The organism is Stenotrophomonas sp. FR024 (assembly GCF_047500745.2).
Taxonomy (GTDB): Bacteria; Pseudomonadota; Gammaproteobacteria; order Xanthomonadales; family Xanthomonadaceae; genus Stenotrophomonas; species Stenotrophomonas maltophilia_A.
In genome coordinates this window covers 38481-152135 of sequence record NZ_JAXAXM020000004.1, presented here as the reverse complement: position 1 = coordinate 152135, position 113655 = coordinate 38481, and the positions used below count along the sequence as shown (strand labels likewise).

At 65.2% G+C, this 113655-nt stretch carries 103 protein-coding genes and 1 tRNA gene; 63 read left to right on the top strand and 41 right to left on the bottom strand.

Going from position 1 to position 113655, the window contains the following annotated elements; genetic code table 11:
• Positions 1–93: 93 nt before the first annotated feature.
• Positions 94–3210: a discoidin domain-containing protein gene (locus ACMZ91_RS06365; protein WP_414577427.1), complete on the bottom strand. Its 3117-nt coding sequence runs from the start codon at positions 3208–3210 to the stop codon at positions 94–96.
• Positions 3211–3408: 198 nt separating this feature from the next.
• On the opposite strand from ACMZ91_RS06365, the gene ACMZ91_RS06360 reads away from it, so the two are divergent.
• Positions 3409–3705, top strand: coding sequence for a hypothetical protein (locus ACMZ91_RS06360; RefSeq protein ID WP_049398559.1), 297 nt, complete (start codon positions 3409–3411; stop codon positions 3703–3705).
• Between the two features lie 80 nt (positions 3706–3785).
• Here the strand turns inward: ACMZ91_RS06360 and ACMZ91_RS06355 are convergent, their stop codons facing one another.
• A complete protein-coding gene (locus ACMZ91_RS06355) occupies positions 3786–4862 on the bottom strand; it encodes an MBL fold metallo-hydrolase (RefSeq protein WP_414577425.1) in 1077 nt (358 codons plus the stop codon).
• 104 nt (positions 4863–4966) lie between these two features.
• Between ACMZ91_RS06355 and ACMZ91_RS06350 the strand changes: the two genes are divergently transcribed.
• Positions 4967–5578 carry a TetR/AcrR family transcriptional regulator gene (locus tag ACMZ91_RS06350; protein ID WP_414577423.1) on the top strand — a complete coding sequence of 204 codons (612 nt, stop codon included), beginning with the start codon at positions 4967–4969 and terminating at the stop codon, positions 5576–5578.
• On the opposite strand, the gene ACMZ91_RS06345 is transcribed toward ACMZ91_RS06350, so the two are convergent.
• Entirely contained in the window at positions 5575–7521 is a 1947-nt protein-coding gene (locus ACMZ91_RS06345; protein WP_049398556.1) for an EAL domain-containing protein, read from the bottom strand. The genes ACMZ91_RS06350 and ACMZ91_RS06345 overlap by 4 nt on opposite strands.
• 63 nt (positions 7522–7584) lie before the next feature.
• On the bottom strand, positions 7585–8511 hold the full coding sequence (locus ACMZ91_RS06340) for a LysR substrate-binding domain-containing protein (RefSeq protein WP_414577421.1): 927 nt from the start codon (positions 8509–8511) through the stop codon (positions 7585–7587).
• Positions 8512–8607: 96 nt separating this feature from the next.
• Between ACMZ91_RS06340 and ACMZ91_RS06335 the strand changes: the two genes are divergently transcribed.
• Positions 8608–10119, top strand: a complete 1512-nt coding sequence (locus tag ACMZ91_RS06335) for an MFS transporter (protein ID WP_414577419.1) — start codon at positions 8608–8610, stop codon at positions 10117–10119.
• On the opposite strand, the gene ACMZ91_RS06330 is transcribed toward ACMZ91_RS06335, so the two are convergent.
• From ACMZ91_RS06330 to ACMZ91_RS06320, 3 genes are read right to left on the bottom strand one after another with little or no spacing between them, the layout of a single operon-like run.
• On the bottom strand, positions 10113–10829 hold the full coding sequence (locus ACMZ91_RS06330) for an SDR family NAD(P)-dependent oxidoreductase (RefSeq protein ID WP_414577417.1): 717 nt from the start codon (positions 10827–10829) through the stop codon (positions 10113–10115). The two genes, ACMZ91_RS06335 and ACMZ91_RS06330, sit on opposite strands and share 7 nt — an antisense overlap.
• A 28-nt stretch (positions 10830–10857) precedes the next feature.
• Positions 10858–11586: a GNAT family N-acetyltransferase gene (locus ACMZ91_RS06325; protein ID WP_414577415.1), complete on the bottom strand. Its 729-nt coding sequence runs from the start codon at positions 11584–11586 to the stop codon at positions 10858–10860.
• Positions 11587–11600: 14 nt separating this feature from the next.
• A complete protein-coding gene (locus ACMZ91_RS06320) occupies positions 11601–12266 on the bottom strand; it encodes an ArsR/SmtB family transcription factor (RefSeq protein WP_197655580.1) in 666 nt (221 codons plus the stop codon).
• Between the two features lie 55 nt (positions 12267–12321).
• On the opposite strand from ACMZ91_RS06320, the gene ACMZ91_RS06315 reads away from it, so the two are divergent.
• Positions 12322–12825 carry a DUF2938 domain-containing protein gene (locus tag ACMZ91_RS06315; protein WP_414577413.1) on the top strand — a complete coding sequence of 168 codons (504 nt, stop codon included), beginning with the start codon at positions 12322–12324 and terminating at the stop codon, positions 12823–12825.
• Between the two features lie 41 nt (positions 12826–12866).
• Positions 12867–13670 carry an APH(3')-II family aminoglycoside O-phosphotransferase gene (locus ACMZ91_RS06310; RefSeq protein ID WP_197655582.1) on the top strand — a complete coding sequence of 268 codons (804 nt, stop codon included), beginning with the start codon at positions 12867–12869 and terminating at the stop codon, positions 13668–13670.
• On the opposite strand, the gene ACMZ91_RS06305 is transcribed toward ACMZ91_RS06310, so the two are convergent.
• A complete protein-coding gene (locus tag ACMZ91_RS06305; RefSeq protein WP_134951090.1) occupies positions 13643–14068 on the bottom strand; it encodes a DoxX family protein in 426 nt (141 codons plus the stop codon). The two genes, ACMZ91_RS06310 and ACMZ91_RS06305, sit on opposite strands and share 28 nt — an antisense overlap.
• A 143-nt stretch (positions 14069–14211) precedes the next feature.
• Here ACMZ91_RS06305 and ACMZ91_RS06300 point away from each other — a divergent pair, with 143 nt between their 5' ends.
• From ACMZ91_RS06300 to ACMZ91_RS06290, 3 genes are all read left to right on the top strand, one after another.
• A complete protein-coding gene (locus ACMZ91_RS06300) occupies positions 14212–14802 on the top strand; it encodes a TetR/AcrR family transcriptional regulator (RefSeq protein WP_049462081.1) in 591 nt (196 codons plus the stop codon).
• A complete protein-coding gene (locus ACMZ91_RS06295; protein WP_414577410.1) occupies positions 14799–15833 on the top strand; it encodes a DUF418 domain-containing protein in 1035 nt (344 codons plus the stop codon). The genes ACMZ91_RS06300 and ACMZ91_RS06295 overlap by 4 nt, the downstream gene beginning before the upstream one ends.
• A 99-nt stretch (positions 15834–15932) precedes the next feature.
• A complete protein-coding gene (locus tag ACMZ91_RS06290) occupies positions 15933–16937 on the top strand; it encodes an aminoglycoside phosphotransferase family protein (protein WP_049462048.1) in 1005 nt (334 codons plus the stop codon).
• 141 nt (positions 16938–17078) lie between these two features.
• Here ACMZ91_RS06290 and ACMZ91_RS06285 read toward each other — a convergent pair whose 3' ends face one another.
• From ACMZ91_RS06285 to galE, 8 genes are all read right to left on the bottom strand, one after another.
• Positions 17079–17966, bottom strand: coding sequence for a DMT family transporter (locus tag ACMZ91_RS06285; protein WP_414577429.1), 888 nt, complete (start codon positions 17964–17966; stop codon positions 17079–17081).
• Between the two features lie 32 nt (positions 17967–17998).
• A complete protein-coding gene (gene murB / locus ACMZ91_RS06280) occupies positions 17999–19060 on the bottom strand; it encodes a UDP-N-acetylmuramate dehydrogenase (protein WP_049421351.1) in 1062 nt (353 codons plus the stop codon).
• Positions 19061–19068: 8 nt separating this feature from the next.
• Positions 19069–20124 (bottom strand): quinone-dependent dihydroorotate dehydrogenase, encoded by a 1056-nt coding sequence (locus ACMZ91_RS06275; RefSeq protein ID WP_032127499.1) that lies wholly within the window; start codon positions 20122–20124, stop codon positions 19069–19071.
• Positions 20125–20132: 8 nt separating this feature from the next.
• Positions 20133–20903 (bottom strand): class I SAM-dependent methyltransferase, encoded by a 771-nt coding sequence (locus ACMZ91_RS06270; RefSeq protein ID WP_414577407.1) that lies wholly within the window; start codon positions 20901–20903, stop codon positions 20133–20135.
• A gap of 5 nt (positions 20904–20908) precedes the next feature.
• Positions 20909–21193 (bottom strand): DUF4190 domain-containing protein, encoded by a 285-nt coding sequence (locus ACMZ91_RS06265; protein ID WP_010484694.1) that lies wholly within the window; start codon positions 21191–21193, stop codon positions 20909–20911.
• A gap of 260 nt (positions 21194–21453) precedes the next feature.
• Entirely contained in the window at positions 21454–22263 is an 810-nt protein-coding gene (locus tag ACMZ91_RS06260; RefSeq protein WP_414577405.1) for an SDR family NAD(P)-dependent oxidoreductase, read from the bottom strand.
• Positions 22264–22303: 40 nt separating this feature from the next.
• Positions 22304–23836 carry an L-piperidine-6-carboxylate dehydrogenase gene (gene amaB, locus ACMZ91_RS06255; RefSeq protein ID WP_049462043.1) on the bottom strand — a complete coding sequence of 511 codons (1533 nt, stop codon included), beginning with the start codon at positions 23834–23836 and terminating at the stop codon, positions 22304–22306.
• A 158-nt stretch (positions 23837–23994) separates the two neighbouring features.
• Positions 23995–25032 (bottom strand): UDP-glucose 4-epimerase GalE, encoded by a 1038-nt coding sequence (gene galE / locus ACMZ91_RS06250; RefSeq protein WP_414577402.1) that lies wholly within the window; start codon positions 25030–25032, stop codon positions 23995–23997.
• A gap of 314 nt (positions 25033–25346) precedes the next feature.
• Here galE and ACMZ91_RS06245 point away from each other — a divergent pair, with 314 nt between their 5' ends.
• From ACMZ91_RS06245 to ACMZ91_RS06210, 8 genes are all read left to right on the top strand, one after another.
• Positions 25347–26831: an undecaprenyl-phosphate glucose phosphotransferase gene (locus ACMZ91_RS06245; RefSeq protein WP_414577400.1), complete on the top strand. Its 1485-nt coding sequence runs from the start codon at positions 25347–25349 to the stop codon at positions 26829–26831.
• Positions 26832–26981: 150 nt separating this feature from the next.
• The gene (locus tag ACMZ91_RS06240; RefSeq protein WP_277779055.1) at positions 26982–27416 is read left to right on the top strand and encodes a low molecular weight protein-tyrosine-phosphatase; all 435 of its coding nucleotides are present in this window, start codon (positions 26982–26984) and stop codon (positions 27414–27416) included.
• A 58-nt stretch (positions 27417–27474) separates the two neighbouring features.
• Positions 27475–29685, top strand: coding sequence for a polysaccharide biosynthesis tyrosine autokinase (locus ACMZ91_RS06235; protein ID WP_277779054.1), 2211 nt, complete (start codon positions 27475–27477; stop codon positions 29683–29685).
• Between the two features lie 110 nt (positions 29686–29795).
• A complete protein-coding gene (locus ACMZ91_RS06230; RefSeq protein WP_277779053.1) occupies positions 29796–31046 on the top strand; it encodes a hypothetical protein in 1251 nt (416 codons plus the stop codon).
• A 39-nt stretch (positions 31047–31085) separates the two neighbouring features.
• Positions 31086–32219 carry a glycosyltransferase gene (locus tag ACMZ91_RS06225; protein ID WP_277779052.1) on the top strand — a complete coding sequence of 378 codons (1134 nt, stop codon included), beginning with the start codon at positions 31086–31088 and terminating at the stop codon, positions 32217–32219.
• Between the two features lie 47 nt (positions 32220–32266).
• Positions 32267–33394 carry a glycosyltransferase family 4 protein gene (locus tag ACMZ91_RS06220; RefSeq protein WP_414577397.1) on the top strand — a complete coding sequence of 376 codons (1128 nt, stop codon included), beginning with the start codon at positions 32267–32269 and terminating at the stop codon, positions 33392–33394.
• Between the two features lie 11 nt (positions 33395–33405).
• Complete coding sequence (locus ACMZ91_RS06215) at positions 33406–34872, top strand: lipid II flippase MurJ (protein WP_277779050.1); 1467 nt, start codon at positions 33406–33408, stop codon at positions 34870–34872.
• A gap of 280 nt (positions 34873–35152) precedes the next feature.
• Positions 35153–36064, top strand: a complete 912-nt coding sequence (locus ACMZ91_RS06210) for a glycosyltransferase (protein ID WP_414577395.1) — start codon at positions 35153–35155, stop codon at positions 36062–36064.
• A gap of 191 nt (positions 36065–36255) precedes the next feature.
• On the opposite strand, the gene ACMZ91_RS06205 is transcribed toward ACMZ91_RS06210, so the two are convergent.
• From ACMZ91_RS06205 to ACMZ91_RS06175, 7 genes are all read right to left on the bottom strand, one after another.
• A complete protein-coding gene (locus tag ACMZ91_RS06205; protein WP_277779048.1) occupies positions 36256–37389 on the bottom strand; it encodes a glycosyltransferase family 4 protein in 1134 nt (377 codons plus the stop codon).
• 73 nt (positions 37390–37462) lie between these two features.
• The gene (locus ACMZ91_RS06200; RefSeq protein ID WP_414577393.1) at positions 37463–39583 is read right to left on the bottom strand and encodes a YjbH domain-containing protein; all 2121 of its coding nucleotides are present in this window, start codon (positions 39581–39583) and stop codon (positions 37463–37465) included.
• The gene (locus ACMZ91_RS06195) at positions 39583–40356 is read right to left on the bottom strand and encodes a capsule biosynthesis GfcC family protein (protein ID WP_414577391.1); all 774 of its coding nucleotides are present in this window, start codon (positions 40354–40356) and stop codon (positions 39583–39585) included. The genes ACMZ91_RS06200 and ACMZ91_RS06195 overlap by 1 nt, the downstream gene beginning before the upstream one ends.
• The gene (locus ACMZ91_RS06190; RefSeq protein ID WP_277779045.1) at positions 40353–41045 is read right to left on the bottom strand and encodes a YjbF family lipoprotein; all 693 of its coding nucleotides are present in this window, start codon (positions 41043–41045) and stop codon (positions 40353–40355) included. Before ACMZ91_RS06190 ends, ACMZ91_RS06195 begins: the two co-directional genes overlap by 4 nt.
• A 13-nt stretch (positions 41046–41058) precedes the next feature.
• Complete coding sequence (locus tag ACMZ91_RS06185) at positions 41059–42165, bottom strand: polysaccharide biosynthesis/export family protein (RefSeq protein WP_010484747.1); 1107 nt, start codon at positions 42163–42165, stop codon at positions 41059–41061.
• An 88-nt stretch (positions 42166–42253) separates the two neighbouring features.
• Positions 42254–42562, bottom strand: coding sequence for a hypothetical protein (locus ACMZ91_RS06180; protein WP_277779044.1), 309 nt, complete (start codon positions 42560–42562; stop codon positions 42254–42256).
• 109 nt (positions 42563–42671) lie between these two features.
• Positions 42672–43262 carry a phosphatase PAP2 family protein gene (locus ACMZ91_RS06175; protein WP_414577388.1) on the bottom strand — a complete coding sequence of 197 codons (591 nt, stop codon included), beginning with the start codon at positions 43260–43262 and terminating at the stop codon, positions 42672–42674.
• A 109-nt stretch (positions 43263–43371) separates the two neighbouring features.
• Here ACMZ91_RS06175 and ACMZ91_RS06170 point away from each other — a divergent pair.
• Positions 43372–43448, top strand: a tRNA-Arg gene (locus ACMZ91_RS06170).
• Positions 43449–43484: 36 nt separating this feature from the next.
• Here the strand turns inward: ACMZ91_RS06170 and ACMZ91_RS06165 are convergent.
• The gene (locus ACMZ91_RS06165; protein ID WP_414577386.1) at positions 43485–44375 is read right to left on the bottom strand and encodes a dihydrodipicolinate synthase family protein; all 891 of its coding nucleotides are present in this window, start codon (positions 44373–44375) and stop codon (positions 43485–43487) included.
• Between the two features lie 108 nt (positions 44376–44483).
• On the opposite strand from ACMZ91_RS06165, the gene ACMZ91_RS06160 reads away from it, so the two are divergent.
• Complete coding sequence (locus ACMZ91_RS06160) at positions 44484–44957, top strand: GNAT family N-acetyltransferase (RefSeq protein ID WP_414577384.1); 474 nt, start codon at positions 44484–44486, stop codon at positions 44955–44957.
• 7 nt (positions 44958–44964) lie between these two features.
• Here the strand turns inward: ACMZ91_RS06160 and ACMZ91_RS06155 are convergent, their stop codons facing one another.
• Positions 44965–45522 (bottom strand): GNAT family N-acetyltransferase, encoded by a 558-nt coding sequence (locus ACMZ91_RS06155; protein ID WP_032127433.1) that lies wholly within the window; start codon positions 45520–45522, stop codon positions 44965–44967.
• Positions 45523–45668: 146 nt separating this feature from the next.
• On the opposite strand from ACMZ91_RS06155, the gene ACMZ91_RS06150 reads away from it, so the two are divergent.
• On the top strand, positions 45669–46562 hold the full coding sequence (locus tag ACMZ91_RS06150) for a helix-turn-helix domain-containing protein (RefSeq protein WP_049421337.1): 894 nt from the start codon (positions 45669–45671) through the stop codon (positions 46560–46562).
• Here ACMZ91_RS06150 and ACMZ91_RS06145 read toward each other — a convergent pair.
• Entirely contained in the window at positions 46510–47340 is an 831-nt protein-coding gene (locus tag ACMZ91_RS06145; protein ID WP_414577381.1) for a universal stress protein, read from the bottom strand. The two genes, ACMZ91_RS06150 and ACMZ91_RS06145, sit on opposite strands and share 53 nt — an antisense overlap.
• Positions 47341–47511: 171 nt before the next feature.
• Between ACMZ91_RS06145 and ACMZ91_RS06140 the strand changes: the two genes are divergently transcribed.
• Positions 47512–48078, top strand: coding sequence for a TetR/AcrR family transcriptional regulator (locus ACMZ91_RS06140; RefSeq protein WP_049421338.1), 567 nt, complete (start codon positions 47512–47514; stop codon positions 48076–48078).
• Between the two features lie 31 nt (positions 48079–48109).
• Here the strand turns inward: ACMZ91_RS06140 and ACMZ91_RS06135 are convergent, their stop codons facing one another.
• Entirely contained in the window at positions 48110–48469 is a 360-nt protein-coding gene (locus ACMZ91_RS06135) for a response regulator (RefSeq protein WP_010482617.1), read from the bottom strand.
• Positions 48459–49622, bottom strand: coding sequence for a two-component system sensor histidine kinase NtrB (locus ACMZ91_RS06130; protein ID WP_049421339.1), 1164 nt, complete (start codon positions 49620–49622; stop codon positions 48459–48461). Before ACMZ91_RS06130 ends, ACMZ91_RS06135 begins: the two co-directional genes overlap by 11 nt.
• Positions 49623–49773: 151 nt before the next feature.
• Here ACMZ91_RS06130 and ACMZ91_RS06125 point away from each other — a divergent pair, with 151 nt between their 5' ends.
• The 5 genes from ACMZ91_RS06125 (at position 49774) to ACMZ91_RS06105 (ending at position 55922) form a co-directional block, all read left to right on the top strand.
• Positions 49774–52884 (top strand): response regulator, encoded by a 3111-nt coding sequence (locus ACMZ91_RS06125; RefSeq protein WP_414577380.1) that lies wholly within the window; start codon positions 49774–49776, stop codon positions 52882–52884.
• A complete protein-coding gene (locus tag ACMZ91_RS06120; protein ID WP_032127427.1) occupies positions 52881–53705 on the top strand; it encodes a CheR family methyltransferase in 825 nt (274 codons plus the stop codon). The genes ACMZ91_RS06125 and ACMZ91_RS06120 overlap by 4 nt, the downstream gene beginning before the upstream one ends.
• A complete protein-coding gene (locus ACMZ91_RS06115; protein WP_277779039.1) occupies positions 53705–54280 on the top strand; it encodes a chemotaxis protein CheB in 576 nt (191 codons plus the stop codon). The genes ACMZ91_RS06120 and ACMZ91_RS06115 overlap by 1 nt, the downstream gene beginning before the upstream one ends.
• On the top strand, positions 54277–55410 hold the full coding sequence (locus ACMZ91_RS06110) for a hybrid sensor histidine kinase/response regulator (protein WP_277779038.1): 1134 nt from the start codon (positions 54277–54279) through the stop codon (positions 55408–55410). Before ACMZ91_RS06115 ends, ACMZ91_RS06110 begins: the two co-directional genes overlap by 4 nt.
• An 83-nt stretch (positions 55411–55493) precedes the next feature.
• Positions 55494–55922: a BLUF domain-containing protein gene (locus ACMZ91_RS06105; protein ID WP_032127425.1), complete on the top strand. Its 429-nt coding sequence runs from the start codon at positions 55494–55496 to the stop codon at positions 55920–55922.
• Between the two features lie 3 nt (positions 55923–55925).
• Here ACMZ91_RS06105 and ACMZ91_RS06100 read toward each other — a convergent pair whose 3' ends face one another.
• A complete protein-coding gene (locus ACMZ91_RS06100) occupies positions 55926–56246 on the bottom strand; it encodes an ArsR/SmtB family transcription factor (protein ID WP_049398524.1) in 321 nt (106 codons plus the stop codon).
• Positions 56247–56332: 86 nt separating this feature from the next.
• On the opposite strand from ACMZ91_RS06100, the gene ACMZ91_RS06095 reads away from it, so the two are divergent.
• The 3 genes from ACMZ91_RS06095 to ACMZ91_RS06085 all read left to right on the top strand — a co-directional run bounded on the left by ACMZ91_RS06095 (position 56333) and on the right by ACMZ91_RS06085 (position 58300).
• Positions 56333–56770, top strand: a complete 438-nt coding sequence (locus ACMZ91_RS06095) for a YeeE/YedE family protein (protein ID WP_032127423.1) — start codon at positions 56333–56335, stop codon at positions 56768–56770.
• On the top strand, positions 56767–57180 hold the full coding sequence (locus ACMZ91_RS06090) for a DUF6691 family protein (protein ID WP_414577376.1): 414 nt from the start codon (positions 56767–56769) through the stop codon (positions 57178–57180). The genes ACMZ91_RS06095 and ACMZ91_RS06090 overlap by 4 nt, the downstream gene beginning before the upstream one ends.
• 67 nt (positions 57181–57247) lie before the next feature.
• Positions 57248–58300, top strand: a complete 1053-nt coding sequence (locus ACMZ91_RS06085; protein WP_049462027.1) for a linear amide C-N hydrolase — start codon at positions 57248–57250, stop codon at positions 58298–58300.
• On the opposite strand, the gene ACMZ91_RS06080 is transcribed toward ACMZ91_RS06085, so the two are convergent.
• Complete coding sequence (locus ACMZ91_RS06080) at positions 58297–59076, bottom strand: DUF6491 family protein (protein WP_414577375.1); 780 nt, start codon at positions 59074–59076, stop codon at positions 58297–58299. The two genes, ACMZ91_RS06085 and ACMZ91_RS06080, sit on opposite strands and share 4 nt — an antisense overlap.
• 81 nt (positions 59077–59157) lie before the next feature.
• Between ACMZ91_RS06080 and ACMZ91_RS06075 the strand changes: the two genes are divergently transcribed.
• Positions 59158–59856, top strand: a complete 699-nt coding sequence (locus ACMZ91_RS06075) for a helix-turn-helix domain-containing protein (RefSeq protein ID WP_049398521.1) — start codon at positions 59158–59160, stop codon at positions 59854–59856.
• 160 nt (positions 59857–60016) lie between these two features.
• Complete coding sequence (locus ACMZ91_RS06070; RefSeq protein WP_414577372.1) at positions 60017–60967, top strand: DMT family transporter; 951 nt, start codon at positions 60017–60019, stop codon at positions 60965–60967.
• 9 nt (positions 60968–60976) lie between these two features.
• Here the strand turns inward: ACMZ91_RS06070 and ACMZ91_RS06065 are convergent, their stop codons facing one another.
• Positions 60977–61297, bottom strand: coding sequence for a hypothetical protein (locus tag ACMZ91_RS06065; protein ID WP_162292257.1), 321 nt, complete (start codon positions 61295–61297; stop codon positions 60977–60979).
• Positions 61298–61324: 27 nt separating this feature from the next.
• Between ACMZ91_RS06065 and thrA the strand changes: the two genes are divergently transcribed.
• Genes thrA through thrC form a run of 3 tightly spaced genes read left to right on the top strand, consistent with a single transcriptional unit; the run spans position 61325 to position 66056 of the window.
• Entirely contained in the window at positions 61325–63829 is a 2505-nt protein-coding gene (gene thrA / locus ACMZ91_RS06060) for a bifunctional aspartate kinase/homoserine dehydrogenase I (RefSeq protein ID WP_100437616.1), read from the top strand.
• Positions 63826–64740 carry a homoserine kinase gene (locus ACMZ91_RS06055; protein ID WP_049462022.1) on the top strand — a complete coding sequence of 305 codons (915 nt, stop codon included), beginning with the start codon at positions 63826–63828 and terminating at the stop codon, positions 64738–64740. The genes thrA and ACMZ91_RS06055 overlap by 4 nt, the downstream gene beginning before the upstream one ends.
• A gap of 29 nt (positions 64741–64769) precedes the next feature.
• Positions 64770–66056, top strand: a complete 1287-nt coding sequence (gene thrC / locus ACMZ91_RS06050) for a threonine synthase (RefSeq protein WP_049462021.1) — start codon at positions 64770–64772, stop codon at positions 66054–66056.
• Positions 66057–66157: 101 nt separating this feature from the next.
• Here thrC and ACMZ91_RS06045 read toward each other — a convergent pair whose 3' ends face one another.
• Complete coding sequence (locus tag ACMZ91_RS06045; RefSeq protein ID WP_043397202.1) at positions 66158–66910, bottom strand: Crp/Fnr family transcriptional regulator; 753 nt, start codon at positions 66908–66910, stop codon at positions 66158–66160.
• A 127-nt stretch (positions 66911–67037) separates the two neighbouring features.
• Here ACMZ91_RS06045 and hisS point away from each other — a divergent pair, with 127 nt between their 5' ends.
• The 20 genes from hisS (at position 67038) to cueR (ending at position 88612) form a co-directional block, all read left to right on the top strand.
• Positions 67038–68435 (top strand): histidine--tRNA ligase, encoded by a 1398-nt coding sequence (gene hisS / locus ACMZ91_RS06040; RefSeq protein WP_049462020.1) that lies wholly within the window; start codon positions 67038–67040, stop codon positions 68433–68435.
• Positions 68436–68461: 26 nt separating this feature from the next.
• Positions 68462–68728, top strand: a complete 267-nt coding sequence (locus ACMZ91_RS06035; protein WP_065428524.1) for a hypothetical protein — start codon at positions 68462–68464, stop codon at positions 68726–68728.
• A gap of 410 nt (positions 68729–69138) precedes the next feature.
• Positions 69139–69447: a YerC/YecD family TrpR-related protein gene (locus ACMZ91_RS06030; RefSeq protein WP_088025802.1), complete on the top strand. Its 309-nt coding sequence runs from the start codon at positions 69139–69141 to the stop codon at positions 69445–69447.
• A 34-nt stretch (positions 69448–69481) separates the two neighbouring features.
• Complete coding sequence (hisG, locus tag ACMZ91_RS06025; protein WP_010482592.1) at positions 69482–70393, top strand: ATP phosphoribosyltransferase; 912 nt, start codon at positions 69482–69484, stop codon at positions 70391–70393.
• Positions 70390–71685, top strand: coding sequence for a histidinol dehydrogenase (gene hisD, locus ACMZ91_RS06020; RefSeq protein WP_049462019.1), 1296 nt, complete (start codon positions 70390–70392; stop codon positions 71683–71685). Before hisG ends, hisD begins: the two co-directional genes overlap by 4 nt.
• Entirely contained in the window at positions 71682–72776 is a 1095-nt protein-coding gene (gene hisC, locus ACMZ91_RS06015; RefSeq protein ID WP_049462018.1) for a histidinol-phosphate transaminase, read from the top strand. The genes hisD and hisC overlap by 4 nt, the downstream gene beginning before the upstream one ends.
• Complete coding sequence (hisB, locus tag ACMZ91_RS06010) at positions 72773–73846, top strand: bifunctional histidinol-phosphatase/imidazoleglycerol-phosphate dehydratase HisB (RefSeq protein WP_049462017.1); 1074 nt, start codon at positions 72773–72775, stop codon at positions 73844–73846. The genes hisC and hisB overlap by 4 nt, the downstream gene beginning before the upstream one ends.
• The gene (hisH, locus tag ACMZ91_RS06005) at positions 73843–74445 is read left to right on the top strand and encodes an imidazole glycerol phosphate synthase subunit HisH (RefSeq protein ID WP_008268504.1); all 603 of its coding nucleotides are present in this window, start codon (positions 73843–73845) and stop codon (positions 74443–74445) included. The genes hisB and hisH overlap by 4 nt, the downstream gene beginning before the upstream one ends.
• Positions 74442–75176, top strand: coding sequence for a 1-(5-phosphoribosyl)-5-[(5-phosphoribosylamino)methylideneamino]imidazole-4-carboxamide isomerase (gene hisA, locus ACMZ91_RS06000; protein ID WP_049462016.1), 735 nt, complete (start codon positions 74442–74444; stop codon positions 75174–75176). Before hisH ends, hisA begins: the two co-directional genes overlap by 4 nt.
• Positions 75170–75946, top strand: a complete 777-nt coding sequence (gene hisF / locus ACMZ91_RS05995) for an imidazole glycerol phosphate synthase subunit HisF (protein WP_012480036.1) — start codon at positions 75170–75172, stop codon at positions 75944–75946. The genes hisA and hisF overlap by 7 nt, the downstream gene beginning before the upstream one ends.
• A complete protein-coding gene (gene hisIE, locus ACMZ91_RS05990; RefSeq protein ID WP_049462015.1) occupies positions 75936–76556 on the top strand; it encodes a bifunctional phosphoribosyl-AMP cyclohydrolase/phosphoribosyl-ATP diphosphatase HisIE in 621 nt (206 codons plus the stop codon). Before hisF ends, hisIE begins: the two co-directional genes overlap by 11 nt.
• A gap of 153 nt (positions 76557–76709) precedes the next feature.
• On the top strand, positions 76710–78299 hold the full coding sequence (locus ACMZ91_RS05985) for a calcineurin-like phosphoesterase C-terminal domain-containing protein (RefSeq protein WP_414578230.1): 1590 nt from the start codon (positions 76710–76712) through the stop codon (positions 78297–78299).
• A 35-nt stretch (positions 78300–78334) separates the two neighbouring features.
• The gene (locus ACMZ91_RS05980) at positions 78335–78619 is read left to right on the top strand and encodes a hypothetical protein (protein WP_005409434.1); all 285 of its coding nucleotides are present in this window, start codon (positions 78335–78337) and stop codon (positions 78617–78619) included.
• 84 nt (positions 78620–78703) lie between these two features.
• On the top strand, positions 78704–79726 hold the full coding sequence (locus ACMZ91_RS05975; protein WP_197655936.1) for a glucokinase: 1023 nt from the start codon (positions 78704–78706) through the stop codon (positions 79724–79726).
• A gap of 51 nt (positions 79727–79777) precedes the next feature.
• Positions 79778–80776 (top strand): glycosylasparaginase, encoded by a 999-nt coding sequence (locus ACMZ91_RS05970; RefSeq protein ID WP_197655935.1) that lies wholly within the window; start codon positions 79778–79780, stop codon positions 80774–80776.
• Positions 80773–81504, top strand: coding sequence for a copper homeostasis protein CutC (locus ACMZ91_RS05965; protein WP_197655934.1), 732 nt, complete (start codon positions 80773–80775; stop codon positions 81502–81504). Before ACMZ91_RS05970 ends, ACMZ91_RS05965 begins: the two co-directional genes overlap by 4 nt.
• A 213-nt stretch (positions 81505–81717) precedes the next feature.
• Complete coding sequence (locus ACMZ91_RS05960) at positions 81718–82275, top strand: hypothetical protein (RefSeq protein WP_049398561.1); 558 nt, start codon at positions 81718–81720, stop codon at positions 82273–82275.
• A gap of 282 nt (positions 82276–82557) precedes the next feature.
• Positions 82558–85515 (top strand): TonB-dependent receptor plug domain-containing protein, encoded by a 2958-nt coding sequence (locus ACMZ91_RS05955; protein ID WP_414578226.1) that lies wholly within the window; start codon positions 82558–82560, stop codon positions 85513–85515.
• 128 nt (positions 85516–85643) lie between these two features.
• Positions 85644–88145 (top strand): heavy metal translocating P-type ATPase, encoded by a 2502-nt coding sequence (locus tag ACMZ91_RS05950; protein ID WP_414578223.1) that lies wholly within the window; start codon positions 85644–85646, stop codon positions 88143–88145.
• A gap of 11 nt (positions 88146–88156) precedes the next feature.
• Complete coding sequence (gene cueR, locus ACMZ91_RS05945; protein ID WP_032129957.1) at positions 88157–88612, top strand: Cu(I)-responsive transcriptional regulator; 456 nt, start codon at positions 88157–88159, stop codon at positions 88610–88612.
• 80 nt (positions 88613–88692) lie between these two features.
• Here the strand turns inward: cueR and ACMZ91_RS05940 are convergent, their stop codons facing one another.
• On the bottom strand, positions 88693–88887 hold the full coding sequence (locus ACMZ91_RS05940; protein ID WP_021204511.1) for a heavy-metal-associated domain-containing protein: 195 nt from the start codon (positions 88885–88887) through the stop codon (positions 88693–88695).
• Between the two features lie 200 nt (positions 88888–89087).
• Complete coding sequence (locus ACMZ91_RS05935; protein ID WP_277779031.1) at positions 89088–92165, bottom strand: TonB-dependent receptor; 3078 nt, start codon at positions 92163–92165, stop codon at positions 89088–89090.
• A 1178-nt stretch (positions 92166–93343) separates the two neighbouring features.
• Here ACMZ91_RS05935 and ACMZ91_RS05930 point away from each other — a divergent pair.
• From ACMZ91_RS05930 to ACMZ91_RS05905, 6 genes are all read left to right on the top strand, one after another.
• Complete coding sequence (locus ACMZ91_RS05930; RefSeq protein WP_197655967.1) at positions 93344–95809, top strand: GH92 family glycosyl hydrolase; 2466 nt, start codon at positions 93344–93346, stop codon at positions 95807–95809.
• A gap of 96 nt (positions 95810–95905) precedes the next feature.
• Positions 95906–96955 (top strand): LacI family DNA-binding transcriptional regulator, encoded by a 1050-nt coding sequence (locus ACMZ91_RS05925; protein ID WP_049424705.1) that lies wholly within the window; start codon positions 95906–95908, stop codon positions 96953–96955.
• Between the two features lie 117 nt (positions 96956–97072).
• The gene (gene fucP, locus ACMZ91_RS05920; protein WP_414578556.1) at positions 97073–98329 is read left to right on the top strand and encodes an L-fucose:H+ symporter permease; all 1257 of its coding nucleotides are present in this window, start codon (positions 97073–97075) and stop codon (positions 98327–98329) included.
• A gap of 7 nt (positions 98330–98336) precedes the next feature.
• Positions 98337–99332, top strand: a complete 996-nt coding sequence (locus tag ACMZ91_RS05915; protein ID WP_032130344.1) for a carbohydrate kinase family protein — start codon at positions 98337–98339, stop codon at positions 99330–99332.
• Entirely contained in the window at positions 99329–100555 is a 1227-nt protein-coding gene (locus tag ACMZ91_RS05910; protein ID WP_100468325.1) for an AGE family epimerase/isomerase, read from the top strand. Before ACMZ91_RS05915 ends, ACMZ91_RS05910 begins: the two co-directional genes overlap by 4 nt.
• 91 nt (positions 100556–100646) lie before the next feature.
• Entirely contained in the window at positions 100647–103265 is a 2619-nt protein-coding gene (locus ACMZ91_RS05905) for a beta-mannosidase (protein ID WP_414578559.1), read from the top strand.
• A gap of 128 nt (positions 103266–103393) precedes the next feature.
• On the opposite strand, the gene ACMZ91_RS05900 is transcribed toward ACMZ91_RS05905, so the two are convergent.
• The 6 genes from ACMZ91_RS05900 to ACMZ91_RS05875 all read right to left on the bottom strand — a co-directional run bounded on the left by ACMZ91_RS05900 (position 103394) and on the right by ACMZ91_RS05875 (position 109158).
• Positions 103394–103567, bottom strand: coding sequence for a hypothetical protein (locus ACMZ91_RS05900; protein WP_428999680.1), 174 nt, complete (start codon positions 103565–103567; stop codon positions 103394–103396).
• Between the two features lie 84 nt (positions 103568–103651).
• Positions 103652–104347 carry an acireductone synthase gene (gene mtnC / locus ACMZ91_RS05895; protein ID WP_043397315.1) on the bottom strand — a complete coding sequence of 232 codons (696 nt, stop codon included), beginning with the start codon at positions 104345–104347 and terminating at the stop codon, positions 103652–103654.
• A gap of 3 nt (positions 104348–104350) precedes the next feature.
• Entirely contained in the window at positions 104351–104908 is a 558-nt protein-coding gene (locus tag ACMZ91_RS05890) for a 1,2-dihydroxy-3-keto-5-methylthiopentene dioxygenase (protein WP_125895900.1), read from the bottom strand.
• A 92-nt stretch (positions 104909–105000) separates the two neighbouring features.
• Positions 105001–105642, bottom strand: a complete 642-nt coding sequence (locus tag ACMZ91_RS05885) for a methylthioribulose 1-phosphate dehydratase (protein ID WP_032130340.1) — start codon at positions 105640–105642, stop codon at positions 105001–105003.
• A gap of 530 nt (positions 105643–106172) precedes the next feature.
• Positions 106173–107600, bottom strand: a complete 1428-nt coding sequence (locus ACMZ91_RS05880) for an amino acid permease (protein ID WP_414577731.1) — start codon at positions 107598–107600, stop codon at positions 106173–106175.
• Between the two features lie 82 nt (positions 107601–107682).
• Positions 107683–109158 (bottom strand): amino acid permease, encoded by a 1476-nt coding sequence (locus ACMZ91_RS05875; RefSeq protein ID WP_049462087.1) that lies wholly within the window; start codon positions 109156–109158, stop codon positions 107683–107685.
• Positions 109159–109291: 133 nt separating this feature from the next.
• Here ACMZ91_RS05875 and ACMZ91_RS05870 point away from each other — a divergent pair, with 133 nt between their 5' ends.
• Both ACMZ91_RS05870 and ACMZ91_RS05865 read left to right on the top strand, forming a co-directional pair.
• Complete coding sequence (locus ACMZ91_RS05870; protein WP_080356525.1) at positions 109292–109906, top strand: NUDIX hydrolase; 615 nt, start codon at positions 109292–109294, stop codon at positions 109904–109906.
• On the top strand, positions 109906–110298 hold the full coding sequence (locus tag ACMZ91_RS05865; protein ID WP_152911142.1) for a hypothetical protein: 393 nt from the start codon (positions 109906–109908) through the stop codon (positions 110296–110298). The genes ACMZ91_RS05870 and ACMZ91_RS05865 overlap by 1 nt, the downstream gene beginning before the upstream one ends.
• Positions 110299–110444: 146 nt before the next feature.
• On the opposite strand, the gene serA is transcribed toward ACMZ91_RS05865, so the two are convergent.
• Positions 110445–111686: a phosphoglycerate dehydrogenase gene (gene serA / locus ACMZ91_RS05860; RefSeq protein WP_014037034.1), complete on the bottom strand. Its 1242-nt coding sequence runs from the start codon at positions 111684–111686 to the stop codon at positions 110445–110447.
• 169 nt (positions 111687–111855) lie between these two features.
• Between serA and ACMZ91_RS05855 the strand changes: the two genes are divergently transcribed.
• Complete coding sequence (locus tag ACMZ91_RS05855) at positions 111856–113244, top strand: D-2-hydroxyglutarate dehydrogenase (protein WP_049462090.1); 1389 nt, start codon at positions 111856–111858, stop codon at positions 113242–113244.
• 62 nt (positions 113245–113306) lie between these two features.
• Positions 113307–113606: a DUF2388 domain-containing protein gene (locus ACMZ91_RS05850; RefSeq protein WP_014037036.1), complete on the top strand. Its 300-nt coding sequence runs from the start codon at positions 113307–113309 to the stop codon at positions 113604–113606.
• Positions 113607–113655 lie beyond the last annotated feature (49 nt).

Genomic DNA, 113655 nt, shown 5'->3' with positions numbered 1-113655 from the left:
CCCCCCCCCCCCCCCCCCCCCCCGCCCCTGTAGAGTCGAGCTTGCTCGACTGGCGCATGGTGATCGGCGAAATGCAGTCGAGCAAGCTCGACTCTACCAACGCGCCTCCAGCGTCTTGAACGGCTTCGCCACGCGCACGCCTTCCGCATCGAACGCGGTAACCTCGCGTCCATCCACACGCACCGTGTTCGGCATCGTCCGCGCCGGCCACCAGACCTTCACCGCCGTCCCGCTGCGCAGCCCTTTACCAAGCGTGACCGTCAGCGTGCCGTCGCGCTGCCGCGCCTGCATCTGCAACGTGCCATACGCGGTCGGCAGACGCTCCACCGCCAATCCATCGCCCGCCACCCACGAGGGCGGCGTGCCCGGCAGCAATGACAACGCGTCATCGTCCTCGCGCATCAGCATGCCGAACAACGTGCGACCATACTCGGCGCCGATCCAGGTGTGCGGCATGTCGCCCAGATAGCGCGGGAAGCGCAGCCGCGAATGCACGACCTCGGCCAGCACCTGCCACTCAAGCGGGCGCCGATCATGCAGCAGCCCCTGTAGCAGCTCGTCGGCCGCCTGCGGCTGGCCCAGGTGCACATAGCTCAGCACGTTGCGGATCTCGTACGGGGTGTAGGCATACAGCGCCCCGGGCTGGTTGCGCTTGCGCACATCGTCCAGATAGCGGGCGAAGGTGGTGCGCAGCGCCTCGGCCGGGAGCACGCTCTGCGCGCCGGTGGGATCCAGCGCGATGGATACGCCGGTGGGATCACCATCACCCAGATCCGCCGAGGACGGGATGAAGTCGATGCCCTTCCACGCCATCGTGGCGCGGATCGAGGCATGCAATGCGTCGTACAGCAGCTTGTACTGTTCGCGCGCCCAACGGGCGGTTTCATGGTCGCCAAGTGCCTCTGCCAGCCACGCACCGTCGTGCCAGCCCTTCAGGCCCCAGTAGTCATCCCAATAGCTGTGGGTGGGCGAAGGGTAGCCCTCGTGGCTGATCGACGGCGCAAGAATGCCCGCGAAGCGCTCCGGCGCTGGCTGGTCAGCCATGTAACCCGCTACCAGCGTGCGCTCGCGCAGCTGCTGCAGGAAGCGCAGCGCCGCCTTCACTTTCGGCAGGTAGTCACGCACCGACTCGGGCCCACCATCCAGGCGTGCGACATCGGCCACCAGCGTCACGTACTGGCCTTGGCTGTCGTACTCGATATCCGATCCGAAGCCGGTGTTGACACTGCCATCGTCGTTGAGGATCGGCGAGACCAGTCCGCTGCCGTGCACGCCGTGCTGGCTGTACCACGCCAGGTAGTCGCGCGCGACCTTGGCTTCGCCCATGCGCAGCAGCACCGCCGAGGTGGCCATGCCATCGCGGATGAAGGAGCGGTTGTAGTTGCGCGGGCCGGGCTGCATGGCCGGGCCGGTCTGGTTGATCAGCATGTAGGCAGCCTGCGCGCGCAGCATGTCGACCAGCGAGGGATCGGGCAGGCGCAGGCCGACCTGGCCCAGCCGCGCCTGCCAATCTGCGGACGCCTGCGTGGCCAGCGTCTCGAACGCCGCATTGGCATCACGGGGCAGCGTGGACAGGTCAAGCGCAGGCGCCTCGGGCAGCACGCCATTGGCATCGGCAGCGGCGGTACCGAGTGGGAACGCCACGACCACCGCATCGCTGGCACCGGGCGCGAGGCGGATCCGGTAGCTCAATGCGGCTGCGGCCAGTCCTTGCTCGTCACGTGCCTGCTGCGAGGAAGGCAGTTCGCCGGCAGCGATGTCCGCGGTGATCTCCGTTGCGCCGTCCTTCCCGAACGGCGCAACGCCGGACGCAGCCACCGGCGTGAGCGAGCGCAGCAGCGTGCGGCCGTTCACGCGCACCGTGTTGGCTTCGACGGCGACCTCGCGGATCGGAGACAGCCCACCGTTCTGCCATGGCGGGTTCATCTGCATCGGTCGTACCGCCAGGGTCAGCGTGCCGTCGATCGCGGTGGTGCCGGTGTTGTGCAGTCGATGGCGGAGAAAGGTCACCGGCTGGCCATCGCGCTCGATGGCGAACACCTCACTGCGCAGCTCCAGCCCGGGTTGCGGTGACCAGGTGGCGGAGGGGATTGGCTTCCAGCCGTCGCGCAGTGCGTGCTGCACCTTCTGCCCGGCGGCACCGGCTGCGCTGCCATCGGCATTGCGCCAGATCGGCTGCACCAGCGGTGCGCCCTTGAAGGCCTCGACGTTGCCGTACTCGTCGAAGATCGACTTCTGCCGGCCCGCGTGCACGCCGACCGCAGTCCAGTAGGTCTGCTGCATCTGCAGCGAGGCGGGGAACAACGCGCGCTGTGCGCCGCTGGCGGCGATCTGGTAACGCTTCATCGGCGTCATCACCGCCTTCGGGCCGAGCAGGCGGATGCGTGCCACCTGGGGGGCATCGCCGTCGACGTTCAGCCGCAGTGCCTGCAGGTCCAGCGGCGCGCTGGCCGCGAGCCAGCTCTGCTGCCGGGTTGCCGCCTGTGCATCCGTGGCCAGTTCGTGCCAGCGGCCCTGGGCATCGCGTGCCTGCAGGCGCGCAGCGCCGTGCTCATTGGCCCAGTCCACCGCCAGCCCGGTGCTGGACTGCGCGCGCGGCAGAACGATGTCGAGTGTGTGGGTACCGCCCTTGCCGGCGGGAATCGCCACCGCACTGCCGCCCTGCCAGAGTGCCGCGGACTGCGTGGCATCGAGTCCGGCCACGCGCGCACTGAGCGTGCTGTCCAGCGGCTCCATCTCGAAAATCGACACGCCCCAGTCGGACGTGCGCTGCGGGCTGGCCAACCGCAGGTAGCGCGCCTGGCGTGGCGCGAAGTACAGCGTTTCCACGTCGCCCAGCGAATCGGCCATGGTGTACGCGGTCTGCCACTGTGTGCCGTCCAGCGAGGTCTGCAGCGAATAGCCTTCCGGGTTGGAGACATCCCAGGTGAGGCGTGCGCCGGCCAGCATTGTTGGCGCGCCGAGGTCGATCTGGAACCAGTGGCCCGGACTGAAGGCACCGCCGGTGACGGTCTTGGGGTCGCCGTCGATCAGATGGCTGATCGCCATCGCCGGAACCTGCTGCGAGGAGGCGCTGGCCTGCCATTGGCTGCGTGGTGGCAATGTCTGTGCCTGCGCGGAGGATGCCAGGACGGCGAGCATCAGAGTGGCGGCAGGTCGCCATCGGGCAGGTGGGCGGGAGACCTTGGAGCGTTCGGCGCGCAACGTCATTACGGACAGCCTCGCAGGTTCGACCGGAATCGGGCGAGCGCTACGCTAGCAAGGGATGTAATCGGTTACATGACGCACTGCAGCGCCGCCGGGCGCTGGCGCTGCCATCGCGGGAGCGCTGACGGATGTGGCTCTGGACGGCTGCCGGCTTGCCCCTATCCTGACTGGCAGCGACCACCGATCTGAAATGGATTGATGATGGAATTCAGTTTCACGCTGATGTACCGAGTGCCTGATACCGGAAAAGATCTCAGTGCATTTGAGCGAGGTCTTGCAGAGGTGGGGTGCGACGATGCGCTGCTGGGCAGTGGTTCGCCGGGCGTGTTGGCGTTGCGATTCCAGCGAGAAGGCACAGCCGCAGACGATGTCGCGCGTGCCGCATGCGTGCAGGTTCAGAGTGCGCTACCGGAAGCCGAATTGATAACCGTGCATGTCGATGTCAGCAATGCTGCCGGCGTCTCCAATTTCGGTGCCTCCAAAGCTGAGCTTGTTTGACGTCCACGGCGCATTTCTCGGAAGCAGCCGAGCATGGCTCGGCTCTACATGGCTTCCGGCAGGTCAAGCGGCATCCCCCATTACAGCTCCACCGTCTCCCACCAGCGCGTACCCGCCTGCGGCGCCTGCATGTCCAGTGCTTCGCCCATCATCGGCGTGGCCACCGGCACGTTCTTTGCGCCAGCCAATGCAGTGATGCGCTCGAACGGCTGTTGCCATGCGTGCAGCGCCAGATCGAAGGTGCCGTTGTGGATCGGCAGCAGCCACTTGCCGCGCAGGTCCAGGTGCGCCTGCAGGGTCTGCTCGGGCTGCATGTGCACGAAGGCCCAGCGCGGGTCGTAGGCACCGGTTTCGATCATGGTCAGGTCGAACGGGCCGTACTTCTCACCGATGGCCTTGAAGCCGTCGAAGTAGCCGGTGTCGCCGCTGAAGAAGATGCGGAAGTCATCGTCCTGGATCACCCATGACGCCCACAGGCTGCGATCGCTGTCGCCCAGACCGCGGCCGGAGAAATGCTGGCCCGGGGTGGCGGTCAGGCGCAGGCCGCTGGCTTCGGTCGATTGCCACCAGTCCAGCTGTTCGACCTTGCTGGCGTCCACGCCCCACGCAATCAGCTGGTCGCCCACACCCAGCGGTGCGATGAAGCGCGCGGTCTTGCCGGCCAGCTGCATCACTGCGGCATGGTCCAGGTGGTCGTAATGGTTGTGCGAGAGGATCACGCCGGCGAGCGGCGGCAGTTCGTCGATGCTGATCGGCGGTGCATGGAAGCGCGCCGGGCCCATCCACTGCACCGGCGAGGCGCGCTCGGAGAACACCGGGTCGGTCAGCCAGTACTGGCCGCGCAGCTTCAGCAGGATCGTGGAATGCCCGAGCCGGAACAGGCTGCGATCCGGCGCGGCGTCCAGGGTGGTGCGGTCCAGCGGCAGCACCGGAATGGGGTGGGCGGGCACGGTGCCCTTGGGCTTGTTGAACAGGAACGTCCACCAGATCTCCGCGCCATCGCGCAGGCCCATCGCCGGACGCGGCAGGGCATTGCGGAACTTGCCGTCGCGGTACTGCGGCGAATCGGGGAAGTCGGGGAGGGACCAGGACTTGCAGAAGGTATAGGCGGTCACGGCGAGGATTCCAAGCAAAAGGACAAGGAGCAGGCGCTTCATGGGTGACGTCCGCTGGGTACACTGCACAGTGTAGTTTCGTGTTTTTCAAAAGTACACTGCCGGGTGTAAAATGGTGGCGTCCGTTCAGTTATCTGGTTCCTGCCATGTCCCGTGCCCCGCAACGCCTGACCGACCGCAAACGCGAAGCCATCGTGCGTGCGGCGGTGGAGGAGTTCCGTGCATCGGGCTACGAGGCGACCAGCATGGACCGCATCGCCGAGGTGGCCGGGGTCTCCAAGCGCACCGTCTACAACCACTTCCCGAGCAAGGAAGCGTTGTTCTCGATGATCCTGGAGGAGCTGTGGGAGCGCAGCGTGGCCAGCGACGCACTGCCGTACCGCGCCGACCAGCCGCTGCAGTCGCAGCTGATGCAGCTGCTGGGGCAGAAGCTGGAGCTGCTCAGTGATGCCAACTTCATCGACCTGGCACGGGTGGCAATGGCCGAGATCATCCATTCGCCGGAACGTGCGCAGGCCATCGTCTGCCGTATGGGCGAGAAGGAAAGCGGTGAGAGTGCGTGGATCCGCGCGGCAATCGCCGATGGCCGGCTGCGCCAGGTCGATCCGGAGTTCGCCGGCCACCAGCTGCACGGGCTGGTGAAGAGCTTTGCATTCTGGCCGCAGGTGACGATGGGGCAGGCGCCGTTGAACGAACAGGAGCGCGCACGCGTGGCCGAATCGGCGGTGGCGATGTTCCTGGGTTACTACGCGGTCTAGCTGGCGGCGAAGCGGCGGAACTCGTCGGCCGGCAACGCGGCCGAGTACAGATAACCCTGGCCGACATCCACGCCCAGTGCGCGCAGTTGCTGTTCCTGCGCGAGGGTTTCGGTACCCTCGGCCACCACGATCGCACCGCAGCGATGCGCGACTTCGACGATGAAGCGAACGATCGACTGCGACTTGGCGTCGGACAGGGTGGCAATCAACGCCTGCTCGATCTTGACCTCGGCAATGGCCAGCTGCGAGAGCAGGATCAGGGTTGAATAGCCGGCACCGAAATCATCCAGTGACAGCGTGACCTCCGCCGCCAGCAGCTGTGCGATGTTGGCATCGACCACGTCGCGCTCGACGATCTCGGTCCATTCGACGATCTCCAGGCGCAGCATCACGCCGGGCACATCGTGCAGTGCCAGCAATTCCTGCAGGCGCAGGCCGAAGTCGGGCAGGCGCAGTGACTCGGCCGAAACGTTCACGGCGATCTTCAGCTGCGAGCCATCGCGTCGGCACTGCTGCAGGAAGTGGATGGCCGACTGCAGCGTGGCCCATTCCAGTTCAGCCAACCGCCCCTGCCGGCGCAGCAGCGAGATCACCCGCATCGGCGCGATCAGCCGGCCCTCGCCGTCGCGCATACGCAGCAGTGCTTCGGCGCCGACCAGCTGGCGATCCTGAAGGCGATGCTTGGGCTGGTAGCACAGGGGGGCATCTCCCTGCTGCAGCCAGCGTTCGAGGGCGACTTCGATCAGGGCGTCGATCTCGCTGTCGCGCTGGATCGGATCGTCGAAGAACACAACGCCGGATTCGATCGCACTCAGCGCCACGGTGATCGCGCGGAACGGAAGATGTCCTTCGTCGGCATCGGCTGGGGGCTTCAATTCGACCACCGCACAGCGGAACAGCGGCCGGAAGCCGGGCCAATCGCGGCCGACCCGATCGGCCAGGTTGCTGGCCAGCTCGGTGATCTGCGGCTGCGTGCGCAGTTCGAACAAGGTCAGGTCGCGCACCAGGATCGCCAGCGCGGCATCGCCGAACTGGTAGATCTCCAGTTGCCCGGCTGGCAGCGAGGGCAGCAGCCGATGCACCTCGTCGGTGCTGTCGCGCTGCCACAGGCCGTTGTCCTGCAGCGGCCCGTAGCGCAGGCGCAGATCGCGCAGGTTGCCCATCTCGGCCACGATCAGGCAGGCCTTGCCGATGCCGTCGTTGTCGCGCCAGTAATGTTGCAGGCGTTCGCCAAGTGCACGCATGTTGGGCAGGCCACTGATCGGATCAATGCGCAGCCAGGCCTGTTCGCGCTGACGCTGTGCATCGATCTGCGCATCGTTGTAGACCAGCGCGAACACCGCGCCGAGCATCAGCAGCGATAGTGGCAGTGCCAGCAGCCGCTGGATTGCCAACTCCTCCACGGGTAGCTGATTGGCGCCGATGATTGCGACGCCCAGTGCCAGGCCCAACGCAGTGACGGCGATACGCACGCCCCAGGCCTGCAGGATCACGCGCAGCGAGAGCTCATTGAGCATGCGCGGGTGCAGGCGCCTGCGCAGCCAGACGCCGGCCAGCATCTGCAGCGTGGCCTCGAGGCCGGCCGGCAGGAAATACTGGGTGCCGGCAAACTGGTAGCGCGCCAGCAGGCTGGCGGCCAGGCAGGTCAGGCCGCCGCGCCAACCGCCCAGCAGGCCACTGACCAGCAGGATGTCGAAGCCGAGGTGCAGCTTGACCACACCCTGGGTGTAACGGGCCACGAACCAGGAATTGAACAGGTAGATCAGGCCCAGCGCCACGCCGACATACAGGCGACGGCCTTCAATGGCGTGCCCGGCGCGGCGGGTGGCGATCAGCAGCACGCCGATCATGCCGATCACCGCCGTGGCCTGCAGCAGGTACAGCGGCAGGCTGGGCAGGGCGCTGTCCAGGACCTGGGCCGAGACCCGTGAAAGCGCATCCATAGCAGGTTCCCGCCTGTGACCGACGGCCAGTGACGAGCAGCGTAGTCGCAGCAGGGCGCAGGTTCAATTGCACTGGCTGGGTTCGGGCAGGAGGTGTTCGGCCATGAAATCGACAAATGCGCGTACACGCGGCTGCTGATGGCGATGGCTTGGCCAGAGGGCCCAGAAGGTGCTGCGCTCGGTGCTCCATGTGTCCAGGACGCTGACGAGTTCACCGCGGTCCAGCGCATCACGCGTGGCGAAGTCGGGCAGGCACGCAATGCCATGGCCGTCAATGGCCATGTGCAGGATCGTCTCAAGATGATTGGCGGTCATTGCGGCAGTCAGCCGCGGCTCGGTGCCTCCCTCATGCGTGGGCAGCGGCCAACGTTCGATCAGGCCGGTGCCGGGAAAGCGATGGAGAAGGCACGCGTGGCCGCTCAGATCCTCCGGGTGCTGTGGCGTGCCGCGCTTGGCGAAGTACGCAGGGGCGCCCACACAGAGCAGGCGGGCACTGCCGAGGTTGCGGCCGCGCAGCCTGGAGTCGGCGGGGTTGCCCGTGCGGACAACGGCGTCGAAGCCCTCCTCGATGACATCGACAAGACGGTCGCTGAAGTGCAGGTCGAGTTCGATGGCCGGGAAGCGGTGCGCAAAGGCCGATAGCACCGGCAGCATCAGTCCGCTGGCGAGTGGAAGACTGACCTTCAGGCGACCGCTGGGCGCGGCCTGGGCGTCGGTCAGCTCGCGCTCCGCTGCGGCGACCTCGGTCATGATGCGACGGCAGCGTTCAAGGAACTGCTCGCCTTCGGCAGTCAGGCTGACGCTGCGGGTATTGCGATTCAGCAGGCGGGCGCCCAGGCGCTCTTCCAGCCGGGCGATGGTCTTGCTTGCCGCCGAAGGGGTGATGCCACGCTGTCGTGCTGCGGCCGCGAAGCTGCGTGCCTCGGCGACCAGAACGAAGAGGCTGAGACCGGCAAAGCTGTCCATGACATGGCCATTGATGACGTTCATGTCATTAAAGCACGGACACAACGATGGATTTTTACGCGATAGCGTCGTCGCTAGCATCAATGCGGTGGCGCCTGGCCACGCTGGAGCTTCATCGACATGTCTGTTGCCTCTGCTGAGACGGCCGGATCATCACGCTTTGGAGTGGTGCTGGCGGGCTGCCTGACGGCGCTCACCATTCCCTTGAGCATTGCCAGCCCCGCCGTGGGCATTCCCGCCATCCGGGACGCGCTGGGCGGTTCGCCTGCGGCGTTGTCCTGGATCATCAACGCCTACCTGCTGACCTACGGCTGCACCACGCTGGTGGCCGGTGGGCTGGCCGATCTGCATGGCAGGCGCCGGATCTGGATTCTGGGCGGCGCGTCGTTTGCGCTCGTCACCGGCCTGATCCCCTTGATGCCCGATGTGGCGTGGATCAATGCACTGCGACTGCTTCAGGGGATGGCGGCGTCGGCTGCGTTTGCGGGTGCAATGGCGTCGCTGGCGCAGGTGTTCGACGGCCAGGCGCGGGCCAGGGTGTTCAGCCTGATCGGCACCACCTTTGGTGCAGGAGCCGCAGGCGGTCCGCTGCTGGCAGGCGGGTTGATCGATGCGCTGGGCTGGGAATGGGTGTTCTTCCTGCCTGCGTTGCTGGCCGCCCTGACCGTACCGTTGGTCGCCCTGTCATCCGTCGAATCGAAGAGCACCGGTTCGCCACGCCTGGATTGGCTGGGCGCCGTCACCTTCATGCTGGCGCTGGGGTCTCTCACCTACGCCATGATCGTGCTGCCGGAACGCGGCCTGTTGCATCCGCAGACGCTGGTATTGCTGGCGCTCTCGATGGTGTTGCTGGCCGCGTTCATTGCCGTCGAGCGCTCCCATCGAACACCGCTGCTGGATCTCGGGCTGTTCCGCAACCGGCGCTTTGTCGGCGTGCAGATTCTCGCCGCTGCGCCTGCGTTCTCGTACGTCGTCCTTCTGGTGGTGCTGCCGGCGGGGTTCATCGGTGTTGAAGGACTGCGGCCCACCGAGGCTGGACTGGCGATGGCAGCACTGTCTGCACCCTTGCTGGTTGTGCCCCTGGTTGCCGGTTACCTGCTGCGCTGGATTCCGGCGCGGACGCTGTGCTGTGCGGGCCTGTTGATCGGCGCGCTTGGGCTGGCATGGCTGGCCCAGGTGTTCCAGCTACCTTCGGTGCGCTGGATGCCGATGCTGGTCATCGGGATCGGCATCGGTCTGCCTTGGGGGATCATGGATGGCCTGGCGGTCAGCGTGGTCGGCAAAGAGCAGGCAGGCATGGCCGCGGGCATCTTCAACGCAATGCGACTGGCAGGCGATTCCATTGCCCTCGCGCTTGTCGGCATCATGCTTTCTGCCCGGATTGGCGGGAGTATGGCGCTTGAGGCCAGCGTCGTGGCCCGTGCCGCCGTGCACAGGCTGTCCATGGGCAACCTTGGCGGAGCGGTGGAGGCATTGCCCGGCGTTTCGAGAACGGCGCTGGCCCAGGCATACATGGAGTCCGTCCGTGGCCAGCTGTTTGTCCTCGCGATGGCGACCGTGCTGACCGCCATCGTGCTCGGGTACCTGTTGCGCGAAGAGTTCGAGCCTGGCCTGCGCAGGCGTGGTCAGTAGCGTGGGTCGGCGATGGCCGGCAGCACCAGTTCGCGCACGAAGCCGGACGGTGACAGCCGCAGCAACGCGCGCACCATCGCAACGACGTCGTGCACCGGCACCAGCTCGCCGTCGCCGCGCGCTGCGGCCTCTGCCACCGGCACTGAAAGTGCATCGTCGGTGTTGAGGTAGCCCAGCTGCAGGCTGGTCACCGCCAGGCGGCGATCGCGGAAGCCCTCGCGCAGTGCATCGGCGATACCGTTGAGCGCGAACTTGGATGCGCCGAACGCCACTTCCAGGCGGCCGCTGCGTGGCAGTGCCGAGGTCGAGCCGGTCAGCACCAGCTGCGGGCGTGGCGCGCCCAGCACCCGCGGCAGCAGGCGCTGCAGCAGCACCAGGGTGGCGGTGATGTTGACGTCGACGAGTTGGGTGAGTGCGGCATCGGTTTCGTCGAGGAAGGCGTACTCGTCGCTGAAGGCGGTCTGTTCCCAGATGCCCAGGTTGTGGATCAGCACATCCAGATCGGCAGGTGCCTGTGCTGCGATGTGGTCGGCAGCCACGGTCGGCTGGGACAGATCGGCTTCGATCCACTGCAGGGTGACGCCCTCGGGGCATTCAATATCGCGCGGTCGGTTGCGTGAAACGCCGAAGACGGTGTCGCCTGCACTGCACAGGCCTTCCACGAACGCCCGACCGAGGCCCCTGCTGGCGCCGATGACCATCAATTTCATGTTGCTTCCTTGTTGTACTGCGGCGGCCTCAGTCGACCGCCAGAACGGTGTCCCAATCGGCGAACGCACGCAGGCCGCTGCGTTCGGCGGTAATGATCGAGGCGGTGTTGTCGAGCTGGCAACGGTACTGCGGCTGCAGCCCGGCCGCCTGCGCGGACATGGCCATGGCGTGTACCAGCTGGCGCGCGTGCCCGCGACCGCGGGCCTCGGGCAGGGTCAGCACGCCCATGTCGGCCAGGGCTGGATCCAGGCTCCACGGGTACATGCTTCCCGCGGTAACCAGCCGCTCGCCATCGAAGGCGCCGAACACCTGCCAGTGGTCCAGCTCGACCCAAGCGGCATCCAGATCCTCCTCGCTCGCGCTGGCCTGGAACCCGTCGAACGCGGCTGCGTCGGCCGGGCCAAGACGGCGGATATGTGGCGGTGCAGGGCGCTCGGCCAGGGCCGCAAGTTCTGCGGCGGGGAAGTAGAAGACGCGATCCGCGCCATGCGTGCGCTGGCCGAGCTGCTGCAGGCGCAGTTGCAGCTGCGGGAGCGTCCAGTGCGGTTGCGCGTGCAGTTGCAGGCGAGCGGCCAGGGCCGGGCGCAGCAGTGCGCGCGCGGGGCCCGCGACCGGCTGCAGCAGCATGCCGTCCTCGCCCTCATCGAAATCATCGCTGCACGCCAACTGCAGCAGCGGATCATCCTGCAGCATGCGCTGCCCGGAGAACACGCTGCGCCAGGTCGCATCGATCAACGGGGCAAACACATCATCCATGACCGGTGTCTCGCTCAGTGCCGGGGCAGGTCCACCTGCAGGCCGGCGGCCTTCCATTCGGGGTAACCGGCGGCGAGCCGCTGCGCGGTCAGTCCGGCCTCGCGCAGCATCGCCACCGCATCGTTGGACAGCACGCAGTAGGGACCGCGGCAGTACGCGACAATGTGGACGGCACGCGGCAGTTCGTCCATCCGTGCACGCAGTTCCGTAACGGGAATGTTCAGCGCGCCGGGCAAGTGGCCCAGATCGAATTCCTCACGCGGCCGCACATCCAGCAGCACCACGCTGCTGCGTTGTTCCAGCAACTGCTCGACAGTCAGGCCTTCCAGAGCATCGCGGCGCTGCAGGCTGTCGTGGATCACGCCGTGCATCTCGCTGCGCTGGTGGTCGGCGTAGTCGCGCAGCGCGGCCAGCAGGTTGCCCAGCGGACCCTCACCACTGCGGTAGAGGATGCGCTTGCCATCGCGTCGGGTCTGAACCAGGCCGGCACGGCGCAGCTGCTGCAGATGCTGGGAGGTATTGGCCACCGACAACCCGGTCAGTTCGGCCAGGCGCTCCACGGCGCGCTCGCCCTGGGCGATGTGCTCCAGCAGGGCCAGGCGATGGGCATGGCCGAGCGTGCGGGCGATCTCGGCCAAGGCTTCCAGCGGTGAGAGCGGTGGCTCTGTTGCAGCGGTCATGCGGCGCACGCTAGCATCGCTCTATCATTAAAGCAAATAATTGAAGGTGCGCGATATGGCTGGCTTGGCGACATTCGTGATGGATGCGGTGGTAGTCGGCGTGGGAGCGACCGCAGTGATGGAACTGTGGGCGCTGGTGCAGCGGCGGCTGCTTGGCATTCCCTCGCTGGATTTCGCGATGGTGGGCCGCTGGCTGGGGCATCTGCCGCGCGGTCGCTTCCGCCACGATGGCATCGGCCGCTCGGCAGCGGTCAGTGGCGAGCGCGCGCTGGGCTGGACCGCGCATTACGTGATCGGTATGGTCTTCGCCGCGTTGCTGCTGGCCGTGGTGGGGAACGGTTGGGTGCAGGCGCCGACACTGGGGCCGGCGCTGGCCTTCGGCATCCTCAGCGTCGCTGCACCGTTCCTCATCCTGCAGCCGGGCATGGGCGCGGGCATTGCCGCTTCAAAGACCCCGGCGCCGGGCAAGGCGCGCCTGCGCAGCCTGGTGGCGCACAGTGTGTTCGGCCTGGGCATGTACCTTTCCGCGTTGTTGTTGGCTGCGGTCCATGCAGGATGAGCGAGAATCCGTGGGGTCACCGGCAACAGGAACACCTCGGCATGGAAGCACCCGAATCCATCACTGATGACATGCCGCTGCCGTGGGCGTGGCAGGACGCATTGGCCGATGCGCGCATCGAGCGGCAATCGATTGGTGTGTCGCGTGCGGATGTTGCCCGCGTGCATCGGCCGGGCCAGGCCGATGCCTTCCTGAAGTCGGAAGTGATCGACGCCTTCAGTGAGCTGGGCGATGAGATCGCACGCCTGCGTTGGCTGCAGGCACAGGGACAACCGGTGCCAACGGTGATTGCCACTGCCGAAGAGGCGGGCCGGCGCTGGTTGCTGATGAGCGCGCTGCCTGGCCGCGACCTGGCCTCGTCGCCGGAGCTCGCGCCGCAGCAGCTGGTGGAGCTGCTGGCCGACGCGCTACGCGGGCTGCATGCGTTGCCGGTGGCAGCCTGTCCGTTCGACCAGCGACTGGCGTCGCGCGTGCAGGTCGCGCAGGCCCGCATTGAAGCGGGCCTGGTGGATGCCGATGATTTCGATGACGAACGCCTGGGGCAGAGTCCGCAGCAGGTCTTCGCCGAACTGTGCAGCACTCGGCCCGACCATGAAGACCTGGTGGTCAGCCATGGAGACGCCTGCCTACCGAACCTGATGGCGGTCCAGGGTCGCTTCAGTGGTTTCATCGACTGTGGCCGGCTGGGTGTGGCCGACCGCTACCAGGATCTGGCGCTGGCCGCGCGCAGCCTGGTCCACAACTTCGGCGACACGCGTTGGGTCGCGCCGTTGTTCCAACGCTACGGCGCGGTGGCCGACGAGCGCCGGCTGGCGTTCTACCGGTTGCTCGACGAGTTCTTCTGAGCCCGCGCATGGCTGGCGATGGCCGCGCAGATCAGGCCACCGACCACGCTCAGGTGTTCCAGCGCGAAGAACAGGGCCAGCTGCTGTTCGGCGCCGTGCTTGTTCCAGAAGGTATGCACGATGACGATGGTCAGCAGCATGAACACCGCCAGCGCGCCGCTGCCCAGCCAGAGCAGGCGATCGAGCAGCAGGCACAGTGCGCCACCCAGCAGCACCACGGCGCTGGCGATGTTGAACAGCACAGGCGGTTGCAGCCCGGCCGCCTGCATTTCGGCCACGCTGTTGTCCCACGCCAGCAGCTTGGCCAGGCCCGAGGACAGGAACACCACGGCCAGCAACAGCCGCGCGAGGAGCCACAGCACGCGGCTGTCGAGCAGGGTGGTGATCATCCGTGGCATGCAGGAACTCCGGGTTGAGCGTGGGACAGGCCGCGCAGCATCGGGCCTCAACCGCAGTTGAGGTCAAGGCTGGCTGAACGGAGCCCGGCGTTGGCCGGATCGCCAGCTTCTAATTGGACGAACGTTCGTTCACTATTCGCACCATGAACCGAGCCGACCGCAACGAGCAACGCATCGCGCAGATCCTGCAGGCCGCCCTGCAGTGCTTCCTCGCGAAGGGATTCCACCAGACCAGCATGCGTGACATCGCACAGGCGGCCAGTGTCAGCCTGGGCAATCTCTACAACCACTTCCCGGGCAAGGAAGCGATCATCCTGGCGGTGGCGGTGGCCGAGAGCGAAGAGCTGGCACCGTTGCTGCAGCGACTGGCCGCGTCCGATGGCGAACGCACACAGGTGATGGCCTTCCTGCAGGACTTCCATGCGCTGTGCCGGCAGCCGGAGTGGGCAACACTTGCAGTGGAGGTGCTGGCCGAGAGTGCACGCAATCCGGCCGTCGCCGAGGCCTTCGCGGCCAATCGCAGGCAATTGCAGGCGACGCTGGCCGAAGCCCTGCAGCAGATGGCACAGCGCGAACGTCGGCGTCCCGTACTGGCGCCGGCACTGCAGGCGCAGGTGCTGCTGGATGCCATCGAAAGCGACGCACTGCGTCGGGGGCTGGGCGAAGCCGATGGCACCAATGAGGCATCGCTGGATCTTGGCCTGCTCGCGCTGCTGCTCGGGGCACGCGCATGAGCGTCGTGGACCGGCGGTTGCACGGCCTGGACCTGGCCCGCTACCTGGCACTGGCCGGCATGGTGCTGGTGAATTTCCGTCTGGCGATGGCCGTGCCGGCAGAGGGTGAGGGTTGGCTGGCAGGGTTCTTCCATCTGCTGGAAGGCAAGGCTTCGGCGACGTTCGTTACGCTGGCTGGCTTGGGCCTGGTGTTGGCCACGCAGCGGCAAGGGTGGTGGCCGGCCAGCGTGCAGACCTGGAGGCGCGCGCTGTTCCTGATGGTGCTGGGCCTGCTCAACCTGACCCTGTTCCCGGCCGATATCCTGCACTACTACGCGGTGTATTTCGCGTTGGCAGTGCTGTGGCTGCGTGCCTCGCCGCGGGTGTTGGTGGCCAGCATCGTGGGCCTGGCGGCCTGTTCGTTCTGGGCGTTGCTGCATTGGGATTACAGCCAGGGATGGAACTGGCAGACGCTGGAATACGCCGGTCTGTGGCAATGGCCGGGCGCGGCCCGCAACCTGCTGTTCAATGGCTTCCACCCGTTGATGCCGTGGCTGTGCTTCTTCCTGCTGGGCATGCTGCTGGCGCGCCTTCAATTGTCGCAGCCTCGGGTGCAGCATGCATTGCTGGTGCTGGGCCTGTTGCTGATCGCGGCTGGACATGGCGTGCAGCAGCTCGCACAGGGAACGCTCTGGCAGGCGTGGCTGGGAACGCAGCCGATGCCGCCGGGACCCGCCTACGTGCTTACTGGTGCGGGCGCGGCCTGCAGTGTCATCGCCGCCTGCCTGTGGCTGACGCGTGTACGCCCGGGCCACTGGCTGGAGCCGTTCACCGCGGCCGGGCGCATGACCCTGACCCTGTACGTGGGTCACATCCTGCTGGGCATGGGCACGCTGGAAAGCCTGGGCCTGCTTGATGGCAGTGCCTCGCTCGCGTCGGTGCTGTTGTGGGCGCTGCTGTTCCTGATGCTGGCGACCGCTGCGGCGTGGCTGTGGTCATGGCAGTTCGCGCGCGGTCCACTGGAGGCGGTGATGCGCCGTATTGCAGGCTAGTTCTCTGGTCGTGCCGACGCGATGTTGTGACGGACATGTCTGTGTCGTGGCGAGCGCATCTGCGATAGTGGCGGCAGGTAACACTTTCCGCTTGCATCCATGTCATTCGCTTCGGCGCAGCATCTCGGCGAAGTCCTGCAACAATCCTATGGCATCACCCCGACCGCCGTGGTGCCACGCCCGGTGGGCGCCGACGCCAATGCCAGCGTGTATCGCGTCGATGCGCGGCACGGGCAGTGGTGGTTGAAATGCCGCACCTACCAGGTCGACCCATCGGTGTGGGACAGCCTGCACTGGATGCGCGGCACGTTGGGTATCGATGAGATCGTCGCGCCGTGGCCGGCACTGACCGGTGGTGCGTCGGTGCAGCGTTGGGGATTGCAGTTCACCCTGTTCCCTTATGTGGAAGGCCAGTCCGGGTTCGAGGCAGCGTTGAGCCGCACCCAGTGGAAACGGCTGGGTGAGGTACTGCGGCGCCTGCACGGTGCGCAGCTGCCGGCGGAACTGCAGCAGGCGCTGCCGATCGTCCGGCTGGAAACCGCGGCGCTGGAGACCGTCGGGCAGTGGTTGGCCGGCGAGGGCCTGGCGGCCGCGAAGGACGGGCTGGGCCGCGCATTCGTTTCGGTATGGGACCAGCAGCATGCACGCATCGCGGCGCTGCATTCACAGGCACGGGAACTGCTCGCGGCCTTGCAGGACGTGCCGGTAGACCTGCATCTGTGCCACACCGATCTGCATGCCGGCAACCTGCTGATGGGCAATGACGGAGGGCTGCACCTGATCGATTGGGATGGCCTGTCGCTGGCACCGCGCGAGCGCGACCTGATGTTCATCGGTGCGGCGGTTGGCGGGCGCTGGGGGCGCGAGAATCCGCTGGGCTTCGAGGACGGCTACGGCAGCGACCGCGGCGATCCGCGCTGGATCGCCTGGTACCGGCACTGGCGCATCCTGCAGGATCTGATCGAGTTCCAGCAGGTGCTGCTGGGCAGCGATGGTGAGGAGCGTTCGCCGCAACTGCGCCGGCAGTCGCTGCATTACCTGGGTGAGCAGTTCGCACCGGGCAATGTGTTCGATGCGGCGGAGCGGGTGTATCGGGCGCTGTAAACGCACGTCACCTGCCATCGATGAGGCGTCGCGCTGCGCGCGATGAGTCGAGCATGGCTCGACTCTACAGTTGCGCTCGGCTGCTCTTCGCGCCGCCATCGTTGATCAGGCGGGCAGGGATCATCCGCGCATGGCGCGGATCTACTCGGCCGGCTTGGCTGCCGACGAGGCCGCAGCGCTCGCTGCGCGGCGCGACAGCACGGCCTCGCGATGGGCGATGTAGGCGTTGGCGGCAAGGATGATGCCGGCGCCGATGATCGTCCAGCGGTCCACGCTTTCGTTGAACAGCAGCCAGCCAAACAGCGTCACTAGCGGCAGCTGCAGGAAGCTGATCGGGGTCAGTGCCGAGACTTCACCCAGGCGCAGCGCACGCGTCCACAGCAGCTGGCCGATGGTGCCGAGCACGCCGGTGGCCAGCAGCCACAGCCACGCCATGCCGGTGGGCCAGACCCACACGAACACGGCCGGCACCAACGACAATGGCACCCAGAACACGTAGGTGTAGAGCACTACGGTATCGGCACTGTCGATGCGGGTGAGCTGCTTGATCTGGATCGCCACCAGCGAACTCAGCACGGCGGCGGCCACCGCGACCAGACTGCCAGCGGTGAATCCGGCGGTGCCGGGGCGCACGATCACCAGCACGCCGATGAAGCCGACAACCACCGCCGCCCAGCGACGCACGCGCACGGTCTCGCCCAGCCACAGCACGGCGGCAATGGTGACGAACAGAGGGGTGGAGTACGAAAGCGAGACCGCCTGCGCCAACGGCAGATGGCCCAATGCCCAGAAGGCGCACAGCATCGAACCCAGGCCGATCGCACTGCGCACGAAGTAGCGCGGCAGCTGCTGGGTTTTCAGCGGCGCGTGGCCTGGCCGCAGCAGCATCGGCAGCAACGCCAGCAGGCCGAAGGCGTTGCGGAAGAACGCCACTTCCTGGGTGGGCACGTAGCGCGTGGCATAGCGGATCGCCACCGCCATCAGGCCGAATGCCATCGTGCTGCCGAGCATCAGCAGCGCCGCCCGCATCGGGGTGGCGCTGGGGGAGAGGGCGGGGGTGTTCACCACTGTGCGCCGAGCAGGCGGGGCTCCGGTTCGATTGGCACGCCGAACTTCTCCAGCACGGAAGCAGAGATGCGTCGCGCCAGCGCCAGCAGTTCAGCGCCGGTGGCGTTGCCGTGGTTGACCAGCACCAGTGCGTGGCTCGGCGCCACGCCAGCATCGCCTTCGCGGAAGCCCTTCCAGCCGCAGGACTCGATCATCCATGCCGCCGAGACCTTGCGCTTGCCGTCCTGGTCGGACGGGAACACCGGCAGCTCGGGGAAGTGCTGCAGCAGCACGTCGACCTGTTCCAGCGGCAGCACCGGGTTCTTGAAGAAGCTGCCGGCGTTGCCCAGTACATCCGGGTCGGGCAGCTTGCGGCGGCGGATCGCGATCACCGCATTGGCCACGTCCACCGCACTGGGCAGCTCCACACCCTGTGCCTGTAGTTCCTCGCGGATGCCGGCGTAGTCCATGCGCAGGTCATGCAGCAGTGGCAGCTTCAGTTCGATGGCGGTGATCAGGTAGCGGTCCATCTGCTGCTTGAACACGCTGTCGCGGTAGGCGAAGCCACACTGTTCGTTGTCCAGCCGCACCCAGGCCTGCTCCTGGCAGTCCCAGGCTTCGACGGCCTGGATGAACTCGCCGACCTGCGCGCCGTAGGCGCCGATGTTCTGGATCGGCGCGGCACCGGCGGTGCCGGGAATCAGGGCGAGGTTTTCCAGGCCGGACAGGCCTTCCTGCAGCGACCACATCACCAGGCCGTGCCACGGCACACCGGCACCGGCGCGGATCACGGCATGGTCGGCGCGATGCTCGAGGAAGCTGATGTCACGGTTGCCGAACACCAGCACGGTGCCCGGCAGATCCTCGGCGATCAGCACGTTGCTGCCGGCACCCAGTACCAGCAGCGGGCCGTTGGCCACCTCGGGCAGTGCCAATACCTCCGGCAGCAGCGCGGCATCGTGCAGTTCAAGCAGCTGAGCGGCGCTGGCCTGCACATGGAAGGTGTTCAGGGCCTGCAGCGGCGCATTGCGGGTGAGCGTCCAGCGCAGCGGGGCGTTGCCGTCGACGGTATCCATGGGTGTGCTCACAGTGGGGCCACCGCGCCGCGGCTCGGCGCTTCGCGGCGGCGACGGATCGCCTCCACGCATTCGGAGACGAGGGCCGGGCCACGGAAGATCAGGCCGCTGTAGCACTGCACCAGCGCCGCACCAGCAGCCATCTTGGCCACCGCGTCGGCACCGGACAGGATGCCGCCAACACCGATCAACGGCACCGACTCGGGCAGGCGCGAACGCAGGCGGCGCAGTACCAGGGTGGACTGCTCCAGCACCGGCGCACCGGACAGGCCACCGGCCTCGTTGGCCAGCGGGTCGCCGGCTACCTTGCTGTGGTCGATGGTGGTGTTGGTGGCGATCACGCCGTCCACCTGCAGTTCGCCCAGCACGCGGGCAGCGGCATCGATGTCGCGCTCGCTGAGGTCGGGCGCCACCTTGACCAGCATCGGCACGCGGCGACCGTGGCGGGCCGCGAGATCTTCCTGGCGGTCGCGCAACTGGCTGACCAGCTGGCGCAGCGCGGTTTCTTCCTGCAGTTCACGCAGGCCGGCGGTGTTGGGCGAGGAGATGTTGACAGTGATGTAGTCGGCCAGCGGGTACACCTTGTCCAGGCAGGCGATGTAATCGTCCACGGCCTGTTCGTTCGGGGTGTCCTTGTTCTTGCCTATGTTGATGCCGAGCAGGCCGCGGCGGTTGCGCGCGCGCTCGACGTTGCGCACCAGCGCGTCCACGCCCGCATTGTTGAAGCCCATGCGGTTGATGATCGCGTTGTGTTCCGGCAGGCGGAACAGCCGCGGCTGCGGATTGCCGGCCTGCGGGCGCGGGGTGATGGTGCCGATTTCGACGAAGCCGAAACCCAGCGCGAACAGCGCATCGATGTGCTCGCCATTCTTGTCCAGGCCGGCGGCCAGGCCGACCGGATTGGGGAAGGTCAGCCCGAACACCGTGCTGGGCATCGGCGCGATGCGTGCGGCCAGCAGCGGCGTGGTGCCGGTGCGATAGGCCAGGTCCAATGCGGACAGGCCAAGGCCGTGGGCGCGCTCGGCGTCGAGCGAGAACAGGAAGGGGCGGGCAAGCGAATACATGCGTCGGTTCAGTCCAGCGTGCCGAGGAAGGCTCGGGTTCGATATTCAAAAGCGACCTGGCCGTCGACCGCGTGGGCGGCGAACAGGTCCTGCAGAGCGTTGATCATCGGCGCGTGACGCGGATGACCGGCTTGCGGGGCATAGGAGGAGGACAGCAGGCGCCCGTGCAGGGCGTCGAAGTCCAGGTGCTGCACGTTCGGCAGCTCGACCATGCCGCGCAGGCCGGGGCCGAACCAGGCCTGCATGGTGGCATCGTCCTGGTAGCGCTCGGCCACGGCGGAGTAGTCGGTGCCGTAATCCAGCAGCAGCTGTTCGTAGCCGACCAGGAACGGACTGGCATCGAGCAGGCGCGAATTCCAGTAGATCAGTGCCTGGCCATCCGGACGCAGGATGCGCTGCCACTCGGCGCGCACCGCCACGGTGTCGAACCAGTGGAAGGCCTGCGCGACGCTGACCAGATCGATGCTGGCGTCGTCCAGGCCGGTGGCCTCGGCGCGGCCGTCCACCGCACGGAACTGCGGGTACTGCGGTGCCAGCCATTCCTCGGCCGCGCCCCGCATGGCGGCGTTGGGTTCAACCGCGACTACCGGATGGCCGCTGGCCAGGAACAGGCGACTGGAAATACCGGTCCCGGCGCCGATGTCGGCGACCAGCGCCTCGCGGCTGACGCCCATCGGGCCGTGCAGCCATTCCAGCAGCGCGGGTGGGTAATCGGGCCGGTAGCGGACGTAATCGGCGACGCGGCTGCTGAAGCGTTCAGTGCTGTCGGAGGTGGTCATGGCAGTCAGTTCGACATCGCAGCGAGCCAGGCCAGGCCGCCGAAGAACAGGATGAAGACCAGGATGGCGGCGATCACCGCGCCGACCATCACCCAGCCCAGTACCAGACCGGTGACGGCCAGGCCATCGCCTTCCAGTTCATGCGGGCGGCGGCGGATCTCGGCGCGGGCCATGTGGCCGGTGATGATGGCCACGATGCTGGCCACGAAGGGCAGGACGGTCCAGCTGGCGATGCCCATGACCAGGCTGACCACGGCCAGGGCGCTTGTCTGTCGGGGTGCCACGCTCATCGGGGTCCTCCTTGGCAGTGTGCACATGATAGTGCCTCTGCCCGGGCAATCCCATGCCCGACGGATGCGATGGCAGGCGTCGACCTTGGCAGACGAAGGGCATTCCAGCCAGGCAGGCCTCGACCTTGGTCGACGAACCGCATTCCAGCCGTGGTAGGCGTCGACCTTGGTCGACGAAAGGCATTCCAGCTGTGGTAGACGTCGACCTTGGTCGACGAAAGGCATGCCAACCAAGGTTGGCAACTACCGGAGTGCCGGTGTCAGCCCATCAACACCTGGCCACCATCCACGTTGAGCACATGGCCGGTGATCCAGCGCGCCAGCGGCGAGCACAGGAACAGGGCTGCATCGGCGATCTCGCGCGGGTGGCCGAAGCGGCCGAACGGAATCTTCGCCAGCGTACCGTGGTACAGCGCCGGGTCTTCGGTGCGGCGGCGGTCCCAGAGGCCGTCATCGAACTCGATCGAGCCCGGTGCGATGGCATTGACCCGGATCCGTTCCTTGGCCAGCGCGAGCGCCTGCGAGGTGGTGTAGTGCGACAGCGCGGCCTTGGCGGCGGCGTAGGGCGCACCACCGGGACGCGGCTGCTGCGCGGCAATCGAAGACAGATTGAGGATGCAGGCGTCGCTGGATTTGCGCAGCCAGGGCAGGGCCAGGCGAGAGGCCCGAACCGCCGCCATCAGATCGATCTGCAGGCTGGCCGCCCAGCCATCCTCGTCGTCGGCCATGCCATAGCCGGTGGCGTTGTTGACCAGCACGTCGATGCCGCCGAGCGCATCGGCGGCGGCCTGCAGCCAGGCCTGGATCTGGCTTGGATCGGCCAGATCGGTGGAAAACGTGTGCAGTTCGAAACCCTGTGCCTGTGCTTCGGCGCGCAGTGCATCCAGACCGGCCTGGCCGCGAGCGCAGACCGAGATCCGCGCACCGGCGCCGGCAAACGCCAGCGCCATTTCACGGCCAATGCCCTTGCTGCCGCCGGCGACCAGCACGCAGCGGCCGGTGAAATCAATCACCGGCTTGCCAGCCTGAAGAGCCGAGCCATGCTCGGCTGCATTTCCTGCGGTGTTCATGGCGCATCCTGCCGAGCATGGCTCGGCATTACAGAAAGCGTTACAGGTCGAACTTGATGCCCTGGGCCAGCGGCAGCGAATCCGAGTAGTTGATGGTGTTGGTCTGGCGGCGCATGTAGACCTTCCATGCATCCGAGCCGGACTCGCGACCACCGCCGGTGTCCTTCTCGCCACCGAAGGCGCCGCCGATCTCCGCACCGGACGTGCCGATGTTGATGTTGGCGATGCCGCAGTCGCTGCCGGCCGCCGACAGGAACTTCTCGGCGGTCTTCAGGTTCTGGGTGAAGATCGAGGACGACAGGCCCTGCGGCACGCCGTTCTGCATGTCGATGGCTTCGTCGATGCTGTCGTACGGCATCACGTACAGGATAGGCGCGAAGGTTTCGTGCTGGACCACGGCGTCGCTGTTCTTCAGGCCCGAGACGATCGCCGGCAGCACGAAGTTGCCTGCGCGGTCGATGCGGGTGCCGCCGGTTTCGATGGTGCCGCCGGCCGCCTTGGCCTGAGCGATGGCATCGAGGAACTGCTGCACGGCGCCATCGCTGTTCAGCGGGCCCATCAGGTTGGCGGCATCGGTCGGGTCGCCGATCTTGCCTTCCACCTGCTTATAGGCCTTGACCAGCGTGGCCAGCACGTCGGCATAGATCGAGCGGTGCACGATCAGGCGGCGGGTGGTGGTGCAGCGCTGGCCGGCGGTACCGACGGCGCCGAACACGATGCCCGGCACGGCCAGCTTCAGGTCGGCGGTTTCGTCCAGGATGATGGCGTTGTTGCCACCCAGCTCCAGCAGGCAGCGGCCGAGGCGGCGCGCGACCTTCTCGTTGACGGTGCGGCCAACCTGGGTCGAGCCGGTGAAGCTGATCAGCGGCACGCGGCGGTCATCGACCATCTTCTCCGACAGCGCGGTGCCGGCATCGTTGATCAGGAAGAAGATGTCCGGGAAGCCGGCTTCACGCAGGGCGTCGTTGCAGATCTTCAGCGAGGCGATGGCGGTCAGCGGCGTCTTGTTGGACGGCTTCCAGATGCACACGTCGCCGCAGATGGCGGCCAGGAACGAGTTCCAGCTCCACACCGCGACCGGGAAGTTGAAGGCCGAGATGATGCCGACCAGGCCCAGCGGGTGGTACTGCTCGTACATGCGGTGGCCGGGGCGCTCGGAATGCATGGTGTAGCCGTACAGCATGCGGCTCTGACCCACGGCGAAATCGGCGATGTCGATCATCTCCTGCACTTCGCCGTCGCCTTCGGGCTTGCTCTTGCCCATTTCCAGCGCAACCAGCGAGCCCAGGGCGTCCTTGTGCTTGCGCAGTGCTTCGCCGCAAAGGCGCACGGCTTCACCGCGGCGCGGCGCCGGCGTGGTACGCCAGACCTTGAAGGCTTCCTGGGCGCGGGCGACGACGGTGTCGTACTCGGCCTCGGTGGTCGCGCGGACCTGCGCGATCGGCTCGCCGGTGGTCGGGTTGACCGGGGTGATCAGCTCACCGCTGGTCGCGCTCGACCACTCCCCGTTGCCCAGGTACGTGCCAGCGTTGATCGCGTCCAGGCCAAGGGACTTGAGCAGCTCGGAAGACATGCAGACTCCTGTGTTTCGTTACGTTGTTTGGCGCCATCGCGGGCAGGTGGGGGACGCGATGAACAGAACCGCCGATGGTAGCAGAGGGAGGTTGCTGGGCTTTGGTGCGGTGCGGGGTGAAACCGCACCGATAGGCCATCCCTATTCGGGGTGCCTGTTCAGGCAGGCAGGGCTTCGTCCAAGCTGCGCGCGGTGTCAGGAATGGCCGGCTGCGGCGACCACGCGGGAGGATAGCGATGCCACTGCCAGGCACTGGCGATGATTGGCGCCAACTCGGTCCAGCGCGGCTGCCAACCCAGGATCTCGCGAGCGCGGGCAGAAGACGCCACCAAGCTGGCCGGATCGCCCGGGCGGCGTTCCGCCATCTCAAACGGAATTTCGCGTCCGCTGACCGCTGCCGCGGCTGCAATCACCTCATGGACGGAGAAACCCTGCCCATTGCCCAGATTGAAGGCGTGCGCACCCGGCGTGTGCTCCATGTACTCAAGTGCCAGCGCGTGGGCTTGGGCCAGATCCTGCACGTGTACATAGTCGCGCACGCAGGTGCCATCGGGTGTTGCGTAGTCATTGCCGAACACTTTCATGGCGTTGCCGATGCCCAATGCGGCACGCAGGACATTGGGAATCAGGTGGGTTTCGCAGGCATGGGCCTCGCCAATGCCCTGGTCGGGCAGGGCGCCTGCGGCATTGAAGTAGCGCAGGCAGGTTGAACGCAGGCCGTAGGCTGTGGCTGCGTCAGCGAGAATCCGCTCTGCCATCAGCTTGCTGGCGCCGTAAGGGTTGATGGGCGCCTTGGGGTGGTCCTCATCGATCACGTCCGACAGTGGATTGCCGAATACCGCAGCGGTGGAGGAGAACACGATGCGATCGATGTCGTGGCGCCGCATGGCGGCCAGCAGGTTCAGTGTGCCAGTGACGTTGTTGTCGTAGTAGGCATAAGGATCCGCAACGGACTCACCGACCAGCGAGCGGGCAGCGAAGTGCATCACGGCATCGAACTGGCGACCATGGAGAGCGCGTTCGAGCGCTTCGGGATCCAGCAGGTCGGCTTCCAGCAGTTCGCCCCAGCAGACCGCGTCGCGGTGGCCGGTGGACAGGTTGTCGAGCACGGTTACGGCGTGGCCGGCTTCGGCCAGGTACTGGGCCATGTGGCTGCCGATGTAGCCGGCGCCGCCGCAGATGAGGAGTTGCGACACGCATCTTCCTTGTTGCGAAAAAATTCGTGGGATTCTAGCAGTGCTGATGAGTTCGACGCCCTCAATAGGAGTCGATCAGTGGCAGCTATGACCTAAAATGACGTATTCTGATGCATTTTGATACATTTGTAATTCGTAATAATTATAAGCACTTAGGTGATTTTCCGACGGTGCCGTGGGGGTTCTTCCGACTTGAGGTTCCTATCTTTTGCCCTTCGCTTCATTCACAATTCCTCCACATTTAATTGACGTTGTCCGGACAACAGCGTGCTGGCTGGGGAGCCCATGCACGTGACGCCGAATCTTTCGGAGTCGTGTCGAGCGGATACTGGAGAAGTGCTTTGCTACATGGATCAGTAGAAGACCTTCCTGCGGAGCGGGCCCGCGCTGGCCGTCGTCGTGTCGAGGCCCGAGCAGCCCTCGAGCTTGGGCTGCGCCTGGGTGATCTATTGCTGCTGCCAGGAATGGCGGTGCTTTCTCACATCCTGCTCTATGGCGCAGGCGCGCCGGATTCGTCCCAGCGAATCGTGTTCGGTGCGGTGATCCTCAGTGCCATCGTCTGCTTTTCGGTAGCGCCGGTCTATCGCAACTGGCGTATTAGGGGCCTCCTGGCGGATCTCTGGCTGCTGCTGCTGGCCTGGTCGTCCACCTTTGCTCTGTTCTCGATCTATGTGGTCATCGTTGGGGTGGCCGACGCTGTTCCATCCAGTTGGCTGGTAGGGTGGTATGCGTTCGGGCTTGCTGCAATGGCCTTGTTGCGTGTGCTACTGAGGGTGCAGTTGCACCGCTTGCGCTCGCGTGGGATGGATCGAGAGCGCATCCTGCTGGTCGGGCTGCGCGCACCTGCATTGAAATTGCATCGCCTTCTGCGCGGCAAGCCGGAACTGGGCAAGGAAGTTGTTGGCTACTTTGCTAGCACCGGTGACATTGCGACCCGGCGTGGTGGAGACGCGCCACGTAGGCTTGGTGCGTTAGCCGAGGTTCCGCTGTACATGGATCAGCATAGGGGTGAATTCGATCAGGTATGGGTGTCAATGCCCATGGGGCACGCGGCAGCAATCAAGGATATGCTCAAGCAGATCGAGCGTTTTCCCGTGCCGGTGCGCCTGATTCCTGACACGACCGGCCTGGGGGCGCTCAATCCTGGGGTGCATCAGGTGGGCGATGTGCCGATGATTGGCGTGCGCCAGGGCCTGTCGGACCATCGATTCCGCCTGTTCAAGCGGATCGAGGACATCGTTGTGGCGGGACTGGCGGTGATCTTGTTGGCGCCGTTGTTTGCTTTATTGGCCCTCGGCGTGAAGCTGAGTTCGCCGGGGCCGGTGTTGTTCCGCCAGAAGCGCCACGGGTTGGGCGGTAAGGAATTCTGGATGCTCAAGTTTCGCTCCATGCGCGTGCATGCGGAGGGCGCAGGGCAGATCACTCAAGCGACGCGGGGGGATCCTCGCGTGACCCGATTCGGTGCCTTCCTGCGCCGCAGCAGCCTAGATGAGCTCCCGCAGTTCTTCAATGTTCTGGGTGGGAACATGTCGGTGGTGGGGCCGCGGCCGCACGCGATCCAGCACAATGACCACTATGAACGGGTGATCGAGCGCTACATGCATCGTCACTACGTCAAGCCCGGGATTACCGGCTGGGCGCAGGTCCATGGGTTGCGGGGCGAGACACCGGAGCTTCGTTCGATGAAGAAGCGTGTCCAGTACGACATCGATTACATCCGGCGCTGGAGCCCGACGCTAGACGTGCGGATCATCGTGCTGACGGCGCTGAAAGTTCTTGGGCAGAAGTCGGCGTACTAGAGGGCGACTTCTGGAACTGCGACGTAATCCCATGAATATGTTGGCGATTTCATCGCCTGTAATGCACTTGTAAGGTATGCTGTGCGGCTGCCGCCGGCCTTGGGTGTTCTGGTCGCGTGCGCCGCAAGGAATGCCACAGGATCCAGGCCAGTGTTCAATAACGTTCTTTTTGTATGTGTCGGCAACATCTGCCGCAGTCCCTCCGCAGAGGTGATGCTGCGCCAGGCGGTCCAGGGCAAGGGCATCCAGGTGTCCTCCGCGGGTCTCGGTGCGCTGGTTGGGCATAGCATTGATGCCACGGCGCAGGAGTTGCTGGTGGAGCAGGGCATGGATGGCCTGGCCCATCGCGCGCGCCAGATCGATGACGCGATCCTAGGAGCTGCTGATCTGGTGCTGACCATGGAGCGCAAACACGTGCGCCGGATCTCCGAGATCGCTCCGCAGGCATCCGGGAAAACCTTTCTGCTGGGCAAGTGGCAGCAGGATCGGGAGATTCCCGATCCGTACCGCCAACAGCGTCCGGCGTTCGAGCATGTTTACAAGTTGATGGCCGAGGGTGTGGAGAGCTGGGCGCGGCACCTCTGAAGTCCCGCTGCGTATTCCAGTCCTGTAGCCCTTTCCCCGCATTGAAGACCCCCAATTCATGACCACTGAAGCCCGTACCTCCGCACCGGAAGACAGCGACGAGATCGATCTGCGCCAGCTGCTTGGAACCTTGATCGACTACAAGTGGTGGATCGTCGGCATTACCGGGCTCTTTTTCGTGGTTGCGGTGGCCTATGCGTTGCTGGCCACGCCGATCTATCGTGCGGACGCAATCGTCCAGGTTGAATCGAAGGTGCCTTCGTTGCCAGGCCTGTCGGATATCAGCCAGTCGTTGGGTATGGGCACTGGATCTGCAGAGGCAACCACCGAGATCGCACTGATTACTTCGCGTTCGGTGGTCGGTAGTGCGGTCGATGCGTTGAAGCTGGATATCACCATCGAGCCCAACCGCTTCCCGCTGCTGGGCGGCTACGTTGCGCGCAAGGCCGAGCGCGCAGATTCGGAAGCTCTGGCTGATGTGCGCTTTGGCATGAGCCGTTTCGGCTGGGGTGGCGAGAAGCTGGAGATCTTCCAGCTGGACGTGCCGCGCGCGCTGCAGGCGCGACCGATGACGTTGGTCGTCGGCGAGAACAACAGCTATGAACTGTTTGACGAGGATGACAATCTTCTATTGAAAGGGCAGGTCGGCAAGGTCGCGAGCGGGAAGGGGGTGACCGCGCAGGTTGCCGAGATGCGCGCGCATCCGGGTATGCACTTTGAAGTGTCGCGCCAGCGCCATCTGACGGTCATCAACGATCTGCAGAAGGACATTGCCGTGAGCGAGTCCGGCAAGGATTCTGGGATCCTAACCTTGGCCTATGAGAGTGCCGACCCGGTCCTGGCGCAGAACTTCCTGCAGCAGGTGGCGCAGGCTTACGTCCGCCAAAATGTCGAGCGCAATTCGGCCGAAGCCTCTGCGCAGCTGACCTTCGTCAAGGAGCAGCTGCCGAATGTCCGCAACCAGGTGGATGCGGCGCAGAAGGCGCTGAGTGCCTACCAGACGCGTGCGAACTCCGTGGATCTGACCCTGCAGACCAAGGGGCTGCTGGATCAGGAAGTGGCCGTGGAAACCAGCATCCAGCAGCTTCGCCTGCAGCAGGCGGAGATGGATCGCAAGTTCACCCGTGACCATCCAGCCTATCAGGCGCTGATGCGCCAGATTGGCGAGCTGGAAGGTCGTAAGAGCAGCTTCCAGGGCCAGGTCAAGCAGCTTCCGGAAGCCCAGCAGGAGCTGCTGCGCCTGACCCGCGACCTGCAGGTCAGCAATGAGATGTACACCGGTATGTTGAACCAGGCTCAGCAGTTGGACGTGGCCCGTGCCGGCACCGTTGGCAATGTGCGTATCGTCGACGCTGCCGAGGTCGATGCCACTACGCCGGTCAAGCCGCGCAAGGCGGTGGTGGTGCTGATCGGTACCGTTCTGGGCGCGTTCCTGTCGGTGGCGCTGGTACTGCTGAAGCAACTGCTCAATCGCGGCGTGGAAGACCCCTCGCAGATCGAAGAGCTGGGTCTCCCGGTATATGCCTCGATTCCGGTTAGTACGCAGCAGCAGACCGATTCGGTGCGCGGTAAGTTCCGCGCTGACGGCAAGTTGCATCTGCTTGCGGTGAAAGACCCGGCCGACCTGGCCATCGAAGCGGTGCGTAGCCTGCGTACCAGCCTTCACTTCGCGCGTCTGGAAGCCAAGAACAACATCGTGTTGATCTCTGGTGCGAGCCCCAACGCCGGCAAGACATTCGTGTCTTCCAACCTCGCGGCGGTGATCGCGCAGGCCGGGCAACGTGTGCTGATCATCGACGCCGACATGCGCAAAGGGACCCTGCACAGGGCATTGGGAGCTGCGCAGACGCCTGGTCTGTCGGATCTTTTGGTCGGCAAGGTTGACCGTTCGCAGGTGGTGCGAAGTCTGCCAGGCCTGGACAATCTGAGCTTCATCGCGCGTGGTGACGTTCCGCCGAACCCGTCGGAACTGCTGATGCATGCCAACTTCACCACGTTGCTGGAGGAGCTGGCACCGCAGTACGACTTGGTCATTGTCGATACGCCGCCGATCCTGGCAGTTACCGATGCTGCGATCATTGCCCATCATGCCGGTACCTGCCTGATGGTGGCGCGCTTTGGCCTCAACCAAGCGAAGGAGCTGGCGCTCGCCAAGCGCCGCTTTGAGCAGAACAACGTACGCATCAAGGGTGCGATCTTTAACGCCGTTCAGCGGCGTTCCGCTGGTTACTACAGTTATGGATACTACGAGTACAAATCTGTGACGTGAGGCGGGACTTGCTTTAGTCCGCTGCTGGATGAGGCTGCGGCGTGCTTTCTAATCGCGGCGCCCAATCTGCGCGGGGAACGCCCTTTTGGGGCAACTAACGAGATCTGCTAGTGGAAATTTCTAATGGCGAGGAATTGAGATTTTTGCCGTCTCAGGTCGTTGCAGAAAAAGGGGATTTTCTTCAGTGGGCTGTACTGTTCCATTTGTGGACGACTGCCTGTGCGGGATTGCTGAAGTATCTCGGTTTCCTTGTTGGTTTGCCATACTTTCATCTTGCTTCAAAAATCCTTCTTCTTTCTGTTGCGCTGGTCCCGCTTGCCCTGTTTAGGTTGCGGACGGGGCAGCTTGCTGTAGTCTCGGTTATTTTCTTGTGCCTTGCTAGTTCACTTCTGCTGAATGGAATTGCGCAGGTGATGATGGGGTTCTGGGTTCTTCTTCCATTCTTTTTTGGGATGATTTTTTATCAGTCTGTTCTCAGTCACTGGATGTTGCGGAAGATCAGGATTCTGTTGGGTGCGGCAATTACATTTCAGCTGATAAATTATTTTATTGTCTTTCCGTGGGAAGGGCTTACGATCGAAATTGGCGGAATTTCATCGCTGGTCGGACGGGAGTGGTCTGATGGCGGTGTTCGGCGTTTGGCTGGCTTATCCAGCTCGTCTATCGAGTCTTCTTTGCTCATCGCAGTCTTGGGTTTGCTCGTGGCCAGCACGGAGCGTCGATCTTTGATGCGCGTCCTTATCGTGCTGTTCGTCTTTATTTCCATTTATCTCAGCACAATGAAGACAGCTGCACTCGCATTTGCAATTTCCTCGATTCCGATCCTTTTGAATCGCAGGGTGGTTAGGCGCGCTCTTGGGTCATTCATTGTTGCTGGGTTGATCGTCGGCCTATTACTGCCGTTCTATATGTATTCAAAGGGCGCGGCAATCCCTGGGGGCGGGGGATATGCAAGCTTGCACGATAGGTTCACCGTGGTCTGGCCGGCAGTTATTCAGTATGGCATTGCCAATTCTGGCATGTTATTTGGCCTCGGGGTTGGGGGGTTGGGGGCATCAATGCAGCTCGGTGGCGGCGGATTTGCGTATGCCTTCGTCGATAACCTCTACCTTTATATGATCTTTGTGGGTGGAATCTATGGGGTTGCTTTGATTGCAATGATCTTTACAGCAGTTTTGAAGTTGACGCTTGCGAGTCGAGAGTTGTTCCTCGCTTGTGGGGGCACTGTTCTCTTTTTTATGGTCATCTACGGTATTACGCAAGTCCCGGCAGAGAGCTCGGTAGCTGCAGTTTTCTTGGGTGCAGCAATCATGCGGCCGTTGGCGGGCAATAGAGCGCATGCCATCCGCGTGCGGATTTGATTATTGCCTGCATATTAGAAAGTTATTGGGAGACGTTTGATGAAAAAGCCTAAATCGTATGCCGTCTTTAGGCATGAGCTCTTCAAACAATCCGAACCATTCATTAGGGAGCAAGCCGACTCCGTCCCTGGCTGGACGCCGTTTTATACTGGCCGCACGCGTTCTGCACATCCGGATGTCAATTCGTTTGCACTCTGGGATGATACGAGAATGGGGGCCTTTTCTAAAGGATGCCAGTCGATTCTCAGGTCCAGTAAGGGATACATTGAGCCACTGCGTGATGCCAGTGTAGAGTTGATTCATGCACACTTCGGCGTGGAGGGGGTCTATGCCGAAGGCTTGGCTAAAGAAATGGACGTTCCCTTAGTGACGACTTTTCATGGCTATGATGTAACGCTCAAATCTTCCGAGCTATTGCGTTCGATGAAGCCGGCATGGATTAACTACGTTCTATTTAAATCTGGTCTAAAACGCAGGGGGAACCTGTTTGTCTGTGTTTCTCGCCATATTGAAAGAATGGTTCTTGAAAGTGGCTTTCCTGAGGGGCGCGTTGTAACGCACTACATGGGGGTGGACGTCGATGCCTTCGCATATAAGCCCGTAGCGGAACGATCGGGAAATTACATTCTCCATGTAGGAAGGCTGGTGGAGAAGAAAGGGTGCATAGACCTCATCAATGCATTTCGCCTGATCCATCGTGGGCACCCTGATATTCGCCTTGTAATTGTTGGTGCGGGACCGATGGAGAGACGTATAAGGGATCTCGTGGATTCGTCGGGCCTTTCGTCTCATGTGGATTTGCTGGGGGGGGTCCCTAGAGAGCAAGCCCGAAAGCTGATGGAGAATGCATTAATGCTGTGTCAGCCAAGTAGAACGGCGGCAAATGGTGATACTGAAGGTCTTCCGATCGTTCTCATGGAGGCGGCAGCTACAGGCACCCCTATAGTTTCAACTTTTCATGCGGGAATTCCAGAGCTTATAAAGCAGGAAGTGAATGGTCTCTTGGTTGAGGAGGGGAATGTTGGAGCTATAGCTGAGGCTATGCGTCACTACATTATCAGCCCGGCTTTCGCTTCAAGGGTATCTGCTCAAGCTCGCGAGATAGTCGAGGATTCGTTCAATGTGAAAGTGCAGTCGGCTGTATTGGGTCGACTCTATGAGGGGCTTCTGTGAGGCTTCTCATCGTTACTCGTGTTCTGCCTCATCATTCCATTGGTGGAATGCAGGCAGTTGCCTGGGATTTGGCAAGAGAGTTTGCTCGCCTAGGTCACGAGGTGGCCATTATCACTGCGGAGATTAGCGATCGGCCAGATACATTCTGGGACAGTGGCGTAGAAATTCGCGGCATGAAAGGTGTTGCATGGCGGCGATACGGTGCGCGATGGAGGCGAGGACTTCTGGATGCCTGCCCCAGGGAATATCTGCTGTCCTTTGATGCGATTCTCGGCGTCAGTTCAGCCGCCAGTCCCTTCCTCGATTTGGGGCATGATGTTCGGAAACGCATCCATATGCAGGCGCATGGGACATCATTTGGCGAGCTGGTTTCAAAATGGAGATCTCGCCGCGCGATTGAATTGATTAAGTCTCTGAAAAATCTAGTCAATCTAATCAAAGATTTGCGTGATTATCCACGATATGCTTCTGTTGTTGCAATCGGTCAAGCCGTTGTAACTGAATTTGGGCGTTTCCCCATTGCACTCGTATTGAGTGGAGAAAGAGGGGCTTGTCTGATTAGCAATGGGGTTTCAGAAGAAACATTTCGGTATGATTCTGAGCGAGCTCTCCGTCTTCGAGAGTCAATGGGCTGGTGGAACTCGAAGGTAGTAGTTACAGCGGCGCGCTTAGACGGGCAGAAGGGGATCTACCAAGCGCTGGATGGCATTGCCGTTGCTTTGAGGGATGATTGTTCTGTTCGGTACCTCATTGTTGGTGATGGACCAGAACGGGTTCGTCTTCAGAGCAAGGTGCGTGAGCTGGGTTTGGAGGACTTTGTGCATTTTGCGGGGGCGGTTTCGCGAGATGAAATGGTGGATTACCTTTCGGCCGCTGACGTAATGCTGTTTACGACAGTTCGGGTCGAGGGTTTGCCAATGAATATTCTCGAGGCATTGGCGTGTGGTCTTCCTTGTATTGTTTCGCGTCATGTCGTCCAGCAAGAGCGGCCGTCGGAAGCTATAGAGGAGGTGGATCCCCACGATCCTGCGAGCGTTGCACGAGCTGTTAAAGTGATTCAACCAAGAATGGATCGTACTAGCTTGCTGCCGGAGCGCTATTCATTGCAGTATGCTGCACTGAGTTATTTGAATTTGTTTTCTGGTGCCAGTAGATCGAAGGGCGAAGTGCAATGATACGCGCGGCCTTGAAGCTCGCAACAGGCTCTGTCATTGGGAAACTGTCGGGAGTACTTAGGGAGATTTTACTTGCTACAGCTTTTGGAACCGGTGCGGTAGCATCGGCGGCGCGTGCATCCCAAACGGCTACGCTAGTTCCTGTAGAGTTCTTCGCCGCTAACGCGCTGTCAGCGGGATTTCTGCCTTTATACTCTTCCATTGAAAAAGAGGGCAGAGAGAGAGTTATAGGTTTATTCTGGGCAGTTCTTTCTATCATGGTTCCGATCTCCTTTGGCATTCTGTTGATGCTGCTGGTTTTGGCGGAATCCTGGGTTTCTGTAGTGGCTCCGGGGTTCGGTCCGGAGGCCAGGGGCCTAACGATAGAACTTCTTAAGGTGTCTGCGTTGGGCGTTCCATTTTATGTGGCTGGGAATTTGCTTTCATATCTGGCGATGGCCAATGGTGAGTTCTCGTTGGCTTCGATGCGCGCCACAATACAGAATGTCGGCATGATTCTTGGAATTGCGCTTGCATGGTGCTTCTCGGATTTTTCCTTGATTGCGTGGGCGTTCCTGTGTTCCTATGCACTGTATTCTGCATTGGGTGTTCGGGCTGCTTGTGTTGGGAGCTGGGCCCCTGTCTCAATGCTAAGGCGCGAATACTACTTTGATTCGATGTTTAGATTTCTTCGCGCAATACGACCCTTGCTCCTTCTGCCGGTCGTGCTTCAAGCAGGGGTAGTGGCGGAGCGCGCGATTGCTTCATTGATCTCTGACTCAACCGTGGCTGCGCTTGGGTATGCAAAGTTGATTACTGAGACTGGAGTGCTTCTTCTTGCGATGCCCTTGGGCCTCGCCGGTTTGGCCACAATGGGGTCAATGACGGCAGTTGAGTTCAGGTCAGTGCTTGTGAAGGTTGTTTCAGCACTTCTGATTGTCACGGTTCCGATCTCGTTCATTCTGCTGCTGCACGGAGAGACGCTTGTGCGACTCCTATTTCAGCACGGGGAATTTGGTGAGAATTCAACCGCTTCGACCGTTTCTATTCTTTCATCTATGTCTGTAGGGCTCTGGGCGCAGGTTGTAAGCTACTTTCTGGTTAAGGCCATGAGTGCTCGGATGCGCAACGGTATGGTCGTGGCTTTTACGATGATATCGGTTGCTGTACAAATTCTAATTAGCTTTCTTCTCTACAAGAAGATTGGTGGAGTGGCATTGGGTTGCGCGGCCGCGGCAGCCTCGGTGCTCTTGACTTTTATGTGTTGCTGGAATTTGGGTGTTCTTGGTGATTTCTCGAAATGGCTATTCCCCATGCTCATTATTGGGGGGGGGCACGTGGCAGCAGTTATGACGCTCCCTCATCCAGGTGTTGGGGAGCTTGGTGTTGCTGGAGTATTCTGTGGGTATTGGGTCCTGGCGCTTCTTCTTTGGAGACGGTCGCGCACAGTTGCTTTTGGTTTGATTCGCCGATCGCTGGGGAAGATTTATGACAAATAGGGATGTTATTTTGCTTTCCACGGCGGATTGGGATAATCCATTCTGGACCAATAAGCAGCATGTTGCATGTGAACTGAGTAGGCTTGGATATCGAGTCTTGTATGTTGATTCGGTGGGTCTCCGAAGGCCTTCTGCTTCTGCAAGTGATATGAAACGAATAATTGGAAGGATCCGAAAGGCCTTCGCCTTGCCTAGAAAGGTTAGGGATGGAGTATGGGTTGTTTCGCCCATGCTGCTACCGTTTCATGGAAATAGCGTGGTTGGGAGGGTAAACAGATCCTTGCTCGGATTCTCTTTCGCGGTCTGGAGTCGTATTGTTGGCCTTAAGCCATCCGTCCTCTGGACTTATAATCCAATTACAACGCAGTTGGTGGATTTGGATCGTTTCGCGACGGTGGTATATCACTGCGTGGATGATGTAAAGGCGCAGCCGGGCATGCCGTTTGAGGCAATTGATTCACGTGAAAAAGAGCTGGTACGAGAGTCGGATGTGATATTCGTTACTGCGGAGCCTCTTCTTGAGGGGCGTCGCGATATTAATCCAAATACTATTTACTACCCAAATGTGGCTGACTACGTGCACTTTTCGTCAGCGGGTTCGTCGGATGTCCAGGTTCCTTCGGACATTGCGACGCTCAAAGGGCCGGTGATTGGATTTGTTGGAGCGATTAGTTCTTATAAAATAGATTTTGAACTAATTGTTGGAATCGCCCGGCGCCGCCCTGACTGGAATATTGTACTTGTCGGGAAGGTGGGGGAGGGTGATCCTTGGACCTGTGCTGAATTGCTCAGTACCGCTCCCAATGTGCACCTCTTAGGGCCGCGGCCTTATGCTGATTTGCCTGCTTATCTCAAGGGTATGAATGTTGCCATTATGCCCAATATTCTCAATGACTACACTCTTGGCATGTTTCCAATGAAGTTCTTTGAGTATCTTGCTGCTGGCTTGCCCGTTGTAAGTGTGCGCCTTGATTCTCTGAGGGAGTTTGCACATGTGTGTAGATTTGCTTCGGGTGCGGATGAGTTTGTCAGCGAGATTGAGGCAAGCCTTATGGATGATTCAGTGGCCAAGGAGCGAGGTCAGATTGAGGCAAGGCGTCACACTTATGAGTCACGAACAGTCGCAATGTTGAATGACATTGGGCGCCTATCCAAACAACGAAAATCAGGGATGTTCGATTTGCAAGCCTGAGGCCGTTTCTCAGATGGTCCCTCTCCTTGGCTGGTGTAGGGACCTCTAAATAATTATTCTCGGTCTTGAATTTTTGGGCTTACGAGAGGGGCTGAGGCGTCAGATTCGTTTTGTACCCTTTGCAGTGCGAGGTCCGCCCGCGATCTCAACTGAAAGGCCCTTTGCTCGAGTGCAGTATTATGCAGCTGCGTTTAATCAATGGCATGATTTTTCTGTCGTTGATGGTTCTGGTGTGCAAGCTGAACTTCTTTCGCCAGCCTATTGCGGAACTCATCAGGACTGAATTTGTTGGCGTGCTTGGAAATCTGGGTGTGATTCCAAGGTGCGCAGCGCAGCTCGAATGATCTGATGGCGTTTTGGATTGACAACGAAGATTGCTCGGAAAAGAAAGATCCTGTTTCTCCTTCTTTGACGCTGTCGAGGATGCCTCCTTTCCCGTAGGCGATCACCGGCGTTCCAAACGCTTGCGCTTCCACCGGCGCAATACCAAAGTCCTCTTCAGCCGCAAATACGAAGGCGCGTGCCTCGGCAAGATGCTTCTCGAGCACTTCCTGGGGCTGGTACCCGAGAACGCTCACGTTGTGCTTGGCGAGCCGCTGCATCTGTTCCAGCATCGGTCCGCTGCCAATAACAACAAGCTTGCGATCAGGCATTTGATTGAACGCTTCGATGATCAGGTCGATGCGCTTGTAGGGCACCAGCCGGGAAGCGGTGACGTAGTAGTCTTGGCGGATAGAGCTGGGGAGAGTCTCCGGGATATCAACTGGTGGCGGGATCACAACAGATTCGCGCCCGTAGACCTTGCGAATACGCCGAGCAATGAACGTCGAGTTGGCGATGAAATGGTCCACGCCGTTGGCGGTCCGAACGTCCCACATGCGAATATAGGAGAGAATGATCCGTGCGATGGCACTCTTCAGGCCCCGGTCCAGCCCGGATTCGCGCAGATACTGCGGCTGAAGGTCCCAAGCATAGCGAATCGGGGAGTGGCAGTAGCACACATGGATTTGATCTGGGCCAGTGAGCACGCCTTTGGCTACGGCGTAGCTGCTTGATAGAACAAGGTCGAAGCCGCTGAGATCAAACTGCTCGATGGCAAGCGGCATGAGCGGAAGATAACTCCGATAGCTTTTGCGTGCACGTGGCATTTTCTGGATGAAACTGGTGTGAACCTTGTGGCTGCCAAGGAAAGAGCGATCTTCCTCAGGGAGGAAGTCCACCAGAGTGAATATCTCTGCCTGGGGGTACAGCAGTAGCATCTGCTTTAGTACCTTCTCGGCACCTGCATTGACTGTAAGCCAGTCGTGGATGATTGCTACACGCATGTTGTTCTTCCTTGCAGACTTCGATGTTGCCTGTTCAATTGGGTGGAATCGAGATGGCTCGATTTCCATGGGCTTACTTTGCGATGTTTTCGAGATTGTCGAAGAAGAAGTCCGGGTCCCGCTCCGACGTCAATTGGTAAAGCGAGTAGCTTCGACTCAATCGCGCGCCACCGTCTCGATATAGTGGATTCCAGGCGAACGTCGCACGGGCGCGAGTCGAACGAGGCAGCAGGAAGTCGAAGGGAATCGAAATGAAGATGCCCTTGTCGAAACTGCCTTCGCCAAAGTCCTTGGACGAAACGTCGGTCTTGGTGGCGTATGCGCCCATGTTGACGCCATTGTCGAAGGCGCGCGCAACCGAAATCGTGGCGCCCCAGTCCTTCGCCAGGTAGCGGCCGGCGCTGATCATGCTGGTGATCTTGTGCTCATCGCCCCACTGATAGTAGAAGCTGGCGTGGCCGGTGGTGGTGCTGTAGTCGCGGAAGCTGAAGCGCTGATCGAAATCGCGCTGCTTCACCCAGTTCAGCTCGGCACCCACCGCCCAGCGCTCGTTGAGGGGGCGGTAGAGGATCTCGCCACCCACGCCGCCGTACATGGCCTCGAACAGGCCGGCGTAGGCCGAGCCATACAGGTCCTTGCCCAGCTGATGATTGCTGGTGAGCTGCAGGTTGGTCAGGGTCAGGTCTTCCGTAGTCAGGTACCTGCGGATGTTCGTGCGGACCCGGGGCAGGTTGCTTGGCGCGTCGTAGCGGAAGCGGTCGTAGTTGTTGTACGCGTTGTAGCTGGCCGTTCCACTCAGCCAGGTATTCCGCGTGAAGTGGAAGTTGGCCGAGTAGGTGCCTGCGACCTGGAACAGGAAGAAGCCATCCGGTCCACCCAGCTGCTGCTGGTATCCAATATTGAACGCGCCGTCATAGCGTCGAAGTGGGGCCACATAGAGACTCTCGCGGCGCTGCTGCGCAGGCGCCGCCTGCTCGATGTGGCCTGCCAACTCGCTCAGCGGGGTGCGATTGTCGAGGTAGCTGTTGAAGGTGCTGCGCTCAATGCTGCTTTCCACGATGGGTACGCCCAGGCGGGTGTTCTCGATCGTGAACCAGCTGGTATCGGATGGCAGTTCTGAATCCAGGATGCGTGCCGCACGGCCAACACCCTGCGCGGGGTAGTAGAACCGACGCTGTTCACCGCTGACGATGACTTCCGATCCGCGCCGGCTGATGGCCGCGACGCGGAGGCCAGCGTTCTCTTCCAAAGTCCGGCTCAGGGCGGGCCAGTCGATGTCATCCATTGACTGTGCGGAGGGCGCCGCAGATGCTCGCGCAACCGGAGGCGGATCCAGCAGCTTGGGCGTGGACTTCGCCCGTGCCACATTGCCGCGCAGGGTAATGCCGAACATGGCTGTGTCGCCGCGTTCCCAGCCAAGATGCAGTTGCACGTTGGGATTCACGGCATAGCTTGCGCCCAGATTGATTGGGCTCTTCTGCGTTTGATTGTTGTTCTGTGGTTCGCGCTTGTAGTCGTTGCCGTCGTACTCAAGCTTCAGCTGCAGGGGTTCCCAGGGTGTCTGGTAGGCGATGCCACCGAAGATGCCGACGGGACCGCGGAACATGCCCTTGCTGTTGAAGTTGCCGGTGCCCTGCGCGCGTGGGCGCTCTTCAAAGCGGTCGCTGATTACCCGAAGCGGGTTCGAGAAGTCTCCTCGATTGCCGATGTAGCCGGTGGCAAGACCAAGGCTTGCATCGATCGGTCCGAACCGCTTGCTTGCAACCAGGTACTCGCTGGAGAACAGGCCGGTACCACCGATATCGCGGAAGCCTGCGGACACCTCGGGGGCCCATCGGCTTTCCTGCCACAGCCGGACCTTCAGGTCGATGGATTTGTCCTTGTAGTTCTGCTTGCCGCTCAGCCACTCCGGGCCATAGCGTCGATTCGCTACCGATACATAGCGGAATGCGCCTTCAACCCATGGCAGGGGCTGCATCACCACGTTGTAGCGACTGTAGGGCGAGGTATGGCTTGCGGTGAAGCTCACCTCGCCGTCGTCGGCCATGCGTGCGGTGGGGGTCTGCAGCAGACCAACGCCGCCCCAATCGCTGGCGGTGGGGGCGGGGGCTGTTTGTGCGTGCAATACAGCGCTGACGCTCAGGCTGAGAAGGGCAACACTGGCGCGTGCCAGTGGGATGGAGCGATGGCGCATCAGTATGAAACTCCGGGTGCATCCAGCACCTGGGTGGCAAGGAAGCGCACGGCATCCTCGTTGACGTCGGGGGCAATGTTGCGGATCTTGGCGGCGCTCAATGGTACGTAGATCACGGCGCCTGGCGCTAAGCGCACTGGAGCGCTCCGGTTCCACAGCGCCACGCCGAGCTGATGCACCTTGCCGTCGGGTTGGATGACGTAGAGGTCATCAGGGCTCGCCACCGGCAGCAAGGCACACGCGTTGCGGTAGCTTCGTGCGTCGAGTGTGGCTTGATGCTGCAGCTTGCACGGCTGTACGACCGCGCCAACAACCTGCACGGTTTCGGGTCGGCCGGGATAGACGACGCGGTCGCCCGCCAGCGCGGGTCGATTTTCCGCGGCACTCGCTTCCAGGCGGCGCGGATCAAGGAGCTGCGGTTCGCGCCCGGTCACTGGCAGGTCACCGAGCTCGCGCGCCAGCTGCGCGGCCGCGTCGGCAAGCTCCGGAGCATCCTGCTGGGAGGCGAGTGTTTCAAGATCGAAGAGCAGGCCCGCTTTGAGGCGGGTCTGTGGCGTCAGTGCACGTTGCCGAAGAAGGGCGGCGCCCAGCATATAGGCTTCTTCTTCCGGCGCTGCAGCAAGTGCGGCTGCGCTGAGGCGGGCCTCGGCGGGAAGCGTGTGCATGCCGGGATTGCGAACATGACCGGCCGCTTCGACGTTGATCGGCGATGAGGCATGCGCATGTGAGGCCAGCGCCAGTGCCAGCCCAAGGATGATCGGTCGCAGTGTCATCGGTTCTGCAGGTCCTGCGAGTAGGGCTTGAGCTGGACAACTTCAAGGCTGGTGTCGGGTGCGATGGCCTGGATGCTCTTCCAGATGAACCCGTTGGCAGGATCGACCCAGTAGTGGTTGTCGCGCTTCCAGCCGTCGCCCTGAAGCCGCTCCCGCACGTGCAACAGCTCGCGCTCGCTCTCCAGGATATGGACCTTCTCCTTGCCCAAGGTGGTCAGGGTGCCGGTGACGCTCATTCCATACCGGTAATCAGGCATGACGTCGTAACGGCGCTGCACGGTCGTGCCATCCCCGATCCGGTGCAGCGCGTGGAAGGGGGAATTCCCTTCGAGCGTCATGTCCTCAAGTTCCGGGCTGCTGCCATGGGTTCCGACGACGATGCCATCCCTGAGGAAGACGATGCTTCGCTCGGAGCTGTACCACGCCTGGCGACCGGAGTCGATGTTGCCAAGCACCAGAACGGCGCCCCCCGCTGGACCGGTGACCTTGATCTGCGGGAATCGATTGGCGGCCACCTCGGTGGCCGTGGGTTCCACGTTGGGCTTGCCCTGCAGCGCCATCTGCACCGACTTGACGCTGGTCTTGCCCACAACGCCGCAACTGGTTGCGGTGATGAGTACAAGCAAGGCCAGAGCCGCGGGGCGCTGGCGATTCGCTTGTCGGGTGGCAGCCTGAGCGATCCTGCTCATGGTGCGGGCCACCTTACTTGTCCAGGTCGCTGCGCGCGCTGGCGGCGTTGCTGATGATGGAGGTGAACGGCAGCAGCTGGTTCACGAACCGGCTCCAGCGGGTTACGCCAGCGGCACCGACAAACACGACATCGCCGGGCTGCAGGTCGAACTGGCTGGCCACGGCAAATGCGGTCGGCGACTTGGCTTCCAGGTGGAACACCTGCGACGGAGTGCTCTGCAGGTCATTCGAACCGCGGATCACGTAGACAGCGTTGCCGTTGGAGGTGGTCTGCAACAGGCCGCGCGCACGGCCAAGTGCCTGGCTCAGGGAAATCTCGCCGGTCTTGAAGTTCATAGCGCCCGGCTGATTGACTTCGCCGACCACGAATACTTCCTTGTGGTCGAGATAGGGCACGTAGATGTGATCGCCGGACTTGAGGAACACATTGGTGTCGCCGCCGCCGCTGCGACCCAGTCGGTCGAGGTCGATGGTGTAGGTGGTGCCGTCACGTGTCAGGCGAATGCCGGACAGGTCGGCCTGTGCCGGATCAAGGCCCGCCTGGCTGATGGCGTCGCCCATCGTCAGTGGCGTTACCGTCAGCGGAACAGTGGCGGCCTGACGCGAGGCGCCGGTAACCCAGACGCGCTGGCTGGCATAGGTCAGCATGGAAACGTCCACCTGCGGCGCTTCGATGTAGCGGGCCAGCTTGGTGGAGATCTCTTCGCGCAGTTCGCCGGGCGTCTTGCCCGTGGCGGTGATCTTGCCGATATAGGGATAGAAGAGCGTTCCGTCGGACTGCACGAGGCGGCCTGCGGCGTTCAGCTGCTGCTGCGGGCCGGCCGGCACGGTCAGTTCGGGGTGATCCCAGACGGTGATGTAGAGAATGTCGCCGGCACCGATGCGGTAGGGGCCCGGCTGATACTGGGTCAGAGCGGCGGGCAGCGCCGCGACATCGCGGGTGGCGCGCTCCATGGCGATCAACTTGGGCGTGATCGGAATCAGTTCGATCTGGTCGTTGCCAATGGGCTGATCATCGCGAGCGAAGGTGCTCGAGCGAAGATGCTGGCCTGGCGCCCACATGCAGCCGGTCAGGGTGAGTGCCACCGTCATTGTGGCTACGAAACGCTTGCAGTCCATCGAAATCTGTTCCTGGCCCGATCGGGCATGAAAAAGCCCTCGCCGAACGTCGCCCGGCGAGGGCGGGGTTACTGCTTCGGCGGACCGATCAGTTGGTGCCGGTAGTGCCGGTGGTGCCGGTCGTACCGGTGGTGCCGGTCGGCGGGTTGGTGGTGCCGCCACCATTGTTGTTGCCCGCGTCATCCTTGCTGCTGTCCGCAGCAACGCTGTACAGCACGCCAGCAGCGGCAACGCCCAGGCCCACGGTGGCGACGGTGGTCAGGGTGCCGGTGGCGGCAGCGCCAGCAGCTTCAGCGCCAGCAACTTCAGCGCTGGTTTCGGCGGCGACAGGAGCTTCCTGAGCGAACACCGGCGAGGACAGGCCCAGCAGGGCCAGGGCGGCAATCATCTTCTTCATCTACGGGGTCTCCTACTCCGTGAGGGAAATTTTTCCACCGCTATGTTGGCTGCTATTCATTTGCCCTGTCAAGGAACGTGAAGGAAATGTGGGGTCGCCCTGGCGATTCTCAGAAGTGTTGGAAGATCTCAGCCCTGCCGGAGATGAGCTTTGCTAGTGCAATGACGAGTCGGTGCGTATGGACGTCCGGCAAGGCGAGGGGTAGGACCATTCCCGCGAGTACGGCAGCGACAACAGCCATCGCACGGGCACGACCGACGGGTGATGCGGCGTGCAGTGCCCATGTGCTGCAGCTCAGTCCAAGTGCCAGCCCGGCAATGACTTCCGAAAGGCTATGGGCATGCAGCGGGATTCGTGACCAGGCAATAGCGGTGGCCAACAGCACGCCGATTACCAGGCCGATCGCCCGTGCGCGCTTGCCGGGGCCGGCAAGCAGTACACCAACGACTGGATAGACGACACTGGACATCGCGGCATGCCCGGAGAAACCGGTGAAGTGCACGCTCTTGATGCCAATCCCCCAGCCCATGAAGGCCAGCTTTGAGGCAAGCGTGACGCCGGCGGTGACAGCGATGGCCAGCAGCCATTGCCATTTCAGGCGTGCGTCTGCGCGGGGCAGGGTGATCAGTAGCACCAGGGCCATCGGCAGCAGCCAGCGGCTGTCGCCGAGGGCGGAGAGCGTTCGCCAGACGTCGGACATCCAGTTCACAACGGGTCGCGGCGGGCCAGCATATCTACTCCGAGGGCTCTGCAGAACGCCCCGCGCTTGGTCCATTCAGCCAGACGAGGTATCCTTTCCCGCTGCCAATGGCCCCGTAGCTCAGCTGGATAGAGCGTCCCCCTCCTAAGGGGAAGGTCGCCCGTTCGAATCGGGCCGGGGTCACCATCTTCCGCAGGCGCATGGCAGCTGCACTCCGGGGCTTTACAACAACCCCAGCCCACCCAGCACCGCCTCCACCTCCTCGCGCTCACCGTCCCGCAGCCCCTGCAACGGCAACGGCAGGCAGTTCTCGCCGCACAGTCCCAGCAGTGCCGCCGCGCAGGCCATGACGCGAATCCCGCCGAACCGGTCATACAGGGACCACAGCGGCGCCAGCCGCGCAGACAGGGCAATAGCACCCTCTTCATCGCCACTCCCCACGGCCCGCATGATCTGCAGCGCTACCTCGGGGAAAAGCCCGGCGGTCACCGAATACCAGCCGTCACACCCCGCCAGCAGCCCTCGCACCGCCGAGGCGTCACCACTGACGCCCAACGTCACATGTGCGGGAACGCACGCACGCAGTGCAGCAACGCGCGCGTCAGCCTCGACGGGATCATCAGCAAGGCGCGGAATCTTGATCGAAGCGATGTTGGGCAGCGCGGCGATCCGGCCATGCAGTGCATCGGTGAAGCGAAAGTGGGTGGTGCCCGGATTGTCGTAGACGCAGATAGGCGTGCGGACCGCTGCGCATATTGTTTCGAACAGTGCTTGCACCTCATGGTCCTTCAGGGGCTGGTAAGACACGGGGGCGAGCAGCAGGCCTGCAGCACCTGCATCCTCGGCGTCCAGGGCCAGCTCCAGCACATCGCGGGTACGCAGTGCACCGATGCCGGCGATGACCGGTACGCCTCCTGCGTGCGCCAGGGCTTCGCGCAGCACGCGCTTGCGCTCGTGCTTCTCCAGATAGGCGTAGCTGCCAGTGGAGCCAAGCACGCCCATCGAATCAACATCGGAATCGGCCAGGCGCTCGACCAGTCCGGCAAACGCACGAAAGTCGATGCCGGTTTCAGAGAGCGGGGTCAGTGGAAACGCGCTGAGGCCTTTGAACATGGGATCTCCCGAAGGGGGAATGGGCTGGACGCCTGGAATTGTTTATTGTCCTATGACAAAACTCAAGTGTCGCCACGCAGCGTGTCTAATCGCCACGAATGACGCACCATGCGGGTCATGAAACCAAGCCTTTGCGCCATCCAGCCTTCCCACTACGCCACCATTGCCGATTGGCTTGATTCCGCCGAGGCCACCCAGCGCTGGGCGGGCCCCGGCGTGCCGTTTCCTTTGCCGCAGGAACGGTTCGCGCAGGTGCTCGAGCTCGAGGCGCGGCCGGGCTGGGCGCTGCTGGACGAGCAGGACCAGTGCCTGGGCTTTGGCCAGTACTGGATGACCGACGCCGGCACCGCGCACCTGGGCCGCATCATTGTTTCCCCGCTGGCACGCGGGCGCGGCCTTGGCCGGCTGCTCATGCAGGCCTTGAGTGCACAGGCGCTGCGCGAAGACGGTATCCAGCGGCTCACCCTGCGCGTCTATCGTGACAACACAGCCGCCGCGGCCCTGTACCGTGACCTTGGTTTCCAGCAGGTGGAGGCGTCTTCGACGCAAGAACTCCTGTTCATGCAGCGCACGTTGGCCTGAACTCCGCTCAGGCCGGCGAGGTGGCCTGCAGGGCACACCATTGTTCTCGGGTGATGCGGCTGATGTGCTCGGTGCGGTAGTCGCCGAGGAAGCTGTTGAACTTGTTCACCTCGGTATGGTGATGCTGGAAACCGCATTTGCTCTGTGCGCTGAGCGATTGCAGGTTGTCAGCGAAGTAGCCGCACCACAGTGCGTCCAGTTCCAGCTGCATGAAGGCGTGCCGCATCACTTCGCGCACCGCTTCGGGCACCAGTCCGCGGCCCCAGTACGGAACGCCGATCCAGTAGGCGATCTCACCCTCTCGATCGCTGATCTCGAAGTTGCTGTCGGTGCCGATCAGGATGCCGACACAGCCGATCGCGTGGCCGTCCTCGCGGCTCTGCAGCGCGTAGACCTCTGGCCGGTTGAAGACGGTGCGGATGATTTCGGTACTTTCCTCAACGCTGGTGTGCACCGGCCAGCCGGCGATGGGGCCCACGCGCGGGTCGCGGGCGTACTCGTACAGATCGGCAGCGTCGGTGTCGCGCCAGGGGCGAAGGATCAAGCGTTCGGTGTGCAGCTGCATATCGGTTCCACGGGAACAAAGAGAGTGCACAGGCTAGGTCGCCAGGCGCGATCGGCCCAGAGCGGGACCATGATGGTTTCGGTACTTTTCACAACGGGTGGTTGAGCCCGGGTATGCTGGGGCCCGGAATACAGCCGGATCGGCCCATGGATCGCGTACCCCAGCTCCTGGACCAGGACGAATCCATGCGCCTGGAGGTCAGTACGCTGGCCGAAGGGCAGGGCGTCCCGTTGTCGTTCGGCCACGCTTATCTGGCGGTACTGGTATGCGTATCGGGGCGTGCGCGCTTTGCACTGAACTTCCGCGAGGTAGCGGTGCAGCGGCACGATGTGCTGGTGCTGGCAGAGGACACGCTGGCGCTGCTGCGGCAGCGCTCACGCGGCTTTCTGGCGGTGGTCTGCCTGATGCCCAAGGCGCTGGCATCGGAGGTGGCCTATGTGCTTCCCAATGCACTGTTCAAGTTCCTGCACGATCAGCCCCACTGCGTTCCGTCGCCGCTGGACGTGCCGCTGCTGCAGGGCTGGCTGCAGCAGTTGATGGATGCGCAGCACAATGGCGGCCGCTATCGTCACGTGATGCTGCGCAACCTGCTGCAGACGTTCTTCCTCAAATTCGCAACGCTGTTGCCGGCGCGCAGTGTGGCCGTGGCGCAGGTCAGCCGACGCGAGCGCTTGGCCTGGAATTTCTGGGAACTGGTCGGTGAGCGCAGTACGCGCCAGCGCGACGTGCAGTCCTATGCCGACGCGCTGTGCATCACCCCGTTCTATCTTTCGCAGCTGACCCGCGAGTGCTTCGACGAAACGCCAAAGGCGTTGATTGATCGCCAGGTGGTGCTGGAAATCAAGGCGCTGCTGACCTACAGCGAATTGCCGATCGGTCGCATCGCCGAGCGACTGTGCTTCGAGGATGCATCCTACCTGTGCCGCTACTTCCGGCGGCACACCGGGCAGTCGCTGACCGGCTATCGCCGGGCAGGGCAGGGCGGTACTAGTGCGACACGAACAAGGGCGCCGGTACTTCGGCCAGCAGATCCTCGGTGACCCCGCCGAGCACACGCTCGACCACCCGGCTGCGGCTGTAGGGGCCCAGCACCAGCAGGTCGGCGTCGGCATCGAGCACGTGCTGGCGGATGGTCGCGGCAACGCCGCCCTGGCTTGAACTGATCGCCTGGATCTCTACTTCGACGCCGTGCCGCGCCAGGTGCTGGGCCATCTCGGCGCCAGGTGTGGCCTCGGCCTTGGGCGTGTCGACCATCAGCAGGTGCACCGCTTTTGCACGTGCGAGCAACGGCAGCGCATCGGCTACCGCACGGCGTGCCTGCTTGCTGGCATTCCAGGCCACCACGATGCGATGGCCGACCTGGTCGCCATGCCAATGCGGTGGCACCAGCAGCATCGGCACGCCGGTCTGGCGCAGCGTTCCTAGCGGGTGCCAGCCAGAAGGGGCGCCGGGAGTACGCGGATAGCCGGCGATGATCAGGTCGCAGTACAGCGACTGCAGGGCCAGGTCGGCGCCGCCGAGATAGTCCGAGACGATGCGCAGTTCGGTGCTGATCTGCAGCGGCTCGGACACGGCACGCAGGTTCTGCATCAGCAGCGCGGTGCAGGCGGCATCCGCGCGCGCCTCGTGGTCGAGTGCGGCGGCGATGCCGGCACCGCGCGCGAAGCCGTTGGCGATGTCGGTGGGATGCTGGGCGGTGGAGACCGCGACCAGATGGGCCTGCTGTGCCTGCGCCAGATGGGCGGCGATGTTGAGAACGCGGTCCCCGGTGTCGCTGGCGTCGAACAACACAGCGATATCGCGTAGTGGATGCAGCATGGCGTTGTCTCCTTCGATGCCTGTGACGCGTTCCCTGCCGTGCACCGACCCGGGTGCACCGGACGCATCTCTATTTTAGCGCATCGGTGATCCGAATGAATCATCTTTGATTCAGTTTATTAATTGGTGATTCATGCTAGCGTGAGGGCGAACCCACACCTCAGCGCTTTCATGCGACCTGCCGCAGCACGCACCCGCCGCGACCTGCCCCATGCGCTGGCGGCCACCCTGGTCAGCCATCCACGCTGCACCCTCAGCGAACTCGCGCGCGGGGCGGGTATCAGCCGCGCGACCCTGTACCGGTTTGCGCCCACCCGGGAGGCGATCGACGAGGCACTGTTCGCGGCCGGCTTCGAGCGCGTGGAAGCGGCGGCGGTCTGGTTCGATGAGGGCGGTGATGCACACCACGTGCTGGAGCAGGTCACCGCCACGCTGCTGGCGGACTGGGAACTGGTAACGCTGCTGTTCGCGCGGATGATGGAAGAGCAGCAGCGCCAGGGTGACCTGCATCTGCTGCCGGAGCGCTGGGCGCCGATCGGCGAGCGCTTCGAAGCCTTCTTCCTGCGTGGTCAGGCGGCCGGAGAGTTCAACGTTGGTTTCACCGCAGTGTGGCTCGCGGACTTCTACTGGACCTGCTTCTACGGCATCACCTGGTCACTGGCGCGCGGTCGGCTGGCGCCGGCAGCGGCAGCCTCTACGTTGCTGGCTTCGTTCCAGCGGGGGGCGATGACGGGTTGACCGCAGGGCCCTGCTGCCGGGGCACCGTGGATTACGCCTGCTTCAACAACTGCACCAGCTGGCGCAGGCGGTACGGCTTGGGCAGGAATTCCACCTGTTCCGGCAGGGGCGGCAGCTGCGAGCGCGCATAACCGGACGACAGGATCATCCGCGCCTGCGGCTGTTCGCGCGCCACATGCTCGCTCAGTTCGATGCCGGACATGCCGTTGGGCATGCTGACGTCACTGAACACCACGTCGAAACGCGCTTCGCCCTTCAGCAGGGCGGCGGCCTCATGCGCATCGGCGGTCGTGGCCACGTCGATGCCGAGGTCGCGCAGGGCCAGGCCGATCATTTCACGCAGATCGGTCTGGTCTTCCACCATCAATACGCGGATCGGGTCATCGGTCATCGGCAGGGTCCTCCATTGCGGGGAGCAGCAGGCTGACCGTGGTGCCGACACCGGGCGTGGTGGACACGTCGACGAAGCCGCCGCTCTGGGTAGTGAATCCGAACACCTGGCTCAGGCCCAGGCCGCTGCCTTTGCCGATGTCCTTGGTGGTGAAGAACGGCTCGGTCGCCCGTTCGGCGATGTCGGCCGCCATCCCGTGGCCCTCGTCGCAGACGCTGAGGGTGACATAGCCACGTTGCAGCGTGGAGTCCGCATCCGGATCGAGGCGATGTTCCAGCGCAGTGCCGATCAGGATGCGGCCGCCTTCAAGGGTAGCATCCGCGGCATTGGCGACCAGATTGGCCAGCGCCGTCTGCAGCTGCAGCGCATCGGTGTTGATCGCAGGCAGGCCGGGCGCCAGCTGGGCATCCAGCACCACCGTGGGCGGGCAGGCGCGTTGCAGGTCCGGCAGCCACTGCCGTATCAGCGCATTGATATCCAGTGGTTCGCGGATCAGGGTCTGGCCGGTGCTGAAGGCCAGCAGCTGGCGGGTCAGCAGCGCACCACGATCGGTCGCGGTCTGCGCCGCATCAAGCAGCTCGGCGGCGCGTGCATCGTCACCGTTCACGCGCAGGGACAGCAGGTCCAGGGCGTTGCCGATGGTGGTCAACAGATTGTTGAACTCGTGCGACAGCCCGCGGCTGAGGCGGCCGACGGTCTCGAACTGTTGGGTATTGCGCAGCGCACGCTGGGCATCACGCAGCAGCCGCTGTGCCTGCCACTGCTCGGTGATGTCGCGGGTGATCTTGACGAAGCCGAGCAGCTCGCCTGCTTCGACGACCGGCTCGATGACCACGCTGGCACGGAAAGATGAGCCATCGCGGCGCACCCGCCAGCCTTCACTGGCGACGTGACCGTGCTGCGCTGCGAGGCGGAGCAGGCGTTGCGGTTCCCCTGCCTCGCGGTCGGCGGCCAGGTAGAAGCGACCAAAGTGGGTACCCACCACTTCATCGGCTGAGTAGCCCTTGATGCGCTCCGCACCCGGGTTCCAGCTGCAGACGATGCCATCAGGATCAAGCAGGTACAGCGCATGGTCGCGCACGCTGTCGATCAGCAGTCGCAGTTGGCGGGAAGGGTCCGTCAGTACGGACGTCGTAGAGGCGGCAGCGTCCACGTAAAAATAAGTGTTACCCCTGTGAGGGACGTGAAGCTAGGCATTCAAGTGTGAAGGAGGCGTGGAGGCGGGACACGTGCCAATGGTCCTGTGCGGCTGAATACGACACGGAGTACCATCACCCACCCTTTGTGCTCTGGAACCGACCTGCATGCGTCCTGGTGCGACTACGCGTGACCGCTGGATCTGGATGACCTCCGCCGTACTGCTGGCAGCGACCATTGCGTTGGAACTGGTGGTTCCGCTGGGCTACGCCGTCTGGCTGGCGTACTTCCTCGCTGTCGGCGTCACGCTGTTCCAGCGCAGTGCACGCGCGCCGTTCATCGTGGCCGTCGTCGCCTGCATCCTGTTGATCATCGGCTACAACGTTGCCCCGGCCAGCTCCAACTCGGCGTTCTCGTTCGTCAACCGCAGCATTGGCGGGTGTGCGTTCCTGATGATCGCGCTGATCGTCTCCCGCGCCATCCAGGCGCGGCGCGACGCGATGCGCGCGCTGTGGCTGCAGGAGGCCGAGAACGCGGTGGCGATGAGCCTGCGCGGTGACCTGGGTCCGGAGCAGATCGCCGAGGCGGCGGCAACCAGCCTGGGGGCCAAGCTGCAGGCCGACGTCGCCGCCGTCTACCGCCTGGAAGGCGGGCGACTGCAGCTGACCGGCGGCCTGGCGTTGCCGTCCGGTATGCCGGCGTCGCTGGCATTGCAGGAGGGCGTGGCCGGGCAGGTGGCACGCGACGAACGCATCCGCCACCTGCATGGGGGGGATGATGCGGTGCTTGAGCTGCAGACCAGCCTGGGGCGGTTGCCGGTGCGCGAGCGCATCCTGGCGCCGATCAGCAGCGATGGTGTGGTGGTGGGCATCATTGAACTGGGACGCACCCGCGCCGGCGAACAGGATCGACTCGATGTCGAGCTGCTGGAGCGCTGTGCCGAGACCATCGGCATGGCGCTGCGTGCATCGCTGCTGCGCGCACAACTGGTGGTACTGCTGGAGGAATCCCAGCGCCAGGGTGAGGAGCTGCAGGCCCAGCAGGAAGAGCTGCGCGTGGCCAATGAGGAGCTGGAAGAGCAGAGCCGCAGCCTGCAGCACTCGCAGAGCCATCTGGAAGAGCAGCAGGCCGAGCTGGAACAGAGCAACGTTCAGCTGGAGGAGCGCACCCACGAGCTGGAGGCGCAGAAGCAGGCGCTGCTGGTCGCGCAGAGCCAGCTGGTGCGCAACAGCAACGAACTGGCCGCCACCTCGCGCTACAAGTCCGAGTTCCTGGCCAACATGTCGCATGAACTGCGCACGCCGCTGAACAGCTCGCTGATCCTGGCCAAGCTGCTGGCCGACAACAAGGACGGCACGCTCACCGAAGAACAGGTGAAGTATGCGCGCGCGATCCTGTCGTCCAACAACGATCTGCTGGCACTGATCAATGACATCCTGGACCTGTCGCGCATCGAGGCCGGCCACGTCGAGCTGGCCGATGAAGTGGTGGTGACGGGCAGCGTACTGCAGCGCCTGCGCGAGACCTTCGAGCCGATGGCGCGGCAGAAGGGCCTGGCCCTGCAGATCGAGGCCGATGCGCTGGCCCCCAGCCAGCTGGTGGTCGACAGCCAGCGCCTGCAGCAGATCCTGAAGAACCTGCTGGCCAATGCGGTGAAGTTCACCGAGCATGGGAAGGTCAGCCTGCACGTGCGTGCGGGCGGTCAAGGACGCATCCGTTTCGAGGTCTGCGACAGCGGTATCGGCATTGCCCGCGAGCAGCTGCAGGTCATCTTCGAAGCCTTCCGCCAGGCCGATGGCAGCACCCGCCGCCGCTACGGTGGCACCGGCCTGGGCCTGTCGATCTCGCGCGATCTGGCCGAGCGCATGGGTGGCAGCATCCAGGTCGACAGTGAACCGGGTCGCGGCAGCTGCTTCATCCTGGAACTGCCGTTGCAGGGCGCGCCGGTTTCGGAACCGGGCGAAGTGCCTGCCGCCGCCTCAATAGCGCCTGCGCCGCAGCCTGCGCCGCCGATCGCTGCGCGTACCCCTGTCGCACCGACCGTTGCATCCGTGGCGCCCGTCACCGCCAGCGTGGCCGATGACCGCGGCCGTCGCCAACGCGCCGGCCGCTTGATCCTGGCCGTCGAGGACGACGCCACCTTCGCCGAAGCGCTTGTGGCCCTGGCCCATGAACTGGACTTCGACTGCGTGGTGGCCGGGACTGCCGAAGAGGCACTGACCCTGGCCAGCGAACTGCGCCCCAACGGCATCCTGCTCGATATCGGCCTGCCGGACGTGTCCGGCCTGAGCGTGCTGGAGCGCCTGAAGCGCAACCCCGATACCCGGCATATCCCGGTGCACGTGGTTTCGGCGATGGACCGCAGCCAGGTGGCGCGCGAGCTGGGTGCGATTGGTTTCGCGATCAAGCCGACCACGCGCGAGCGGCTGGTGACGGCCATCGAACAGCTGGAACAAACCAGCCAGCGCGACGTGCGGCGCCTGCTGATCGTCGAGGACGACAGCGAGCTGCGCCACAACCTGGAACTGTTGCTGGGCCGTGATCAGCTGCAGATCGTTGCAGTGGGAACGCTGGCCGGCGCGCTGGAGCAGCTCAGCACGGTCACCTTCGACTGCATGGTGATGGACCTGTCGCTGCCCGACGGCAGCGGCTACGACCTGCTCGAGCACATGGCTGGCAACGATGATGTCGGCTTCCCGCCGGTGATCGTCTATACCGGTCGCGCGCTCGGCCGCGAGGAAGAGCAGCGCCTGCGCCGCTATTCGAAGAGCATCATCATCAAGGGCGCGCGTTCGCCCGAACGCCTGCTGGATGAGGTCACCCTGTTCCTGCACAGCGTGGAAGCCAGCCTGCCCACCGACCAGCAGCGCCTGCTGCGCGAGGCCCGCCGTCGCGACACCGTGCTCGATGGCCGTACTGTTTTGCTGGCCGAGGATGACGTGCGCAACATCTTCGCGCTGTCCAGCGTGCTTGAGCCGCTGGGCGTGACGCTGGAGATCGCGCGCAACGGCCAGGAAGCGGTGGATCGCCTGGCCGAGCGCGAGGTCGACCTGGTGCTGATGGACATCATGATGCCGGAGAAGGACGGCCTGGCCGCGATGCGCGAGATCCGCGCGCAACGTCACCTGCAGGACCTGCCGATCATCGCGCTGACGGCCAAGGCCATGCCCGATGACCGCGAGCGGTGCCTGCAGGCCGGTGCCAACGACTACATCGCCAAACCCATCGACGTCGACAAGCTGGTCTCGCTGTGCCGGGTCTGGTGCTCGCGGCAATGAACGAACAGGCGTTGTTCGACCTGGAGTTGAAGGTTCTTCTGGAGGCGCTGTACCAGCGCTACCACTACGATTTCCGCAGCTATGCGGTGTCGTCGCTGCGCCGGCGCATGCGCCAGGCGATGCAGCGCTATGAGTGCGAACGGCTGGTCGACCTGCAGTACCGGCTGCTGCACGAGCCGGAGCTGTTCGCCCAGGCCATGCAGTTCTTCACCGTGCAGGTCTCGGAGATGTTCCGTGATCCAGCGTATTTCCGTGAACTGCGCGAGCAGGTGGTGCCGGTACTGCGCACCTATCCCTCGGTGAAGCTGTGGGTGGCCGGTTGCAGCACCGGTGAGGAAGTGTGGTCGCTGGCGATCCTCCTGCATGAGGAAGGCCTGCTTGATCGCAGCATCGTCTATGCCACCGACATCAATCCGGCCGCGTTGGCCACCGCCGAGGCGGGCGCCTATGGCATCGACCGGATGGCCCAGTTCAGCCGCAACTACCTGGCGGCCGGTGGCACGGCGTCGCTGTCCGACTACTACGCCACGGCCTACGACGGCGCGGTGTTCGACCGCCAGTTGCGTCGCAACGTGGTGTTCGCCGACCACAGCCTGGCCACCGATACCGTGTTCTCCGAAGTGCACCTGGTGTCGTGCCGCAACGTGCTGATCTATTTCAACCGCGACCTGCAGGACCGCGCGGTCGGCCTGTTCCGTGAGGCGCTGGTGCATCGAGGCTTCCTCGGTCTTGGCAGCAAGGAATCGCTGCAGTTCGGATGCCACCATGACGCCTTCGAGGTCTGTTCGCGCGAGCATCGCCTGTACCGGAAGGTGGCCTGATGGCGCTGCCGGCGCGTCCTGCCGTGCTGGTGATCGGCGCGTCTGCCGGTGGCGTGGCGGCCCTGCAGGCGGTACTCGGTGCGCTGCCGGCGACGCTGCAGGTGCCGGTACTGGCCGTGCTGCACCTGCCGCGTGACCGCACCAGCCGCATCGCCGAGGTGCTGGCGCCGTACTGCGCGCTGCCGGTGCGTGAAGCCGAGGACAAGCAACCGCTGCGGCCGGGCACGGTGACGTTCGCGCCGCCGGATTACCACCTGCTGGTGGAGGACGAGGGGGCGGTGGCGTTGTCGGTGGATGCGCCGGTGCTGTTCTCCCGTCCGGCCATCGATCCACTGTTCGACTCCGCTGCTGCGGTGTTCGGAGGGCAGGTATTGGCCCTGCTGCTGACCGGTGCCAGCAGTGATGGAAGCGAGGGCGTTGCCGCCGTGCGCCGTGCCGGTGGCCGTGCTTGGCTGCAATGCCCCGAGGAAGCCGAGGCGTCGATGATGCCGGCCTCCGCCCTGCAGTACGCCGGCGCCGATGCCGTGCTGCCCCTTGAACTGATGTGTCGTCGCCTGAAGGAGTTGTTTGCATGAACCTGCTGCCACCGGACCCTGCGCAGTCGCAGTCCCCGGTCAACCTGCTGATCGTCGATGACGTGCCACAGAACCTGGTGGCCATGCAGGCGCTGCTGCAGCGCGAGGGCGTGAATCTGCTGCTGGCCGGTTCCGGCGCGCAGGCGCTGGAGCTGCTGCTCGAGCACGAGGTGGCACTGGCCCTGCTGGACGTGCACATGCCGGAGATCGATGGCTTCACCCTGGCCGAACTGATGCGCGGTTCGCATCGCAGCCGCGACGTGCCGATCATCTTCCTGACCGCCTCCCCGGATGATCCCCTGCGCGTGTTCAAGGGCTACGAGAGCGGTGCGGTCGATTTCCTGCACAAGCCGGTAGCGCCGCAGGTGATCCTGAGCAAGGTCAACGTCTTCATCGAGCTGTACCAGCAGCGGCAGCTGCTGAAGGCGCGCAACGAGGCGCTGGAACGCGCGCTCAAGCTCAACGAAACAATGGCGGCGGTGCTGACCCACGATCTGCGCACGCCGCTGTCGGCCATCCTGCTGTGTGCGGACAAGCTGGCGCTGGAGCTGCCGGAGGACAATACGGGGGCACAGCAGACGCTGCAGTTCCTGGAGGCCAGCACCCTGCGCATGGCGCGCATGGTCGAACAGCTGCTGGACTTCTCGCGGATCCGCAGCGGTGGCCTGCGCCTGCAGGCCAGTGCCTGCGATCTGGCCGACGTGACCCGCGCAGTGGTGGCCGAAGCGGGCAGCGCGCATGGCGCGGACCGGATCCATCTGGACATGCACGGCGATACGCGGCTGCAGGGCGATCTGGACCGTCTCGGCCAGGTTGCCGCCAATCTGGTCGGCAACGCGCTCACCCATGGCAGCGAGGCGAGGGTGGAGGTGGACGGGCGCGATCCGCGCAGCGTGATGCTGCGGGTCAGCAATGCCGGCCGGATCGACGACGCGCTGCTGCCGCGGCTGTTCGAACCGTTCAAGGCCAGCTTCCACCAGAGCAAGGGCCTGGGGCTGGGCCTGTACATCGTCGATCAGTTCGTGCGCGCGCACGGAGGGCGCATCGCAGCGCGCAACGAGGCCGGGCAGGTGGTGTTCGAAGCCCTGCTGCCGAGACGCGCAGAAGGGCTGCCTGCAGCGGCAAACTGAATTCTTCAGGAAACATCCACGGGCACTGAGACGGACTCGTCCGCAACTGCTACCGTGGGTGTACATCTTGTCAAGGAAGCACCATGCCACTGCGTGCCATCGCCTACGTCAGCCAGGCGTTGCCGGATCTTTCCGCTGAACGGTTGCAGGCGCTGGTCGACGATGCCGCCCGCTTCAACAAGATGGCGGGCGTGACCGGTGTGCTGCTGCATGACGGCGGGCGATTCCTGCAGTACATCGAGGGGCCGCCGGACGGTATCGATTCGGTGTACGAGCGCATCCTGCAGGCCGGCAGCCATGTCGACATCATCGAGCTGGCGCGCGGCCGCCTGGGCCAGCGTCAGTTTCCGTACTGGTCGATGCGCGCGTTGCCGGTGGATGCGGCGCTGCTGCGCCAGCTGTCGGCCAGCGACTGGTCGGGTTTCAGCCGGGCGCTGGAAGGTGATCGTTCGGCGCCGACCCCGGTGGATCTGCTCGACAACGTCGTGCAGCCTGCCCTGCACGCCGGCTGAGCGTCAACGCGAAGTGCCGCCGCAGTAGGCGGCATGCAGCGCCTGCAGCACGCCCAGTGCGGGCCCTTCAATCACGCGGTAGTGGATGGCCTGCGCTTCGCGACGCGTCGCGACGATATCCAGTTCGCGCAGCACCGCCAGATGCTGTGACAGCGCTGATGCGCTGAGTCCGGTCAGTGCCTGCAGTTCCGGCACTGGTGCCTCACCTTCGACCAGGCGGCACAGCACGCGCAGGCGCGCAGGATGGGCCAGGCTTTTGAGGAGGGCTGCAGCCTCGGCGGCGTGTTCGGCCATGGCGGCGCTGTCGAGCGGGGTGCGGGCCATGGTTGACCTTTTTGTTTAGAAGTGTCTAATTTAGATAAGTCTAAATCAAAGGGCAATCCCATGAGCGGCGTGAAAGAGGGCAGGGCATGAACCTGCCATGGACTGCGGTGGCTGGCGGAGCGCTGATCGGCGCCGCCGCGGTGTTGCTGCTCGCCACTGTCGGGCGCGTGGCGGGTATCAGCGGGATCGCTGCGGGCAGCCTGCGCGCAGCGGAAGGCGAGCGTGGCTGGCGCTGGGCATTCCTGCTGGGGCTGCTCGCAGCAGCGGGGCTGGTGCTGTGGTGGCAGTCGCTGCCCGAGGCCTCGCCACGTGTGCTGCTGCGCGATGCCTTGCCCGCCTGGCAGTTGATCGGCGCTGGCCTGCTGGTGGGCTTCGGCACGCGCCTGGGGAGTGGTTGTACCAGTGGTCATGGCGTCTGTGGCATGGCCCGCGGCTCGAAGCGCTCGCTGCTGGCAGTGCTGGTGTTCATGGCCTGCGCGATGCTGACCACGTTCCTGGTCCGTCACGGCGGAGGCCTGGCATGAGCCGCGCGGTCGTGGCCGCCGCGGTGGCAGGTGCGCTGTTTGGCGCGGGGCTTGCGCTCTCGGGGATGACCGACGCGCGTCGGGTACTCGGCTTCCTCGATGTGGCCGGTGATTTTGATCCGACGTTGATGTGGGTGCTGGGCTCGGCACTGCTGGTCAGTGCCGTCGGGCAGCGTTGGGTGCTGCGACGCGCGCAGCCGTGGTTCGCACTGCGCTTCCAGCTACCCAATGCACGTGATGTCGATGCTCGCCTGCTGCTGGGCGCTGCACTGTTCGGTATCGGCTGGGGATGGGCTGGTTACTGCCCCGGACCGGCCATCGCCGGGCTGGCCGTCGCATCGCGTGAAGCGCTGTGGTTCGTGCCTGCCATGGTGGCGGGCTTCTGGCTGCACGATCGCTTCGTGCGCTGAGGCTTCACCCCTGTGTCACCATGGATCGGGTCAGATCGACGGACCACGGGGAAAGGAGCGTAACGGCATGGCACGGATGAAGTGGAAGGGAAAGGCAATGCTGGCCATGGCGCTGGCATCTGCGATCACGCCGGCACTGGCCTGCACGCGTGCGGTGTATCGGGGCGACAACGGCGATGTGATCACCGCGCGCTCGATGGACTGGAAGGTCGATGTGGCGACCAACCTCTACGTGTTGCCGCGTGGCATCGCACGCACCGGCCTGGCCGGTCCGAAATCGCTGGCCTGGACTGCGCGCTACGGCAGCGTGGTGGCCACCGGCTACGACGTGTCGACCACCGATGGCATGAACGAGAAGGGCCTGGTGGCCAACCTGCTGTGGCTGGTGGAATCGGAGTATCCGCAGCAGCGTGGCAACAAGCCGGGACTGGCGATCTCGCTGTGGGCGCAGTATGTGCTGGACAATTTCGCCACCGTGGACGAGGCGGTCGCGGCGCTCAAGCGTGAGCCGTACTCGATCGTCACCGACAAGGTGCCGGGCGAAGACCGCCAGGCGACGCTGCACCTGTCGCTGTCCGATGCCACCGGCGACAGCGCCATCGTCGAGTACATCGGCGGTCGCCAGGTGATTCACCATGACCGCCGCTATCAGGTGATGACCAACTCGCCGATCTTCGAGCAGCAGCTGGCCCTCAACAGTTACTGGCAGCAGATCGGTGGCACGGTGATGCTGCCGGGCACCAACCGCTCCGCCGATCGTTTCGCGCGCGCCTCGTTCTACATCAACGCCATTCCCAAGGCCGAAGATCCGGTGGAGGCGCTGGCCAGTGTGTTCAGCGTGATCCGCAATGCGTCGGTGCCGTATGGCATCACCACGCCGGGTGAGCCGAACATCTCATCCACGCGCTGGCGCACGGTGGCTGATCACAAGCGGCGGCTGTACTTCTTCGAGTCGGCGTTGACCCCGAACACCTTCTGGGTCGATCTGAACAAGGTCGATTTCGGCGGCCAGGTGCTCAAGCTCGATCTTGGCAAGGACCAGCGCAATACCTTTGCCGGCGATGCACTGGGCCAGTTCGTGCCCAGCGCACCGTTCACCTTCCTGGGCGTCGAGGGTTAGTTCGACGCCTGGCTGGAGGCCGGGTAGACCGCCTGGATCGCGCAGCTGCCGCGGGTGTACTGCGGCAGCGGGGCGATGCTTTCACCGCGCAGATCGTCTGTCTCGAACTCGGCAGTCATGATCCGATCGCCGGGATTGCCACAGATCAGGCCGTTCTGCAGGCCCGAGTGGAAGCTCAGCTGCGGCGCTCGGTCGAGCTGGCGGCAGTGGCTGCCGAGTTCGACCCGGTAGTAGCGGTGGCCGCCATTGCGGCGCGGATTGGTCTCCACCAGCATGCCCTGCGGGTCGGACGACCACGCGCGGACGTTGCGGGTGGCAAAGCAGTACGACGGTGAGCCGCCGAAGCTGCGGCGGATGTCCCTGCGCTCGCGGATGGTCACGGCGGGCAGGGTAGCCGTGCGCAGGCGGTCGCTGTCGCGGGCGACGCTGGCGTAGTCGCGATCCTGCAGCGGGGTGACCGCACTGACGGCGCAGCGGCGGCCGTCGACCACGACGCGTTCGCTGGGGCGACCACAGGCCCAGCCGGCAGGTGCTTCCAGCTTCAGCGAGGTAGCACCGCGGACGCCGGGGCAATCCTCGCTGAAGTCGATGCGATAGGCCTGTCCGGAGGCGGCGCGCAGTGCGATCGAGCGCGGTGATGCCTGCTCCACTTCCTGCACGCCGACCGCGTCCATGCAGTGCGGGGCCGGGGGCGTACGCTCCTGTGCGGAGACCGAAGCTGCAAGCGCCAGGCCGAGGCTGCTGGCGAGCACCAGTGACACCTGCCGATGGGCCATGTCCTGCACTCCCTGCGTTGGATGACGGCTCGACTATAGCAGCGGTTTGCACGGCCGTTGCTACACGCGCACACTGCGCGGATGGGCGCCATCTTCCATCTGCGGCACTACGGCCAGGCCACCGGCCTGGACCGCCATGACTACGCGCAGTGGGTGCTGCCGCTGCAGGGCGAACTGCACTTCGAGATGGAAGGCCGCGGTGGTCGCCTCGACCTGCTGCAGGGGGTTTTCGTTGCGGCCGGCGAAGCGCATGACCAGATGGCCGATGGTCCGAACGGTTTCGTGATCGTCGATTGTCCTCCCGGCGTGCTTGATGACGGCACGCAGGAGCATCTGTGCCGGCAGCGCTGGCTGCACCTGCCGCATGCGCTGCGACAACGCCTGGCGGGCGTGCAGGACGGGCAGCCGATGCCGGCCCTGCTGCCGCAGCTGCTGCAGGTATTTGCACCGGCCGGCAGTGGCGCGCGCATGCAGGGACTGTGTGCGGCAGTGCAGGCCGATCCGGGCCAGGCGTGGCCGGTGGCGCGCATGGCCGCGTCTGTCGGGGTCAGCGAGAGCCGCTTGCACGCGCTGTTCCAGCGTGAGTTCGGGCTCAGCCCGCAGGCATGGCTCAGTACATGCCGGTTGCGCTGGGCCAAGCACCAGCTGCGCACCAGCACGGCGCCGATCAGTGATATCGCGCTGGCCGCAGGCTATTCCGAGCAGAGCGCACTGACCCGCGCGCTGCGCCGTGAGTGTGGGCAGACCCCCGCCGCGTGGCGCAGGAACGCCGGACTGTAGCGTCGAGCCATGCTCGACGGCTTCTGCACCGGCCACCTCGCGAACGGCAGTCGAGCATGGCTCGACGCTACAAAGGCGGGAGGGCAGTAGCCTCGGTCAAGAGCGCCCAGCGGCCAGCGCTTACACTGCGCGGCCTGTTCTCTCCCCCCGAAGAACCCGAATGCGCAACAACCCGATGGCCCTGGGCATCGCCAATGGCGTTGCCGCCGGCGCGCTGTGGGGCGTGGTCTTCCTCGCGCCCGCCGTGCTGCAGTCGTTCAATGCCCTGCAACTGTCGGCCGGCCGCTATCTGGTCTACGGTCTGATCGCTGTAGCCCTGCTGCTGCCGCGCTGGAAGCGGCTGGCACCACGGCTGGGCCGCGCCGAATGGATCGGCCTGTTGTGGCTGAGCCTGGCCGGGAACCTGGTGTATTTCCTGCTGCTGGCGACGGCGGTGCAGTGGGCTGGCGGTGCGGCGGCGTCCTTGATTGTCGGCCTGATTCCGGTGGTAGTGACCCTGGTCGGTGTGCGCGAGCAGGGCGCGGTGCCGCTCAAGCAGCTGCTGCCGGCACTGGGCCTGTGCGTGCTGGGCGTGGCACTGGTTGGCTGGGAAGCACTGATGTCTGAGCACCTCGCGACACCATGGCGGCAGCGCCTGATCGGCCTGCTGTGCGCGTTCGGCGCGCTGTTCTCGTGGGCGTTGTACTCGATCGGCAACAGCCGCTGGCTGGCGCGCCGACCGGATCTGTCCAGCCACGACTGGTCGCTGCTGACCGGTGTCACCACCGGCGGCCTGGCTCTACTGCTGGTGCCGATGGCCTTCATCGGCCACACCGGCGGGCACACGGCGGCGCAGTGGAGTGGTTTCTGGGCGATCAGCGCAGGTGTGGCGGTGGTCGCCTCGATCCTTGGCAATGCGTTCTGGAACCGTGCCAGCCGCCTGCTGCCGCTGACCCTGACCGGCCAGATGATCGTGTTCGAGACCCTGTTCGCGTTGCTCTACGCATTCGCCTGGCAGCAGCGCTGGCCCTCGCTGCTCGAAGCGCTGGCGATCGTGTTGCTGGTGGCCGGCGTGATGCTGTGCGCGCATGCGCATCGCACGCCCCGCGCGATCGCCGAACATGCCGGCTGAATGTGGCCGTCAAGCATACTGATGGCCGCTTTGTCTCAGATGCAACCAAATGTCGGCACGTTGGCCGATGATCGCGGCAACGACTTTTTGCACCGCAGCACTTGACAGCGGCCCGGCGCACGGTGTTTTCTGTGCGTCATGGTTCTTGATGCCGCCCACGCCAGCCTGATCGCCCCCGCTACTGCGGGCCGTTCGACTGCGCCGGTCGCCACCACCACCATTACCACCACCACCGTCACCACTGCCCTGGTGCGGCCCGTCGTCTTCGTGTAACTCCCGAAAACCACGGCCCCGCACCATACAGGTGGCGGGGAAACTCGACACCTGCATGCGACGGGGCCTCCTACCGAGGTCTGCATGTCTTCCCACGCCCCCGCTCATCCCGTTGCCCCGGCCGATCTGGCTGCGCCGTCCATCGTCGTGCACAAGTTCGGCGGCACCTCGGTGGCCGATGCCGAACGCTACCGCCATGTTGCCGGCCTGCTGCTGGCCCGCCCCGAATCGCTGCAGGTCACTGTCGTCTCGGCGATGAAGGGCGTCACCGACGCACTGATCGATCTGGCCCAGCTGGCAGCCAAGGGGGACGACGGCTGGCGCGAGGCCTGGCATGCGCTGCGCGCGCGCCATCGTGGCGCCGCTGTGGCGCTGCTGGGCGAGCAGGTGGGCGAGACCGTCGAATGGATCGACGCCCGCTTCGATCAACTGGCCGAAGTGCTGGCAGCGTTGGCGGTGATCGGCGAGCTGCCACGCGAAGTACTCGACCGCGTGCAGGGCCTGGGCGAAGTGTTTTCCGCGCAGCTGCTCGGCACGCACCTGCAGGCGCTGGGCGCAGACTGTGCAGTGCTGGATGCGCGCGACGTACTGGTGGTAGGGCATGGCGAACTGGGCGTGGATGTCGACTGGGAAGCCAGCGCCGACCGCCTGGCCAAGTGGCGCCTGCAGCATCCGCAGCCACGCCTGGTCGCTACCGGCTTCGTCGCCCGTGACCGTCATGACCGCATCACCACGCTCGGCCGCAACGGCAGCGATTACTCCGGCGCGATCTTCGCCGCGCTGTTCAACGCCGATGAACTGCACATCTGGACCGATGTCGACGGCGTGCTGTCGGCCGACCCGCGGCTGGTGCCCGAGGCGGTGCAGTTGGAGTCGCTGAGCTACGACGAGGCCTGCGAGCTGGCTTATTTCGGCGCCAAGGTGGTGCACCCGCAGACGATGTCGCCGGCGATCCGCCTCGGCCTGCCGATCTTCATCCGCAATACCTTCCAGCCGGCGCATCCGGGGACGCGCATCAGCGCCGAGCGCTCGCCGCGCGGGCCGGTGAAGGGCCTGACCCTGAGCCCCGGCTTGGCCCTGCTGAACCTGGAAGGCACCGGGCTGATCGGTGTGCCTGGTACCGCCGAGCGTGTGTTTGCCGCCCTGCGCCAGGCGCAGGTGTCGGTGGTGATGATCTCGCAGGGTTCGTCGGAACATTCGATCTGCTGCGTGGTGCGTGCTGCTGAAGCCGGCCGTGGCCGCGAGGCACTGCTGCACGCGTTCGCGCATGAGTTGTCGGTGGGCCAGGTGCAGCGCGTGCAGGTCAGTGAGGGGGTCAGCGTGCTGGCCGCGGTCGGTGACGGCATGGCCGGCCAGCCCGGTGTGGCCGCACGCCTGTTCGAGGCGCTGGGCCGTGCGCAGGTGAACATCCTGGCGATCGCGCAGGGCTCGTCCGAACGCAACATTTCGGTGGCGGTGGACAGTGCCGATGCCACCCGCGCCTTGCGCGCTGCACATGCCGGCTTCTGGCTGTCGCCGCAGACCTTTGCGGTCGGTGTGATCGGGCCGGGCAACGTCGGTGCCGCACTGCTGGACCAGCTGCTGGCCGCACGCCCGCAGCTGCTGGCCAAGGCCAATGTGGATCTGCGCCTGCGCGCGCTGGCTTCGCGTTCGCGCATGCGCCTGGAAGTGGATGGCCTGCACGCCGACTGGCGGGAGGCCTTGCGCGAAGCCGGCGAGTCCAGCGATCTGGATCGTTTCACCGAGCACCTGCTGGCCGCACACCTGCCGCATGCGGTGGTGATCGACTGCAGTGGCAGTGCCGAGGTGGCCGAGCGTTATGAGGGCTGGCTGGCGGCCGGCATCCATGTGGTCACCCCGAACAAACAGGCCGGTGCCGGGCCGCTGCCGCGTTACCAGCGCATCCGTGCTGCAGCGGCGGCCAGTGGCGCGCGCTTCCGCTACGAGGCCACGGTCGGCGCGGGCCTGCCGGTGATCACCACGCTGCGCGATCTGGTCGATACCGGTGACGAGGTGCTGGCGATTGAAGGCATCTTCTCCGGCACGCTGGCCTGGCTGTTCAACCGCTTCGATGGCAGCCAGCCGTTCTCGCAGCTGGTCGCGCAGGCGCGGTCGATGGGCTACACCGAGCCGGACCCGCGCGATGATCTTTCGGGTGTGGATGTGGCGCGCAAGCTGGTGATCCTCGCCCGCGAAGCCGGCCACGCGCTCAGCCTGGAACAGGTACAGGTGGAAAGCCTGGTGCCGGCGCTGCTGCGCGATGGCAGCGTGGATGATTTCATGGCGCGGCTGGGTGAGTCTGATGCCAGCCTGCTGCAGCGCCTGCAGGACGCGCGGGCGCGGGGGGCGGTGCTGCGCTATGTGGCACAGCTGGGTGCCGATGGCGCCTCGGTCGGCCTGCAGGAACTGCCGGCCGATCATGCCTTCGCCAACCTGCGGCTGACCGACAACGTGGTCCAGTTCCGCACCCGCCGTTACTGTGACAACCCGCTGGTGGTGCAGGGGCCGGGCGCCGGCCCGGAAGTCACCGCGGCGGGTGTGTTTGCCGACCTGCTGCGGGTCGCGGCCGGTGAAGGAGCGCGCCTGTGATCGCACGTGCGTTCGCGCCTGCCTCGGTGGCCAACGTGGCGGTGGGCTTCGATATTCTCGGCCATGCCATTGCCGGCATTGGCGATACCGTGAGCGTGCGCCGCATCGATGAGCCGCTGGTGCGCATCGAGGCGATCCGCGGCAGTGCCATTGAGTTGCCGCTGGATGCGGCTGGAAACACTGCGGGTGCAGCGTTGATGTCGCTGCGCGCAGGGCTGGGCCTGGACTTCGGTTTCGCGGTGGAGATCGACAAGGGCATTCCGTTCGGTTCCGGCATGGGCGGTTCGGCAGCGTCGAGTGTTGCGGCGCTGGTCGCCGCCAACGCGCTGCTGGATGTGCCGCTGTCGCGCGAGGCGTTGTATCCGTTTGCGCTGGATGGCGAGGCGGTGGCCAGTGGTGGCCGCCACGGTGACAACGTGGGGCCGCTGCTGCTGGGTGGTCTTGCGCTGTGCACGGCCGATCGGCTGCTGCCGATTCCAGTGCCGGCTACCTGGCACAGCCTGCTGGTGCATCCGCATGCGGTGCTGGAAACACGCCGCGCACGCCAGGCCCTGCAGGGCAGCTATGCGCTGGGCGAGTTCGTGGCGCAGAGCGCGAACCTCGCACTGGTGCTCAGTGGTTGCCATCGCAGCGATGCCGCACTGGTGCGCGCGGGACTGCGCGACGTGCTGGTGGAGCCGCGCCGGGCCGGATTGATTGCCGGCTTCGAAGCCGCCCGTGATGCGGCGCTGTCGGCCAATGCAATGGGCGCGGGCATTTCCGGTGCCGGTCCCAGCGTGTTCGCCTGGTTCGAGGATGCCGACCAGGCGCGTGCCGCCGCCACACCGGTGCAGGCGGCATTCGCCGCCGCAGGTTTTGACAGCGATGCCTGGGTGTCACCGCTGGATGCACCGGGAGCCCGCTTGTGCTGAATCCTACCCCTTTACTGGATACCGAACCCATGCAATTTGTTTCGACCCGCGGCCAGTCTCCGGCCGTTGGCCTCAGCGCGGCGATCGCCGCCGGATTGGCGCCCGATGGCGGGCTGTATGTTCCGCAGATGCTGTCGGCGCCACGCGAGCTGCAGGCCGGGCCGACCCTGGCCGATACCGCCGCCGATCTGCTGGCACCGTTCTTCGCTGGTGATGCACTTGAGGCTGCGCTTCCGGCGATCTGCCGCGAAGCGTTCGACTTCCCGGTGCCGCTGCGTGCGCTCGGCGACGGTGACCACGTGCTGGAGCTGTTCCATGGGCCAACGGCGGCGTTCAAGGATATCGGCGCGCGCTTCCTGGCCGGCACGCTGTCGCGGCTGCAGGCCGGTAAGGACCGCGATCTGACGATCGTCGTCGCCACGTCCGGCGATACCGGTGCCGCCGTTGCGGCGGCCTTCCATCGCCAGCCCGGCGTGCGCGTGGTGGTGCTGTATCCGGATGGCCGCGTATCTCCGCGCCAGGCGCACCAGCTCGGTTGTTTCGGCGACAACATCCAGGCGCTGCGTGTGGCGGGCGCATTCGACGATTGCCAGGCGATGGTCAAGCAGGCGCTGGCTGACCGCGAACTGCAGGCGCAGGTGCCGTTGAGCTCGGCCAACAGCATCAGCCTGGGCCGGCTGCTGCCGCAGATGAGCTACTACGCGCATGCAGCGTTGACCCACTACGCCGCGCATCGTCGCCGGCTCAATCTGGTGGTGCCGACCGGCAACCTGGGCAATGCGATGGCGGCGGTGCTGGCGCGAGCGCTGGGCGTGCCGATCGGGCAGATCGTGCTGGCCACCAATGCCAATGCCGTGCTGCCGGCGTACTTCAATGGTGGCGACTACCAGCCGCAGGCCAGTGTGGCGACGGTGGCCAATGCAATGGACGTGGGTGCGCCGAGCAACTTCGAGCGACTGCGCTGGCTCTACCACGGCGACGATGCGGAACTGCGTGCTGCCTTCCGCGCGTTCGCAGTGGATGACGTGACCATCCGCGCGACGATTGCGGCAGCGCATGCCAGCCGCGGCGAGCTGTTCTGCCCGCACACGGCGACGGCGGTGAAGGTGCTGCAGGACCTGCGTGCGCGCGGTGCCAAGGGCGACTGGGCAGTGGTGGCCACGGCGCACCCGGCCAAGTTCGAGGCCGTGGTCGAGCCGCTGATCGGCGAAACGGTGGCGGTGCCGCCTGCGCTGGATGCGTTGCTGCAGCGACCGGCGCACGCCGAACCGCTCGCGGCTGACTATGCCGCGCTGCGCGACGTGCTGCTGCGCTGATCGGAGAGGGACGCGGTTGCCGGCCAGCGGCCGGCACTACCCGTGCTGCGTTATCTGGTAGTGCCGGCCGCTGGCCGGCAACCCCATGAACCGCGATGCGGTCAGATCAACCCTTCACCGGCCAGCGTACGCAGCCCATCCTCGTCGAGGATCTCCACCACGTTCAGGTGGGGCAGGGCGATCAGCCCCTGCTGGCGCAGCTTGGTGAAGGTGCGGCTGACCGTTTCCATGGTCAGGCCCAGATGGTCGGCGATATCGCCGCGGCCCATCGGCAGCGATACGCGCAGGCCGTCGCCACCCAGCTTGGCCTCGCGCGCGGCCAGGCGCAGCAGGAAATCAGCCAGCTTCTCGGCCGGCTGCAGGCGCGCCAGTGCCAGCGCGGCATCCTGCGCGGCATCCAGTTCCTGGCAGGCACGCTGCAGCAGCTTGCGCTCCAGGTGCGGGAAACGGCTGCGCAGTGCCTTCATCTGTGGCAGCGCGACGCGGCAGACGCGGCTGTCGGCGATGGCCTCGATGTCGTAGCGATGGTGGTCGCTGCCGCTCAGGCCCAGGTAGTCGCCGGGCAGCACGAAGCCGTTGATCTGACGGCGGCCGTCGGCCAGGGTGCGCACCAGGCGCAGTGCGCCGCCGGTCAATGTATAGACATGGTCGCGCTCTTCACCGGTGCGGGCCAGCGTGCTGCCCATGCTGACCTGCTGCGAGACGGTGACCTGCTCCAGCGCCTGCACTTCATCGGGCGACAGCGCCGAGCACACCGCAAGGTGGCGAACCGAGCAGTGCAGGCAGTCCAGCGTGGCGCAGGACGGCGAGGCGGGATCGTTGGTGGCGGGCGGAGCGCCGGAAGGCCGTGACATGTTGCGGGGGGCGTATCGCGGGCGGGGAGGGCCTTATGATACTTCAAGCGGCCGTTCGACCCTGCCCGTGGCGGGGGCGCTAGAATGTCGCCCCCTCCCACGTCCCGTTCCAGCAGGAGTTCCGCCCGTGATCAAGCCCCGTACCCCGCCCGGCACCCTTGAACTGCTGCCGCGCGAGCAGATTGCGTTCCAGCGCATGCTGGACGTCATCCGCCGCAACTACGAGCGCTTCGGGTTCCTGCCGGTGGAGACGCCGGTGTTCGAGCTGTCCGACGTGCTGCTGACCAAGTCCGGTGGCGAGACCGAGCGCCAGGTGTACTTCGTGCAGTCCACCGGGGCGCTGGCGAACGCGGCCGAGTCGGGCGATCGCTCGCTGCCGGAAATGGCGCTGCGCTTCGACCTGACCGTGCCGCTGGCGCGCTACGTGGCCGAGCACGAACACGAACTGACCTTCCCGTTCCGCCGCTACCAGATGCAGCGCGTCTACCGCGGCGAGCGCGCCCAGCGCGGCCGGTTCCGCGAGTTCTACCAGTGCGACATCGATGTGATCGGCAAGGACAGCCTGAGCGTGCGTTACGACGCCGAAGTGCTGGCGGTCATCCATGCGGTGTTCTCGGAACTGCGCATCGGTGACTTCAGCATCCAGTTGAACAACCGCAAGCTGATGCGTGGCTTCTTCGAGAGCCTGGGCGTGGCCGAAGGCGAGCGCCAGCTGGCGGTGCTGCGCGAAGTGGACAAGCTGGACAAGCGCGGCGCCGATTATGTGCGCGAGACGCTGGTGGGCGAGGGCTTCAACATCCCGGCAGAACAGGTCGAGAAGATCCTGGCGTTCGTCGCCGTGCGTTCGCAGGGCCATGCAGATGCACTCGCGCAGCTGGCCACGCTGGAAGCCGACGCCGGTTCTTCGGAGATCCTGCGTACCGGCGTCGCCGAACTGCGCGAAGTGCTGCAGCTGGTGCAGGCGCTGGGCGTGCCGGAAACCGCGTATTGCCTGAACTTCTCCATTGCGCGCGGCCTGGACTACTACACCGGCACCGTCTACGAGACCACGCTGACCGACCACCCGCAGATCGGCTCGATCTGCTCGGGCGGCCGCTACGAAGACCTGGCCAGCCACTACAGCAAGTCCAGGCTGCCGGGTGTGGGTATCTCCATCGGCCTGTCGCGCCTGTTCTGGCAGCTGCGTGAGGCCGGCCTGATCGACGGCATCGAAGCCAGCAGCGTACAGGCGCTGGTGGCACTGATGGACGAGCAGGGCATGCCGCAGTCGCTGGACATTGCCCGCCGCCTGCGTGCCGGTGGCATCAACACCGAAGTGCAGATGGAGCCGAAGAAGATCGGCAAGCAGTTCCAGTACGCGGCCAAGGCAGGCATCCGCTTCGTGGTGCTGGCGGGTGAGGATGAACTGGCGCGCGGTGTGGTTGCGGTGAAGGACCTGCTGCGCGAGCAGCAGTTCGAAGTCTCCCGCGACGAACTGGCCAGCACCCTTCTGGTGGAGCTGGAGCAGTCGAAGGCGATGGTGTGAAGCCTGCCGCCGCAGGAGTGCTGAGCGTGCTTCTGCTGGCGGGCTGCCAGAGCGACCCGGCGCTGCACAGCACGCGGATCGGGCCGGCGCAGTACCGGCTGGCGGTTGATCGCTGCCATGCGATCGACCGCGCACAGCTGGAGGACGATCTGCAGGCCCTGGCCTCGCGGACGTGCCGGGCGGGAGCGGGGGCGTTGGAGAACATCCAGTCCCTGCCGAGCCGGCAGGGCAGCCTGTTCGGCGAATGCCTGCGGCGCGGAGCGCTGCAGGCGGAGGTGCGCTGCCTGCCCTGAGTCGGGCCAGGTTGTTGATTTGAAAGCAGAACGCCCACCCTTTGGTGGGCGTTCTGCGTTTCTGGACGAAGCGCAGTCGAGCATGGCTCGACTCCACAAAAGCCGTTCTCGATCACTTTCCCAGCGAGATCCAGCAGATCGCGGCCAACTGTCGAAGGCGGGGAGGGTCCGGTGGCAGGGGTGTGAGCGGCATGGATGCCGCGACCAAGCCCCCATGGATGGGTTAACGGCGTCCCCTGCCACCGGACCCTCCCCGCCAACGCTCAGCAAATCAGCATTTGCTTTTGCTCTGGCTCTTGGCGGGTGCAGGGCAGCAGCCCTGCCGCCCCCTCAACCCTCGATTTGACGCACTGCGCAAGAATGCGTTAACGTACTAGCGCGCTATTACATTGATGCATGGAAACGACCCCGTGAAAGCCCGCCCCGAGATTGCCGCCAAAGACCCGAAGGCCGACCTGGAAGCCCTGGCCCAAGCCTTTGCCGCCCTGCGCGAGCCGGAACAGGTCGAAGCCTTCCTGCGTGATCTGTGCACCCCGGCCGAGCTGGAAGCCATGGCTGACCGCTGGAAGGTGGTGCCGCTGCTGCAGCAGGGCGTGCCGTACCGCGAGATCCACGAGCGCACCGGCGTCAGCGTGACCACCACCGGACGGGTGGCACGCACGCTCGAGCATGGCCATCGAGGCTATGCCGCCGCCATCGACCGCCTTGCCTCGCGCTGATCCGCGCCCCGTTCCGAACTTCGAGACATCCCCCATGAGTGCAACCCAGGCAGCGCCGGCACGAGACCGGCTGCGTATCGCCATCCAGAAGAGTGGCCGGCTGGCCGAACCCGCGCGCAACCTGCTCAGCGCCTGCGGCCTGAGCTGGCGCGAGAGCCGCGACAAGCTGTTCTGCTACGGCGAATCGCTGCCGGTGGACCTGCTGCTGGTGCGCGACGACGACATCCCTGGCCTGATCGCTGACGGCGTCTGCGACCTCGGCATCGTCGGCCGCAACGAGTTGGATGAGCAGGCCGCGGCACGCCGTCAGATCGGCCTCCCTGACGCCTACCAGGCGCTGCGCGGGCTGGGCTTCGGCCAGTGCCGGCTGATGCTGGCGGTGCCCGAGGAATGGCAGTGGCAGGGTCCGGCGCAGCTGGCCGGCACCCGCATCGCCACCAGCTACCCGGCCATCCTCAAGCAGTGGCTGGCCGAGCAGGGCGTGGACGCACAGGTGGTCGAGCTGTCCGGTTCGGTGGAAATCGCCCCGCGCCTGGGCACCGCCGACCTGATCTGCGATCTGGTCTCCAGCGGCGCCACCCTGCGCGCCAATCAGCTGACCCCGGTGCACAACCTGCTCGACAGCGAGGCGGTGCTGGCCGGCGCGGTGCGCGTGCCGGATGATGCACGTGCATCGCTGCGCGCGATGCTGCTGCGCCGCCTCGACGGCGTGGTTCAGCGACAGGACCGCAAGCTGCTGATGTTCCGTGCCAGCGAGGACCGCGTCGACGCGCTGGCGCAGCTGCTGGCCGATGCCGAGCCGCTGGTGCGGTTGCCGGCCGATGGCGGTGCGCTGCGCCTGCAGACCATGTGCCCCGGCCCGCTGAGCTGGCAGCGCATGGAGGAACTCGAGCGCGCGGGTGCGCAGGGCCTGATGGTACTGAGCGTGGAGCGGTCGCTGGCATGAACCGTCTGATCTGGTCCCGACTTGATGAGGCCGCGCGCAGCGCGGCATTGACCCGCCCGGTGCAGACCGTGGCGCAGCAGACCCGTGACGCGGTGGCGGCCCTGATTGCACAGGTGCGCGCGCAGGGCGACGACGCATTGCGTGCGATTACTGCACGTTTCGACCGTGTCGAGCTGGCCTCGTTTGAAGTTTCCGAAGCCGAATTCGCCGCTGCCGAAGCCGCCGTGCCCGCCGAGCTGCGGCAGGCGATGGTCGAAGCCGCCGAACGCATCGCGCGCTTCCACGCCGCGGGCATGGGCAAAGGCTATGCAGTTGAAACCGCGCCGGGCGTGGTCTGCGAACGCATGTTGCGTCCGATCGGCCGGGTGGGCCTGTATGTGCCGGCCGGCAGCGCGCCACTGCCGTCCACCGCGTTGATGCTGGGCGTTCCGGCGCAGTTGGCCGGTTGCCCGCAGGTGGTGCTGTGCACGCCGCCGCGCGCCGACGGCAGCGCCGATCCGGCAGTGCTGGTAGCCGCGCGGCTGACCGGCGTGCAGCGCGTGTTCAAGCTGGGCGGCGCGCAGGCGATCGCCGCGATGGCCTATGGCACGGCCAGCATTCCGGCCTGCGACAAGCTGTTCGGGCCCGGCAACAGCTTCGTCACCGAAGCCAAGCAGCAGGTCGCACAGGATGGCGCGGCCGCCATCGACATGCCGGCCGGTCCCTCCGAAGTGCTGGTGATCGCCGATGCTGGCGCCAATCCGGCCTTCGTCGCCGCCGACTTGCTGTCGCAGGCCGAGCACGGTCCGGATTCGCAGGTGCTGCTGCTGACCGATGATGCCGCGATGCTGGCGGCGGTTGAAGCCGAGGTGGAGCGCCAGGTGGCTCTGCTGCCGCGCCAGCAGATCGCGCGCCAGGCGCTGTCGGCGTCGCGCCTGATCCAGGTCGATTCGCTGGCCGAGGCGTTCGCGATCAGTAACCGCTACGCGCCCGAGCATCTGATCCTGGCCCTGCGCGATCCGCGCGCGTGGCTGGACAAGGTGCAGGCGGCCGGCTCGGTGTTCCTGGGCGATTACACCCCCGAAGCGCTGGGCGACTACTGCAGCGGCACCAATCACGTGCTGCCCACCGCCGGTGCCGCGCGTGCCTACAGCGGTGTCAGCGTGGCCAGCTTCCAGAACCTGATCAGCGTGCAGAGCGCCAGCGCTGCTGGACTGGCGGCAATCGGCGGCTGTGCGCGCATCATCGCCAGCGCCGAAGGGCTGGATGCGCACGAGCGTGCAGTGGCCCTGCGCATGGAGGCCGCCGCATGAGCGCCGCCATTGATGAAGTGCTGGCGCTGGTGCGCCCGGATCTGCAGGCCTTCGCCGGCTACAGCTCGGCGCGCAGCGCGGCGGTGCAGGGCGAGGTCTGGTTGAACGCCAACGAGTCGGCCTGGGCCAATCCGGCTGATGCGGCGGGCAACAGCCGGCGCTATCCGGAACCACAGCCGCTGGCGTTGCGTGAGGGCCTGGCGGCGCTGTACGGCGTGACGCCGCCGCAGCTGCTTATCGGCCGTGGCAGCGACGAAGCCATTGATCTGCTGGTGCGCGCGCTGTGCGTGCCGGGCCGCGATGGCGTGCTGGTCACGCCGCCGGTGTTCGGCATGTATGCGGTCTGCGCGCGCCTGCAGGGGGCTGCACTGATTGAGGTGCCTCTGGTGGACAGCGAAGATGGCCTGCGCGCCGATCTGGATGCGGTGATCGACACCGCCAGGGCACGCAATGCCACGCTGGTGTTCCTGTGCGCACCGTCGAACCCGGCCGGCAGTGACATCGCCCTGGACGAGATCGAGCGCGTGGCCACTGCTCTGCGTGGGCAGGCGCTGGTAGTGGTGGACGAGGCCTATGTCGAGTACGCACAGCGCCCGTCGGCAACCACGTTGCTGGCCACGCACGCCAATCTGGCAGTGCTGCGCACGTTGTCGAAGGCGCACGCACTTGCGGCCGCGCGCATCGGCACCCTGATCGCCGCGCCGGAACTGATTGCCGTACTGCGGCGCTGCCAGGCGCCGTACCCGGTGCCGACCCCGTGCGCCGAGCTGGCCGTGCAGGCGCTGCAGCCGGCCGCACTGGCACGCACCGCCGAGCGCGTAGCCACGGTCATTGCCGAGCGCGAACGCCTGTTCGCGGCGCTGCCAGGCCTGCCCGGCGTTCGTCGCGTGTACCGCTCGGCCGGCAACTACCTGCTGGTCCGCTTCGCTGATGCGCAGGCAGCGTTCGACACCTTGCTGGATGCCGGTGTGGTGGTGCGCGACCAGCGCGCCGCGCCGCAGCTGGGTGATGCACTGCGCATCAGTATCGGCAGCCCCGAAGAGAATGACCGCGTGCTTGCGGCCCTGTCGGCGCGGAGGGCCGCAGCATGACACCAATCCTGTTCATCGACCGCGACGGCACCCTCATCGAGGAGCCGTCCGATTTCCAGATCGACGCCTACGAGAAGCTGCGCTTCGTGCCGCAGGTGATTCCGGCGCTGCTGAAGCTGCGCGATGCCGGCTACCAGTTCGTGATCGTCACCAACCAGGATGGCCTTGGCAGCGACAGCTACCCGCGCGCCAGCTTCGATGGCCCCAACGACCTGATGCTGCAGATCTTCGAAAGCCAGGGCATCACCTTCCGTGACGTGCTGATCGACTGCAGCTGGCCGCAGGACAATGCGCCCACCCGCAAGCCGGGCATCGGCCTGATGACCGCTTACCTGCAGGACCGCAGCATCGACTGGGCGCGCTCGGGCATGGTTGGTGACCGCATCACCGACCTGCAGTTCGCCGACAACCTCAACATCCGTGGCTTCCAGCTGCGCACCGAACAGTTCGGTGGCGAGTGGGACTGGCCGGGCATCGCCCACGCACTGGCCGACGCGCCACGCATCGCGGTGGTCCAGCGCAACACCAAGGAGACGAAGATCCGCGTTGAACTGGATCTGGACCGTGCCGGTGATGCGCGCATCGCCACCGGACTGCCGTTCTTCGACCACATGCTGGAACAGATCGGCAAGCACGGCGGGTTCGCGCTGGACATCCAGGCCGAGGGCGACCTGCACATCGACGAGCACCACACCATCGAGGACACCGGGCTGGCGCTGGGTCAGGCCCTGCGCGAGGCGCTGGGCGACAAGCGTGGCATCGGCCGCTACGGCTTCACCCTGCCGATGGACGAGACCCTGGCCAGCGCTGCGCTGGATTTCAGCGGCCGCCCCTATTTCGTGTTCGAGGGCGAGTTCAAGCGTGAGCGCGTGGGCGACATGCCGACCGAGCTGGTGCCGCACTTCTTCCGTTCGCTGTGCGACGCCAGCGGCCTGAACCTCAACCTGCAGGTGCGCGGCGACAACGACCACCACAAGGTCGAGGCCTGCTTCAAGGCACTGGCGCGCGCGCTGCGCCCGGCATTGGCCCGCCAGGGCAGGGCACTGCCGAGCACCAAGGGGGCGCTGTGAGCGACGTTGCGCTGATCGACGCCGGCGGTGCCAACCTGGGCTCGGTGCGCTACGCATTGGAGCGCCTGGGCGCGACGGTGCGGCTGGTGCGCGATGCGGACGGTCTGGTCGGTGCGCAGCGGGTGATCCTGCCCGGCGTCGGCGCCGCTGGTCCCGGCATGCAGCGCCTGCATGCGCAGGGCCTGGTGGAACCGCTGCAGCGACTGGAGGTGCCGCTGATGGGCATCTGCCTCGGCATGCAGCTGCTGTTCGAGCGGTCCGAGGAGGCCGGCGTCGAGACACTGGGATTGATTCCGGGCGTGGTGCGCAAGCTGGTACCGGCCTGTGGCATCCGTGTGCCGCACATGGGCTGGAACCGCCTGCTCCCGCTGCGCGAATCGCTGCTGCTGCAAGGCGTGCCGGAGCGCGCCAGCGCCTACTTCGTGCACAGCTATGCGGCGCCACTCAATACCCACACTGTTGCTGCCTGCGACCACGGTGGCCTGTTCACTGCCGTGGTGGAGCAGGGGCGTTACTACGGCGCACAGTTCCACCCCGAGCGCTCCGGTGAGACCGGTTCGCTGATGCTGCGCAACTTCCTCGAGGGCACTGCTGCATGAGTTTCATCGTCTACCCCGCGCTGGATATCCGCGACGGCCGCGTGGTGCGGTTGCGCCAGGGTGACTACGCGCAGGAAACCTCGTATGGCGACGATCCGCTGCCGCGTGCACAGGCCTTCGCTGCGCAGGGCGCGCAGTGGATGCATCTGGTCGACCTGGACGCCGCACGCGCCGGTGGCTACACGTTGGCACCGCTGCTGTCGTCGATCCGCGCGCAGACCAGGTTGCAGGTGCAGACCGGTGGTGGCGTGCGTGGCCGTGACGATGTGGCGCGCATCCTCGATGCCGGCGCTGGCCGCGTGGTGGTCGGCTCACTGGCGGTGCGTCGTCCGGATGAAGTGGTCGGTTGGCTGGAGGAGTTCGGCGCCGAGCGCGTCACCATCGCGCTGGATGCCCGTCAGGACGCGCAGGGCCAATGGCAGCTGCCGGTGCATGGCTGGACAGAGAACGCCGGGGTGACCCTGGATGATCTGGCCCAGCGCTATGCGCGCGCTGGCATGCGCCACCTGCTGTGTACCGACATCGCCCGCGACGGCATGCTGGCCGGGCCCAACATCAGCCTCTACCAGCACCTGTCGGCGCTGCTGCCGGGCGTGGCCGTGCAGGCCTCCGGCGGTATCCGTGACGTGGCCGATGTGACAGAAGCCCGTGCCGCCGGCTGCGGTGGCGCGATCCTCGGCAAGGCGCTGCTGGAGCAGCGCATGGACCTGGCGGAGGCGCTGGCATGTTGAGCCGTCGCATCATTCCGTGCCTGGACGTGCGCGACGGCCGCGTGGTCAAGGGTGTGCGCTTCCGCGACCACGTCGACATGGGCGACATCGCCGAACTGGCCCAGCGGTATCGCGACCAGGGGGCGGACGAGCTGGTGTTCTATGACATCGGCGCCAGCCCCGAGGCGCGTTCAGTCGACGTCGCCTGGATCGAGCGCATCGCACGCCTGATCGATATTCCGTTCTGCGTGGCCGGTGGCATCGACAGCGTGGAAACTGCGCGCCGCGTGCTGTTCGCCGGTGCCGACAAGGTGTCGATCAATTCGCCGGCGCTGGGCCGCCCGGAACTGATCACCGAGCTGGCAGACGAGTTTGGCGTGCAATGCGTGGTGGTCGGTGTCGATTCGGTGCGCGAGACTGATGGCCAGTGGCGGGTACGCCGTTTCAGTGGTGACCCGGACAAGACCCAGGCGGTGCCGCTGCGCACGCTGGACTGGATCGTCGAAGCACAACGGCGTGGCGCAGGCGAGATCGTGCTGAACTGCATGGACAGCGATGGCGTACGCCGTGGCTACGATGTCGTGCAGCTGCAGCAGGCGCGGGCCCTGTGCCAGGTGCCGCTGATCGCCTCGGGCGGTGCCGGCGCGATGGAGCACTTCGCCGAGGCCTTCGACCAGGCCGACGTCGACGGCGCGTTGGCGGCCAGTGTGTTCCACAGCGGCGCCATCGCCATTCCAGAATTGAAGCGCTACCTGCGCGGACAGCAGATCGAGGTGCGGGATGTCTATTGAAGTGAGGCCGTCGCTGGATGCGCTGCAGGCGCTGGACTGGGGCAAGGGCGACGGCCTGCTGCCGGCGGTGGTGCAGGATGCCGACACCCTGCAGGTGCTGATGCTGGGCTATGTCAGTGCCGATTCGCTGGCGGCCACGCTGGCCATCGGTCACATGACCTTCTTCAGCCGCAGCAAGCAGCGGTTGTGGACCAAGGGCGAGCAGTCCGGCAACGTGCTGGTGGTGCAGTCGATCAGCGTCGACTGTGATGCCGACACCCTGCTGGTGATTGCACGCCCGGCCGGGCCGACCTGCCACACCGGTGCCGAGAGCTGTTTCGACGGGGCACCGAAGGATTTCCTGGGCGGGCTGGGCCAGCTGGTGGCGATGCGTGAGGTACAGCGCCCGCCAGGCAGCTACACCACCAGCCTGTTCGAGGGCGGCATCCGCCGCATCGCGCAGAAGGTGGGCGAGGAGGGCGTGGAGACGGCGCTGGCGGCGGTGGCACAGGACGACGAGGCGTTGCTGGGCGAGGCCTCGGACCTGCTGTACCACCTGCTGGTGCTGCTGCGCGCGCGCGGGTTGTCGCTGGATGATGCGCGGGCGGTGCTGGAAAAACGCCATCGTTGAGCTGCGGTAGTGCCGGCCGCTGGCCGGCAACTCATGCTCGCCTGGCATCTGAGGGCTGCCGGCCAGCGGCCGGCACTACCGGCATGCGTCATCGCGTGCGCGATGTCATCAACGGAATCTACAATAGGCGGTCTTTCTTTACCCGGACCGCCCATGAAACTGCCTGCCGCCTGGCTGTGCTGCCTGTTGCTGACCTCGCCGACCTGGGCCGCGGACACCGTGGTCACCGGCAAGGTCTATCTGGAGCGCGACGGCAAACCCGGCCGCGGTGCGACCGATCCGGGCCTGGCCGGGGTGCAGGTCTCCAACGGCGAGGCCATCGTCAAGACCGCCGCCGACGGCAGCTACAGCCTGCCAGTGCGCGACGGCCAGACCGTGTTCGTGATCAAGCCCGATGCGTATTCGTTCCCGAAGGCGGCCGATGGCCTGCCTTCGTTCTGGCGCCACTACCGCCCGAACGGTTCACCGGCACTGAAGTACGGTGGCATCGCCGCGACCAGCGACGTCACCCGCAACTGGGATTTCGCCCTGCAGTCGGATCGCCATGACAGCCGCCGTGGTTTCCAGATGCTGGTGTTCACCGATTCGCAGACCGCCAGCCTGAAGGACATCGGCTACTACCAGCAGTCGATCGTGGCGCCGCTGGTTGGCCAGACCAGGGCGCGCATGGGCACCACCCTGGGTGACATCGTCAACGACGACCTGACCCTGTACCCGGCGATCAACAAGGTCACCACCGAGCTCGGTGTGCCGTGGTTCCACGTGCCGGGCAACCACGATCTCGACTTCGATGCGGCCAGCGACGAACACTCGCTGGACAGCTGGCGCAACATCTACGGCCCGGACACCTACGCGGTGGAAGAGGGTGGCGCCAGCTTCGTGTTCCTCGACGACGTGGTCTACGACCCCAAGGCCAAGCCGAAATACATCGGCGGCCTGCGCGAAGACCAGTTCGCTTTCCTCGCCAGCTACCTGAAGGGCCTGCACAAGGACCGCCTGCTGGTGCTGGGCATGCACATCCCGCTGTTCGACGCGGCGCCGGGGCGCGAGACCTTCCGCCACGCCGACCGCCAGCGCCTGTTCGACCTGCTCAAGGACTTCCGCAACGTGCTGGTGCTCAGCGGCCACAGCCACACCCAGCAGCACGTCTACCACGGCAAGGCCGAGGGCTGGAACGGCGACAAGCCGCTGCACGAATACAACGTCGGTGCCAACTGCGGTGCGTTCTGGTCCGGCGTGAAGAATGCCGCTGGCGTGCCGGACAGCACCATGAGCGACGGCACGCCGAAGGGCTATGCCCTGCTCGATGTGGCCGGCAACGGCAGCTACAAGCTGCAGTACCGCGTGGCTGGCCAGCCGGCCAGCGAGCAGATCGGCCTGCATGCACCCAAGGTACTGCGCCAGGGCGCCTATCCGGCGTGGGGTGTCTACGCCAACGTCTACATGGGTGAGGACGCCAGCGTGGTCGAGTACCGCGTCGATGGCGGCGCCTGGCAGCCGATGAAGCAGGTCAGCCAGCCCGATCCGCGCCTGATGGTGGAGAACGTGGCCGATGATCTGGCCAACAGCCTGCGCGGCTACGACCGTTCGCCGGAGGCCACTGCGTCGCCGCACCTGTGGCGGGGCGCGCTGCCGACCGACCTGGCAACAGGCAGCCACAAGGTCGAAGTACGCTCCACCCAGCCTGATGGTGCAGTGTTCACCGCCACCACCAGCTACAGCCTGCAGACTGCCCAGCCCTGACACCGCGCACCAGCGCTCCAGCGAAAGGACCCCGCATGGATATCCGCTTCATGGCCGGCACCACGCCGGTGACGCTAAGCCGCCACTGGTTCACCGGCGCGATGCTGCTGCAGAGCGCCACCGAGAAGGTCTGGGTGCAACACCCGCTGCATCCGGGCACCCACTTCTCGTTCTCGCTGGTACAGTCGTGGCTGCGTCACATCGCCGGCCACGAAGTGCTGGTCGAGCGCACCCGGCCGCTGTTGTTCGCCGGCTTCCGCCCGCAGCGCCTGCGCGTGCTGGTGGATGGTGTGCAGGTGGCCGAACAGGAAGGCATGTAGGCCAACCTGAACCATCGGCGCGCTAGGCAAAGCCGCCCCGATGCCTGAGAATCGGGGCGATTCAATCGATCCAAGCAGGCCAGCGTGACCATCGCAGCAGCGTCCCCGGTTTCCTCCGACTCCGCCCGCGGCGGTCTTCCGCGCCATCTGGTCGTTGCCGATGTCGGCGGCACCTTCGCCCGCCTGGCCTTGGCTGAGACCCAACCCGGCCACGCGCCGCGGCTGGGCAGTCATCGCACCTATGCCTGCGCCGAGCACCCCAGCCTGGCCGCGATCCTGGCCGATTTCACCGAAGGCCTTGGTCAGCCGGTGCAGACCGCGGTTGTGGCCATCGCCGGCCTGCTCGATGGCGATGTGCTGATCAACTCGAACCTGCCGTGGACGGTCTCGCTGTCGACCACGCGCGAACAGTCCGGCCTGCGCGAACTGCAGCTGATCAATGATTTCGAAGCGGTGGCGCTGGCCATCCCGTACCTGCAGCCGGAAACCCTGGTGCCGCTGAACGGCGACGCCGATCCAGCCCAGGCCTTCCCGGCGCTGGTGCTGGGTGCCGGTACCGGCCTGGGTGCCGCGCTGCGTTTCGCCGATGGCGAGCGCCCGGTGCTGGCCAGCGAGATCGGCCATGCCGCGCTCGGCGCCGGCAACGCGCTGGAACTGCAGGTGCTGGGCAAGTTGCTGCAGCGCTGGGCGCACGTGGACAACGAGCGAGTGCTGTCCGGCAGCGGCCTGATGAACCTGTATCCGTGCCTGTGCGAACTGCGCGGTGTCACCCCGGTGTGGAGCAGCACCGAGGCGCTGATCGGTGCCGCCCGCAGCGGTGAGGACGCGCTGGCGGTGGAGACGCTGCATGTCTTCTGTGCCTGGCTGGGCAGCCTGGCCGGCGACGCGGCGATCGCCGTCGGCGCGCGCTCGGTGTATCTGGCCGGGGGCATTTCCGCGCATGTGCAGGATTTCCTGGCAGATGGCCGCTTCCGTGAGCGATTCCTCAACAAGGGTGTGCTGACCGAAGTGCTGCGCCAGGTACCGGTGTGGAGGGTGGAGCACGGCCAGCTGGGTGTGCTCGGTGCAGCGGTCTGGCACGCCGCACGGCAGCCCACGCACGACTGATCGGCAGGGCCGGCATCGGGCCGGCCATGCATTGCAGACTGGGAGGGGAAGATGGTGGATCGCAGGCAGTTCCTGCAGGCCGGTGCACTGGCCGCAGGCATGGCGGCATTGCCGGGCGTGCAGGCGCGCACGCAGGGTGGTGCCAGGGTGGTTTCGACCTGGGACTTCGGCGTGCCGGCCAACCAGGCTGCATGGCAGGTGCTGGCGCAGGGTGGCAGCGCACTGGATGCAGTCGAAGCCGGTGCACGCTGGGCCGAGAGCGAGCTGTGCAACCCCACCGTTGGCCATTGCGGCAATCCGGATCGCGATGGCGTGCTGAGCCTGGATGCGAGCATCATGGACGGCGATGGCCGTTGCGGTGCAGTGGCTGCGCTGGTCGACATCCTGCATCCGGTGTCGGTGGCGCGCAAAGTGATGGAGAACAGCCCGCACGTGCTGCTGGTGGGCGAGGGCGCGCAGCAGTTCGCGGTGCAGCAGGGTTTCGAGCGCAAGCACCTGCTGACGCCGCAGGCTGAAGCCGCCTGGCACGAGTGGCTGAAGACCGAGAAGTACCAGCCGCAGATCAATGCCGAGCGCCGCGGTATTCCCGGCAACAGCGACAACCACGACACCATCGGCATGCTGGCACTGGATGCCAAGGGCCACCTGGCCGGTGCCTGCACCACCAGCGGCATGGCCTGGAAACTGCATGGCCGCGTCGGCGACAGCCCGATCATCGGTGCCGGCCTGTATGTCGACAACGACGTGGGCGCGGCCACTGCCTCGGGCGTGGGTGAGGAGATGATCCGCAATGCCGCCTCGTTCCTGGTGGTCGAGCTGATGCGCCAGGGACGTTCTCCCGCGCAGGCCTGCCGCGAAGCGATCGACCGTGTGGTGCGCAAGCGCCCGGAAGCGAGCAAGACACTGCAGGTCTGCTTCCTGGCCATGAACAAGCAGGGCGAGGTCGGCGCTTACGCGCTGCATCGCGGCTTTGTCTACGCGGTCTGCGATGGGCAGCGCCAGGATGACCTGCGCGACTCGCCATCGATCTACACGAGCACCCAGACGTGAGCACGCGGCTCACCCTGGAGATCGCCAGCAATTCGCTGGCATCGGCGCTGGCCGCGCAGGCCGGCGGTGCCGACCGCATCGAGCTGTTCGACAACCTGGCCGAAGGCGGCACCACACCGTCGTTCGCCAGCATTGCGATTGCCCGCGAACGCCTGTCGATTCCGCTGTTCGTGCTGGTGCGGCCGCGCCCGGGCGACTTCCACTACGACGGGCTGGAAGCCGAACTGATGCTGCGTGACATCGCGCAGTGCCGCGCACTGGGCTGCGATGGCGTGGTGATCGGCGCGCTGGATGTACAGGGCAACGTCGATCTGACGCTGTGCCGTGAACTGGTGCAGGCTGCCGGGCCGCTGCAGGTGACCTTCCATCGCGCCTTTGATGCCGCCCGTGATCTGCCTGCGGCGCTGGAGCAGGTGATCGGGCTGGGTTGCCAACGGGTGCTGACCTCAGGCGGCCAGGTCAGCGCCGAGGCGGGTGCCGATGTGCTGGCAGGCCTCGTTACCCAGGCAGCGGGCCGCATTACGGTGATGGCCGGCGCCGGATTGGCCCCGGGCAACATCGCAACCGTCGCACGGCAGACCGGCTGTACCGAACTGCACGCCTCGGCCAAGGGCCTGCGGCGCTCGGCCATGCAGTTCCAGAACCAGGCTTTGCGAGGGCTGGACCCGGACTGGAGCCAGACCGCCACCGCCACCGTAGCTTCGCTGCGGCAGGCGCTGGACGGTTGAACGCCGCCGGGGTCGGATCCCTTCGCAGAAGGGGTCCGACCCCACTGTTCGCGATGGATTGGGCGCTGGATCAGATGACGCTTCAGGCACATGTGATTGCCGGGGTCGAAGCGGCAAGTCACGGAAAGTAAACGTCATCTGCGTCTGCATATGGCGGAGCACGGTATCAGTCCGGACAGTGTGGCCGACCATCCTTCGACCGCGAGCGCCCAGATGTTTCAACTGCTTCCGCTGCTCTCCTGTTTGCTTGCGCTCAGTGCGAGTGGCGCCGAAGAGGTTTCGGCATCCGTGTGGCAGTGGCACGAAGCCAATGGCGAGGAAGGTCGAGAGATCCTGCCTATGCCCGGCGTGAAACTGGCGCCAGCCGCTCGGGGCGCATTCGTCGACAGGCGCATGCATGAAGTTGGGGGAAAGCGCTTTCGCGCGCTGTATCAGGTATTCGATTCAAACGCCGATAATCCGATGGGCCGTTGTGGCGCGGGGCGCGAGATCGAACTCTACGTCTACGAACTGATCCCGCCCAAGCCTGTCGAGCGGGGCAGGATACTGATCAGTAGTTGCCTTGAGACCGTGTCCCTGGCCAGCCAGAACTCGGGAAGTCCCGAAAGTGAGTCCGACTTTTCCTCGGTGGTCTGGCAGCACGACGGGTTCACCATCACGTGGTGGGGTGCCGGGTCCGACGGAAAGGGCTCAAGCCACTATGCACTCCGCAATGGCCGTTTTGTCCCGGCTCAATCGGACGAGAGAAGCCGCTGGGGGCGGACAAAATAGTTCCGCGCACGATTGTCGCGATCGTGTCATTGACGTGTGCGCCGTCTTCTCAGCGATGTTTCGCAACCCTTTGATTGTTCTGGATGCCTGCAGCCGATAACGGCATTACGCCACGTGTTGCTGCGTCGCCGCATGCCCGGCGCGGTTCAGCTGTGCTTTAGTTTGGATCGATCCACAGGGGAGGGCGCCGTATCGGTCTTGAACCGATCCAGGTGCCCGGATCAGCCGTAGTGCCGCGCCACCACCCGTCCGTGCGTCCACACTTTCGAAGAGCAACCACCCATGGCTCAGATCGTCCGCAAGCGTCGTCACCTGCTGTCCCAGGCCCTGGTCCTGGCCCTGTTGCCCCTGGCGGCCAGCGCGCAGGAGGCCGCCAACTCGTCCACCAAGGATCTCGACGCGGTCACCGTCACCGGTTCGCGCATCAAGCGCGCCAGCGTCGAAGGTCCGGCGCCGGTCAACGTGATCACTGCCGCACAGATCCAGAAGGAAGGCTTCGTCAGCGTGTACGACGCGCTGAAGACACTCACTGAAGCCACCGGCACCGTCGAGGCGGCCTCGCAGTGGGGCTCGCATACGCCCAATGCCAGCGGCCTGAACCTGCGCGGGATGGGCCCGAACCGCTCGCTGCTGCTGGTCAACGGCCGCCGCGTGGCCGACTACCCGCTGCCCTACGGTGGCGAAACCAACTTCTCCAACTACGGCAACATTCCCGCTGCCGCAGTCGAGCGCATCGAAGTACTGACCGGTGGCGCCTCGGCCATCTATGGCTCGGATGCGATCGCCGGCGTGGTCAACGTCATCCTGAAGACCAACTATGACGGCGACGAAGTACGCGTGCGCGGTGGTACCTCCACCGAAGGCGGCCGCGATACCTGGGATCTGTCCTGGGCCGGCGGCAGGACCGGCGACAACTGGAGCGTGACCTACGCGCTGCAGTACACCAAGCGCGATCCGCTGTTCGGACGTGACCGTCCGCAGATGGACGATGCCGACGATGCGCCGTACCCGTCCTGGAACATGGAACAACGCAAGGTCGGCTTCCGTCCCACCGCCGGCCTGGCGCTGATCGATCCCACCACCGGCCAGCGCCTGGCGCCGCCCACCGGCACCTGCGAGAAGTTCGATGGCGAGTACTACACCGCCGATCGCCTGGTCTACAACTACGCCGCCAACACCATCAGCAACACCGGCCGCCTGTGCGGCATGAGCGCCGACTACGCCAACTGGCTGCTCACCGGTGGTGCCGAGAACGTGTCCGGCAACCTGTATGCCACCTTCGATTTCAGCAACGACCTGCAGGCCTGGACCAACCTGGCGGTATACCGTTCCGAAGCGATCTGGGGCACCAATCCGCCCGGCGTGTCGCTGATCGACGATGACAACGGCTACTACTGGGACGCCAACCGCAACCGCCCGATCCTCGGCGTGCGCCAGTTCACCCCGAACGAGGTGGGCGGCCTGGATACGCTGCGCAACACCAACCGCGAACTGTCCTGGGACTGGAGTGCGGGCCTGCGTGGTCGCCTGGCCGATCGCTTCGACTGGAGTGCCACGGTGGGGCGCTCCTACTACCGCGTTGAAGAGCGGCAGAACGTGGTCGACAAGCAGAAGTCGTACGACTATTTCCTAGGCCCGAAGCTGGGCACTACCGCCGACGGCGAGGCGATCTATGCGTTGAACGAATCGCGCTGGTGGAACCCGCTGACGCCGGACCAGTACTGGCAGATGGGCACCGTGGCGAAGAACCGTGCGTCCTCATGGGTCAATCAGGCTTCGGCGGACATCACCGGCGAGCTGTTCCAGGGCTGGGCCGGCCCGATCTCGTTCGCGGCGGTGGCCGAAGTCGCGCAGCAGGGCTATCACCTCAGTCCGGATCCGCGCGCCGGCATCGACTTCGACCTGCAGAACGTCGATCGCGGTGGCGGCGAGCGCACGCGCTATTCGGCCGGCGTCGAGTTCAAGATTCCGCTGCTGGAAAGCGTGACCGCCACTGCGGCCGCGCGCTATGACCGCTATGGCAGCTACAAGGCTGACAACAGCGGCGAAGCGCTGGACATCGGCAGCCAGAAGGAGACCACCTGGAATGTCGGCCTGGAATGGCGCCCGGTGGAGTCGCTGCTGGTGCGTGGCTCCTATGCCACCAGCTTCCATGCGCCCGACATGCACTACCTGCTGGGCCAGCCGAGCAGCTCCGAAGTGCAGACCTATGACCGCCTGCGCTGCATCCAGAGCGGCGCGTACCTGGTCAACAACTGTGGCGTGGGCAATACCGATGTCTGGTACACGTTCGATGTGAACCGGCGTGGCACGCCGCTGCTGCGCTCGGAGACCGGTGATTCGTGGACGGTCGGTTTCGTCTGGGACGTGATGCCCAATCTCTCGGTCAGTGCCGACTACTGGGCAATCAAGCTGGAAGACATGATCGTCGACGTTGGCGCCGACGAGGTGCTGGCCAGCGAAGCGGGCTGCCTGACCGGCAAGAACATGGACGGTACGCCGTGGGCCAATCCGGCCGGTGGCGAGTATTGCGCTGGCATCCTGGCCCGCGTGAACCGTGACAGCAACGGCCGCTTGGTATCGATCGAGCGCGGCCCGTTCAACCTGGCCAGCCGCGAAGTGCGCGGCATCGACCTGACCGCGCGCTATCGCCTGGAAACCGCGCAGTGGGGCAGCTTCCAGCTCGGCCTGAACTACACCAACCAGATCTCGACCAAGGAACAGCGTTACGCCAACGATCCGAACCCGGAGCGTCGTGACCGTGACCTGCGCAGCAAGCTGCGCGCGAGCCTGGCCTGGCAGCGTGGCAATTGGAATGCCAACGTCTATGCCGATCGCATCGGTTCGGTGCCGGGCGTGCGTTACCACTGGGGCACCGATCGCCTGAACAATCCTGGCGGCTGCCTGCCGTTCGCCGATGGTTACGTGCCCAGCGACAGCCCGTCGCTCAACTGCCTGGAGCCGGCCACGCGTCCGGACGGCTCGCCGAATCCGAATCCCAACGCCGGCCAGCAGACGGCGCGCTACTACGGGCGGGTGGGGCCGTTCATCACCTGGAACTTCAACGTCGGCTATCAGGTGACCGAGCACGCCAAGGTCAACGTCTACGTCAACAACGCGTTCAACTCGGCCAGCTGGAACCACAAGGATCCGTACAAGCTGGACTACGACTTCGCTCCGACCCGCCTGCTCGGCGCGGTTGGCCGCGAGTTCGCGCTGGAGTACGTGTTCACCTTCTGAGGTGGATTGCGGGCGGTACGCCGGGCATGGCCCGGCGCTACCGGCTGGACGGGGTGGCTGGATTTGACCTTCCCACGATGGCAAGGTTTAGCCTGTCCGCATCCAGAAGGAACCCCGGGAATCCGATCATGAGCACGCCCCGCGCCACTGCAGTCCCCGCAAGCCCGTCCACCATCAGCCTGCCCATCGAGGGCATGACCTGCGCCAGCTGCGTCGGTCGTGTCGAAGCGGCGCTGTCCAAGGTCGAGGGCGTCGGCAGTGTTTCGGTCAATCTGGCCACCGAACGTGCGGATATCCGCGCGTCCGGTCCGGTCGATCGCGCCGCGCTGATCCAGGCGGTGGAGCGGGTGGGTTATGACGTGCCGGCCGGCACCATCGAGCTGGCAGTGGAAGGCATGACCTGTGCCTCCTGCGTCGGCCGCGTCGAGCGCGCGCTGCTGGCGGTACCGGGCGTCAGCCAGGCCAGCGTCAACCTGGCCACGGAGCGTGCGACCGTGCGCGGCGTTGCGGGCGTAGACGCGCTGATAGCGGCCATCGACAAGGTCGGTTATGCCGCCCGTGCCATCGAAGCGGGCGTTCAATCCGATGACGAAGCGGCGGAAAAGAAGGATGCCGAGCGCGCCGAACTGAAACGCGACCTGATCGTGGCCACCGCACTTGCACTTCCGGTGTTCGTGCTGGAAATGGGGTCGCACCTGATTCCCGGCATGCACGAATGGGTGATGGCCACCCTCGGCATGCAGACCAGCTGGTACCTGCAGTTCGTACTGACCCTGCTGGTGCTGGCCATTCCCGGCCGTCGTTTCTACCAGAAGGGTTTCCCGGCACTGCTGCGGCTGGCGCCGGACATGAACTCGCTGGTGGCGGTGGGTACCGCCGCAGCGTTCGGTTACTCGGTGGTGGCGACCTTTGCACCGCGGTTGTTGCCGCCGGGCACGGTGAACGTCTACTACGAAGCAGCGGCGGTGATCGTCGCGCTGATCCTGCTCGGCCGCTTCCTTGAGGCGCGCGCGAAGGGCCGTACCTCCGAGGCGATCAAGCGCCTGGTCAACCTGCAGGCCAAGGTTGCGCATGTGATCCGTGACGGCCGCACGATCGAGATCCCGGTCAACGAGGTTCTGAGCGGCGATGTGGTGGAAGTGCGCCCGGGCGAGCGCGTGCCGGTCGATGGCGAGGTGATCGAGGGGCGCAGCTACATCGACGAGTCGATGATCAGTGGCGAACCGATTCCGGTCGAGAAGCAGCCGGGCAGCAGCGTGGTCGGCGGCACGGTCAATCAGAAAGGTGCACTGACCGTGCGTGCCACGGCGGTGGGCGCGCAGACCATGCTGGCGCAGATCATCCGCATGGTCGAACAGGCACAGGGCTCGAAGCTGCCGATCCAGGCGGTGGTCGACAAGGTCACCCTGTGGTTCGTGCCGGCGGTGATGCTGGCCGCACTGGCGACCTTCGCGGTCTGGTTGATCTTCGGCCCATCGCCGGCGCTGAGCTTCGCGCTGGTCAATGCGGTGGCGGTGCTGATCATTGCCTGCCCCTGCGCGATGGGCTTGGCTACGCCGACGTCGATCATGGTCGGAACCGGTCGTGGCGCCGAGATGGGCGTGCTGTTCCGCAAGGGTGAAGCGCTGCAGTTGCTGAAGGACGCGCAGGTGGTGGCGGTGGACAAGACCGGCACGCTGACCGAAGGTCGCCCGCGCCTGACCGACCTGGAGATCGCCGACGGCTTCGATCGCGCCACGGTACTGGCCGCGGTGGCTACCGTGGAGTCACGTTCGGAGCATCCGATCGCCCGTGCCATTGTCGATGCAGCCACCGAGCAGGGCCTCGCATTGCCGGCCATGGTCGACTTCGAATCGGTCACCGGTATGGGTGTACGCGCCAGCGTGGAGGGTGCGCGTGTGGAGGTCGGTGCTGATCGCTTCATGCGCGACCTGCGCGTGGACATCACTGCATTTGCGGCGCTGGCGGCTGAACTCGGCGCGCAGGGAAAGTCGCCGTTGTACGCTGCCATCGATGGACGCCTGGCAGCGATCATCGCAGTATCCGATCCGATCAAGCCGAGCACGCCGGCCGCGATCGCGGCGCTGCATCAGCTTGGCCTGAAGGTGGCGATGATCACCGGTGACAATGCCGGCACCGCGCAGGCGATCGCACGCCAGCTCGGTATCGATGAAGTCGTGGCCGAGGTGCTGCCGGAAGGCAAGGTCGAAGCGGTGCGCCGTTTGAAGGCCACCCATGGCCATGTCGCCTTCGTTGGTGACGGCATCAACGATGCGCCGGCACTGGCCGAAGCCGATGTCGGCCTGGCCATCGGCACCGGCACCGATATCGCGGTGGAGTCGGCCGATGTGGTGCTGATGTCGGGCAACCTGCAGGGCGTGCCGAATGCCATCGCGCTGTCGAAGGCAACGCTGGGCAACATCCGGCAGAACCTGTTCTGGGCCTTCGCCTACAACACCGCGTTGATTCCGGTAGCGGCCGGCGTGCTGTATCCGGTCTGGGGCGTGCTGCTGTCGCCGGTGTTCGCCGCCGGTGCGATGGCACTGTCCAGCGTGTTCGTGCTGGGCAACGCACTGCGCCTGCGCCGCTTCCAGCCGCCGATGGCGGATGCCCCCGCTGCGAGCCACTGAAGGAGAACCGCATGAACATCGGTGAAGCCGCCAAGGCGTCCAGCGTTTCGGCGAAGATGATCCGCTACTACGAACAGATCGGCCTGATTCCTGCGGCCGATCGCACCGAGTCCGGCTACCGGGCATATTCGCAGGCGGACATCCACCGCCTGCGCTTCATTCGGCGGGCGCGCGATCTTGGCTTCCAGGTGGCCGAGATCACCGATCTGCTCGGCCTGTGGAACGACACCTCGCGGCACAGTGCCGACGTCAAGCATCTTGCCGAACAGCACATCGCCGACCTGGAGCAGCGTATCGAAAGCATGCGGCAGATGGCCGACACGCTGAAGTCGTTGATCAGCTGCTGTGCGGGCGATGAGCGCCCGGAATGCCCGATCCTGCAGCGGCTGGGCGAAGACGAAGAGACCCTGGCACCGCCGGAGACCGCGAAGACCGGTGCAGTACGGCGCCGCACGCACAAGCACTGACCTGGCGTTGCATGCATGAAAAAACCCGCCCGGTGCAGCTGCACCGGGCGGGTTTTTCGTTGCAGGCGCAGGCTAGGGGATCAGGCCGTGCGCGGCGGGAAGCCTGCATCGGTCAGCGCCGCCACGATCTGCGCTTCGCTGGCCGAGGTCTGCACCTGCACGCGACGGCTGGCCGGATCTGCCTGCACGCTGGCCTGCGGATCGACCAGCTCGATTGCCTTGGTCACGCTGCGTGCGCAGCCGCCGCAGGTCATGCCTTCCACGTGGAATTCCATCTGTAGCTCCTTCGGTGCTCTTGGGGTGGCGCCAGTGTGCACCTTCCAACATTGGCAGGGTCAAGCGCAGGGCTGAACCGAAGACAAAGCACCAATGAAAACGGCAGCCACCTGTACCAGCGTGGCTGCCGTGGAGGAACGTCCCCGCCAGGGCGGGGCGTGGGTTGCACCGGGGCGGGCCCGGGCAACCCGGTGTTGCCTTAGAACTTCCAGGTAGCGCCGAAGTACAGCTGGCGGCCTGCGTAGGTATTGGAGATCAGGCGTGCCTTGGTGTCGCTGCCCAGGTGAACGCGCTGCTCGGACTTGGTGGCATTGATCACCGAGGCGGTCAGGGTCCAGTCCGGGGTCAGGTTGTAGGCCACGTTCAGATCCAGCTGGTCATACGGCTCGGTGTAGACGGTGAGGCCATTGTTGAGCCCACCGACCACCTGGCCGCGACGGTTGAACGAGGCGCGCGCGAGGAACTTCTCGTTCTCGTAGAACACCGTGACATTGGCCTGGTTCTTGGCGCTGCCGACCAGTGGCGAGGAGCCGATTTCCTGACCGTCCAGAACAATGGAGGCCAGGTTGGTGTCGTTGTAGGTGTAGTTGGCCTGCACGCCGAAGCCGAAATCGAAGGTGTACTGGCCATACAGCTCGACGCCTTGCGAGACACCATCGCGGCCATTGGCCTGGGTCTCGTAGCGCTGCACGTTCACCGCTTCACCGTTGATGACCATGGGCGTGTCGCGCACCACCGGCAGGGTGAAGTTGTCCACGTTCTTGCGGAACAGGCTGACGCCGGCGACCGCGCCCGGCTGGAAGTACCACTCCAGGCCCAGGTCGAACTGGGTGGCCTTGAACGGCTCCAGCTGCTTGTTGCTGCCCTGGCCGACCCAGCCTGCGGTCGATGCGCCACCGGCAACGCGGCGATCATTGACGTACTCCTCGCTGTAGTAGCTCAGTGCGCCCGGTGCTGCGATATCGGTGTAGCCAGGGCGGGCGATCACCTTCGATGCGGCACCACGCAGCACCAGCGTGTCGGTGATGTCCCATGCAATGTTGAAACTCGGCAGCACGTCGGTGTAGGTGCGGTCCACGCCGATCAGGCTGTAGGTCTTGCTCTGCGCCAGGTCATGCGGCAGGCGCACGAAGCCGCTCTCGCAGCTGTAGGTCGGGTAGGCCGCAGCGGCGGGGTCGGTGCACGCCATCGGCGCGCCGGACGCGTTGTCCAGGAAGTAGTCGTTGAACTTCTCGATCGAGTCGGAAGACTGCGCGAACTGCTTGGTGCGCACCACGCGCACGCCGACATTGCCGCGCAGGCGCTCGGTGCGGAAGTTGGCCTGGAAGTAGCCGGAGTAGATCTTCTCGTTGACGTTGTAGACGAAGTCTTCCTCGGTGCGGTTGTGCGAACCACCGTAGGTCTTGTTCAGATAGTCGATGTACGCCGGGTAGTTGATGCCCGGGAACACGTTGGCATTGAAGCCACCGGCAATGTTGCTGATCGGGTTCGACAGGAAGAAGCCGGGCTGCGCATCGCCGGCAGTCGGATCGCAGCCACTCTGGTAGCGGCTGTTGTCATAGTCGGCCGGGTCACGGCCCGGGCATACCCAGTAGGTGTTGCCGGTGTTGCGGTGGACCTTGCCATCACGGTACTTGGCACCGAACTGGATCGAATCCAGCCAGCCGGACTCGAACAGCTTGGTCACGTCAGCCTGGAAGTAGTTCTGCTTGACCTCGGTGCGCTTCCACGACGAATCGGTCGAGCCGGTGTCGACTTCGGCGATGCCGTTCATCAGCTGCTGCTGCAGGTCGGGCGAGAAGGTGGCAGACGGCGTGCCGGTCAGGTCCCATGCGCTGTACTGGTTACCGGACAGGTAGTCGTTGCCGACCTTGCGGCGCGGCTTGGCCGACATGCGGAAGTTCATCGACGGACCACCTTCAGACCAGGTGCGGCCACCGGTGAACGAGGCCTTCCACAGCGGGCTGATGTCCCAGTCGATGGTCAGGTCGGCGGTCTGCGACAGCGCCTTTTCCTTGCTGTAGCCACCGGTCAGCTGCGGTGTCGGAATCGTGCAGTCGTCCGGGCCCCAGCCGCCGGGCTTGAGGCCGGCGGCCTTGGCCTGGTCTTCGCTGCAGTAGTAGGTCTTTCCGGCCAGCTTTTCGAACTGGGCACCGGTGACGGTGTTGCCGCTGGGGTCGAAATCCAGGCCGTTGAGCAGGCGGCCGCCGGCCCAGTTTCCATCGCCGTTGAAGCGGGCCATGCTCCATTCCGGAATCTTCAGCATGTTCTGGGTGTAGTCACCCTGCAGCTCGAAGCGGAAGTAGTTGGCGGTCATCGTGACGTTGTCGACCGGCTTGAACTGGAAGGTCAGCTGGCCGCCCTTGCGCTCGCGCTTTTCTTCCTTCACGGCGAAGTTGACCGAGGTCGGCATGAAGAAATCGCTGTAGTTGCCGCCGGTCTGGTTGTTGAAACCGGACTTGCCCCACCAGTAGTGGATGCCATCCTGCTGCTGCACGTTGCCATAGGCGTCGCGTGCCTTGCCGGCGCCGTACCACTGGTAGTCCTCGGTGCTGGCTTCCATGGTACGGGTCGTGCGCTTCTGCTGCGTCACGCCGACCAGCACGCCGAAACGCTCGTCCTTGCTGTGCCACGAATACAGGGCCGAGGCCTGCGGGTCGATATCGTGGTGGGTATCGGAGGAGGTGCCCTCGAGCGTGACGAAGCCCGAGTTGGACTCCATGTCCAGCGGACGGCGGGTGTGCAGGATGACCGTGCCGCCGATGCCGCCTTCGTCGATGCGTGCTTCCGGCGACTTGAACAGCTCGGCGCTGGACAGCATGTTCGACGGCAGCAGGGTGTAGTTGAACGAGCGGGTGGCTTCGTCGTTGGTTTCCGACGTGGCCACGTAGTTGCCATTCAACTGGGTCAGGGTCAGGTCCGGCGCAAGGCCGCGCACGCTGACGCTCTTGCCTTCACCACCGCTGCGGGTGATGACCACGCCGGGCACGCGCTGCAGTGCGTCGGCCACGTTCTTGTCGGGGAACTTGCCGACGTCTTCGGCGGTGATCACTTCGACCACGGCGTTGGCGTCGCGCTTCTGCTCAAGACTCTTTTCAATGGCGTAGCGGTAGCCGGTGACCTGGACGCTGTCCAGGTTGGTGGCTTCCTGCGAGCCGGTGGAAGCGGCCTGCTGCGCGGCGGCGCCAGCCGGAATGACGGCGGCGGCCAAGGCCAGCGCGATGGCCAGCGCCAGTGCATCCTGGCCATGCGTACGTGTTGAATGCTTCATTCCCATCTCTCCCTCTCTCCTGGATTGATCCGGTGACGTGGCACGGACAACTTGAATCGATCTAATTTGAAGTGACATTGTCGCTATTGCCATGCAGTGGCAGTAGCACCGTGCGCGTGGCCTGGTACGTCCTGTTGCTGCTCCCCCAACTCCCGGCCATCGCAGTGTCGTTCTTGGATCGATCTAAGCGATGGGCGGGCGTTTTTTAGCATGGGTCGCCCGCGGGCGCATGCTGCTCCGCAATATGGTACTGGCGTGGCGAAGGCATGACGGTTTGCTGAAATCAGTGAAATCGTTTTCGTGCGCAGGGGAGGGTGGGGCGGCAGGGCTGCGCCCTGCACCTGCTTGAAGCTAAGGCAACGGCCAAAGCCGGAGCCAAAGCCAAAGCCAAAGCCAAAGCCAAAGCCAAAGCCAAAGCCAAAGCGGCTCTGGGTTTCTGCTGGTTTGGCGGGGCGGTGTGGGCTGGCAGGACACGCCGTAAACCCCCAGACCGGCCCAGCCGCTGGCGGCTGTGCGTTCGGGCGCTTGCGAAGCAGTGCTTCGCAAGCAAAGCGCCCTCACCCCTGGGGGCTCGATGGCGCCATCCATGGCGCCAACGGTCCTGCCAGCCCACACCGCCCCGCCTTTGACAGTTTCCCGGTGACGGTTGGATAGGTCTTGGAATCACGCGAGGTCATGGGGTCAGATCCGTTCTCCGTTGGAAAACGGATCTGATCCCGATTGATTTCGTTATCCGACAGAGATTGATCCACGCATGGCGTAGATCTACTGCAGATCGCGAGAAACTGTCGAAGGCGGGGTGGGTCCGGTTGCGGGGGCGTGAGCCGCATGGATGCGGCGACCGAGCTTACATGGACGTACTTGCAGCGGCCCCCGCAACCGGACCCACCCCGCCTCCCCACAGGAAATCAGCTTCTGCTGTTGCTGTTGCTGTTGCTGTTGCTGTTGCTCCAGCTCGCAGCGGGTGCAGGGCGCAGCCCTGCCGAACACCCCCCTCTCATGCTGCGCCGCAGAATGCATTCGGCTGAACCTGCATGCTCTACTTGAATCGATCTAAATTCACGGTCTGGTGGGTCGGGCGTCATTCCAGGGGGAGCTTTCTGCCAGTCATGGCGGGGCTCAGCGGAACGGTGCCGGACGGCCCCGGCCGTCTGCCTCCGCCTCATCGACTACAGGAACCCGACATGCGTCCAGTGCCGTCCGCTCCCGCCGTCCCAGTGTCCTCGCGCCCGCTGCTGCGCCTGGCCTGCCTGCTCGCACTGTCGTCAGTGCCGGTGCTGCTGCAGGCCGCGCCGGCTGCGCTGGAGCGCGAGGTCAACACCTTCATCGGCAGCAAGGACGACGGCAACACGTTCCCGGGCGCGTCGGCACCGTTCGGCCTGATCCAGGTCAGCCCGATCGGCAGCCACTATTCGGGCTGGCGCTACGACGACGAGAAGATCCGCGGTTTCGGCCACTCCTTCATCTCCGGCGCAGGTTGCTGGGAGCAGGGTGGCCAGGTGTCGGTGCTGCCGGTGACCGGTTCGATCGGTCCCGGCGGCGATTTCGATACCGGCAACGCGAAGAAGTTTGACCACAAGGCCTATGCCGCGTCGTACACGCATGACGGCGAGATCGGCCAGGCGGGCTATTACAAGGTGCGGCTGACCAGCTACGGCGGCATCGATGCCGAGACCACCGCGCGTACGCGTGCCGCGGCCGAGCGCTACACCTTCAGCCAGCGCAGTGGCGATGGCCACGTGCTGGTCAATGTCGGCCAGGCGAATGAGCGCCATTCGGTGATCGGCAGCGTGGTCGATGTGGTCGGCGACCGCGTGGTCGAGGGCAAGCTGGTCACCAAGAGTTTCTGTGGTGGCCATCAGTACACCACCTGGTTCCGCATCGAGTTCGACCGCCCGTTCAAGGCACACGGTACCTGGGGTGAGGGCGGTGGCCTGCCGGGTGCGCGCCACAGCATGGAAGGCGAGCAGAAGCCGAACGGGGCCTGGCTCAGCTTCGACCTGGCCAAGGGCCAGTCGGTGACGGCGGTCAGCGCGATCTCGCATGTGGACGCCGAAGGCGCGCGCATCAATCTGCGCGCGGACGGCATGCAGGGTGGGGCGCTGCTCGGTTTCGACCGCATGCGTGCGCTGTCCCAGCAGTCGTGGCGCGAGCAGCTGGGTCGGGTGCGTGTGCAGGGCGGTACGGCCGATGACCGCACCGTGTTCTACAGCGCGGCCTACCACGCGCTGCTGCAGCCGATGACCGGCAACGATGCCGACGGCCGCTACCGCGGCTATGACGATGGTATCCACCGCGCCGATGGCTGGACCTATTACGAGTACTTCTCGCTGTGGGATACCTACCGCGCGCAGAACCAGTGGCTGGCACTGACCCGCCCGGACGTGGCGCGTGACATCGGCCGTACCCTGCTGGCGATCGACGAGCAGGGTGGCTGGCTGCCGCGCTGGGGCTATGCCAACTTCGAGACCAACATCATGACCGGCGATCCAGTCACGCCGTTCATGGTCGACCTGTGGCGCTTCGGTGCGCTCAAGGGCCGCGAAACACAGGCCTGGGACGCGCTGCGTCGCAATGCGTTCGGCACGCCGCCGCTGAACTCGCGCATGGCCGGCCGTTCCGGTAACCCGACCTACCTGGACAAGGGCTACGTGGTCTACGACCGCGCATTCCCATCCAAGGGCATGGACGTCGATCCGCACCACGGCGGTTCGGCCACCTTGGAATATGCGCTGGCCGACTGCGCGCTTTCGCAGATGGCCGATGGCCTCGGCCACGCGCAGGACGCGGCGACGCTGCGTGAGCGCGGCCGAAACTGGCGCAAGGTGTGGGACCCGCAGGTGCGTGACGCCGAGACCGGCTTCACCGGTTTCCCGCGCCCGCGTACCGAGGACGGCCAGTGGTACACGCCGGCCGATGGTCACTACAGCCCGCGCTCGCACCACGGTTTCCATGAAGGCACGGCGTGGCAGTACCAGTGGCTGGTGCAGCAGGACGTGCCAGGCCTGGTCGAAGCGATGGATGGCCGCGAACAGGCTGGCCGCCGCCTGGATGCGTTCTTCGCGATGAACGCGCTGCAGGCCGACCCGCTCAACGCTGCCCGCAAGGAGTGGGTGGTCGGGCCGTACAGCTACTACAACCAGTTCCGCTACAACCCGAACAACGAGCCGGACCTGCACTCGCCGTGGCTGTACACGCTGATCGGCCAGCCGTGGAAGACCGCTGCCGTGGTGCGTGCCGCGCAGCAGTTGTTCACCAATGCCCCGAATGGCGTGACCGGCAATGATGACCTCGGCACGATGTCGGCCTGGTACCTGTTCAGTGCCATCGGTGTGTATCCGGCGGTGCCGGGCAGCGGCCAGTTCCTGCTGCATACCCCGCGTTTCAGCAAGGTGGAAGTGGACATGGGCAATGGCCGCACCCTGCGCATCGACGCGCCGGGCGCCGATGGCCGCCGCCTGCAGTACGTGCAGGGCGTGAAGGTCGATGGCCAGGCGCATGCGCCGGTGTGGCTGGACTGGAACCAGCTGCAGCAGGGCCCGCGCCTGCAGTTCGCGCTCGACGCGAAGGCGCCGGAGCAGGGCTGGGGCACGGCGGTGAAGGACCTGCCGGTGTCCTGGTGCGCGGCACCGGGCAGCCAGCTGCACTGAGCCGGACTGTGCCGTTCGCGGTGACCCAGCGAACGGCACGGCACGACACGGCCCTGATCTATTAGGCTTGAGCTTCCAGCGGAGTCCGGGAAGACGATGAACGACAACGGCAGCAGTCCCAGCAAGCGCGCCGGCAAGGCGGTGACGGTGACCGACATCGCGCGTGCCATCGGCGTGTCACGGGCAACCGTGTCGCTGGTGCTGCGCGGCAGCCCGCTGGTCAACGTCGATACCCGGGCCAAGGTCGAGGCCGAACTGCGCCGCCAGCGCTATGTCTACAACCGCGCGGCGGCCAACCTGCGCCGCCGCACCTCGTCGAGCATCGCGCTGGTGATCAACGATCTGTCCAACCCGTTCTTCGCCGAATTCGCGTCCGGCGTGGACGAGGCGCTGGGCGGACGCGGATACGTGACCCTGCTCGGCAGCACCGGCGAATCGCCGGAGCGGCAGCAGGCGGTGCTGTCCACGTTGATGGAGCACACCCCGGCCGGCCTGATCCTGTCGCCAGCCGAGGGCAGCGATACCGCGCTGCTGCGGCAGGCACTAGGTGCCAATGCCAACGTGCTGCTGTTCAACCGCGAGCTGGACGGGGCCGACTGGGATTTCCTGACCCTGGACAACCAGCACGGCGCCTATCTGGCCACGCGCCACCTGATCGAGCGCGGCCATCGCCAGATCGCCTTCTTTGGCGGCCACGCTGCATCGAGCTCGTGCCACCAGCGCCGTGCCGGTTTCCAGCAGGCGCTGGCCGAGGCCGGTCTGTCGCTGCCGCCGGGCTGGATGATCGAGTCGGCGCCGAACCGCCTGGAAGCTGCGGCGCGCACCGATGAGCTGTTTGCCGACGGACATCGCCCGAGTGCAGCGGTCTGCTACAACGACACCGTCGCGCTGGGCCTGATGCTGGGCTTGAACTCGCGTGGCATCCGCCCGGGTGGCGACTTCGCCGTTACCGGTTTCGATGATATTTCCGAGGCGTCGGTCGCGGTGCCGCCGTTGACCACGCTCACTGCCGATCCGCGCGAGCGTGGTCGGCAAGCTGCCGCGCTGTTGCTGCAACGACTGGACGAGCCGGATGCGCCGCCACGGCGCACGGTCGCGCCGGTGCAGTTGCGCATCCGCGAAAGCAGCGCCGCACGACCGAACTGATTCCTTCCATACACCCCTTCCACGCAACAACGACCTTCCGCGCATCGAGGCGCGTACCGCATGCCGATCTCCGCAACGCCCCGTCCATCGGGTACCTCCAGCAGCCAGGCGCCGGTCATGAATGTCCGTGCTGCTCTGGCGGTTGCCACCACCATATTCTTCATGTGGGGCTTCCTGACCAGCCTCAACGACGTGCTGATTCCGCACCTGAAGGCGGTGTTCGAACTGAATTACACCCGCGCGATGCTGGTGCAGTTCACCTTCTTCGGCGCGTACTTCCTGATGTCGGTGCCGGCCGGTCGGCTGGTGGCCCACCTGGGCTACAAGAAGGGCATCATCGCCGGCCTGCTGATCGCCGGCGTGGGCGCGCTGGGCTTCTGGCCGTCGGCTGCATTGCGCACCTATGAAGCGTTCCTTGGTTCGCTGTTCGTACTTGCCACCGGCATTACCGTGCTGCAGGTGGCAGCCAATCCCTACGTTGCGCTGCTGGGCCCGGAACAGACCGCATCGAGCCGTCTGACCCTGGCGCAGGCACTCAACTCGTTGGGTACCACGCTGGCGCCGCTGTTTGGTGGTTTCCTGATTCTGAGCACCGCAGTGAAGAGCGGCGACGAGATCAACGCGCTGCCCGTGGCCGAACAGATTGCCTACCGTACCGCCGAAGCGCAGTCGGTGCAGGGCCCGTACGTGGGCCTGGCCATCGCACTGGTGCTGCTGGCAGTGTTCGTCTACCTGTTCCGCCTGCCCAGCTTGACCGAGACCACCGAGCAGGCCGACAGCGGCCACCACACGCTGCTGGATGCACTCAAGCATCCGCACGTACTTTTCGGCGTGCTGGCTATTTTCTTCTACGTCGGTGCTGAGGTGTCCATCGGCAGCCTGATGGTGAACTACCTGGCACTGCCGGAGATCGGCGGCATGACTGAACAGCAGGCCACGCACTATGTGTCGGCCTACTGGGGGTGCGCCATGGTTGGTCGCTTTGCAGGTGCGTGGCTGCTGGCCAAGTACTCGCCGCGCGGCCTGCTGGCCGGATTCGCAGTGGCCAATGTGGTGCTGCTGGGCGTCACGCTGGCGTCGGGTGGCAAGGTCGCGCTGTACGGCATCGTGGCGACCGGTCTGTTCAATTCCATCATGTTCCCGACGATCTTCTCGCTGGCCATCGAACGTCTGGGCCCGCTGACCAACAAGGCGTCAAGCCTGTTGATCATGGCCATTGTCGGCGGCGCGATCATCCCACTGCTGCAGGGCGTGCTGGCCGACCGCATCGGTCTGCACCTCAGCTTCGTGCTGCCGGTGGTCTGCTACGTCTACATCATCTTCTACGGCCTGGTGGGTTCGCGCCCGCCGGCTTCCGCAACGCAGGGAGGCTGAGTCGGAAATGGGTGCCATTGTCTGCTTCGGCGAAATTTTGATCGATCTACTAGCGCAGCCGCCGGCCTCGGCCGATACCCCGCGCGCGTTCCTGCAGTACGCCGGCGGTGCGCCGGCGAACGTCGCGGTGGCGGCTGCGCGGCTGGGGGCGAAGACGCAGTTCGTCGGCATGCTTGGCCGCGACATGTTCGGTGATTTCCTGGCCGACAGTCTGGTCGAGCACGGCGTGGGCACGGATTACATCGTGCGCACCGACGCCGCCAAGACTGCGCTGGCCTTCGTCGCGCTGGATGCCAGTGGCGAGCGCAGCTTCAGTTTCTACCGCCCGCCGGCGGCTGACCTGCTGTTCCGTGACAGTGACTTCCAGGCGGAGTGCCTCGACAGCGCGCAGTGCTTCCACGTCTGTTCCAACAGCCTGACCGAGCCGGCCATCGCCGAGGCGACCTTCGCCGGCATGGAGCGCGCCCGTGCCGCCGGTGCGGTGGTCAGCCTGGACCTCAACCTGCGCCCGGCTCTGTGGCCAGCCAACGAAGATCCGACGCCGCGCCTGTGGCAGGCGCTGGAGCGCGCCGACCTGGTCAAGCTGTCGCGCGAGGAGCTGGATTACCTGGCGGCACCGCTGGGTGCCGATGGCGAGTCAGTGGTGCTCAAGCGCCTTCTGGCCGCGCAGGCGCGCTGGGTCATCGTTACCGATGGTGCGGCCACGCTGCACTGGTACACGCGCGACAACCACGGCACGGTCACCAGCTTCCGCGTGGCCACCGTCGATACCACGGCCGCCGGCGATGCCTTCGTCGGTGGCGTGCTGGTCGGCCTGCTGGAGCGTGGTGGGGCGGGCGCAGGCTTTGCCGCGTTCTGCCAGGACCCGGAGGCGATCACCGCCACGCTGCGCTTCGGTGCCGCCGTGGGTGCGCTGGCTGTTACCCGCAAGGGCGCGTTCGCCGCGATGCCCTCGCTCGATGAAGTGCAGCAGCTGCTGCAGGCCCAGGACATTACCGCATGAGCACCTCGCCCGATTTCCGTTCGCCCGCGTTCCTGCGCGCGCATATCGCCGACACGATGGCGTTCTACCACCCGCGCTGCATCGATCCGGACGGCGGTTTCTTCCACTACTTCCGTGATGACGGCAGCATCTACGATGCCAGCCACCGCCACCTGGTGAGCAGCACCCGCTTCGTCTTCAACTATGCGATGGCCTACCGCGAGTTCGGCAATGCCGAATACCGGGAGGCTGTCGAGCATGGCGTGCGCTATCTGCGCGAGGTGCACCGCAACCCGGCCACCGGCGGTTATGCCTGGACCCTGCGCGACGGCAAGGTCGAGGACGATATGAACCACTGCTACGGCGTGGCCTTCGTGCTGCTGGCCTACAGTTGCGCGCTGAAGGCGGGCATCGAGCAGGCGCGCGACTGGATGGACGAGACCTGGCAGCTGCTGGAAGCACGCTTCTGGGAGCCGCAGCATGGCCTGTACAAGGACGAGGCTGACGGCCAGTGGAGCTTCACTGGCTACCGCGGCCAGAATGCCAACATGCACATGTGCGAAGCGATGCTGGCCGCGTTCGAGGCCAGTGGCGAGCAGCGCTATGTCGAGCGCGCGCTGCAGCTGGCCGACAACATGACCCGCCGCCAGGCCGCCAAGGCCGGTGGCCTGGTCTGGGAACATTACGATGTGAACTGGGAAATCGACTGGGACTACAACCTGGACGATCCCAAGCACCTGTTCCGCCCGTGGGGCTTCCAGCCGGGGCATCAGACCGAGTGGGCCAAACTGCTGCTGATCCTCGATCGCCACGTGCAGGCCGACTGGCTGGTGCCGACCGCGCAGCATCTGTTCGACGTCGCCGTCGCACGCAGTTGGGACGACACCCGTGGTGGCCTGTACTACGGCTTCGCACCGGAATCGCGCCGGCAGCCCGGTATGGACGGCGCCCCGATCGGCGGCGACAGCTTCGTCTGCGACGACGACAAGTATTTCTGGGTGCAGGCCGAAACGCTGGCGACCGCCGCGCTGATGGCCAAGCGTACCGGCGATGACCGCTACTGGCAGTGGTACGAACGCATCTGGGCGTATTCGTGGGAGCACTTCGTCGACCACCAGTACGGTGCATGGTTCCGCATTCTCGATGCCGACAACCGCAAGTACAGCGACGAGAAAAGCCCTGCCGGCAAGGTGGATTACCACACCATGGGCGCGTGCTACGAAGTGTTGAACGTCGTGCGTTGAAGATCGTTCGAATGCAGTAGTGCCAGGCCATGCCTGGCAATCCGAAATCGGTAGCGCCGGGTCACGCCCGGCGGAAAAACAGGAGCGCCACGTGCATCGCATTTCCCTCGCTGTCCGTCTGCTCCTGCTGCTGACTGCAGCCATCTCCTTCCCGGTGGCCGCAGCCCCGCTGCAGGCGCAGTGGGAATTCCGCATGCTGCCCGGCGACGCGCAGGGCGCCGCGCGTCCAGGCCTGCAGCAATGGCGTGCGGCGAAGGTGCCGGGCAGCGTGCACACCGACCTGCTGGCGCATGGGCTGATCCGCGATCCGTACGTCGGTGCACCCGAGGCCGAGCTGCAATGGATCGGCCTGGCTGCCTGGGAGTACCGCGCCCGCTTTGACGTGGATGCGGCGACGCTGGCCAAGCCGAATGCCGAGCTGCGTTTCGACGGGCTGGATACCTACGCCGAGGTCAGCCTCAACGGCAAGCCGCTGCTGCGCGCGGACAACGCGCACCGCACGTGGCATGCACGTGTGGACGGGCGCCTGCGCGCGAACGGCAACGAACTGCAGATCGTGTTCCGCTCACCGATCCGCACGCTGCTGCCGGGCGTGCAGGCAATGCCGCACAAGATCGCTGGCAATTACCCGTCGCCCTATGGCGATGAGCCGAAGGAGGCGATGGTCGGCAACTTCGCGCGCAAGCCGGCCTACCACTTCGGCTGGGACTGGGGCCCGCGTTATGTCACCGCCGGGGTCTGGCGCGGGGTCGACCTGCAGGCCTGGGACGCGCACCGCCTGGCCGATCTTGCTGTGCGTACCGATGCATTGAGCGCGGAGCAGGCGAAGCTGGCGGTGTTGCTGCAGGTGGAGCAGGGCAGCGCTGCCGGTTCTGCGATGGTCACTGTGGATGTGCAGGATCCGGAAGGCCGCAACGTGGCCCAAGTGCAACGCACGGTGTTGCTGAAGCCAGGCCAGAATACGGTTGAGCTGCCGGTTGAGCTGGCCACACCGCGGCGCTGGTGGCCGGTGGGCCATGGCGCGCAGGATCGCTACACCGTGCAGGCTCGCCTGAATGGTGGCGGCGATGCAACGCTGGCGCGCGAGCAGCGCATCGGCCTGCGCACGGTCGAACTGCGCCGCGAGGAAGACGGCAAGGGAGGGCAGGGCTTCGCCTTCGTCATCAATGGTGTGGAGATCTTTGCCAAGGGCGCCAACGTCATTCCGTTCGACGCCTTCCCCGCACGCGTCGATGCCGCACGCCTGCGCCAGGTGCTGACCGCCGCGCGCGACGCCAACATGAACATGCTGCGCAACTGGGGCGGCGGCTACTACGAGGACGATGCGTTCTTTGACATCGCTGATGAGCTGGGCCTGCTGGTCTGGCAGGATTTCATGTTCGGCGGCGGCATGCAGCCGGGCTACGATCCGGCCTTCCGGGCAAGCGTGGTGGCCGAGGCGCGTGACAACGTGCGCCGGCTGCGCCATCACCCCAGCATCGTGCTGTGGTGTGGCAACAACGAGGAGGAAACCGCCTGGAAGGACTGGGGTCACGGCCGCGACCTGAAGGCAGCTGACCCGGCATTTGCGGCGAAGGTCTGGCAGGGCTACGTCGACCTGTTCGGCAACGACCTGCGCCAGCTGGTGGGTGAGGAGGGGCTGGGCGTGCCGTACTGGTCCAGCTCGCCCAGCAACGACCTTGACGAGAAGGCCAACGATTCAACGCGTGGCGACAAGCACTACTGGCAGGTCTGGGGCAATCCGGCGTTGCCGGTGCAGGCCTACCTGCGCGAGACCCCGCGCTTCATGTCCGAGTACGGGCTGCAGGCGTGGCCGTCGGTGGCGACGGTGGACCAGATCGCCACCCGCGCCGAGCAGCGCATCGACAGCCCGGTGATCCGCGCGCACCAGAAATTCATGGCCGGCGAGGGCAACAGCCGCCTGCTGCACTACATCGAACTGGGCTACGGCACGCCGAAGGACTTCGAGGACTTCGTCTACCTCAGCCAGGTGATGCAGGCCGATGGCATCGCACTGGCGGCGCTGCATCATCGCGCCTCGCGGCCGTACACGATGGGCTCGCTGTACTGGCAGCTCAACGACGTCTGGCCAGGTGCTTCATGGTCCAGCGTGGACTACTTCGGTCGCTGGAAGGCGCTGCACTTCGCCGCGCGGCGTTTCTTCGCGCCGGTGGCGGTGGCGGCGTTGCGCGACGAGGGCAGTACGCGGGTGCGCCTGATCAACGACGGTGCCGCGCTGGATGCACGCTGGCGGTTGCGGGTGATGGATATAGACGGCAAGGTGCTTCGCCGCCGCGAGGAAGCGGTGTCGCTGGCTGCCGCCGGTGTCACCTCGATCGGTGATTTCCGCGACGCCGAATTGCTGGCCGGTGCCGATCCAAAGCGCACGGTGGCCGTGTTCGAACTGCTGCAGAACGGGGCGGTGAGTGCCCGCCAGGTGGTCGGCTTCGTTGAGGCCAAGGATCAGATCCTGCCGCGGCAGAAGCTCAAGGCCAGCCTGTCCATTGAAGGCGACCACTACCGTCTGCGATTGGAAAGCGCGGCCTACATGCGTTCGGTGTGGATCGACTTCGGTGCATTGGACGTGCAGGTGGAAGACAACCTGCTGGATCTGCTGCCGGGCGAAACCCGCGACATCGCAGTACGCGGCCCGGTGGATCTGACGACGCTGCGCGAAGCGCTGAAGGTAAAAACCCTCAACGATCGTTGAAGGCGGCGCATCCTGTTTTGGTAGGTGCCAACCTTGGTTGGCACACCCCGAACATGCCAACCAAGGTTGGCATCTACCAGAAGCGGAGACGGGTAGGTGCGGACGGTTGGTCCGCACACATCTCTTCTTTACAGCTGGATCTGCTGGAAATTCTCGACCCGCTCGTGGCCGTTGGCGGCCTGGCCGGTGCGCGGCAGCGGGTAGTCGTCCAGGCGGTCGATCAGGCGGGTCTGCAGGCCGGCTTCGCGGGCAGCATCCAGCTCTTCTCCGCCGCTTTGGTAGGTGTCAACCTTGGTTGACACATCGGTCGTATGCCAACCAAGGTTGGCATCTACCAAGAGCGGTACCCGGTAGCCGATGCCGCAGAGCCCATCGGCAGGCGGCGTTTACAACTGGATCTGCTGGAAATTCTCGACCCGCTCGTGGCCGTTGGCGGCCTGGCCGGTGCGCGGCAGCGGGTAGTCATCCAGGCGATCAATCAGGCGGGTCTGCAGGCCGGCTTCGCGGGCAGCATCCAGTTCTTCCACCACATCCGACAGGAACAGAATCTCGCCGGCCGGCACGCCAATGGCCTGCACGATGCGGCGGTAGCTGTCGGCCTCACGCTTGCCGCCGACTTCGGTGTCGAACCAGCCCGACACCAACGGGCTGAGGTCACCGGCGTCGCTGAAGCCGAAGAACAGCTTCTGCGCCGGCACCGAGCCGGAGGAGTACACGTACAGCGGCAGGCCGGAGGCGTGCCAGCCCTTCAGCACCGGCGCCACTTCCGGGTAGAAGTGCGCGGTGTAGTCGCCGCGGCGGTAGCCTTCGTCCCAGATCAGGCCCTGCAGCGCCTTCAGTGCGGTGTGCTTGCGGTCCTGGTCGATCCAGCCCTGCAGCGTCTCGGCTACCAGGCTGTCCTGGCAGGCGCCGCCGATCTCGGTGGCCACCGCATCCAGCCAACGGCGGACTTCCGGCTGCTGGCCGTGCTCGGCGACGAACGCGGGCAGCGCCTTGCGGGCATAGGGGAACAGCACGTTCTTGACGAACGAGATGCTGCTGGTGGTGCCTTCGATATCGGTCAGGATGACGCGGGGCTGCATGGATCAGGATGCCTGGGTAGGTACGTAACGGGGGAATTTCTGCGCGATGTCGGTGCCGGTGAAGTGACCGACCCAGCCATCCGGCTCGGTGAAGAAGCGGATCGCCACGAAGCTGGGCTCTTCGCCCATGTCGAACCAGTGGGTGGTGCCATCGGGCACGGCGATCAGGTCGTCTTTCACGCACTCGATCTCATAGACCTTGTCGCCCACGTGCAGGGTGAACAGGCCGGAGCCTGCGACGAAGAAGCGCACCTCGTCTTCCTTGTGGAAGTGTTCGTCGAGGAACTTCCTGCGCAGCTCGGCGCGGTTCGGGTTGTCCGGGGCGATCGAGGCCACGTCCACGCTCTTGAAGCCGCGCTCGGCAACCAGGCGGTCGATGTCGGCGCGGTAAGCGGCGAACACTTCATCCTGGCTGGCGCCCGGTGCGACCGGTGCGGTGGCCTGCCAGCGCTCGAAGGTGACGCCGATCTTCTGCAGCTCGGCAGCGATGACCGCGCCGTCCTGGGTATCCAGAAGCGGCGATTCGGGGCGGGTGTCGTCATAGATGCGCAGTCGGCTCATGGCGGCAGCTTGAACGTCTCGGGGGGAAGACAGGGTAGCAGGGTGGGCACGAGGTGCAGATTCCGGATCGGCATCTGCACCTGCTTGCGGGTTCAGCCGCGCAGCTTGCGCAGTTCCAGCTCGCAGTGGAACAGGAACTCGAACGCTTCCAGGTGGCGGCGTGCCTCGGCCATGTCGCGGCCCCAGGCATACAGGCCGTGGCCGTCGATCAGGTAGCCCCACAGGTTCTGCCGGTCGAGCAGGTCATCGACCTGCTTCGAAAGCACGTTCATGTCCTGGGTGTTGGCGAACACCGGCACGTCGATGGCCATCTCGTGGGTGCTGTTGCCGGCGAAGGCCTTCAGCAGTTCGTAGCCTTCCAGGCGGATGTGGCCCTGCGGCGCGTACAGGCGCGAGGCGACGGTCTGCACCGGCGAGTGGGTGTGCAGCACGCAGCCGATTTCCGGGAAGCGGCGGTACAGCTGGGTGTGCAGCAGGGTTTCGGCGGACGGGCGCAGCGGGCGGCCGACGGCCAGGCCGTCGAAGTCCACCACCATGATGTCGTCCTCGATCAGGCGGCCCTTGTCCTTGCCGGAGACGGTGATCGCGGCGTGGCGGTCATCCAGGCGGTGGGAGAAGTTGCTGCTGGTGGCCGGCGTCCAGCCGGCGTGGGCCAGTTCGCGGACGTTGTCGATCAGCAGCTGGGCCAGTTCGCTCAGGCGCGCGGTGTCGTACGGGAAGGTGGGGGCGTTCATGCCGTCGATTTTACTGGATTCGGCCAACGGCTGAGCCCCTCGTGGCTGTCTCGCCGGGCTGGATTTCTTGCTTTGGCCGGGCGGGTGGGCTGTGCAGGGGACGCCGTAGACCCTTCCTTGGGGGCTTGGCCGCGGCATCCATGCCGCGGACACCCCTGCACAACCCACCCGCCCGACCACGGACAGGTTCCGTGCGCGTCAGCCACGGAGTGAAGAAGGAAAGGCAGAAGCGGGTCGCGGCGCTGCGCTTGCTCGGAGCCGAGCATGGCTCGGCTCTACAGAGAATTCATTTCCCAGACCGAATTCATCCACGCATGGCGCGGATCCACCGGATGCGCCGGGAGACTGTCATGGGCAGGGAGGCATGGGTTCGCGGGGGTGTCCGCGGCATGGATGCCGCGGCCAAGCCTCCAGGGATGGATTCACGGCGTCCCCCGCGAACCCATGCCTCCCCGCCAAACCCTCTGCCCAGCTCTTGTCGTTGCTCCGGCTTCAAAGGCGGGTGCAGGGCCGCAGGCCCTGCAATCCCTTTACTTCACCCGCAGCCGGCTGTGCCTGAACCCGTAGCAGAAATAGATCACGAAGCCGACGAACGTCCACACCGCCATCAGCATCCAGTTGTGCATCGTCATCGCCGACAGCAGGGCAAGGCAACTCAGCACGCCCAGGCTGCAGATCAGCCACGCCATCGGCATGCGGAACGGACGCGGCAGGTCCGGCTGGGTGCGGCGCAGGATCAGCACGCCCGCGCACACCGCCGCGAACGCGATCAGCGTGCCCATCGAGGTCAGCTCGCCCAGGATGTCCAGCGGGAACAGCGCCGCCAGCAGGGCGATGCCGATGCCGGTGATCACGGTGTTGATGTGCGGGGTGCGGTACTTCGGGTGGATCTTGGTGAACACCGGCGGCAGCAGGCCGTCGCGGCCCATGATCATGAAGATGCGCGGCTGGCCGATGATCATCACCAGCACCACCGAAGACAGGCCGACCAGCGCGCCCACCTCGACCACCCAGCGCAGCCAGCCCAGCTGCGGATGCGCTGCCACTGCAGTCACCACCGGCTCGTCGGTGCCCAGCAGCTGGAACGGCACCAGGCCGGTCATCACTGCGGCCATGGCGATGTACAGCACGGTGCAGATCACCAGCGACAGCATCATGCCGAACGGCATGTCGCGCTGCGGGTTCTTCGATTCCTGCGCCGCCACCGACACCGCCTCGAAGCCGATGTAGGCGAAGAACACCATCGCCGCGCCACGCAGCACGCCTTCCATTCCGTACTTGCCGGAGCCTTCATTGGCCGGAATGAACGGAGTCCAGTTGCTGGTGTCCACGTACTTCCAGCCGACCACGATGACGAGCACGATCAGGCCGGTTTTCAGCACGACCATCGCCATGTTCATCGCCGAGGACTTGCTGATGCCGACGTAGCACAGCCAGGTCAGCAGCAGTACCAGCGCGGCGGCCGGCAGGTTGGCGATCGCGCCGGTGGGGCGCAGCTGTGCATCGAGTGGGGCACTGACCAGCGCCGCCGGTAGATGGATGTCGAACTGGCTGAGCAGGCTGAGGAAATAGCCGGTCCAGCTGACCGCGACCGCCGAGGCGGAGACGCCGTACTCGAGCACCAGCATCCAGCCGATGAACCAGGCGGAGAGCTCGCCGAAGGTGGCGTAGGTATAGGTGTAGGCGCTGCCGGAAACCGGCACCATCGAGGCGAATTCCGCGTAGGCCAGCGCGCAGAAGGCGCAGCAGATGGCGGCCAGTACGAAGGACAGCATGATGGCCGGGCCGGCGTGGTTGGCGGCGGCCTGGCCGGTGATGACGAAGATGCCGCCGCCGATCACCGCGCCGATACCCAGGGCAGTCAGCCCCCAGGGGCCGAGGTGGCGGCGCAGGCTCAGGCCGTTGGCGTCTTCATGGGCGGCATGCGGGTGCTTGGTGGCCCACAGTTGCTTGAACATGTGTGGTGGTCTTGTCGAAGCGCGCCATGACCGGCGCGCGGGGAAAACGGACGGGCCGGCGCGAGGCCGGCCCGTAGGCGGATCAGGGCGACTTGGCCAGCTTGCTGTTGCGGATGCCGTAGCCCAGGTAGATCAGCAGGCCGAGCAGCGTCCAGCCAACGAACAGGTGCCAGTGCACCACGAACGCCTGCCAGAACAGGAACAGGCAGGTGGCTGCGCCGAGGGGGCAGATGATCCAGACCGCCGGCACGCGGAACGGGCGGTGGATCTCCGGCTTGGTATAGCGCAGCACCAGCACGCCGATGCAGACCGTGGCGAAGGCCAGCAGGGTGCCCATCGAGACCAGTTCGCCCAGCACGTTCAGCGGTACCAGGCCGGCCAGTGCCGCGGCGATCACGCCGACCACGATGGTGGCGACGTACGGGGTGCGGAAGCGGGCGTGGACCCTGCCGAAGAACTTCGGCAGCAGGCCGTCGCGGGAGATGGTGTAGGCGATGCGGGTCTGGCCCATCATCATCACCAGCACCACCGAGGACAGGCCGGCGATGGCGCCGATTTCCACGAACGTCTTCAGCCAGGACAGGGTCGGGTAGGGCTCCAGCGCGGTCGCCACCGGCTTGTCGGTGCCCAGCAGGTGGTACGGCATCATGCCGGTCAGCACCGCACAGACGATGATGTAGACGATGGTGCACACGGCCAGCGAGCCGAGCAGGCCGATCGGCATGTTGCGCTGCGGGTCCTTGGTTTCACCGGCGGCGGTGGAGACCGCATCGAAGCCGATGTAGGCGAAGAACACGATGGTGGCCGCACGGAACACGCCGCTCCAGCCGAACTCACCCGGCACACCGGTGTTTTCCGGGATGAACGGCTGCCAGTTGGCCGGGTCGATGTGGGCCGCGCCGATGCCGATGAACAGGCAGATGACGGTGACCTTGATCGCCACGATGATCGCGTTGACGAAGGCCGACTGGGTCACGCCCACGTACAGCAGGCCGGACACCGCCGCCACGATCAGCACTGCCGGCAGGTTGAACAGCTTGCCCGAGGCGATGAACTCGCTGCCGGTCCAGGCGATCGGGGCTGCGCTCAGGGCATCCGGGAACGGCATGTGCAGCGTGGTGGTGATGAAGCTGATCAGGTATGCCGACCAGCCCACCGCGACCGAGGCCGAGGCAAACAGGTATTCCAGCACCAGGCACCAGCCGATGAACCAGGCCATGCCTTCGCCGAGGGTGGCGTAGGAGTAGGAGTAGGCGCTGCCGGAGACTGGCATCATCGCCGCGAATTCGGCGTAGCACAGGCCCGCCAGGGCACAGGCGAAACCGGCCAGCACGAACGAAAGCATCACCGCCGGGCCGGCATGGTTGGCCGCGGCCTGGCCGGTCAGCACGAAGATACCAGCGCCGATCACCGCACCCACGCCAAGCAGGATGAGGTGTTTAGCCGTGAGGGTCCGTTTCAACGTGGCTTCGCCGTCCAGGCTGCCTTCGATGGGTTCGCCGGCATCGACGTGCCCGGCCGGTTCAACCGGCTTGACCCTCAACAGAGCTTTCAGCATGCAGTACTTCCTAGTGATCGGATTGGGTGGGCCGCCGATACGTTGCCGGCAACCCTGGAATGGTGAAGGCCGCGCGAACGGCCCGCTGTACCTTAGCCAAAGCTGAAGCCAACGCACAAGCGCAATCGCAACAATGAACGGCGATAATGAGCAGTATTTTTCCAGACCGCCCCCATTCATGCGCCAGACCGCCGAAACCCTTGCCGTGCTTGACGATCGCCTGCGTGGCCTGCTGCGGGACTATGCCCGGCGCGAGCCCGCCCACGACGCACTGGCTGCCGAATTCGGCACATTGTTGGACGATCCGGAAGATCCGTTCCGGCGCGAGCGGCTGGCCGGCCACTTCACCGCCAGCTGCTGGCTGGTCAGTGCCGACGGCCAGCGCCTGCTGCTGACCCATCACCGCAAGCTGCAGCGCTGGCTGCAGCTGGGTGGCCACGCCGACGGCGACCGCGACCTGGCCCAGGTGGCACTGAAGGAAGCCGAAGAAGAATCGGGACTGAGCGGCCTGGTGTTGGAAGACCCGGCCATCTTCGACCTGGACAAGCACTGGATTCCGGAGCGCAAGGACGTGCCGGGACACTGGCACTACGACGTGCGTTTCGTGATCCGCGCGCTGGGTGGCGAGGCCTTCGTGCTCAGCGAGGAGTCGCTGGAACTGGCCTGGCGGCCGGTGACCGAGGTCGCGGCCGATCCGGAATCGGACGAATCCATGCAGCGCATGGCGCGCCGGTGGTTGGCGCGCTGATGCTCTCCGACGGCTGTGCAGCGTTTGTTGCGGCTCATGCCTGTGGTGAGGCGAAGCAGGATGCGGCACTCGCGATGATCAAGGCTGCATTGCCCGTCATCACATCCATCAACTGGGAGCGCGTGCCATCGCGCCTGGAGGTCCCAGAGGTGGGGCGGGAGCGGCTGGCGCAGGAGTTGAGTGCCATTGCAGGTGCTGTTGGCTTGCCATGCGAAGCTGTGTTGACGATTGTCCAGGTGGATGGGGCGGTGCCTTCGCTGGGCAGCCGCCTGCAGGACTGGCTGGTTCATGCCGAGGAGCTGGATTTCGTCGATACGCTGTTCCTGTCGATGGAAGACAGGGTTCTGATCCATTGGGACTTCTACAAGAGCCTTTACGCCGTAAGGTTCTGAGGTGTCCCATCCACGCATGGCGTGGCTCTACTGCAACCCGGCAGATCCGCTCCATGAGGGGGTCGCGTGGTGCAGATGCATGTCGCCGGGCATGGCCCGGCGCTACCGTCATCTTGCGGGCCGGGCCATGCCCGCCGAACCTTCGATCAGTACAGGATGCGCGTGCGCAGCGTGCCCGGAATCGCGGCCAGCTCGTCGCGCACGGCGGCGGCCTGTTCCTCGCTGGCGGTGATGTCGATCACCACGTAGCCCACCTTCGGGTCGGTGCGCAGGAACTGGCCGTCGATGTTGACGTTGTGGCGCGAGAAGATCTCGTTGACCTTGGACAGCACGCCCGGCACGTTCTGGTGGATGTGCAGCAGGCGCAGGCTGTCGGCGTGCTCGGGCAGGGTCACTTCCGGGAAATTGACCGCCGACAGGGTGCTGCCGTTGTCGCTGTAGCGCACCAGCTTGGCGGCCACTTCAACGCCGATGTTGTCCTGCGCCTCCAGCGTGCTGCCGCCCACGTGCGGGGTCAGGATCACGTTGTCGTGGCGGGTCAGCGGCGATTCGAAGATATCGCCGTTGCCCTTCGGTTCGACCGGGAACACGTCCAGCGCGGCGCCGCCGACGTGGCCGCTGGCCAGTGCCGCGTCCAGCGCATCGATGTCGACCACGGTACCGCGTGCGGCGTTGATCAGGTGCGCGCCCTTGCGCATCTTCGCCAGCTCGGTGCTGCCGATCATCCACTGCGTGGACGGGGTCTCCGGCACGTGCAGGGTGACGATGTCGGCGCGCGCCAGCAGGTCGTCCAGGCTGGCCGCCGCACGGGCATTGCCCAGTGCCAGCTTGGTTTCCACGTCGTGGAAGATCACCTGCATGCCCAGCGATTCGGCCAGCACGCCGACCTGGGTGCCGATGTGGCCGTAACCGATGATGCCCAGCGTCTTGCCGCGCACTTCATGGCTGCCGCTGGCCGACTTCGACCAGCCGCCGCGATGGCATTCAGCGTTCTTCTGCGGAATGCCACGGGTCAGCATGATCGCCTCGGCGATCACCAGTTCGGCCACGCTGCGGGTGTTGGAGTACGGCGCGTTGAACACCGGGATGCCGGCCAGCTCGGCCGCGTCCAGGTCGACCTGGTTGGTGCCGATGCAGAAGCAGCCCACCGCGATCAGGCGCTTGGCCTCGGCCAGCACTTCGGCGCTGAGCTGGGTGCGCGAACGGATGCCGACGATATGCGCCTCGGCGATGCGCGCCTTCAGTTCGTCCTCGGGCAGCGCCTTGGTGTGCGCTTCGATCTGGCTGTAGCCGGCGGCGCTGAATACCTCCACGGCGGTCTGGCTGACCCCCTCCAGCAACAGCACGCGGATATCCTGCTTCGGGAACGAGGTCTTCTTCGGCGACATGGGGCGACACGGCCAGTGGGACAGGGGCTGACCACTATGCCAGATCGCAGCGACCATGGTGCAGTGCGCAATTGGTTGCATCCGTAGCTATCTGCACGGCTGCGGGGCTGGACGCTGGCGCGTGCCGCTGGCACGCTTGCCCGTTCTTCATGCACCGCGCTGGACCGTCATGACCGATTCCCGCATTGCCTCGCTGCAACAAGCCTGCCCCGGCCTGAAGCTGAAGACCGATCCGTCCGACCTGGAGCATTACGGGCGCGACTGGACCCGGCGCTGGACGCCGGCGCCGCTGGCGATCGCACTGCCGGCCACGGTCGAGGAAGTGCAGGCGGTGATGCGCTGGAGCGCAGGTGAGGGCGTGGCCGTGGTGCCGTCCGGTGGCCGCACCGGCCTCTCGGGTGGCGCGGTGGCCGCCAACGGCGAGCTGGTGCTCAGCCTGGAACGGATGAACAAGGCACTGGCCTACGACGCGGTCGATCGCACCCTGGTGGTGCAGGCCGGCATGCCGCTGGAGGCCGTGCACAACGCCGCGCTGGATCACGGCCTGATCTACCCGGTGGATTTCGCCGCGCGCGGGTCCTGCTCGATCGGCGGCAACATCGCTACCAATGCCGGTGGCATCCGCGTGATCCGCTACGGCAACACCCGCGAGTGGATCGCCGGGCTGAAAGTGGTCACGGCTGATGGCGAGTTGCTGGAGCTCAACAAGGGCCTGATCAAGAACTCCAGCGGCTACGACTTCCGCCAGCTGCTGATCGGCTCGGAAGGCACGCTGGGCGTGATCGTCGAAGCCACGGTGAAATTGACCGATCCGCCGCCGGCCAGCAATGTGATGCTGCTGGCCGTACCCAGCTTCGAGGTGCTGATGCAGGTATTCGCCGCGTTCCGCGCGCGCCTGCAGCTGCAGGCCTTCGAATTCTTCACCGACCGGGCGCTGGAGCACGTGCAGGCACATGGCGCACAGGCACCGTTCGACGAGGTGCATCCGTACTACGTGGTCACCGAGTTCGCCGCGGGCGACGAGGCCCAGGAAGCGGCGGCGATGGCCGCGTTCGAGGACTGCATGGGCAATGGCTGGGTCAGCGACGGTGTGATCAGCGCCAGCGATGCCCAGGCCGCGCAGCTGTGGCGCCTGCGCGAAGGCATCACCGAATCGCTGGCGCGCTACACGCCCTACAAGAATGACGTCTCGGTGCGGATCTCGTCGATGCCTGCGTTCCTGGCCGAGACCCAGGCGCTGATCGGGCAGGCCTATCCGCATTTCGACGTGGTCTGGTTCGGCCACATCGGTGACGGCAATCTGCACATCAATGTGCTCAAGCCGGACGACACCAGCGACGCTGATTTCGTGGCGCAATGCGAGCACGTAACCAAGCTGTTGGCGCAGGTGCTGGCCCGCTTCGATGGCAGCATCTCGGCCGAGCACGGCATCGGCCTGGTCAAGAAGGGCTACCTGGACAGCACTCGCGGCCCGGCCGAGATCGCGCTGATGAAGGCGGTCAAACGCGCGTTCGATCCCCAAGCGCGGCTGAATCCCGGCAAGCTGTTCGACGTTTGAGCCGGGCAAATCCTTCACGTACCCGTTACGCTCCACGCTTCCTAACAACCGGCTTCGAACCGATGACCCGTCCGCTTCTGCTGCTTGCCCTGCTGTCCCTGCCGCTGGCCGGCTTCGCTTCCAGCTTCGCCGGCACCTCGGCCGGCTCGGCCACCGGTGCGTCCTCCGGTTCCTCGGGCAGCAGCTCGGGCGATGACAAGGTGGTGCTGGCTGCACGCGACGATGCCGCCGCGTTCGTCGCCAGCGACGGCCAGATCCGTGGCGCTCGCCTGCAGGCGGCGCTTGTCCACCTGCGTGAGCAGAGCACTGCCGCACAGCAGCAGAGCGACCTGGAACTGGCCCGCGCGCTGCTGGCGCGTTGATCCCGCCTTCGGGTAGTGGCGGCCCCCGGCCCGCAACCCCCAGACAAAA

Bases quoted from the DNA above. Each gene is read 5' to 3' on its own strand.
- ACMZ91_RS06365 (WP_414577427.1), bottom strand. From the start codon at position 3,210: ATGACGTTGCGCGCCGAACGCTCCAAGGTCTCCCGCCCACCTGCCCGA.
- ACMZ91_RS06360 (WP_049398559.1), top strand. From the start codon at position 3,409: ATGGAATTCAGTTTCACGCTGATGTACCGAGTGCCTGATACCGGAAAA.
- ACMZ91_RS06355 (WP_414577425.1), bottom strand. From the start codon at position 4,862: ATGAAGCGCCTGCTCCTTGTCCTTTTGCTTGGAATCCTCGCCGTGACC.
- ACMZ91_RS06350 (WP_414577423.1), top strand. From the start codon at position 4,967: ATGTCCCGTGCCCCGCAACGCCTGACCGACCGCAAACGCGAAGCCATC.
- ACMZ91_RS06345 (WP_049398556.1), bottom strand. From the start codon at position 7,521: ATGGATGCGCTTTCACGGGTCTCGGCCCAGGTCCTGGACAGCGCCCTG.
- ACMZ91_RS06340 (WP_414577421.1), bottom strand. From the start codon at position 8,511: ATGAACGTCATCAATGGCCATGTCATGGACAGCTTTGCCGGTCTCAGC.
- ACMZ91_RS06335 (WP_414577419.1), top strand. From the start codon at position 8,608: ATGTCTGTTGCCTCTGCTGAGACGGCCGGATCATCACGCTTTGGAGTG.
- ACMZ91_RS06330 (WP_414577417.1), bottom strand. From the start codon at position 10,829: ATGAAATTGATGGTCATCGGCGCCAGCAGGGGCCTCGGTCGGGCGTTC.
- ACMZ91_RS06325 (WP_414577415.1), bottom strand. From the start codon at position 11,586: ATGGATGATGTGTTTGCCCCGTTGATCGATGCGACCTGGCGCAGCGTG.
- ACMZ91_RS06320 (WP_197655580.1), bottom strand. From the start codon at position 12,266: ATGACCGCTGCAACAGAGCCACCGCTCTCACCGCTGGAAGCCTTGGCC.
- ACMZ91_RS06315 (WP_414577413.1), top strand. From the start codon at position 12,322: ATGGCTGGCTTGGCGACATTCGTGATGGATGCGGTGGTAGTCGGCGTG.
- ACMZ91_RS06310 (WP_197655582.1), top strand. From the start codon at position 12,867: ATGGAAGCACCCGAATCCATCACTGATGACATGCCGCTGCCGTGGGCG.
- ACMZ91_RS06305 (WP_134951090.1), bottom strand. From the start codon at position 14,068: ATGCCACGGATGATCACCACCCTGCTCGACAGCCGCGTGCTGTGGCTC.
- ACMZ91_RS06300 (WP_049462081.1), top strand. From the start codon at position 14,212: ATGAACCGAGCCGACCGCAACGAGCAACGCATCGCGCAGATCCTGCAG.
- ACMZ91_RS06295 (WP_414577410.1), top strand. From the start codon at position 14,799: ATGAGCGTCGTGGACCGGCGGTTGCACGGCCTGGACCTGGCCCGCTAC.
- ACMZ91_RS06290 (WP_049462048.1), top strand. From the start codon at position 15,933: ATGTCATTCGCTTCGGCGCAGCATCTCGGCGAAGTCCTGCAACAATCC.
- ACMZ91_RS06285 (WP_414577429.1), bottom strand. From the start codon at position 17,966: ATGCGGGCGGCGCTGCTGATGCTCGGCAGCACGATGGCATTCGGCCTG.
- murB (WP_049421351.1), bottom strand. From the start codon at position 19,060: ATGGATACCGTCGACGGCAACGCCCCGCTGCGCTGGACGCTCACCCGC.
- ACMZ91_RS06275 (WP_032127499.1), bottom strand. From the start codon at position 20,124: ATGTATTCGCTTGCCCGCCCCTTCCTGTTCTCGCTCGACGCCGAGCGC.
- ACMZ91_RS06270 (WP_414577407.1), bottom strand. From the start codon at position 20,903: ATGACCACCTCCGACAGCACTGAACGCTTCAGCAGCCGCGTCGCCGAT.
- ACMZ91_RS06265 (WP_010484694.1), bottom strand. From the start codon at position 21,193: ATGAGCGTGGCACCCCGACAGACAAGCGCCCTGGCCGTGGTCAGCCTG.
- ACMZ91_RS06260 (WP_414577405.1), bottom strand. From the start codon at position 22,263: ATGAACACCGCAGGAAATGCAGCCGAGCATGGCTCGGCTCTTCAGGCT.
- amaB (WP_049462043.1), bottom strand. From the start codon at position 23,836: ATGTCTTCCGAGCTGCTCAAGTCCCTTGGCCTGGACGCGATCAACGCT.
- ACMZ91_RS06235 (WP_277779054.1), top strand. From the start codon at position 27,475: ATGACCACTGAAGCCCGTACCTCCGCACCGGAAGACAGCGACGAGATC.
- ACMZ91_RS06225 (WP_277779052.1), top strand. From the start codon at position 31,086: ATGAAAAAGCCTAAATCGTATGCCGTCTTTAGGCATGAGCTCTTCAAA.
- ACMZ91_RS06220 (WP_414577397.1), top strand. From the start codon at position 32,267: ATGCAGGCAGTTGCCTGGGATTTGGCAAGAGAGTTTGCTCGCCTAGGT.
- ACMZ91_RS06205 (WP_277779048.1), bottom strand. From the start codon at position 37,389: ATGCGTGTAGCAATCATCCACGACTGGCTTACAGTCAATGCAGGTGCC.
- ACMZ91_RS06200 (WP_414577393.1), bottom strand. From the start codon at position 39,583: ATGCGCCATCGCTCCATCCCACTGGCACGCGCCAGTGTTGCCCTTCTC.
- ACMZ91_RS06195 (WP_414577391.1), bottom strand. From the start codon at position 40,356: ATGACACTGCGACCGATCATCCTTGGGCTGGCACTGGCGCTGGCCTCA.
- ACMZ91_RS06190 (WP_277779045.1), bottom strand. From the start codon at position 41,045: ATGAGCAGGATCGCTCAGGCTGCCACCCGACAAGCGAATCGCCAGCGC.
- ACMZ91_RS06185 (WP_010484747.1), bottom strand. From the start codon at position 42,165: ATGGACTGCAAGCGTTTCGTAGCCACAATGACGGTGGCACTCACCCTG.
- ACMZ91_RS06180 (WP_277779044.1), bottom strand. From the start codon at position 42,562: ATGAAGAAGATGATTGCCGCCCTGGCCCTGCTGGGCCTGTCCTCGCCG.
- ACMZ91_RS06175 (WP_414577388.1), bottom strand. From the start codon at position 43,262: ATGTCCGACGTCTGGCGAACGCTCTCCGCCCTCGGCGACAGCCGCTGG.
- ACMZ91_RS06165 (WP_414577386.1), bottom strand. From the start codon at position 44,375: ATGTTCAAAGGCCTCAGCGCGTTTCCACTGACCCCGCTCTCTGAAACC.
- ACMZ91_RS06160 (WP_414577384.1), top strand. From the start codon at position 44,484: ATGCGGGTCATGAAACCAAGCCTTTGCGCCATCCAGCCTTCCCACTAC.
- ACMZ91_RS06155 (WP_032127433.1), bottom strand. From the start codon at position 45,522: ATGCAGCTGCACACCGAACGCTTGATCCTTCGCCCCTGGCGCGACACC.
- ACMZ91_RS06150 (WP_049421337.1), top strand. From the start codon at position 45,669: ATGGATCGCGTACCCCAGCTCCTGGACCAGGACGAATCCATGCGCCTG.
- ACMZ91_RS06145 (WP_414577381.1), bottom strand. From the start codon at position 47,340: ATGCTGCATCCACTACGCGATATCGCTGTGTTGTTCGACGCCAGCGAC.
- ACMZ91_RS06140 (WP_049421338.1), top strand. From the start codon at position 47,512: ATGCGACCTGCCGCAGCACGCACCCGCCGCGACCTGCCCCATGCGCTG.
- ACMZ91_RS06135 (WP_010482617.1), bottom strand. From the start codon at position 48,469: ATGACCGATGACCCGATCCGCGTATTGATGGTGGAAGACCAGACCGAT.
- ACMZ91_RS06125 (WP_414577380.1), top strand. From the start codon at position 49,774: ATGCGTCCTGGTGCGACTACGCGTGACCGCTGGATCTGGATGACCTCC.
- ACMZ91_RS06120 (WP_032127427.1), top strand. From the start codon at position 52,881: ATGAACGAACAGGCGTTGTTCGACCTGGAGTTGAAGGTTCTTCTGGAG.
- ACMZ91_RS06115 (WP_277779039.1), top strand. From the start codon at position 53,705: ATGGCGCTGCCGGCGCGTCCTGCCGTGCTGGTGATCGGCGCGTCTGCC.
- ACMZ91_RS06110 (WP_277779038.1), top strand. From the start codon at position 54,277: ATGAACCTGCTGCCACCGGACCCTGCGCAGTCGCAGTCCCCGGTCAAC.
- ACMZ91_RS06105 (WP_032127425.1), top strand. From the start codon at position 55,494: ATGCCACTGCGTGCCATCGCCTACGTCAGCCAGGCGTTGCCGGATCTT.
- ACMZ91_RS06100 (WP_049398524.1), bottom strand. From the start codon at position 56,246: ATGGCCCGCACCCCGCTCGACAGCGCCGCCATGGCCGAACACGCCGCC.
- ACMZ91_RS06095 (WP_032127423.1), top strand. From the start codon at position 56,333: ATGAACCTGCCATGGACTGCGGTGGCTGGCGGAGCGCTGATCGGCGCC.
- ACMZ91_RS06090 (WP_414577376.1), top strand. From the start codon at position 56,767: ATGAGCCGCGCGGTCGTGGCCGCCGCGGTGGCAGGTGCGCTGTTTGGC.
- ACMZ91_RS06085 (WP_049462027.1), top strand. From the start codon at position 57,248: ATGGCACGGATGAAGTGGAAGGGAAAGGCAATGCTGGCCATGGCGCTG.
- ACMZ91_RS06080 (WP_414577375.1), bottom strand. From the start codon at position 59,076: ATGGCCCATCGGCAGGTGTCACTGGTGCTCGCCAGCAGCCTCGGCCTG.
- ACMZ91_RS06075 (WP_049398521.1), top strand. From the start codon at position 59,158: ATGGGCGCCATCTTCCATCTGCGGCACTACGGCCAGGCCACCGGCCTG.
- ACMZ91_RS06070 (WP_414577372.1), top strand. From the start codon at position 60,017: ATGCGCAACAACCCGATGGCCCTGGGCATCGCCAATGGCGTTGCCGCC.
- ACMZ91_RS06065 (WP_162292257.1), bottom strand. From the start codon at position 61,297: ATGCAGGTGTCGAGTTTCCCCGCCACCTGTATGGTGCGGGGCCGTGGT.
- thrA (WP_100437616.1), top strand. From the start codon at position 61,325: ATGTCTTCCCACGCCCCCGCTCATCCCGTTGCCCCGGCCGATCTGGCT.
- thrC (WP_049462021.1), top strand. From the start codon at position 64,770: ATGCAATTTGTTTCGACCCGCGGCCAGTCTCCGGCCGTTGGCCTCAGC.
- ACMZ91_RS06045 (WP_043397202.1), bottom strand. From the start codon at position 66,910: ATGTCACGGCCTTCCGGCGCTCCGCCCGCCACCAACGATCCCGCCTCG.
- hisG (WP_010482592.1), top strand. From the start codon at position 69,482: ATGAGTGCAACCCAGGCAGCGCCGGCACGAGACCGGCTGCGTATCGCC.
- hisD (WP_049462019.1), top strand. From the start codon at position 70,390: ATGAACCGTCTGATCTGGTCCCGACTTGATGAGGCCGCGCGCAGCGCG.
- hisC (WP_049462018.1), top strand. From the start codon at position 71,682: ATGAGCGCCGCCATTGATGAAGTGCTGGCGCTGGTGCGCCCGGATCTG.
- hisB (WP_049462017.1), top strand. From the start codon at position 72,773: ATGACACCAATCCTGTTCATCGACCGCGACGGCACCCTCATCGAGGAG.
- hisA (WP_049462016.1), top strand. From the start codon at position 74,442: ATGAGTTTCATCGTCTACCCCGCGCTGGATATCCGCGACGGCCGCGTG.
- hisF (WP_012480036.1), top strand. From the start codon at position 75,170: ATGTTGAGCCGTCGCATCATTCCGTGCCTGGACGTGCGCGACGGCCGC.
- hisIE (WP_049462015.1), top strand. From the start codon at position 75,936: ATGTCTATTGAAGTGAGGCCGTCGCTGGATGCGCTGCAGGCGCTGGAC.
- ACMZ91_RS05985 (WP_414578230.1), top strand. From the start codon at position 76,710: ATGAAACTGCCTGCCGCCTGGCTGTGCTGCCTGTTGCTGACCTCGCCG.
- ACMZ91_RS05980 (WP_005409434.1), top strand. From the start codon at position 78,335: ATGGATATCCGCTTCATGGCCGGCACCACGCCGGTGACGCTAAGCCGC.
- ACMZ91_RS05970 (WP_197655935.1), top strand. From the start codon at position 79,778: ATGGTGGATCGCAGGCAGTTCCTGCAGGCCGGTGCACTGGCCGCAGGC.
- ACMZ91_RS05960 (WP_049398561.1), top strand. From the start codon at position 81,718: ATGTTTCAACTGCTTCCGCTGCTCTCCTGTTTGCTTGCGCTCAGTGCG.
- ACMZ91_RS05955 (WP_414578226.1), top strand. From the start codon at position 82,558: ATGGCTCAGATCGTCCGCAAGCGTCGTCACCTGCTGTCCCAGGCCCTG.
- ACMZ91_RS05950 (WP_414578223.1), top strand. From the start codon at position 85,644: ATGAGCACGCCCCGCGCCACTGCAGTCCCCGCAAGCCCGTCCACCATC.
- cueR (WP_032129957.1), top strand. From the start codon at position 88,157: ATGAACATCGGTGAAGCCGCCAAGGCGTCCAGCGTTTCGGCGAAGATG.
- ACMZ91_RS05940 (WP_021204511.1), bottom strand. From the start codon at position 88,887: ATGGAATTCCACGTGGAAGGCATGACCTGCGGCGGCTGCGCACGCAGC.
- ACMZ91_RS05935 (WP_277779031.1), bottom strand. From the start codon at position 92,165: ATGGGAATGAAGCATTCAACACGTACGCATGGCCAGGATGCACTGGCG.
- ACMZ91_RS05930 (WP_197655967.1), top strand. From the start codon at position 93,344: ATGCGTCCAGTGCCGTCCGCTCCCGCCGTCCCAGTGTCCTCGCGCCCG.
- ACMZ91_RS05925 (WP_049424705.1), top strand. From the start codon at position 95,906: ATGAACGACAACGGCAGCAGTCCCAGCAAGCGCGCCGGCAAGGCGGTG.
- fucP (WP_414578556.1), top strand. From the start codon at position 97,073: ATGAATGTCCGTGCTGCTCTGGCGGTTGCCACCACCATATTCTTCATG.
- ACMZ91_RS05915 (WP_032130344.1), top strand. From the start codon at position 98,337: ATGGGTGCCATTGTCTGCTTCGGCGAAATTTTGATCGATCTACTAGCG.
- ACMZ91_RS05910 (WP_100468325.1), top strand. From the start codon at position 99,329: ATGAGCACCTCGCCCGATTTCCGTTCGCCCGCGTTCCTGCGCGCGCAT.
- mtnC (WP_043397315.1), bottom strand. From the start codon at position 104,347: ATGCAGCCCCGCGTCATCCTGACCGATATCGAAGGCACCACCAGCAGC.
- ACMZ91_RS05890 (WP_125895900.1), bottom strand. From the start codon at position 104,908: ATGAGCCGACTGCGCATCTATGACGACACCCGCCCCGAATCGCCGCTT.
- ACMZ91_RS05885 (WP_032130340.1), bottom strand. From the start codon at position 105,642: ATGAACGCCCCCACCTTCCCGTACGACACCGCGCGCCTGAGCGAACTG.
- ACMZ91_RS05880 (WP_414577731.1), bottom strand. From the start codon at position 107,600: ATGTTCAAGCAACTGTGGGCCACCAAGCACCCGCATGCCGCCCATGAA.
- ACMZ91_RS05875 (WP_049462087.1), bottom strand. From the start codon at position 109,158: ATGCTGAAAGCTCTGTTGAGGGTCAAGCCGGTTGAACCGGCCGGGCAC.
- ACMZ91_RS05870 (WP_080356525.1), top strand. From the start codon at position 109,292: ATGAACGGCGATAATGAGCAGTATTTTTCCAGACCGCCCCCATTCATG.
- ACMZ91_RS05865 (WP_152911142.1), top strand. From the start codon at position 109,906: ATGCTCTCCGACGGCTGTGCAGCGTTTGTTGCGGCTCATGCCTGTGGT.
- serA (WP_014037034.1), bottom strand. From the start codon at position 111,686: ATGTCGCCGAAGAAGACCTCGTTCCCGAAGCAGGATATCCGCGTGCTG.
- ACMZ91_RS05855 (WP_049462090.1), top strand. From the start codon at position 111,856: ATGACCGATTCCCGCATTGCCTCGCTGCAACAAGCCTGCCCCGGCCTG.
- ACMZ91_RS05850 (WP_014037036.1), top strand. From the start codon at position 113,307: ATGACCCGTCCGCTTCTGCTGCTTGCCCTGCTGTCCCTGCCGCTGGCC.